The 112,320-nt window shown below is 72.1% G+C and carries 106 protein-coding genes and 1 pseudogene (1 of these 107 only partly in view); 53 read left to right on the top strand and 54 right to left on the bottom strand.

The annotated features are described in order from the left end of the window. Both CP984_RS14900 and CP984_RS14895 read right to left on the bottom strand, forming a co-directional pair. A protein-coding gene (locus tag CP984_RS14900; protein WP_003985084.1) for a hypothetical protein crosses the window boundary here: on the bottom strand, positions 1–287 show its 5' portion. Its footprint begins 94 nt before the window's first position; the window shows 287 of its 381 coding nt (coding positions 1–287); the start codon lies at positions 285–287; its stop codon lies off the left edge, out of view. Between the two features lie 205 nt (positions 288–492). After that, a complete protein-coding gene (locus CP984_RS14895) occupies positions 493–1,200 on the bottom strand; it encodes a FadR/GntR family transcriptional regulator (protein WP_003985085.1) in 708 nt (235 codons plus the stop codon). Positions 1,201–1,334: 134 nt separating this feature from the next. Here CP984_RS14895 and CP984_RS14890 point away from each other — a divergent pair, with 134 nt between their 5' ends. Next, positions 1,335–1,862, top strand: a complete 528-nt coding sequence (locus tag CP984_RS14890; protein ID WP_003985086.1) for a gluconokinase — start codon at positions 1,335–1,337, stop codon at positions 1,860–1,862. A 91-nt stretch (positions 1,863–1,953) separates the two neighbouring features. Beyond that, positions 1,954–3,351 carry a GntT/GntP/DsdX family permease gene (locus CP984_RS14885; protein ID WP_003985087.1) on the top strand — a complete coding sequence of 466 codons (1,398 nt, stop codon included), beginning with the start codon at positions 1,954–1,956 and terminating at the stop codon, positions 3,349–3,351. Here CP984_RS14885 and CP984_RS14880 read toward each other — a convergent pair. Then, complete coding sequence (locus CP984_RS14880) at positions 3,272–4,111, bottom strand: helix-turn-helix domain-containing protein (protein WP_003985088.1); 840 nt, start codon at positions 4,109–4,111, stop codon at positions 3,272–3,274. The genes CP984_RS14885 and CP984_RS14880 overlap by 80 nt on opposite strands. A 54-nt stretch (positions 4,112–4,165) precedes the next feature. Here CP984_RS14880 and CP984_RS14875 point away from each other — a divergent pair. Beyond that, positions 4,166–5,314: pseudogene (locus tag CP984_RS14875) on the top strand (MFS transporter); the annotation flags it as partial. Between the two features lie 9 nt (positions 5,315–5,323). On the opposite strand, the gene CP984_RS14870 reads toward CP984_RS14875, so the two are convergent. Beyond that, positions 5,324–5,701 (bottom strand): nuclear transport factor 2 family protein, encoded by a 378-nt coding sequence (locus tag CP984_RS14870; protein WP_030185474.1) that lies wholly within the window; start codon positions 5,699–5,701, stop codon positions 5,324–5,326. Positions 5,702–5,744: 43 nt separating this feature from the next. After that, positions 5,745–7,298: an FAD-dependent monooxygenase gene (locus CP984_RS14865; RefSeq protein ID WP_100246692.1), complete on the bottom strand. Its 1,554-nt coding sequence runs from the start codon at positions 7,296–7,298 to the stop codon at positions 5,745–5,747. Between the two features lie 38 nt (positions 7,299–7,336). Between CP984_RS14865 and CP984_RS14860 the strand changes: the two genes are divergently transcribed. Next, entirely contained in the window at positions 7,337–7,999 is a 663-nt protein-coding gene (locus CP984_RS14860; RefSeq protein WP_030185471.1) for a TetR/AcrR family transcriptional regulator C-terminal domain-containing protein, read from the top strand. 38 nt (positions 8,000–8,037) lie between these two features. On the opposite strand, the gene CP984_RS14855 is transcribed toward CP984_RS14860, so the two are convergent. From CP984_RS14855 to CP984_RS14845, 3 genes are read right to left on the bottom strand one after another with little or no spacing between them, the layout of a single operon-like run. After that, positions 8,038–9,234 (bottom strand): acyltransferase family protein, encoded by a 1,197-nt coding sequence (locus CP984_RS14855; protein WP_003985093.1) that lies wholly within the window; start codon positions 9,232–9,234, stop codon positions 8,038–8,040. Continuing rightward, positions 9,231–10,604 (bottom strand): alpha-2,8-polysialyltransferase family protein, encoded by a 1,374-nt coding sequence (locus CP984_RS14850; protein WP_003985094.1) that lies wholly within the window; start codon positions 10,602–10,604, stop codon positions 9,231–9,233. The genes CP984_RS14855 and CP984_RS14850 overlap by 4 nt, the downstream gene beginning before the upstream one ends. Next, positions 10,604–11,581 carry a glycosyltransferase family 2 protein gene (locus CP984_RS14845; protein WP_030185468.1) on the bottom strand — a complete coding sequence of 326 codons (978 nt, stop codon included), beginning with the start codon at positions 11,579–11,581 and terminating at the stop codon, positions 10,604–10,606. Before CP984_RS14845 ends, CP984_RS14850 begins: the two co-directional genes overlap by 1 nt. A 187-nt stretch (positions 11,582–11,768) precedes the next feature. Here CP984_RS14845 and CP984_RS14840 point away from each other — a divergent pair, with 187 nt between their 5' ends. From CP984_RS14840 to CP984_RS14775, 14 genes are all read left to right on the top strand, one after another. Continuing rightward, positions 11,769–13,094, top strand: coding sequence for a DUF6716 putative glycosyltransferase (locus CP984_RS14840; protein WP_078575106.1), 1,326 nt, complete (start codon positions 11,769–11,771; stop codon positions 13,092–13,094). Positions 13,095–13,147: 53 nt separating this feature from the next. Next, positions 13,148–14,362, top strand: coding sequence for an acylneuraminate cytidylyltransferase (locus tag CP984_RS14835; protein ID WP_003985097.1), 1,215 nt, complete (start codon positions 13,148–13,150; stop codon positions 14,360–14,362). Positions 14,363–14,382: 20 nt separating this feature from the next. Continuing rightward, on the top strand, positions 14,383–15,315 hold the full coding sequence (locus CP984_RS14830) for an N-acetylneuraminate synthase family protein (protein WP_003985098.1): 933 nt from the start codon (positions 14,383–14,385) through the stop codon (positions 15,313–15,315). An 89-nt stretch (positions 15,316–15,404) separates the two neighbouring features. Further along, positions 15,405–16,787 (top strand): hypothetical protein, encoded by a 1,383-nt coding sequence (locus CP984_RS14825; RefSeq protein ID WP_371280385.1) that lies wholly within the window; start codon positions 15,405–15,407, stop codon positions 16,785–16,787. 127 nt (positions 16,788–16,914) lie between these two features. Further along, positions 16,915–18,138 (top strand): amidohydrolase, encoded by a 1,224-nt coding sequence (locus CP984_RS14820; protein ID WP_003987421.1) that lies wholly within the window; start codon positions 16,915–16,917, stop codon positions 18,136–18,138. 731 nt (positions 18,139–18,869) lie between these two features. Beyond that, complete coding sequence (locus CP984_RS14815; RefSeq protein ID WP_003986626.1) at positions 18,870–19,901, top strand: BMP family lipoprotein; 1,032 nt, start codon at positions 18,870–18,872, stop codon at positions 19,899–19,901. Positions 19,902–20,220: 319 nt separating this feature from the next. Then, on the top strand, positions 20,221–21,729 hold the full coding sequence (locus CP984_RS14810; protein ID WP_003986625.1) for an ABC transporter ATP-binding protein: 1,509 nt from the start codon (positions 20,221–20,223) through the stop codon (positions 21,727–21,729). After that, on the top strand, positions 21,726–22,850 hold the full coding sequence (locus tag CP984_RS14805; protein WP_003986624.1) for an ABC transporter permease: 1,125 nt from the start codon (positions 21,726–21,728) through the stop codon (positions 22,848–22,850). The genes CP984_RS14810 and CP984_RS14805 overlap by 4 nt, the downstream gene beginning before the upstream one ends. Next, a complete protein-coding gene (locus CP984_RS14800; RefSeq protein WP_003986623.1) occupies positions 22,847–24,130 on the top strand; it encodes an ABC transporter permease in 1,284 nt (427 codons plus the stop codon). The genes CP984_RS14805 and CP984_RS14800 overlap by 4 nt, the downstream gene beginning before the upstream one ends. A gap of 14 nt (positions 24,131–24,144) precedes the next feature. Continuing rightward, entirely contained in the window at positions 24,145–24,552 is a 408-nt protein-coding gene (locus CP984_RS14795) for a cytidine deaminase (RefSeq protein WP_003986622.1), read from the top strand. 170 nt (positions 24,553–24,722) lie between these two features. Continuing rightward, positions 24,723–26,000, top strand: a complete 1,278-nt coding sequence (locus CP984_RS14790) for a thymidine phosphorylase (protein ID WP_003986621.1) — start codon at positions 24,723–24,725, stop codon at positions 25,998–26,000. A gap of 108 nt (positions 26,001–26,108) precedes the next feature. After that, positions 26,109–26,333 carry a hypervirulence associated TUDOR domain-containing protein gene (locus tag CP984_RS14785; protein ID WP_003986620.1) on the top strand — a complete coding sequence of 75 codons (225 nt, stop codon included), beginning with the start codon at positions 26,109–26,111 and terminating at the stop codon, positions 26,331–26,333. Between the two features lie 4 nt (positions 26,334–26,337). Next, entirely contained in the window at positions 26,338–26,679 is a 342-nt protein-coding gene (locus tag CP984_RS14780; protein WP_003986619.1) for a DUF3140 domain-containing protein, read from the top strand. A 96-nt stretch (positions 26,680–26,775) separates the two neighbouring features. Next, on the top strand, positions 26,776–27,369 hold the full coding sequence (locus CP984_RS14775) for a Uma2 family endonuclease (protein WP_003986618.1): 594 nt from the start codon (positions 26,776–26,778) through the stop codon (positions 27,367–27,369). Between the two features lie 66 nt (positions 27,370–27,435). Here CP984_RS14775 and CP984_RS14770 read toward each other — a convergent pair whose 3' ends face one another. Then, on the bottom strand, positions 27,436–28,770 hold the full coding sequence (locus tag CP984_RS14770; RefSeq protein ID WP_030181600.1) for an MFS transporter: 1,335 nt from the start codon (positions 28,768–28,770) through the stop codon (positions 27,436–27,438). Between the two features lie 119 nt (positions 28,771–28,889). Here CP984_RS14770 and CP984_RS14765 point away from each other — a divergent pair, with 119 nt between their 5' ends. Beyond that, positions 28,890–29,837: a LysR family transcriptional regulator gene (locus CP984_RS14765; RefSeq protein WP_004571975.1), complete on the top strand. Its 948-nt coding sequence runs from the start codon at positions 28,890–28,892 to the stop codon at positions 29,835–29,837. Positions 29,838–29,849: 12 nt separating this feature from the next. On the opposite strand, the gene CP984_RS14760 is transcribed toward CP984_RS14765, so the two are convergent. Further along, positions 29,850–30,260: a VOC family protein gene (locus CP984_RS14760; protein ID WP_004571974.1), complete on the bottom strand. Its 411-nt coding sequence runs from the start codon at positions 30,258–30,260 to the stop codon at positions 29,850–29,852. Between the two features lie 139 nt (positions 30,261–30,399). Beyond that, the gene (locus CP984_RS14755; RefSeq protein WP_030181602.1) at positions 30,400–31,167 is read right to left on the bottom strand and encodes an alpha/beta hydrolase; all 768 of its coding nucleotides are present in this window, start codon (positions 31,165–31,167) and stop codon (positions 30,400–30,402) included. Between the two features lie 103 nt (positions 31,168–31,270). Between CP984_RS14755 and CP984_RS14750 the strand changes: the two genes are divergently transcribed. Both CP984_RS14750 and CP984_RS14745 read left to right on the top strand, forming a co-directional pair. Then, on the top strand, positions 31,271–32,431 hold the full coding sequence (locus CP984_RS14750; RefSeq protein ID WP_030181603.1) for an adenosine deaminase: 1,161 nt from the start codon (positions 31,271–31,273) through the stop codon (positions 32,429–32,431). 139 nt (positions 32,432–32,570) lie between these two features. Continuing rightward, the gene (locus CP984_RS14745) at positions 32,571–32,852 is read left to right on the top strand and encodes a hypothetical protein (RefSeq protein ID WP_004571971.1); all 282 of its coding nucleotides are present in this window, start codon (positions 32,571–32,573) and stop codon (positions 32,850–32,852) included. A gap of 108 nt (positions 32,853–32,960) precedes the next feature. Here the strand turns inward: CP984_RS14745 and CP984_RS14740 are convergent, their stop codons facing one another. The 5 genes from CP984_RS14740 to afsQ1 all read right to left on the bottom strand — a co-directional run bounded on the left by CP984_RS14740 (position 32,961) and on the right by afsQ1 (position 37,146). Beyond that, the gene (locus tag CP984_RS14740) at positions 32,961–33,167 is read right to left on the bottom strand and encodes a PspC domain-containing protein (RefSeq protein WP_004571970.1); all 207 of its coding nucleotides are present in this window, start codon (positions 33,165–33,167) and stop codon (positions 32,961–32,963) included. Positions 33,168–33,217: 50 nt separating this feature from the next. Next, positions 33,218–33,730 (bottom strand): VanZ family protein, encoded by a 513-nt coding sequence (locus CP984_RS14735; protein WP_004571969.1) that lies wholly within the window; start codon positions 33,728–33,730, stop codon positions 33,218–33,220. 115 nt (positions 33,731–33,845) lie between these two features. Next, on the bottom strand, positions 33,846–34,511 hold the full coding sequence (locus CP984_RS14730) for a hypothetical protein (protein WP_004571968.1): 666 nt from the start codon (positions 34,509–34,511) through the stop codon (positions 33,846–33,848). After that, a complete protein-coding gene (locus CP984_RS14725) occupies positions 34,508–36,244 on the bottom strand; it encodes an ATP-binding protein (protein WP_078575141.1) in 1,737 nt (578 codons plus the stop codon). The genes CP984_RS14730 and CP984_RS14725 overlap by 4 nt, the downstream gene beginning before the upstream one ends. Before the next feature lie 224 nt (positions 36,245–36,468). After that, on the bottom strand, positions 36,469–37,146 hold the full coding sequence (gene afsQ1, locus CP984_RS14720; RefSeq protein ID WP_004571966.1) for a two-component system response regulator AfsQ1: 678 nt from the start codon (positions 37,144–37,146) through the stop codon (positions 36,469–36,471). A 186-nt stretch (positions 37,147–37,332) separates the two neighbouring features. Here afsQ1 and CP984_RS14715 point away from each other — a divergent pair, with 186 nt between their 5' ends. After that, a complete protein-coding gene (locus CP984_RS14715) occupies positions 37,333–38,130 on the top strand; it encodes a SigE family RNA polymerase sigma factor (protein ID WP_030181608.1) in 798 nt (265 codons plus the stop codon). 173 nt (positions 38,131–38,303) lie between these two features. Here CP984_RS14715 and CP984_RS14710 read toward each other — a convergent pair whose 3' ends face one another. Then, on the bottom strand, positions 38,304–38,969 hold the full coding sequence (locus tag CP984_RS14710) for a uridine kinase family protein (protein WP_003985550.1): 666 nt from the start codon (positions 38,967–38,969) through the stop codon (positions 38,304–38,306). Between the two features lie 140 nt (positions 38,970–39,109). On the opposite strand from CP984_RS14710, the gene CP984_RS14705 reads away from it, so the two are divergent. Next, positions 39,110–39,508 (top strand): hypothetical protein, encoded by a 399-nt coding sequence (locus CP984_RS14705; RefSeq protein ID WP_003985549.1) that lies wholly within the window; start codon positions 39,110–39,112, stop codon positions 39,506–39,508. Positions 39,509–39,605: 97 nt separating this feature from the next. Here the strand turns inward: CP984_RS14705 and CP984_RS14700 are convergent, their stop codons facing one another. The 3 genes from CP984_RS14700 to deoC are packed head-to-tail and all read right to left on the bottom strand — an operon-like array spanning position 39,606 to position 42,893. Next, a complete protein-coding gene (locus CP984_RS14700; RefSeq protein WP_003985548.1) occupies positions 39,606–40,472 on the bottom strand; it encodes an aldehyde dehydrogenase family protein in 867 nt (288 codons plus the stop codon). Next, positions 40,465–41,895, bottom strand: a complete 1,431-nt coding sequence (locus CP984_RS14695) for an aldehyde dehydrogenase family protein (RefSeq protein WP_003985547.1) — start codon at positions 41,893–41,895, stop codon at positions 40,465–40,467. The genes CP984_RS14700 and CP984_RS14695 overlap by 8 nt, the downstream gene beginning before the upstream one ends. Before the next feature lie 2 nt (positions 41,896–41,897). Then, positions 41,898–42,893: a deoxyribose-phosphate aldolase gene (gene deoC, locus CP984_RS14690; protein WP_030181609.1), complete on the bottom strand. Its 996-nt coding sequence runs from the start codon at positions 42,891–42,893 to the stop codon at positions 41,898–41,900. 290 nt (positions 42,894–43,183) lie between these two features. On the opposite strand from deoC, the gene CP984_RS14685 reads away from it, so the two are divergent. From CP984_RS14685 to CP984_RS14670, 4 genes are all read left to right on the top strand, one after another. Beyond that, positions 43,184–44,101: a hypothetical protein gene (locus CP984_RS14685; protein WP_129820746.1), complete on the top strand. Its 918-nt coding sequence runs from the start codon at positions 43,184–43,186 to the stop codon at positions 44,099–44,101. 282 nt (positions 44,102–44,383) lie between these two features. After that, positions 44,384–45,487 (top strand): hypothetical protein, encoded by a 1,104-nt coding sequence (locus CP984_RS14680; RefSeq protein ID WP_003985543.1) that lies wholly within the window; start codon positions 44,384–44,386, stop codon positions 45,485–45,487. Beyond that, positions 45,478–46,131, top strand: coding sequence for a class F sortase (locus CP984_RS14675; RefSeq protein ID WP_003985542.1), 654 nt, complete (start codon positions 45,478–45,480; stop codon positions 46,129–46,131). The genes CP984_RS14680 and CP984_RS14675 overlap by 10 nt, the downstream gene beginning before the upstream one ends. 80 nt (positions 46,132–46,211) lie before the next feature. After that, complete coding sequence (locus CP984_RS14670; RefSeq protein ID WP_030181614.1) at positions 46,212–46,841, top strand: PH domain-containing protein; 630 nt, start codon at positions 46,212–46,214, stop codon at positions 46,839–46,841. Between the two features lie 3 nt (positions 46,842–46,844). On the opposite strand, the gene CP984_RS14665 is transcribed toward CP984_RS14670, so the two are convergent. The 4 genes from CP984_RS14665 to CP984_RS14650 all read right to left on the bottom strand — a co-directional run bounded on the left by CP984_RS14665 (position 46,845) and on the right by CP984_RS14650 (position 51,517). Then, on the bottom strand, positions 46,845–48,077 hold the full coding sequence (locus tag CP984_RS14665) for a hypothetical protein (RefSeq protein WP_003981904.1): 1,233 nt from the start codon (positions 48,075–48,077) through the stop codon (positions 46,845–46,847). 176 nt (positions 48,078–48,253) lie between these two features. Continuing rightward, positions 48,254–49,927, bottom strand: coding sequence for a phospho-sugar mutase (locus CP984_RS14660; RefSeq protein WP_003981905.1), 1,674 nt, complete (start codon positions 49,925–49,927; stop codon positions 48,254–48,256). A 239-nt stretch (positions 49,928–50,166) separates the two neighbouring features. Beyond that, positions 50,167–50,988 (bottom strand): purine-nucleoside phosphorylase, encoded by an 822-nt coding sequence (locus tag CP984_RS14655; protein WP_003981906.1) that lies wholly within the window; start codon positions 50,986–50,988, stop codon positions 50,167–50,169. 91 nt (positions 50,989–51,079) lie between these two features. Further along, the gene (locus tag CP984_RS14650; protein ID WP_003981907.1) at positions 51,080–51,517 is read right to left on the bottom strand and encodes a gamma-glutamylcyclotransferase; all 438 of its coding nucleotides are present in this window, start codon (positions 51,515–51,517) and stop codon (positions 51,080–51,082) included. 96 nt (positions 51,518–51,613) lie between these two features. Here CP984_RS14650 and CP984_RS14645 point away from each other — a divergent pair, with 96 nt between their 5' ends. Next, a complete protein-coding gene (locus CP984_RS14645) occupies positions 51,614–53,059 on the top strand; it encodes an NAD(P)H-quinone dehydrogenase (RefSeq protein WP_003981908.1) in 1,446 nt (481 codons plus the stop codon). A gap of 312 nt (positions 53,060–53,371) precedes the next feature. Beyond that, positions 53,372–54,352 carry a DeoR/GlpR family DNA-binding transcription regulator gene (locus CP984_RS14640; RefSeq protein WP_078575111.1) on the top strand — a complete coding sequence of 327 codons (981 nt, stop codon included), beginning with the start codon at positions 53,372–53,374 and terminating at the stop codon, positions 54,350–54,352. A 76-nt stretch (positions 54,353–54,428) separates the two neighbouring features. On the opposite strand, the gene CP984_RS14635 is transcribed toward CP984_RS14640, so the two are convergent. Beyond that, positions 54,429–54,983 (bottom strand): TetR/AcrR family transcriptional regulator, encoded by a 555-nt coding sequence (locus CP984_RS14635; RefSeq protein ID WP_003981910.1) that lies wholly within the window; start codon positions 54,981–54,983, stop codon positions 54,429–54,431. A 333-nt stretch (positions 54,984–55,316) separates the two neighbouring features. On the opposite strand from CP984_RS14635, the gene CP984_RS14630 reads away from it, so the two are divergent. Beyond that, positions 55,317–56,498, top strand: a complete 1,182-nt coding sequence (locus tag CP984_RS14630) for an alpha/beta hydrolase (RefSeq protein WP_003981911.1) — start codon at positions 55,317–55,319, stop codon at positions 56,496–56,498. A gap of 42 nt (positions 56,499–56,540) precedes the next feature. Here CP984_RS14630 and CP984_RS14625 read toward each other — a convergent pair whose 3' ends face one another. Further along, entirely contained in the window at positions 56,541–57,389 is an 849-nt protein-coding gene (locus CP984_RS14625; protein ID WP_003981912.1) for an NAD(P)H-binding protein, read from the bottom strand. A 164-nt stretch (positions 57,390–57,553) separates the two neighbouring features. Then, entirely contained in the window at positions 57,554–59,323 is a 1,770-nt protein-coding gene (locus CP984_RS14620; RefSeq protein ID WP_003981913.1) for an acetyl/propionyl/methylcrotonyl-CoA carboxylase subunit alpha, read from the bottom strand. A gap of 431 nt (positions 59,324–59,754) precedes the next feature. Between CP984_RS14620 and CP984_RS14615 the strand changes: the two genes are divergently transcribed. Then, positions 59,755–60,204, top strand: coding sequence for a hypothetical protein (locus CP984_RS14615; protein WP_371280370.1), 450 nt, complete (start codon positions 59,755–59,757; stop codon positions 60,202–60,204). On the opposite strand, the gene CP984_RS14610 is transcribed toward CP984_RS14615, so the two are convergent. Beyond that, the gene (locus tag CP984_RS14610) at positions 60,176–61,012 is read right to left on the bottom strand and encodes an MOSC domain-containing protein (protein ID WP_003981915.1); all 837 of its coding nucleotides are present in this window, start codon (positions 61,010–61,012) and stop codon (positions 60,176–60,178) included. The two genes, CP984_RS14615 and CP984_RS14610, sit on opposite strands and share 29 nt — an antisense overlap. Before the next feature lie 52 nt (positions 61,013–61,064). Further along, positions 61,065–61,796 (bottom strand): IclR family transcriptional regulator, encoded by a 732-nt coding sequence (locus tag CP984_RS14605; protein WP_003981916.1) that lies wholly within the window; start codon positions 61,794–61,796, stop codon positions 61,065–61,067. Positions 61,797–62,104: 308 nt separating this feature from the next. On the opposite strand from CP984_RS14605, the gene CP984_RS14600 reads away from it, so the two are divergent. Continuing rightward, a complete protein-coding gene (locus CP984_RS14600; RefSeq protein ID WP_003981917.1) occupies positions 62,105–62,314 on the top strand; it encodes a DUF2180 family protein in 210 nt (69 codons plus the stop codon). 22 nt (positions 62,315–62,336) lie between these two features. Here CP984_RS14600 and CP984_RS14595 read toward each other — a convergent pair whose 3' ends face one another. Together CP984_RS14595 and CP984_RS14590 are read right to left on the bottom strand one after the other, a co-directional pair. Next, positions 62,337–62,624: an antibiotic biosynthesis monooxygenase gene (locus tag CP984_RS14595; RefSeq protein WP_003981918.1), complete on the bottom strand. Its 288-nt coding sequence runs from the start codon at positions 62,622–62,624 to the stop codon at positions 62,337–62,339. Next, positions 62,621–63,361 (bottom strand): TetR/AcrR family transcriptional regulator, encoded by a 741-nt coding sequence (locus CP984_RS14590; protein WP_003981919.1) that lies wholly within the window; start codon positions 63,359–63,361, stop codon positions 62,621–62,623. Before CP984_RS14590 ends, CP984_RS14595 begins: the two co-directional genes overlap by 4 nt. Positions 63,362–63,655: 294 nt before the next feature. Between CP984_RS14590 and CP984_RS14585 the strand changes: the two genes are divergently transcribed. Then, positions 63,656–66,493: a lantibiotic dehydratase gene (locus CP984_RS14585; protein WP_050507221.1), complete on the top strand. Its 2,838-nt coding sequence runs from the start codon at positions 63,656–63,658 to the stop codon at positions 66,491–66,493. Positions 66,494–66,555: 62 nt separating this feature from the next. Here CP984_RS14585 and CP984_RS14580 read toward each other — a convergent pair whose 3' ends face one another. The 5 genes from CP984_RS14580 to CP984_RS14560 form a co-directional block, all read right to left on the bottom strand. After that, entirely contained in the window at positions 66,556–67,176 is a 621-nt protein-coding gene (locus CP984_RS14580; protein WP_003981921.1) for a nucleoside triphosphate pyrophosphatase, read from the bottom strand. Between the two features lie 97 nt (positions 67,177–67,273). Beyond that, complete coding sequence (locus CP984_RS14575) at positions 67,274–68,743, bottom strand: peptidoglycan D,D-transpeptidase FtsI family protein (protein ID WP_003981922.1); 1,470 nt, start codon at positions 68,741–68,743, stop codon at positions 67,274–67,276. Between the two features lie 218 nt (positions 68,744–68,961). Beyond that, positions 68,962–69,093, bottom strand: a complete 132-nt coding sequence (gene mmpB, locus CP984_RS14570; protein WP_003981923.1) for a morphogenic membrane protein MmpB — start codon at positions 69,091–69,093, stop codon at positions 68,962–68,964. Positions 69,094–69,173: 80 nt separating this feature from the next. Further along, on the bottom strand, positions 69,174–69,389 hold the full coding sequence (locus CP984_RS14565; RefSeq protein WP_003981924.1) for an acyl-CoA carboxylase subunit epsilon: 216 nt from the start codon (positions 69,387–69,389) through the stop codon (positions 69,174–69,176). Between the two features lie 67 nt (positions 69,390–69,456). Further along, on the bottom strand, positions 69,457–71,046 hold the full coding sequence (locus CP984_RS14560) for an acyl-CoA carboxylase subunit beta (protein WP_003981925.1): 1,590 nt from the start codon (positions 71,044–71,046) through the stop codon (positions 69,457–69,459). Between the two features lie 141 nt (positions 71,047–71,187). On the opposite strand from CP984_RS14560, the gene CP984_RS14555 reads away from it, so the two are divergent. From CP984_RS14555 to hutH, 5 genes are all read left to right on the top strand, one after another. Next, positions 71,188–72,078, top strand: a complete 891-nt coding sequence (locus CP984_RS14555) for a biotin--[acetyl-CoA-carboxylase] ligase (protein ID WP_003981926.1) — start codon at positions 71,188–71,190, stop codon at positions 72,076–72,078. Between the two features lie 225 nt (positions 72,079–72,303). Beyond that, on the top strand, positions 72,304–73,566 hold the full coding sequence (locus CP984_RS14550) for an adenylate/guanylate cyclase domain-containing protein (RefSeq protein ID WP_030181625.1): 1,263 nt from the start codon (positions 72,304–72,306) through the stop codon (positions 73,564–73,566). 120 nt (positions 73,567–73,686) lie between these two features. After that, positions 73,687–74,481, top strand: coding sequence for an enoyl-CoA hydratase/isomerase family protein (locus tag CP984_RS14545; RefSeq protein ID WP_003981928.1), 795 nt, complete (start codon positions 73,687–73,689; stop codon positions 74,479–74,481). 186 nt (positions 74,482–74,667) lie between these two features. After that, on the top strand, positions 74,668–75,756 hold the full coding sequence (locus CP984_RS14540; RefSeq protein ID WP_043977928.1) for a GGDEF domain-containing protein: 1,089 nt from the start codon (positions 74,668–74,670) through the stop codon (positions 75,754–75,756). Positions 75,757–75,884: 128 nt separating this feature from the next. Next, positions 75,885–77,429 carry a histidine ammonia-lyase gene (gene hutH, locus CP984_RS14535; RefSeq protein ID WP_003981930.1) on the top strand — a complete coding sequence of 515 codons (1,545 nt, stop codon included), beginning with the start codon at positions 75,885–75,887 and terminating at the stop codon, positions 77,427–77,429. Between the two features lie 110 nt (positions 77,430–77,539). Here the strand turns inward: hutH and CP984_RS14530 are convergent, their stop codons facing one another. After that, entirely contained in the window at positions 77,540–77,863 is a 324-nt protein-coding gene (locus CP984_RS14530; protein ID WP_030181631.1) for a hypothetical protein, read from the bottom strand. 115 nt (positions 77,864–77,978) lie between these two features. Here CP984_RS14530 and CP984_RS14525 point away from each other — a divergent pair, with 115 nt between their 5' ends. The 4 genes from CP984_RS14525 to CP984_RS14510 all read left to right on the top strand — a co-directional run bounded on the left by CP984_RS14525 (position 77,979) and on the right by CP984_RS14510 (position 82,733). Then, a complete protein-coding gene (locus tag CP984_RS14525; protein WP_003981932.1) occupies positions 77,979–78,359 on the top strand; it encodes a hypothetical protein in 381 nt (126 codons plus the stop codon). A gap of 220 nt (positions 78,360–78,579) precedes the next feature. Next, positions 78,580–79,824 (top strand): L,D-transpeptidase, encoded by a 1,245-nt coding sequence (locus tag CP984_RS14520; RefSeq protein WP_003981933.1) that lies wholly within the window; start codon positions 78,580–78,582, stop codon positions 79,822–79,824. A 73-nt stretch (positions 79,825–79,897) separates the two neighbouring features. After that, positions 79,898–81,169, top strand: coding sequence for a DUF2786 domain-containing protein (locus tag CP984_RS14515; RefSeq protein WP_003981934.1), 1,272 nt, complete (start codon positions 79,898–79,900; stop codon positions 81,167–81,169). A gap of 241 nt (positions 81,170–81,410) precedes the next feature. Beyond that, a complete protein-coding gene (locus tag CP984_RS14510) occupies positions 81,411–82,733 on the top strand; it encodes a serine hydrolase domain-containing protein (RefSeq protein WP_003981935.1) in 1,323 nt (440 codons plus the stop codon). A 47-nt stretch (positions 82,734–82,780) separates the two neighbouring features. Here the strand turns inward: CP984_RS14510 and CP984_RS14505 are convergent, their stop codons facing one another. The 3 genes from CP984_RS14505 to CP984_RS14495 form a co-directional block, all read right to left on the bottom strand. Further along, positions 82,781–83,215 carry an acyl-CoA thioesterase gene (locus tag CP984_RS14505; protein WP_003981936.1) on the bottom strand — a complete coding sequence of 145 codons (435 nt, stop codon included), beginning with the start codon at positions 83,213–83,215 and terminating at the stop codon, positions 82,781–82,783. An 82-nt stretch (positions 83,216–83,297) separates the two neighbouring features. Further along, entirely contained in the window at positions 83,298–83,714 is a 417-nt protein-coding gene (locus CP984_RS14500) for a hypothetical protein (RefSeq protein WP_030181638.1), read from the bottom strand. 107 nt (positions 83,715–83,821) lie between these two features. Beyond that, positions 83,822–85,276, bottom strand: a complete 1,455-nt coding sequence (locus tag CP984_RS14495; RefSeq protein ID WP_003981938.1) for a serine hydrolase domain-containing protein — start codon at positions 85,274–85,276, stop codon at positions 83,822–83,824. A gap of 160 nt (positions 85,277–85,436) precedes the next feature. Here CP984_RS14495 and CP984_RS14490 point away from each other — a divergent pair, with 160 nt between their 5' ends. Then, entirely contained in the window at positions 85,437–86,162 is a 726-nt protein-coding gene (locus tag CP984_RS14490; RefSeq protein ID WP_003981939.1) for a TetR/AcrR family transcriptional regulator, read from the top strand. A 217-nt stretch (positions 86,163–86,379) separates the two neighbouring features. Here the strand turns inward: CP984_RS14490 and CP984_RS14485 are convergent, their stop codons facing one another. From CP984_RS14485 to CP984_RS14475, 3 genes are all read right to left on the bottom strand, one after another. After that, positions 86,380–86,616, bottom strand: a complete 237-nt coding sequence (locus CP984_RS14485) for a hypothetical protein (RefSeq protein WP_139679688.1) — start codon at positions 86,614–86,616, stop codon at positions 86,380–86,382. A 276-nt stretch (positions 86,617–86,892) separates the two neighbouring features. After that, complete coding sequence (msrA, locus tag CP984_RS14480; protein ID WP_003981941.1) at positions 86,893–87,561, bottom strand: peptide-methionine (S)-S-oxide reductase MsrA; 669 nt, start codon at positions 87,559–87,561, stop codon at positions 86,893–86,895. Positions 87,562–87,791: 230 nt separating this feature from the next. After that, positions 87,792–88,898 (bottom strand): hypothetical protein, encoded by a 1,107-nt coding sequence (locus tag CP984_RS14475; protein WP_003981942.1) that lies wholly within the window; start codon positions 88,896–88,898, stop codon positions 87,792–87,794. A gap of 161 nt (positions 88,899–89,059) precedes the next feature. Here CP984_RS14475 and CP984_RS14470 point away from each other — a divergent pair, with 161 nt between their 5' ends. Continuing rightward, positions 89,060–90,220, top strand: coding sequence for a cystathionine gamma-synthase (locus CP984_RS14470; RefSeq protein ID WP_003981943.1), 1,161 nt, complete (start codon positions 89,060–89,062; stop codon positions 90,218–90,220). Positions 90,221–90,296: 76 nt separating this feature from the next. On the opposite strand, the gene CP984_RS14465 is transcribed toward CP984_RS14470, so the two are convergent. The 3 genes from CP984_RS14465 to CP984_RS14455 form a co-directional block, all read right to left on the bottom strand. Continuing rightward, positions 90,297–90,548, bottom strand: coding sequence for a hypothetical protein (locus CP984_RS14465; protein ID WP_003981944.1), 252 nt, complete (start codon positions 90,546–90,548; stop codon positions 90,297–90,299). Then, positions 90,545–91,132 carry a sigma factor-like helix-turn-helix DNA-binding protein gene (locus tag CP984_RS14460; protein ID WP_003981945.1) on the bottom strand — a complete coding sequence of 196 codons (588 nt, stop codon included), beginning with the start codon at positions 91,130–91,132 and terminating at the stop codon, positions 90,545–90,547. Before CP984_RS14460 ends, CP984_RS14465 begins: the two co-directional genes overlap by 4 nt. 124 nt (positions 91,133–91,256) lie before the next feature. Next, positions 91,257–91,757, bottom strand: coding sequence for a MarR family winged helix-turn-helix transcriptional regulator (locus CP984_RS14455; RefSeq protein ID WP_003981946.1), 501 nt, complete (start codon positions 91,755–91,757; stop codon positions 91,257–91,259). A gap of 345 nt (positions 91,758–92,102) precedes the next feature. On the opposite strand from CP984_RS14455, the gene ilvA reads away from it, so the two are divergent. The 3 genes from ilvA (at position 92,103) to CP984_RS14440 (ending at position 95,495) form a co-directional block, all read left to right on the top strand. Then, the gene (gene ilvA, locus CP984_RS14450) at positions 92,103–93,320 is read left to right on the top strand and encodes a threonine ammonia-lyase (protein WP_003981947.1); all 1,218 of its coding nucleotides are present in this window, start codon (positions 92,103–92,105) and stop codon (positions 93,318–93,320) included. A gap of 259 nt (positions 93,321–93,579) precedes the next feature. Further along, positions 93,580–94,638, top strand: a complete 1,059-nt coding sequence (locus CP984_RS14445; RefSeq protein ID WP_003981948.1) for a daunorubicin resistance protein DrrA family ABC transporter ATP-binding protein — start codon at positions 93,580–93,582, stop codon at positions 94,636–94,638. Further along, positions 94,635–95,495, top strand: a complete 861-nt coding sequence (locus tag CP984_RS14440) for an ABC transporter permease (RefSeq protein WP_003981949.1) — start codon at positions 94,635–94,637, stop codon at positions 95,493–95,495. Before CP984_RS14445 ends, CP984_RS14440 begins: the two co-directional genes overlap by 4 nt. Positions 95,496–95,651: 156 nt before the next feature. Here the strand turns inward: CP984_RS14440 and greA are convergent, their stop codons facing one another. Then, complete coding sequence (gene greA / locus CP984_RS14435; protein ID WP_003981950.1) at positions 95,652–96,149, bottom strand: transcription elongation factor GreA; 498 nt, start codon at positions 96,147–96,149, stop codon at positions 95,652–95,654. 271 nt (positions 96,150–96,420) lie between these two features. Then, complete coding sequence (locus CP984_RS14430; protein ID WP_003981951.1) at positions 96,421–96,831, bottom strand: DUF4307 domain-containing protein; 411 nt, start codon at positions 96,829–96,831, stop codon at positions 96,421–96,423. Between the two features lie 94 nt (positions 96,832–96,925). Between CP984_RS14430 and mca the strand changes: the two genes are divergently transcribed. Further along, a complete protein-coding gene (gene mca / locus CP984_RS14425; protein WP_003981952.1) occupies positions 96,926–97,798 on the top strand; it encodes a mycothiol conjugate amidase Mca in 873 nt (290 codons plus the stop codon). Positions 97,799–97,802: 4 nt separating this feature from the next. Then, positions 97,803–98,075, top strand: a complete 273-nt coding sequence (locus tag CP984_RS14420; RefSeq protein WP_030181656.1) for a membrane protein — start codon at positions 97,803–97,805, stop codon at positions 98,073–98,075. Positions 98,076–98,162: 87 nt separating this feature from the next. Here CP984_RS14420 and CP984_RS14415 read toward each other — a convergent pair whose 3' ends face one another. Together CP984_RS14415 and CP984_RS14410 are read right to left on the bottom strand one after the other, a co-directional pair. Further along, positions 98,163–101,447: a tetratricopeptide repeat protein gene (locus CP984_RS14415; RefSeq protein WP_030181658.1), complete on the bottom strand. Its 3,285-nt coding sequence runs from the start codon at positions 101,445–101,447 to the stop codon at positions 98,163–98,165. Between the two features lie 350 nt (positions 101,448–101,797). Next, positions 101,798–102,364 (bottom strand): Uma2 family endonuclease, encoded by a 567-nt coding sequence (locus CP984_RS14410; RefSeq protein ID WP_030181660.1) that lies wholly within the window; start codon positions 102,362–102,364, stop codon positions 101,798–101,800. Between the two features lie 157 nt (positions 102,365–102,521). Between CP984_RS14410 and CP984_RS14405 the strand changes: the two genes are divergently transcribed. From CP984_RS14405 to CP984_RS14395, 3 genes are all read left to right on the top strand, one after another. After that, a complete protein-coding gene (locus CP984_RS14405) occupies positions 102,522–104,558 on the top strand; it encodes a thioredoxin domain-containing protein (RefSeq protein ID WP_030181661.1) in 2,037 nt (678 codons plus the stop codon). 88 nt (positions 104,559–104,646) lie between these two features. Continuing rightward, on the top strand, positions 104,647–105,672 hold the full coding sequence (locus CP984_RS14400; RefSeq protein ID WP_003986738.1) for an MDR family NADP-dependent oxidoreductase: 1,026 nt from the start codon (positions 104,647–104,649) through the stop codon (positions 105,670–105,672). A 149-nt stretch (positions 105,673–105,821) separates the two neighbouring features. Then, on the top strand, positions 105,822–106,292 hold the full coding sequence (locus tag CP984_RS14395; RefSeq protein WP_003986740.1) for a MerR family transcriptional regulator: 471 nt from the start codon (positions 105,822–105,824) through the stop codon (positions 106,290–106,292). Between the two features lie 126 nt (positions 106,293–106,418). Here the strand turns inward: CP984_RS14395 and CP984_RS14390 are convergent, their stop codons facing one another. Then, positions 106,419–107,051, bottom strand: a complete 633-nt coding sequence (locus CP984_RS14390; RefSeq protein ID WP_003986741.1) for a TetR/AcrR family transcriptional regulator — start codon at positions 107,049–107,051, stop codon at positions 106,419–106,421. A 412-nt stretch (positions 107,052–107,463) separates the two neighbouring features. After that, the gene (gene trhA, locus CP984_RS14385; RefSeq protein WP_003986742.1) at positions 107,464–108,201 is read right to left on the bottom strand and encodes a PAQR family membrane homeostasis protein TrhA; all 738 of its coding nucleotides are present in this window, start codon (positions 108,199–108,201) and stop codon (positions 107,464–107,466) included. 243 nt (positions 108,202–108,444) lie between these two features. Between trhA and CP984_RS14380 the strand changes: the two genes are divergently transcribed. Beyond that, positions 108,445–110,268: a phosphoenolpyruvate carboxykinase (GTP) gene (locus CP984_RS14380; RefSeq protein ID WP_003986743.1), complete on the top strand. Its 1,824-nt coding sequence runs from the start codon at positions 108,445–108,447 to the stop codon at positions 110,266–110,268. A 119-nt stretch (positions 110,269–110,387) separates the two neighbouring features. On the opposite strand, the gene CP984_RS14375 is transcribed toward CP984_RS14380, so the two are convergent. Continuing rightward, positions 110,388–110,804, bottom strand: a complete 417-nt coding sequence (locus tag CP984_RS14375) for an SCO4983 family protein (protein WP_030181664.1) — start codon at positions 110,802–110,804, stop codon at positions 110,388–110,390. Between the two features lie 114 nt (positions 110,805–110,918). After that, positions 110,919–112,130 (bottom strand): pyridoxal phosphate-dependent aminotransferase, encoded by a 1,212-nt coding sequence (locus CP984_RS14370; RefSeq protein WP_003985470.1) that lies wholly within the window; start codon positions 112,128–112,130, stop codon positions 110,919–110,921. Between the last annotated feature and the right edge of the window lie 190 nt (positions 112,131–112,320).

Genomic DNA, 112,320 nt, shown 5'->3' with positions numbered 1-112,320 from the left:
CTGGCGCGGTCCCACTTCGACAGCTTCAGGTCGATGACGGCCGAGGTGGCGTCCGCCGGGAAATGCGCGGTACGGGTCTGGCCCACGGCGTACGCCTCGTGGCAGTAGTCCTTGCCGCTGGAAACGCCCTGCCACTCGTAACACGTGGTGGCGACGATTCCCGCCTTGTTGGTGATTTTGATGTAGTTGTCGGTCCCCGCGTGCGCGGCCGGGGCGAGTGCCAGGGCGGAAGCGCAGAGGGTGGCGCCGGCCGCCAGGCCGAATGCGGTCCTTCGGGCAGTTCTCAAGGTTCCGGCCTTTCTCTGAACTGTGCTGCGGCGCAGAGGAAGGGCATCGGTTTCCGATGCCGCGCCGTGCCCTCACAGTTAGCCCCGGCCGGACCGCCGGTGGGAAGGGAAAAGAGCCGATACTTCGGTGCGGAGCGGGAACTCAGCGGTCGACCACGAATTTCCGTACGGGCATTTCGCTTCCGGGTCTCGTGGTCGGGTGCGACTACGGCGCCAGTACGTCCAGTTCGGCCATGGCGCCGGCCGTGATCTCGCGGGTCAGCTCCTCGGCGCGGTCCGCGTCGCCGACCCGTACCGCCTCGGCGACCTGGACGTGCAGGGTCACCGCGGCCGGGTCGGGGTCGGTGAACATCACGTGATGGTGGGTACGGCCGGTGAGGACCGCGGCCACCACATCGCCCAGCCGGGCGAACATCTCGTTGCCGGAGGCGTTCAGGATGACGCGGTGGAAGGCCGTGTCGTGCACCAGGTACGCGTCGAGCTGCTGGCCGCGCGAGGTGGCGACCATGCCCATGGCGTGCTCGGTCAGCTCGGCGCACTGCCGCGGTGTGGCGTGCCGGGCCGCCAGGCCCGCCGCGACCGGTTCGACGGCGGAGCGCAGCACGGTCAGCGAGCGCAGCTGCCGGGGCCGGTCGGGCCCGGCCAGGCGCCAGCCGATGACGCGCGGGTCGTAGACGTTCCACTCCTCGGCCGGGCGCACGGTCACGCCGACCCGGCGCCGGGAGGCGACCAGGTGCATGGACTCCAGGACCCGTATCGCCTCGCGGATGACCGTGCGGGAGACCTCGAAGCGCTCCTCCAGCTCGTCGGTGCGCAAGATCGTGCCCGGCGGGTACTCGCCCGCGGTGATGGCGGGTCCCAGGGTCTCCAGTACCCGCGCGTGCAGTCCCTGTCCCGCCCCCTGGTTCTCCATGGCTTCAGCCTACGTTCCCAGGGTGGCCCGCCTTTAAGTATGACTTTTACGTCACAGGGGCTTGAATACGTCGTATCCCATGGGTTTCAGTGGGACGTCAGACCGAGGTCAAAGAGGACAGCGAGGTACACGGGATGAGCACCCCCCACGTCATCGTCGTGATGGGCGTGGCCGGCACCGGCAAGACGACGATCGGGCCGCTGGTGGCCGCCGACCTTGATGTCCCCTACGCCGAGGGCGACGACTTCCATCCCCCGGCCAACATCGCCAAGATGTCGGCCGGCACCCCGCTCGACGACGCCGACCGGTGGCCGTGGCTGGACGCCATCGGCGCCTGGGCGCACGGACGTGCGGGTCAGGGCGGTGTGGTCAGCAGCTCGGCGCTCAAGCGCGCCTACCGCGACCGGCTGCGGGCCGCCGCGCCCGGCGTCGTCTTCCTGCACCTGACCGGCGACCGGTCGCTGATCGAGTCCCGGATGGCCGAGCGCAAGGGCCACTTCATGCCCACCGCGCTGCTGGACTCCCAGTTCGCCACCCTGGAGCCGCTCGGCGCCGACGAGGCGGGCGTCGCCGTGGACGTCTCCGGCACCCCGCGGGAGATCGCCGACCGCGCCGTCGCCGCGCTGCGCCGCTACGACACCGGCCGGCCCACCCCCGCCTGACCTCCTGCCGCGGGCCCTGGCCCGTACGCCCCGCGCGTCATCGCTCAGGGCCACCACCACAACCAGTAACAGCACCCCTTAGGGAACAGCCGTGACACATCTCAGCGTCGAGATGCTGGCAGCGGATGCGACCGAGCCGATCACCTCGGCCGGTCACGCGCAGCTCGGCATCGCCGTCCTCGCGGGCATCGCCGTCATCGTCCTGCTCATCACCAAGTTCAAGCTGCACGCCTTCCTGTCCCTGATCATCGGCTCGCTGGTGCTGGGCGCGGTGGCGGGCGCGCCGCTGGACAAGGCCATCGCCAGCTTCTCGTCGGGCCTGGGCAGTACGGTCGCGGGCACCGGCATCCTGATCGCGCTGGGCGCGATCCTCGGCAAGCTGCTCGCCGACTCCGGGGGCGCCGACCAGATCGTCGACACGATCCTGGCGAAGGCGAGCGGACGCGTGATGCCGTGGGCGATGGTGCTGATCGCCGGCATCGTCGGCCTGCCGATCTTCTTCGAGGTCGGCATCGTGCTGCTGATCCCCGTGGTGCTGCTGGTCGCCAAGCGCGGCAACTTCTCCCTGATGCGCATCGGCATCCCGGCGCTGGCCGGCCTGTCCGTGATGCACGGCCTGATCCCGCCGCACCCCGGCCCGCTGGCCGCCATCGACGCGCTGCACGCCAACCTGGGCGTCACCCTGGCGCTCGGCGTGGTCGTCGCGATTCCGACGGCGATCGTCGCCGGTCCGCTGTTCTCCCGCTACGCCGCCCGCTGGGTCGACATCCAGCCGCCGGAGAAGATGGTCCCCGAGCGGGCCAGCGGCGAGCTGGACAAGCGCCCCGGCTTCGGCATCACCGTCGCCACCGTGCTGCTGCCCGTCGTGATGATGCTGGCCAAGGCCCTGGTGGACGTCGTCGTGGACGACAAGGGCACCACGATTCAGCGCGTCTTCGACGTGGTGGGCTCGCCGCTGATCGCGCTGCTCACCGCCGTCATCGTCGGTATGTTCACGCTGGGCCGGTCGGCCGGTTTCACCAAGGGCCGGATCGCCTCCACCGTCGAGAAGTCCCTCGCGCCGATCGCCGGTGTGCTGCTGATCGTCGGCGCGGGCGGCGGCTTCAAGCAGACCCTGGTGGACGCGGGCGTCGGGCAGATGATCCTGGAGCTGTCCAAGGACTGGAACATCTCCACCCTGCTGCTGGCCTGGCTGATCGCGGTCGCGATCCGGCTCGCGACCGGCTCCGCGACGGTCGCCACCATCTCCGCCGCGGGCCTGGTGGCGCCGCTGGCCGCCGAGATGTCCACCACCCACGCCGCCCTGCTCGTCCTCGCCGTCGGCTGCGGTTCGCTGTTCTTCAGCCACGTCAACGACGCGGGTTTTTGGATGGTGAAGGAGTACTTCGGCATGAACGTCGGCCAGACGATCAAGACCTGGTCGCTGATGGAGACGCTGATCTCGGTCGTCGGGATCGTGTGCGTCCTGTTGCTGTCCCTGGTGCTGTAGCGCCGTACAGGTCCCGGTGGGCGCCCGGCGTGTGTCCGAACGACCGGCGGAAGGCATCGATGAAGGCGCTGGCCGAGGCCCAGCCGCAGCGGTGCGCGATCGCGGTCACGGACAGCGCCGGGTCGTCCCGCGTCAGCAGCACCAGCGCGTGGTGCAGCCGCAGCTGCGTACGCCACTGCGGGAAGGTCATGCCCAGCTCGGCGCGGAAGAGGCGGGCCAGCGTCCGCTCGCTCGCCCCGGCCGCGGCGCCGAGCCCGGCGAGCGGGCGCGGGTCGGCCGGGTCGGCGCGCAGCATCGCGCACACCGCCACCAGGCGCGGATCGCGGGGCGTGGGCAGATGGAGGGCCTGGAGCGGGGCGTGGCGCAGCTGGTCGAGGAGTACGGCCAGCAGGCGCCGCGCCTCCGCCGTACGGCGGCTGCCCGGACCGCTGTACGCGATGATCAGTTCGCGCAGCAGCGGGCCGACCGCCGGGACGGCGGGCCGGTCCAGCCCCAGCGGGTTGGTGTCCACGGGCACGCCGACGGTGTGCAGATCGGTGTCCCCGTGCGCCCGGTGCTCGTGCACCGTCCCGGCCGGTATCCAGATCGCGCGGGTGGCCGGCGCGACCCAGCTCCCGGCGTCCGTGGTCACGGTGAGCACGCCGCGCCCCGCGTAGACGATCTGGTGGATGTCGTGGTGGTGGGCCGTCACCTCCGTACCCTGCGGCAGGAAGCGGGTGATGGTCGTGACGTGCGACGGGTGATGGCGGAAAACCGGCATGACGTGGCAGCTTATGAGAAGCCCGCCACCGGGCGCGCTCGCCATGATCGGTACATGACGACGAAACACGTGTCCGCGCCCCGGCGGCCGGTCGCGACGATGTCCGTCGGACACGCGGCGGTGGACTTCTACCAGGGCGCGGTCCCGGCCCTGGTGCCCTTCCTGGTGGCCGAGCGCCACTACGGCTACGCCGCCGCCTCCGGCATCGTGCTGGCCGCCACCCTCCTCTCCTCCCTCGTCCAGCCCCTGTTCGGCTCGCTCACCGACCGCTGGACGATGCCCTGGCTGATCCCGGTGAGCACGCTGTGCGCGGGCCTGGGCATCGCCCTGTCGGTACTCGGCGACTCCTACGGCCCGACCTGCGCCGCGGTCGCCCTCTCGGGCATCGGCGTCGCCGCCTACCACCCGGAGGCCGCACGGCTGGCCCGCGTCGCGAGCGGCGGCAGCCATGTCGCCATGGGCTGGTTCTCCCTCGGCGGCAACATCGGCTTCGCCCTCGCCCCGGTCGCCGTCGGCCCGTTGCTCTCCGCGGGCTCGCTGGACGCGTCGCCGTGGCTGGTGGTGCCCGCGGTGGCCGGTGTCCTGCTGACCGCTCAGGTGATCCGCGCGCTGGCGCCGCGGGCGGCCGTCGCCAAGGCCGCGGCGCGCAAGGCGGGCCGCGACAACTGGCCGGAGTTCCTGCGGCTGACCGCCGTCATCGTCTGCCGGTCCATCGTCTTCGTCGGCCTGAGCGCCTTCATCGCCGTCTACGCCGAGCAGCGGGTGGGCGGCGGCGCCACCGCGGGTTCGGTGGCCCTGTTCGTACTGTTCGCGGGCGGCGCGGTGGGCACCGTGCTCGGCGGCCGGCTGGCGTCCCGGTGGGGGCGGGTCCGTACGATACGGATCGCCTACGCGGCCTGTGTCCCGGCCGTCGCCGGGCTGGTCCTCGTGCCCGGCCCCGCGCTGTACGTCTTCGCCGCCCTCACGTCCACGGCCCTGTACGTACCGTTCTCCCTGCACATCACGCTCGGCCAGGACCTGCTGCCGAACCGTATGGGTACGGCGAGCGGTGTCACCCTGGGCCTGGCGGTCAGCGTCGGCGGCGTCGCGAGCCCCGCCATCGGTGCCCTCGCCGACACCACAGGGCTGCGGACCGCCCTGCTGCCACTGATCGCGCTGTGCGCGGTGGCCTGGCTCATCGCGCGGACGCTGACCGAACCGGGGGAGGGCGGCTCAGGCGGCGGGCGGCCCGGTCTCCCCCGCGAAGACGATCACCTGGTCGATGAGGCTGCGCCGCAGGTGGACGATGTCCGTCCCGGCCAGGCGGGGGCCTCCGTCCGGGGTGGTGAAGACCCACCGGTAACGGGCCCACTCGCCCGGCATGTCCACCGCTGAGCAGCGCACCATCGTGCCGGCCCCCGCCGGGTGGCGCCGGAGGTCCAGCACGAACCGCTCGACCGCCTCGATCCCCTCGCTGCGGCCCAGTGGTCCGTGGAAGACCACGTCCGAGGTCAGCGCCTGGGCGAGCAGCGTGGTGACACGGCTGTCGTCCGAGGCGTTGAAGGCGGAGAGGAACGTGTCGATCGCGGACTGCGCGGTCTCTTCGTGCATGCACCAGTAATACCAGCCGCCGACCGGGGCGGCCCCGTCCCGGTCACCGGACGGACGGCGCGGTCAAGGCCCCGCCGTACCGGGCGAGTTCGTCCGACAGGCCGGAGGCGTCGTCGGCGGCGTACGCCACGTAGCCGTCCGGACGGATCAGGAACAGGCCCTCGCCATAAGCGTGCCGGGCGTGCCCCTCGGCGTCGAGCAGGTCGGGGGCCGTCCCGCCGACACGGCACGTACGGATCATCTCGCCATCCAGCGCCGGGAGTTCGACGTCGCCGACGGCCAGCAGGGTGAAGTGCGGGCCCTGGAAGACCTCGAAGAGGCGGCGCGGGGTGCCGTCCGGGGTGGTGCAGGGCGCGTCGGGCGCCCGGTTGCCGGCGCGGAGCGCGCCGTCGGCGAGGCCGGTGCGCCGTTCGGAGGCGAGCGGCCCGTCCGCGTACCCGACGTCTATCTGGTGCAGTTCCTTGCCGCGCCGCATGTCGCCGGTACGGTGCAGCCGGGTGCTGAGGTCGAGAATGCCCGCGGCGACCGGCAGGCGCTCGGCCTCGTAGGTGTCGAGCAGCGACTCCGGGGCACCGTGCCGCAGGACCTGGCCCAGCTTCCAGCCGAGGTTGTAGGCGTCCTGGACGCTGGTGTTCAGGCCCTGGCCGCCCGCGGGGGAGTGCACGTGCGCCGCGTCGCCCGCGAGGAAGACCCGGCCCACGCGGAACCGGTCGGCCCGCGCGGCGTTCGGGCGGAAGGTGGAGGACCACAGCACCTCGCCCACCTGGTCCAGGGTGAGGTGGGTGCGCTCCGCGACGAGCTCGCGCACGGCGTCGGGCGCGGTGTCCGGCTCGGCGGCGGGGTCCGCGAAGCCCGCGATGAGCGAGAAGTAGTCGCGCAGCGGCACCGGGAGCAGCGCGACGAAGTCGGTGGCGTTGAAGGATTCCCACATGTGCCAGTGCCGCTGGTCCAGCCCGTCCAGCCGGATGTCGGCGAGGAGCATCGGGTTCGGGGTGACGCTCTCCCCGGTCATGGTGACGCCGAGCGCCTTGCGCACCGTGCTGCGCCCGCCGTCCGCCGCGACCAAGTAGGCGGCGCGTACCGTACGGGCGCTGCCGTCGGCGCGGACGACCCGGGCCGCGACGCCGTCCGCGTCCTGCGTGAACGACTCCAGCGCGGCACCGAACGCCACCGTGCCGCCCAGCTCGGTCAGCCGCGCGTACTGGATCTCCAGGTTCCGCCACTGCGGGACCATCATCATGGCGCCGTACGGGGTGGACGGGGTCGGTTCGACGGATTCCACGAACACGTACTCGTTGATCATGCGGCCGTCTTCCCAGGACCCGATCTTCGGGTACCGGGCGCTGCTGGCCCGGATCGCGTCGAGCACCCCGAAGTCCTCGTACACCTCCTGCGTACGGGGCTGGATGCCGCTGCCGCGGGTGCCGGGCGACAGCCGGTCCTGGCGCTCCAGCACGAGGGCGCGCACGCCGCGCCGGGAGAGGTCGAGGGCGAGGGCCAGGCCGGTGGGGCCGGCGCCGGAGATCAGTACGTCGACGTGCTCGGGCAGGGTGCCGGCGGGAGCCATGACCGCGTCCTTAACGTTGTTAAGTTCCATGCTTCCGAGGGTGCGCTTAACGGTGTTAAATTGTCAACGTGGCTACGAAACTCGACCGAAAACTGGTGGCGGAGACCGCCCTGGGCCTGCTGAACGAGGTCGGCCTCGAAGGGCTCACCCTGCGCCGTATCGCCAAGGAGCTGAACGTCCAGGCGCCCGCCCTCTACTGGCACTTCAAGAACAAGCAGGAACTGCTCGACGAGATGGCCACCGAGCTGTACGAGCGGATGACCGCGCCCTTGGTCGCGGCGGGGCCGGGCTACGGAGGCGGCGACTGGAAGGCGCTGCTCACCGCGTCCTGCCGGGCCATACGGCGCACGCTGCTCGCCTACCGCGACGGCGGCAAGGTCTTCGGCGGCACCCGGATGAACCACTCCGCGTCGATGCAGCCGATGGAGATCTCCATCGGCGCGCTGACAGCCGCCGGATTCCGGCCACACCGGGCCGCGCGCGCCTGGTTCACCGTCTATACGTACACGATCGGCTACGTGGTCGAGGAACAGTCCGTCTTCCCGGTGCCCGGGGAACCGTTGCGCGACCCCACCTACGACCTGGACGACCGGGAGCGGCGCTACGGCGCCGACTTCCCGCTCACGGTGGTGGCCGGTGAGGAGTTCTTCGGGGACACCGCCCGCGGGTTCGAGGACGGCCTGCGGGCCGTCATCGCGGGGATCGAGGCCACGCTGCTGCACGGCGAGTAACCGGGTGCCCGGGGCGGGCCGCCCCTGGGCGCCCGGACTCAGCGCCGCGGACGCGGATCGATCGCCTGCTTCAGTACGGGAGTGAGCGGGCGCTCCACCCAGCGGTGCAGCACCCAGGCCAGCGCCAGCATCAGCGCCACCGTCAGGACGAGCGTCACGTACGACGGCAGCCGCAGGCCACCGTGCAGGCCGTGCACGACCACCCACCCCAGGTGCTCGTGCACGAGGTAGAACGGGTACGTCAGCGCCCCGGCCACGGTCAGCCAACGCCAGTTCGCCCACTGCATCCGGCCCAGCGCGATGGCCAGCACCAGTGCGAAGCCCAGCGTGACGACCGCGATGATGACCACCGCCGAGCGGTGGGAGAAGGCGTTCGCGGACGGCGGGTGCCACAGCCCGGCCACCGCGAAGTGCTGGCCGATGAGCCAGCTGACGCCCACCACCGCCCACGCCACCGGGTCCCGCCCGCCGTAGCGGTGCAGCAGGTAGCAGCCGATGCCGCCGATGAAGAACGGCGCGTACTGCGGCATCAGGACGATGTCCAGCGCCGGTACGTGCGTGGCCTGCGCCACCGCAGCCGCCAGCGTCCAGCCCGCGCAGAACAGCACCACCCGGCGGCGGGTGGCGCCCGGCAGGATGACGCACAGCGCGAACAGCGCGTAGAACCGCATCTCGGCCCACAGCGTCCAGCACACGCCCAGCACCCGCTTGGCGCCCAGCGGCTGCTGGAGCATCGTCAGGTTGGTCAGCACATCGCTCGGGCCCAGCGCCTCGAACGCCACCCACGGCAGCGCGAACACCGCCGTGACCAGCAGGACCGCCACCCAGTACGCCGGATACAGCCGCGAGATCCGGGACGCGATGAAGGCGCGCAGCGACCGCCCCCAGCCGCTCATGCAGATGACGAAGCCGCTGATGACGAAGAAGATCTGCACGCCGAGGCAGCCGTACGCGAACACGCCGTGCAGGGACGGGAACTGGCGCGCGGGCGAGCTGCCCCACGCCTGCGCTATCTCGCCGTTCCGGCCGCCGAGGTGGTACGCGGCGACCATCAGGGCGGCGATCAGACGCAGGCCGTCCAGGGCACGCAGGCGCGGCGCGCCGCGGGGCTTCTTGCCGGGCGGGGGCGCCGCTCCGTTCCGAGCAGCGGCCACGGGGCGGGTGGCCAGGGCCGGTACGGACGGTCCCGGCAGCGCCGCGGGCGGCGGCGCCTCCGCCGGAAGCTGCGCGGTCATCCGAACGCGGCCCGCTTCTTCAGGCGCCGCTGCATCGCCCGCGCGCGCCGCGCGACCCTGCGGACGGCCGCGTTGCGCGGGATGAACGACAGCTGGGCGGGGATCGCGCCGGGCAGGGCGAGCGCGGTCAGCCGGCGGCGCTTGAAGTAGCGCCAGGTGCGCTCGTTCAGATGGGCGGCGAGATAGCGCTCGGCGACCGGGCGCAGCTCCGGGTAGATCTGGTTCTGCATCGCGTAACCCACCGCGCCGACCAGCCCGTTGAGGTGGGTCGGTGCCGGCTTGGCGCCCGGCTCGTCCGCCAGGTCGGGCACCAGCGCGTCGACCAGGGTGACCGGCACACGATTGCTGTTCTGGTACGGGGTCAGGCGCTCCAGCAGCAGGTCCGTGCCCACGCGGGCGGTCGGCAGGTCGTAGAACGCGGACGCCGTGAGCAGCGCGGTCGAGAAGCAGCCGACCACGAGCGCGGGCCGCTTGCGCTGGTAGAGCACTTCGGCGAGGACCGGCGTGTCCAGCACGGTCAGCTCGGCGCCGAGCTTCTCCGCCTCCCGCTCCAGCGCGCGGGACCAGCGGGCCGGCGCGGACGGGTGCGGCTTGAACACCACCCGGCGGTGCCCGCGCCGTACCGCGCCGCGCAGCATGCGGGCGTGCAGCTCCTCCTCTTCCTCGGGGGTGAGGATGTTCAGCGCGGAAAGGTACTGGCCGAGGAGCAGCGCCGCGCCCTCCGGTACGGCGCGCAGCGCCGGGTCGTCGAAGTCCGCGGCCAGATCGGCGAGCACCGCGCGGAACGCCTCGGTCGGCACGGTCTCCGAGCCCACCCCGAACTCCGTGAGCAGCAGCGGCTTCAGGCCCGGCACGAGGTCCAGGTGCAGCAGGCGGCGGACCCGGGTGCCGACCAGCGGGTCCAGCTTGCTGCGGGTCGGCCCGTAGCTCATCAGGCCGTCCGCGTACACGTCGACCGGCGCGCCCGGGAAGAGCTGGGCCAGCGCGAGCGCCGGGCTGACCTGGATGGACTCCACGATCAGCTCGATCTCGTCCTCGCCCAGGTCCCACAGCAGCCGCAGATGGCGCTCCCACAGCGGCACGTCGTCCTGGCGCGGGGACCAGCCGCCGGGGTGGAACGGGCTGATCGTCTCGTTCCACGACAGCACCCGGTCGAAGCGGCCGCGCAGCCGCTCGAAGCCGGGCATCCGGTCCACCGGCGTCGCGGTCTCCGGGGTCGCGGCGTTGTTGCTGACCAGCAGCAGCCGGCGGCCGGCTGGGGCGAAGGCGCCCGTGTCGAGCGCGGCGGCCAGCGTGGCGGCACCGTACAGGGTGGACGCCAGGAAGATCTGCGTACGCGGCCGCGCCGGTGCGTCGGTACGGGGGGCCATCAGGCGGCCACCTCCGCCGGAACCGGACGGCGGCGCAGCCGTCGCAGACGGGAGGCGCGCTGCGTGTCCATCGAATCCAGTGCTTCCTTCAGTATGTCCTGCGGCATTCTTTTCAGCGCCGCCGCGCTCAAGGCGCGCAATTTTCGGGCCACCGGCGGCTCGAATCGTTCGATCGAGCCGAGATGGTGGGAAATGATGGCGCAATATGTACGTACGGCTTTCGGCAGCAATCGCTGCGCGTCCCGGTCCCGCGCCGTTTCCTCGATCACCTGATCAAATGCCCGGATGAAATCGAGCTGCCGTACGTCACCGATCTGCGTGAGCGAGGACGCCACCCCGCGCCGGTAGAAGACGCCGAGCAGTCCGGTCACCGCCATCGACCGCGCCTCGCGGTGCAGCCGCCAGATCCACGGCCGGTCCTCCGCCGTACGCAGGCCGTGCCGGAAATGCAGCAGGCCGTCGTCCAGCAGCCGGCGGTGGTAGATGCCGGCCCAGGCGAAGGCGTAGTCGACGGAGGTGGAGCGGTCGGCGGGCAGGATCAGCTCGCGCGGGTCCAGCGCGACGTTGCGGCGGCCGTACGGGACGCGGTGCACCGAACGGGTCCGCGCGGTGCACTGGACATGGTCCGTGCGGACGAAGTCGCAGTCCAACTCCTCGATGACGGCCAGGAGTTGTTCGTAGTACCTGGGGGCCAGCCAGTCGTCACCGTCCAGGAAGGTCACATACTCGCCGGCGGCCGCGTCCAGGCCGGTGTTGCGGGCGGTGGCCAGACCGCCGTTCTGCTCGTGCCGCAGCACCCGCGCCCCCGGCAGCTCGCCCTCGGCGCGCGCCAGGATCTGCGGTGTCTCGTCCCGCGAGCAGTCGTCCACGAGCAGGAATTCGAAGTCCTCGCGGGCGTTCGCCGCCAGGCTTCGCAGGGTGTCGGGCGCATATGTCTGCACGTTGTAGAACGGCACGACGACGGAGAGCTTAACCACCCGGGTGACGTTAGGCGCGGTCCCGGCATTCGTCTTGACGGGACGCGAACCCGCGAGTGAACGAAGAATGGCGGGATGGTTAACCTGGCAATTCGGCCTGCTGGTTCGCTGTCCCGCGATGCGCTGTTAACCCGTTGTTGCGGCACAGTTGGCCCGCCGAACGGAACGCCTTCCTAGCGTTTTCGTCGTGCCCACTCGTAACACTTCCCAGCCGCGCATCGCGGTGCTCGCGGATTCGGATACCCGCTGGAAATGGGGCGCTTTGACAGCGTACCGCATTCAATCGGACATTCGTCTGGACGGATATCTGCTCCGCGGCCGTGCCACCCCCACGGTCCGCCAGCTCGACGAGGTCGGCGCCCGTGCGGAGACGCTGCGCGAGATCCGCGGCGCGGACTTCCTGGAGCTGATGAAGGACACCGCGCGGTACGACGTGGTCGTCCTCGCCTGCGTCGGCGGCGCCGTCCAGGCGATGCTGCACGGCCTGGCGCACGCCTGGCGCGGCGCCGCCCGGCGGCCCGTCGTCGTCACCGGCTACGTCGGCGTCGTCTACGAGAAGCTGGCCGACGGCCTGCTGCTGCGGCACGGCGCGGACGTGGTCCTCGCCAACTCCCGGCACGACGCGGACCGGTTCCGCGCGGTGTACGAGGGCGTCGGCGCCGACGGCGGCAGCGTCGTCGAATGCGCCCTGCCCTTCCTGGGCGGCGCCCCGTACGAGCCGGTCCTCGGCGACCGCCCGTACACGGTCGTCTTCGCCGCCCAGCCCTCGGTACCGGACCGCCGCGACGACCGTACGTACCTGCTGCGCCGCGCGGCCGAGCACGCCCGGCGGCACCCCGACCGCGAGGTGCTGGTCAAACTGCGCAGCAAGCCCGGCGAACACACCACGCACATCGAGGAACTCCCGTACCAGAAGCTGGCCGCCCGCCTCCCCGGCGGCCTGCCCCCCAACTGCCGCCTGGCGTACGGGAACATGGGCGAGGTCCTGGACCGCACCGACCTCCTGGTGACCGTCAGCTCGACCGCCGCCCTGGAGTCCCTGCACCGCGGCATCCCCACCGCCGTCCTCACCGACCTCGGCATCCGCGAAGTCCTCGGCAACCACCACTTCCTCGGCTCCGGCTGCCTCGCCTCCTGGGACGAACTGGACGCCGGACACCGCCCCGGACCCGACCCGGACTGGCTGGCCCGCCAGGGCGTGGCTCCCGGCGCCCGATACGCCACCGCCTTCGACGCCGCCCGCGCCCGCGTGACCGCTCTGCGCGCCACCGACCTGCCGCCCCTCACCCCGTACTACACACCCCGCACCGCCCCCGGATACCTCCCCGGCATCCTCGCCCGCTACGGCCTGGACCCCGACGGCGCGCCGCTGCCCGGCCGGACCGCCGAGACCGCCGAACCCGGCGGCCTGCGCCGGCTGGCCCGCGACACCGTGCGCGACGCCGCCCGCGGCGCCTACCGCCACGGCGTCCAGCGCGTCGCCCCCGCCATCCGCCGCTGGGGACAGCTGTGAGCAGCCCATCCGCCCGCCCCCGGAGCCCGTACGGCCCCCGGAAGGAGCCCGCCATGCCGACCCCACCGGCCGCGCCCACCGTCGTCGCCGTCATCCCCGCGCGCGGCGGCTCCAAGGGCGTACCCGCCAAGAACCTCGCCGCGGTCGGGGGCGTCCCGCTGATCGCCCGCGCGGTCCGCGAATGCCGCGCGGCCCGGCTGGTCACCGACGTCGTGGTCTCCACCGATGACACGGGCATCGCCGCCGCGGCCCGCGGCGCGGGCGCCGTCGTGGTCCGCCGCCCCGGCGCCATCGCGGGCGACACGGCCACCAGCGAGGCCGCCGTCCTGCACGCCATGGACACGTACGAGGCCGAACACGGCAAGCCCGTCGACGCGGTCCTCCTCGTCCAGTGCACCAGCCCCTTCCTCGTCCGCGAGGACATCGACGGGGTGGCCGCCGCGGTCGTGGAAGCCGGGGCGGACAGCGCGCTGACGGTGGCGCCGTTCCACGGCTTCGTATGGCGCGAAGGGGCGGACGCCGCGGTCGAGGACCCCGCTCCCGGCGGCATCGGCGTCAACCACGACACCTCCTTCCGCCCGCGCCGCCAGGACCGCCCCCAGGACTTCCTGGAGACCGGCGCCGCCTACGCCATGGACGCGGCCGGCTTCCGCGCCGCGGGCCACCGCTTCTTCGGCCGTACGGAACTGGTCCGCACCGACCCGTCCCGTGTGCTGGAGATCGACGACCCGCACGACCTCGCGCGCGCCCGCGCCCTCGCGCCCCTGCTCGACACGGCGCACCCCGGCGCGCTACCGACCCGCGACGACATCGACGCGGTCGTCCTCGACTTCGACGGCACCCAGACCGACGACCGGGTGCTCATCGACTCCGACGGACGGGAGATGGTCGCCGTGCACCGCGGCGACGGCCTCGGCATCGCCGCCCTGCGCAAGGCGGAGCTGAAGCTGCTCATCCTGTCCACGGAAGTGAACCCGGTCGTCGCCGCACGGGCCAGGAAACTGCGCCTGCCCGTACTCCACGGCATCGACCGCAAGGACCTCGCGCTCAAGCAGTGGTGCGAGGAACAGGGCATCGCGCCCGAGCGCGTGCTCTATGTCGGCAACGACGTCAACGACCTCCCGTGCTTCGGCCTCGTCGGCTGGCCCGTGGCGGTCGCGAGCGCCCACGACGTCGTACGCGGCGCCGCGCGCGCCGTCACCTCCACCCCCGGAGGCGGCGGCGCGATCCGCGAGATCGCCTCGTGGCTCCTCGGCCCCACCCTCTAACGAAGAAGGAACTCCCCAAGATGACCAGCACCTCCCGTCTGCGCACCCTCGGCGACCGGCTCGTCGGCCCCGGCCGCCCCGTCTACGTCACCGGTGAGATCGGCATCAACCACAACGGCGACCTGGAGAACGCCTTCGCGCTGATCGACGCCGCCGCGGACGCCGGCTGCGACGCCGTGAAGTTCCAGAAGCGCACCCCGGAGATCTGCACCCCGCGCGACCAGTGGGACATCGAGCGCGACACCCCCTGGGGCCGGATGACCTACATCGACTACCGCCACCGCGTGGAGTTCGACGAGGACGGCTACCGCGCCATCGACGAGTACGCCAAGAAGCGCGGCATCGCCTGGTTCGCCTCGCCCTGGGACGTGGAGTCCGTCGCCTTCCTGGAGAAGTTCGACGTCCCCTGCTACAAGGTCGCCTCCGCCTCCCTCACCGACGACGAGCTGCTGCGCGCCATGCGCGCCACCGGCCGCACCGTCATCCTCTCCACCGGCATGTCCACCCCCAAGCAGATCCGGCACGCCGTCGAGGTCCTGGGCAGCGACAACATCGTCCTGTGCCACGCCACTTCGACCTACCCCGCGAAGGCCGAAGAGCTGAACCTCCGTATGATCCACACCCTCCAGGCCGAGTACCCCAACGTCCCGATCGGCTACAGCGGCCACGAGACCGGCCTGCAGACCACCCTCGCCGCCGTCGCCCTCGGCGCCGCCTTCGTCGAGCGCCACATCACCCTCGACCGCGCCATGTGGGGCTCCGACCAGGCCGCCTCCGTGGAGCCGCAGGGCCTGACCCGCCTGGTCCGCGACATCCGCACCATCGAGGAGTCCCTCGGCGACGGCGTCAAGAAGGTCTACGAGAGCGAGCTGGGCCCGATGAAGAAGCTGCGCCGGGTGGCGGGCGTGGTCGCGGAGGCCGAGTCCGCCGACCGCGAGCCCGTCTCGGCCTGACCCTGGCGGCTGCTGCCGCCACCGTACGACCGCACCTGCCTGCCACCGCACGACTGCTCCTGACGCCATACGGACGGGACGGACACACCGTGAGCTACCCAGACGGGGCCTGTGGCCCGCCCCAGGAGGCGGCGGGTACTCCCGTCCGCCGCCTCCTGGGGGTACCCCGGCAGCGCCGCAGATCCGCCGCGAGCCGGGCGTCCGACGGCGCGGCGGGGGAGCGGGCGGCGGCCGGCCGTGCCGCCGGGCGGGCCGCCAGGCGGGCAGCGCGGGAGGCCGCGAAGCAGGCCACGGCGCAGGCGACCGGAGCCGCCAAGGCACAGGCCGCGGGCACCCTCGCCTTCGTCGAAAGCCCCGTACAACTGCTCAACGTCCTGGAATGGGCACACGGCGAACAGGCCGCGGCCCTCACCGTCGTCGTCCTCGCCCCGCACGACCCGATGACCCGCGGCCAGCTGCGCCGGATGGCCGAACTCGCCCGCGAGGAGGGCTTCTCCGTACGGTGGGAGGAGGCGCGCGACGGGGCCGCCGCGCCGCTGCGCACCATCGGCGGCCTCACCCGCCGCCTGCGGCGCGCCGGACGCGTCGTCATCGGCGACCCCTTCTCCCGCTACGTCCAGCTCCTGCTGACACTCACCCGGGCCCGCGACCTGATCGTGGTGGACGACGGCACCGCCACCATGGAATTCATCACCCAACTGGCCAACGGCGAACGGCTGGTGCGCTGGCACCGGCACGGCGGCGGGCGCGGGCCCCGCGACCTGGCCTTCGCACCGTTCGCGGCCGCCGCCCGCCGCCGGCTCGGCCCCGCGCCCGAAGGCGGCCGGCGCACCGTCGGGCTCTTCACCTCCATGCCCGTCGAGCCACCACCCGGCATCCGCGTCCTGTCGAACGAATTCGCCTGGACCAGACGGCGGTTCGGCCCGCCACGGCTCACCCGCGGCACGGACATCGTCGGCACCTCACTGGTCGAGACCGGCGTCATCGACCCCGACCGCTACCTGGAAGCCGTCCACGCGCTCGCCCGCACCCACGGCGCCACCCGCTACTTCGCCCACCGGCGCGAATCCGCCGGAAAACTCCACCGGCTCGCGGCCGAAACCGGCCTGGAGATCGTACGGCCCGATCTGCCGCTGGAGCTCATCGCCCGCCGCGGCCCCATCGGCCGCCAGGTCCTCAGCTTCCCGTCCACCGTCGTCCACACGCTGCCCCTCGCACTGGCCGGAACCGGGGTCGGCGTCGCGGTGTGCGACATCGACCCGGCCTGGCTGACCAGCAAGGCGTCGCCGCGGGCCGAGGGCTTCCTGTCCGGGGTGACGGGAACGGCGCGGGGCGTACGCCGTCTTCCTGTCGAACCGTGTGACGATGTACAGGGCGGCGCCCATCGCACCGGCCTGGCGGCGCACGGCGCCGCCGACCGGCCACAACCGTCCGGCACCCCTGTTTCCGGAAAGAAGCGGAACCAGTCCTGATACCCCGGTGATGACCTGCCCATGCGCCGGGCGGCCTAGATATTCTTCCCCTAACGGGCTGAACTTTTGTTGATCGAGGGACAGTTGCCCCAGCCGCCCCCGTACCCTTCAACGGGTGAACCACTTGATGTCCCGCGAGGCCGAAACCGATGACGCCCCAGCCGGGGAACCGCTGCCCGGCGCGCTGCCGGACGATTTGTGCGCCGAACTCATCGACTTTCGCCGTGACTTGCACATGCACCCCGAGCTCGGCAACCAGGAGTTCCGTACCACCGCGGCCCTCAAGGCCCGGCTGGAGCGGGCCGGCCTGAGCCCACGCGTCCTGTCCATCGGCACCGGCCTGATCTGTGACATCACGCCCGGCCTCGCCCCCTGGGACGGCGGCCGGCCGCTCCTCGCGCTGCGGGCCGACATCGACGCGCTGCCGATCCCCGACGTGAAGACCGTGCCCTACCGTTCCACGGTCCCCAACCGGGCCCACGCGTGCGGCCACGACGTGCACACCACCGTCGTCCTCGGCGCGGGCCTGGTCCTCGCCGAACTCGCCCGCGAAGGACGGCTGCCGCGCCCCGTACGGCTGCTCTTCCAGCCCGCCGAGGAAGTACTCCCCGGCGGCGCCACCGACGCGATCGGCGCCGGGGTGCTCGACGGAGTGGGCCGCATCCTCGCCGTGCACTGCGACCCGCGGGTGGACGCCGGACGCATCGGCCTGCGCACCGGCGCCATCACCTCCGCCTGCGACCGCCTGGAAGTCGCCCTCGACGGCCCCGGCGGCCACACGGCCCGCCCACACCTGACCACCGACCTGGTCACCGCCGCGGCCCGCGTCGCCGTCGACGCCCCCGCCCTGCTCTCCCGCCGGGTCGACACCCGCGCCGGACTCGCCGTGACCTGGGGCCGCCTCGACGTCGGCCACGCCTGCAACGTCATCCCCCAGCACGCGGAGCTCGCCGGAACGGTTCGGTGCCTGGACCTCGACGCATGGCGCGACGCGCCGGACCTGGTCCACGCGGCCATCGACGAGATCGCGGCCCTGCACGGCGCGAAGTGCCAGATCAACTACGTCCGGGGCGTACCACCGGTGGTCAACGAACCGGCCTCCACCCAACTCCTCCACGACGCGATGGCCGCGCGGCGCGGGGCCCATGCGGTCGAGGGCACCGAGCAGTCCCTGGGCGGCGAGGACTTCTCCTGGTACCTGGAACGAATCCCCGGAGCGATGGCCCGCCTGGGCGTACGCCCACCGGGCAGCACCGTGCGGTACGACCTCCACCGGGGGGATTTCGACGTGGACGAGGGAGCGGTGCGGGCCGGGGTGGAGCTGTTCACGGCGGCGGCGATGTTGGCGTAGTCGGTTCGGGGTGCGGTGCTGCCCGGTGGGTTTGCGGTTGCCCCGGTGGGGGTTCGCCTTGGCGCTTGGGGTTCGGTGGGTGGGGGCTCGGGGCCCCGCAGGGGTCACTCCTCGGCGCCTGGAGCGGCCGTCATGTATGGACGCAACCGGGGCTTCGGTCGCCTGCGGGGAGACCCCTACGTGTCCCCGAGCCCGCGCCGTGGGCGGCTTTCCCGCCGCCGTGGCGGGGGTCTTTTACAGACCCCTGGCGGCCGGACCCATGCGGCCCCCTCCGCACGACGCGGAGCCGCCCCGGCCCCTGCGCATGCGCATACGCGAGCCTCACCACATGGTGGGCGCCCATCAGGGTGATCGTTCTTTTTCCTCCCCCCACCGGCCCGCACACGCCGAACCGACGGGAGGGGGTGTGCAGGGGGACACTCCCCGCAGGCGACCGTTACATGGTTGCGTCCAGACATGACGGCCGCTCCAGGCGCCGAGGAGATGGCCCCCTGCGCGCCCCCGCCCCACAACGAAGCCAATGCGTATCCGCGCGAAGCGCGGACCAGACCCCCGCACCCGCCGCGCCAGCGGCATGTAGAACGAATAGATAACAGCCACCCAACGAAGGCTTTTGCGCCAGGTCTACGCGCGTTAATCTCCCGTAAAGCCAGCGCCACTACGGGCGCTACCGCGCCCCCCGTGGGCGCACCCGCGCCAGCGTAGGCGCTTCGAGCGAAGGGAAAGGCCCCTTGCGTCGGGTCACCAGGTTTGCCGCCGCGGCCAGCGCTTCCGCGCTTCTCGTGCTCACCGCCACCGCTTGCGGTCAGAGTTTTGCCGAGGCGAATCGCGCCAGTCATGCCGGTGTCGGGCTCGCTTTCGACATCGGTGGGCGGGACGACCACTCCTTCAACGAGGCGGCCGCCCGCGGCACCGAGAATGCCCGCAAGAAGCTGGGCGTCAACGTCAAGATGCTCACGGCGAAGAACGGTGAGACGGAGGCGGACCGCGAGCAGCGGCTGTCGTCGTTCGCGGAGGCCGGGTACAACCCGGTCATAGGTGTCGGATTCGCCTACAGCCGGTCCATCGAGAACGTCGCCAAGGACTTCCCGGAGACGACTTTCGGGGTGGTCGACGCCGTGCCGCAGGGCAAGAACGTGGACGCGATGGTCTTCGCGGAGCACGAGGGCTCGTATCTGGCGGGTGTCGCCGCCGCGCTCAAGAGCAAGAACCACAAGGTCGGCTTCATCGGCGGTGTGAACAACGCGCTGATCCAGAAGTTCCAGGCCGGTTTCGAGCAGGGTGTACGGGACACCGACCCGAAGACCAAGGTCACCTCGCAGTACCTGTACCCGAACAACGACAAGGGGTTCAACGACCCGGCCGCCGCCAAGGCCAAGGCGGGCGGCATGCTGGACAGCGGTATCGACGTGATCTATTCCGCTGCGGGCCAGTCGGGCGCGGGCGCCATCGAGGCGATCAGCAAGCGCAAGGGCGCCTGGGCGATCGGTGTGGACTCCGACCAGTATCTGCAGCCGGGTCTGGCGAAGTACAAGGACTGCATTTTGACGTCGGTGGTCAAGAACGTCGACGTGGCGGTGTTCGACCTGATCAAGAGTGTCGAGGACGGCAAGCCGCTGACGGGCGTGCACGCGTACGACATGAAGAAGAAGGGCGTCACGCTCGCCACGTCGGGCGGCTTCATCAAGGACATCCAGCCGCAGATCGACGCCGCCCGCCAGAAGATCGTCGAGGGCAAGGTGAAGGTCAAGGAGACGCCGTAGCAGGGCGCTGACCGGCCCGGACCGCACCGCGGACCGGCACCGTCCCGCCCCACCGCGGCCGCGGCATCGCACCCCGGCCGCTCCAGCCCGCGGCCGGCCCCGCCCCCGCCGCCTGCCCAGAACACGCAGTCCGCCAAGGACATGCAGTCCGCCAAGGACATGCAGTCCGCCAAGGACATGCCGTCCGCCGAGGACATGTCCAGGACAAGATCCCCGAGGGGAGTGCGCCATCAACGCAGCACCCACGATCAGCCGCCCGGCCGAGCCGGGCCCCGCCGCCGTCGAACTCCGCGGCATCACCAAGCGGTTTCCCGGTGTCGTGGCCAACCATGACATCGACCTGACCGTGCGCCGCGGCACCGTGCACGCCCTGTGCGGCGAGAACGGCGCGGGCAAGTCGACGCTGATGAAGATCCTTTACGGTATCCAGAAGCCGGACGAGGGCACCATCACGCTCGACGGCGAGCAGGCGGCGCTCGGCACCCCCGCGGACGCCATCGCCCGCGGCATCGGCATGGTGCACCAGCACTTCATGCTGGCCGACAACCTCTCCGTCCTGGAGAACGTCGTCCTCGGCGCCGAGAAGCTGCACGGCATCGGCGCCAAGGCCCGCGCCAGGATCATGGAGATCTCGGACGCGTACGGCCTGGCCATCCGGCCCGACGTCCTCGTGGAGGACCTCGGTGTCGCGGACCGCCAGCGGGTGGAGATCCTCAAGGTCCTCTACCGCGGCGCCCGTACGCTCATCCTCGACGAGCCGACCGCGGTCCTCGTCCCGCAGGAGGTCGACGCGCTGTTCGACAACCTGCGGGAGCTGAAGTCGGAGGGCCTGACCGTCATCTTCATCTCGCACAAGCTGGGCGAGGTGCTGTCGGTCGCGGACGACATCACGGTCATCCGCCGGGGCACCACCGTCGCGTCCGTGGAGCCGTCGAAGACCACGCCGAAGCAGCTCGCGGAGCTGATGGTGGGCAGTGAGCTGCCGTCGCCGGAGACGCGCGAGTCGACGGTGACGGACACGCCGATGCTGGGGGTCGAAGATCTCCGGCTGTGCGCCACCGACTCCGACGGAGTCGTCCGCACCGTGCTGGACGGGATCACCTTCACCATCCACAAGGGCGAGGTGCTGGGCGTCGCCGGTGTCGAGGGCAACGGCCAGGCCGAACTGGTCGAGGCGATCATGGGCACCCGCAGCCTGGACGGCGGCACCGTGACGCTGGACGGCCAGGATCTGACCCGGGCCGGCACGCGCAAGCGCCGCGAGGGCGGCATCGGGTACGTACCCGAGGACCGCCACCGGCACGCGCTGCTCCTGGAAGCGCCCCTGTGGGAGAACCGCATCCTCGGGCATGTCACCGAGCGCCCCAACAGCAAGGGCCGGCTGCTCGACCTGGCCGCGGCGCGCAAGGACACCGAGCGGATCGTCGCCGAGTACGACGTGCGGACGCCCGGCATCGAGGTGACGGCGGCCTCGCTGTCCGGCGGCAACCAGCAGAAGCTGATCGTCGGCCGCGAGATGAGCCACCACCCCAAGCTGCTGATCGCCGCCCACCCCACGCGGGGCGTGGACGTCGGCGCGCAGGCGCAGATCTGGGAGCAGATCCGTGCCGCGCGCCGGGAGGGCCTGGCGGTGCTGCTGATCTCTGCTGACCTGGACGAGCTGATCGGGCTCTCCGACACCCTGCGGGTGATGTACCGGGGCCGGCTGGTCGCGGACGCCGACCCCGCGACCATCACCCCGGAGGAGTTGGGCTCGGCCATGACCGGTGCCGCCAGCGGTCACCTCACCGCAGACGCTGACCCGCGCGAGGGAGGTGACCGGGAGTGAAGACGCTGACCAGGTCGCTCACCAAGGACAAGGTGCTGCTGGCGCTCGCCGCGCCGCTGCTGGCCATCGCCGCCGCGTTCGTCATCAGTTCGCTGGTCTTCCTGGCCTCGGGCGAGAACCCGCTGCGGGCCTACTGGATCATGGCCGACTACGGCCACTACAGCGACAGCCAGGTCTGGATCATCAACAAGGCGGTGCCGTACTACCTCTCGGCACTGGCGGTCGCCATCGGCTTCCGCATGAACCTCTTCAACATCGGTGTGGACGGGCAGTACCGGCTCGCGGCCTTCGCGGCCGCCGCGGTCGGCGGCGCCATCGCGCTGCCCGGCGCCCTCCAGATCATTGTGCTCATCGTCATCGCGATGCTGGTGGGCGCGCTGTGGTCGGGCATCGCGGGCGTACTGAAGACCTCGCGCGGCGTCAGCGAGGTGATCACCACGATCATGCTGAACGCCATCGCCGCCTCGGTGATCGGCTACTTCCTCCAGGACGGCCGCCTCGCCATCAAGGACGGCAACCTCCTGCACACCAGGTTCCTGCCGGAGTCCAGCCACTTCTTCAGCTTCCCGACCCACCCCAAGCCGGTCTACGGCTTCGTGGTGATCGCGGCGCTGGCCGGGTTCGTCTACTGGTTCGTGCTCAACCGCACCCGCTTCGGTTTCGACCTGCGCGCGGTGGGCGCCTCCGAGCCGGCCGCCGAGGCCAGCGGCGTCAGCGTCAAGCGGATGGTCGTCATCTCGATGCTGCTCTCGGGCGCCGCGGCCGGTCTGGTAGGCATGCCCACGCTGCTCGGCGAGTCCTTCAACTACGGCACCGACTTCCCGGCCGGCATCGGCTTCACCGGCATCGCCATCGCGCTGCTGGGCCGCAACCACCCGGTGGGCATGGCCTTCGGCGCGCTGCTGTGGGCGTTCCTCGACCGCACCGGCTCCCGCCTGGAGTTCGAGGGGTACGCGCAGGAGATCGTCGGCGTCATCCAGGGCGTGATCGTGCTGTGCGTGGTCATCGCGTACGAGATCGTGCGCCGTTACGGGCTGCGCGCCCAGCAGCGCAAGGTCGGCGAGGAACTGGCCGCCCAGGCCCGTACCAACGAAAGCGACAAGGCGGAGGCGACCGCGTGAGTACGGAACTCAAGCCCGCGGCCCGGCCCGGCGCCACCGCGTCGGGCGGCGGACGCCGCAAGCTGACCTACCCGGTGATCCTGCTGATCGTCGCCGGGGCGATCGTCGCGGTGTCCCTGCTGCGCGCGGTCACCGGCAGCAACGACCTGACCTCCGCCGGGCAGTTCAGCGCGGCGCTTGCCGCCGCCACCTCGATCGGCCTGGCCGGTCTCGGCGGCCTGTGGGCCGAGCGGGCCGGCGTGGTCAACATCGGCCTCGAAGGCATGATGATGCTCGGCTCGTTCGCGGCGGGCTGGGTCGGCTGGCAGCACGGCCCGTGGGCCGCCGCGGCCATCGGCATCCTCGGCGGCGCGCTCGGCGGCCTGGTGCACGCGATCGCCACCGTCACCTTCGGCGTCGACCACATCGTCTCCGGTGTCGCCGTCAACATCCTGGCGCTGGGCGCGACGCAGTACCTGGCCACCATCTGGTTCGGGGCCGAGGGCAGCGCCGCGATGCAGGCGGGCGGCAACGACAAGCAGTCGCCGCCGATGGCCGACATGCCGACGTTCAGCATCCCGGGCCTCTCGGACTGGCTGCAGTCGGTCGAGAACCACCACTGGTTCCTGGTCTCCGACGTGGCCGGCATCCTCGGCGGCCTGGTCACCAACGTCTCCTGGCTCACCGTGCTGGCCGTCCTGCTCTTCGTCGGCACCTTCTACCTGCTGTGGCGCTCGTCCTTCGGCCTGCGCCTGCGCTCCTGCGGCGAGGCGCCCGTCTCGGCCGAGTCGCTGGGCGTCAACGTCTACACGTACAAGTACGCGGCGGTGCTGGTCTCCGGCGCGCTGGCCGGTCTCGGCGGCGCGTTCCTCTCGATCAGCACCCACTTCTACCAGGACGGGCAGACCGGCGGACGCGGCTACATCGGCCTGGCCACGATGATCTTCGGCAACTGGCGGCCCGGCGGTGTCGCGATGGGCGCCGGGCTGTTCGGATTCATGGACGCCATGCAGCTGCGCAGCGGCGGCCCGACCGTCCACGCCCTGCTGCTGGGCCTGGCCGCGCTGCTCGCCGTACTGGCGCTGTTCCGCCTGCGCGCCGCCAAGCGCGCGCAGGCGGCGGTCTCCGGCGCCGCGGCGGTGCTCCTCGTGCTCTGGTACTTCGCGACCGACGCGGTGCCGCTGGAGCTGGTCGAGGCCAGCCCGTACATCGCCACGCTGCTGGTGCTGGCCCTGTTCGCGCAACGGCTGCGGCCCCCGAAGGCCAACGGCAAGCCGTACCGGCGGGGGCAGGGCACATGACGCACGATGGCCCGATGGACGAGGGGCAGGCGCCGGTCGACTGGGAAAAGCTCCGCGAGGCGGCCCGGGACGCGATGTCCCGGGCGTACGCCCCGTACTCCGGCTATCCGGTCGGCGCGGCGGCCCTGGCCGACGACGGGCGTACGGTCGTCGGCTGCAACGTCGAGAACGCCTCGTACGGACTGGGCCTGTGCGCCGAATGCGGCCTGGTCTCCGCGCTGGCCGCCACCGGCGGCGGCCGGCTGACCGCCTTCACCTGCGTGGACGGCCGGGGCGAGCCGCTGGTCCCGTGCGGCCGCTGCCGCCAGCTGCTGTACGAGCACGGCGGCCCCGACCTCCTGATCGACGGCGGGGACGCGGGCGTACGGCGCCTGAGCGACCTGCTCCCCGACGCGTTCGGCCCCCAGCACCTGGCCCGCTAGCGGCCCATCGGGTCCCCGCTGGAGGGACCACCGGCCCGCACCGCACCTCAGCGGTGCGGGCCTCTCGATCTCCGGGCTCTATGCGTGTAGAACTGTGTGCGCCCGCTCGCCGCGTCGTTCCCGGGTACAGGGACGGGCTGAGCCGGCCGTTCCACGGAAAGGAAGCCCAGATGGACGTCATCTCGGTCATCCGCGCCAAGCGCGACAAGCAGGAGCTGACCCCCGAGCAGATCGACTGGGTCATCGACGCCTATACGCGCGGCGAGGTCGCCCACGAGCAGATGTCGGCCCTGGCGATGGCGATCTTCCTCAACGGCATGAACCGTACGGAGATCGCCCGCTGGACCGCCGCCATGATCGCCTCCGGCGAGCGGATGAACTTCTCCACGCTGGCCCGCCCGACCGCGGACAAGCACTCCACCGGCGGCGTCGGCGACAAGATCACGCTGCCGCTCGCGCCCCTCGTCGCCGCCTGCGGCGCCGCCGTACCGCAGCTCTCCGGCCGCGGCCTCGGCCACACCGGCGGCACCCTCGACAAGCTGGAGTCCATCCCCGGCTGGCGCGCGCTGCTGTCCAACGCGGAGATGATGGACGTACTGGACCGCGTCGGCTCCGTCATCTGCGCGGCGGGCGACGGCCTGGCCCCCGCCGACAAGAAGCTCTACGCGCTGCGCGACGTCACCGGCACCGTCGAGGCCATCCCGCTCATCGCCTCCTCGATCATGTCCAAGAAGATCGCCGAGGGCACCGGCTCGCTCGTCCTGGACGTCAAGGTCGGCTCCGGCGCCTTCATGAAGACCATCGAGGACGCCCGCGAACTGGCCACCACCATGGTCGAACTCGGCACCGACCACGGCGTACGGACCTCCGCCCTGCTCACCGACATGTCCACCCCGCTCGGCCTGACGGCCGGCAACGCCCTCGAAGTCCGCGAGTCCGTCGAGGTCCTGGCAGGCGGCGGCCCGGCCGACGTCGTCGAACTCACCCTGGCCCTGGCCCGCGAAATGCTCGACGCGGCGGGCCTGAAGGACGCCGACCCCGCCAAGGCCCTCGCCGACGGCTCCGCCATGGACCACTGGCGCCGCATGATCCAGGCCCAGGGCGGCGACCCCGACGCGCCGCTCCCGGTCGCCCGCGAACAGCACACGGTGAACGCCTCCTCCTCCGGCGTCCTCACCACCCTCGACGCGTACGCCGTAGGCATCTCCGCCTGGCGCCTGGGCGCCGGCCGTGCCCGCAAGGAGGACCCGGTGCAGGCCGCCGCCGGCATCGAACTCCACGCCAAGCCCGGCGACGAGGTCAAGGAAGGCCAGCCCCTCCTCACCCTCCACACCGACACCCCCGAAAAACTCCCCTACGCCCTCGAAGCCCTCGACGGCGGCGTCCTCATTGCCCCGCCCGGCACGGAGTTCACACCGCGGCCGGTGGTGCTGGACCGGATCGGCTGATCCGGTTCCTCGCCCCGGCGTCCGGGCGCGCCCCTCGGGGGCGCGCCCGGCGCGCGCCGCGCTGCGACCGGTGGTGTGCTGGAAGCACCTGACGCGAGGAGAGCGGCGATGGCCAAGAAGAAGGACGACTTCGGCAAGGGCGACAAGGTCACCTGGAAGAGCCACGGCAGTGAAGCCGTCGGTGAGGTGGAGAAGAAGATCACCCGGCGTACGGAGGAAGCGGGCCGCACGGTGGACGCCTCGCCGGACGACCCGCAGTACAAGGTCCGCAGCGAGAAGTCCGGCGGCTCGGCCGTGCACAAGCCCGGCGCCCTGAAGAAGAAGCGGTCCTGAGGCCGTGGCGAAGACACAGGACGACCAGGACACCGTCTGGCACGACTTCAAGGACGCGGTGAACATGTCCCCGTCCGAGCTGGAGACGTGGCTCAAGAAGGACGAGTCCAAGGAGTCGGGACAGCACAAGGGGGGCGGGGAATCGGTGGGGCACGAGTCGGGCCGCCGGATCGTTTCGCTCCTGCGCACCAAGCGCGCGGATCTGTCGGACGACGATTACGCCCACATGCGCAAGGTGACGGGATACGTCCACCGCCATCTCGCGCAGAAGCCGGCGGGGGACGTGAAGGAGACGACGTGGCGGTATTCGTTGATGAACTGGGGGCATGATCCGTTGAAGGGGTGAGGGGTGGGGAATCGTTCGGGTGAACGGGACCGGTGGACCAGTGCCGCTCCCGTTCGTCATGCTGGGATCGGTGCCACAACCCGTAAGGAGACCGCCATGAGCGCACTCCCCGCCGACCCCGCTCCGGGGCAGTACTGGGATGAGCTGCTCCGCTTCTGGCAAGAAGCGGACTGGCCCGAGGGCAGCAAGGTGGAGATCATTGATGGAGTCATCGTTGTGTCACCGCCACCGGCCGCACCGCACAACCGCATCGCCGCCAAGGTCCAGCGCAGCCTGTATTCGGTGTTGCCGAAGGACTGGGAGGTCTACCAAACCCTTGGGGTCACCCACCCCACGCGTGGGCGGCTCTTCATCCCGGACCTGGTCGTGGTCCCGGACGACGTTCTGGACCGGATCGAAGGGGGCGAGGCCGTACCGCTCACGGCCGCGGAGCTGATCGTCGAGGTCACCTCGCCGAACAATGCGAGTTACGACCGGCTGAACAAGGCGGCTGCATACGCGGAAGCCGGCGTTCCGCTCTATCTCCTCATCGATCGCTTCGCTCCTGCCGGGCCCACGGTCACTCTGTTCGGAGAGCCGGGGAACGCCGTCTACCAGGAACTCCAGGCGGTGAAGTTCGGTGAGGACATCCACCTGCCGGAGCCCTTCGGCCTCACCATCGACACCGGCGTGTTCCCCTTCGGCCCCTGACGCGAACGAAGGGCCCACCCCACCAGGACAGGTGGCGGGACGGGCCCTTCGGGCTGCGAGGGGCCGCTACGCGGCCTTGCGCAGGTGGGGGACGCGGCGCTCCGCCATCGCCTTGCGCGTCGCGTACAGCGTGATCGACGCGGCGCCGACCATCGCGGCCAGTCCGAGGGCCACGGTGGCCTCCCAGCCGCCCGCGTAGAACGCCGCCGCGCCGAGCGCGCCGCCGATGCTGCTGCCCACGTAGTACGCGCACTGGTACAGCGCGGACGCCTGCGCGCGTGCCGTCTTCGCCGCGCGGCTCACGGAGGACGACGCCACCGCGTGGCCCGCGAAGAAGCCCGCGGTGATCAGGACCAGGCCCAGCAGGACCGCTACGAGCGATGCGGTGAGGGTGAGCAGCAGGCCCGCCGCCGTGGTGCCGACGGCGAGGTAGAGGGCCCCGCGCCGGCCGACGCGGCCGACCAGGCGGCCCGCGGCGGCGGAGGAGACCGTGCCGACGAGGTAGATCAGGAAGATCGAGCCGACGATGCCCTGGGGGAGGTTGAAGGGTTCGTCGACGAGGCGGTAGCCGATGACCGTGTAGACCGCGCCGAAGACCGTCATGAAGAGGGCGCCGATGCCGTACAGGCGGCGCAGCAGCGGGTCGGAGAGGTGGCCGCCGAGGGTACGGGCCAGCGCGCGCGGGCCGACCTTGCGGGAGGCGAAGTGGCGGGCCCTGGGGACCAGCAGGCGGAAGGTCACGGCGCAGATCACGGCCATCACACCGACCGCGCCCAGCGCCGCGCGCCAGCCCCACGCCTGGGCCACCCAGCCCGTGACGATCCGGCCCGACATGCCGCCGATGCTGTTGCCCGCGACGAACAGGCCGATCGCGGCGACCAGTGCCTTGGCCCGTACCTCCTCGGCCAGGAACGCCATCGCGGAGGCCGGCAGCCCGGCCAGCGCCACGCCCTGGACGGCGCGCAGCGCGACCAGCCAGCCCAGGTCGGGGGCGAACGGGACCAGCATGGCGATCACCGCGGCGACCGACAGGGAGGCGGTCATCATCGTGCGGCGGCCGAAGCGTTCGGACAGCGCGCTCAGCGGGATGACGGCCAGGGCCAGGCCGAAGGTCGCGGCCGACACCGTCCAGCTGGCCTGGTCGGGTGTGACGGCGAGGTCGGCGGAGATCGCGGGGAGCAGCGCCTGCGTCGAGTACAGGAGCGCGAAGGTGGCGACGCCCGCGGCGAACAGCGCGAAGCTCATCCGGCGGTAGCCGGGGCCGCCCGGGTGCAGCTTGGCGGCCTCGGGGTCGGGCGCCGGGTGCGCGTCGGCGGCGGGCGTGGAGGAGGTGACGGGGGACGACTGTGCGGAGGCGCCGGCGCGCGCGGCGGCCGACGCCCCGGTATCAGCGGGAGGCATGATCCGAACGTAGGCCCGCAACTTTCATGCGTCCACTGCATAGAAACGCCATAATCGATGCTGTGGCACATAACAGCAGCTCAGGCCAGCCTCTGTCGCAAGCCCGCAACAGAAAAGACATGCGGGGGGCGGCGGAACCGGTGGAGACCGCGGACCTCGGGGCGGATTCATGGGCGCTGGCCCTGACACCCCGGCTCGCGCAGTTCGCCGCCGTCGCGCGCCACGAGCACGTCACGCGCGCCGCCCACGAGCTGGGCATGCCGCAGTCCACCCTCAGCCGCGCCATCGTCCGTCTGGAGGACGATCTCGGCGTGGCGCTCTTCGCCCGGCACGGCCGGACCCTCTCCCTCACCCCGGCGGGCCGCGCCTTCCTGGCCTCCACCGAGCGCGCGCTGCTGGACGTGGAGCGCGCCACCGAGTCCGTACGGGCCGACACCGACCCCACGGCGGGCAAGGTCGCCTTCGGCTTCCTGCACACGATGGGCTCGGAAACCGTACCGGGCCTGCTGCGCGCCTTCCGCGCCGACCATCCGCGGGTGCGCTTCCAGCTCGTCCAGAACTACGGCGAGGCGATGATCGAGCGGCTGCGCGCCGGCGACCTCGACCTGTGTCTGACCTCGCCCGTACCGGACTATCCGGACCTGGTCGCCCGCCGCCTGGACGAGCAGAAGCTGCGGCTGGTGGTGCCGGACGACCATCCGCTGGCCGCCCGCAAGCGCGTCCGGCTGGCGGAGGCGGCGGGGGAGCTGTTCGTCACCCTGGAGCCGGGGTACGGGCTGCGCCGTATCACCGACGCGCTGTGCGCCGAGGCCGGGTTCACGCCCAAGGTCGCGTTCGAGGGGGAGGAGGCGGAGACGCTGCGCGGCCTGGTCGCGGCGGGGCTCGGCGTGGCGCTGCTGCCGCCGCCCGCCGTGCCGCGGCCCGGCGTCGCCGAGCTGACGGTCACGGCGCCGCGCGCGGTCCGCGAGATCGGGGTGGCCTGGATGGACGGCCACCCCGACACCCCGCCGGTGGCGGCGTTCAAGAAGTTCCTGCTGGGGCGGCGGGGGCAGTTGATTCCCCGGTAGGGGGACAGCCCGTCACTCCTCGCCCGCGTCCTCGGGATCGCCGTACCGCACGGTCATGAACTCGATGGCGACCGTGCCGCCCGGGTCGAGGACGTAGACGCCGCGGCCGCCCCAGCGGTGGTTGATCTCGCCCTCCCGCCGGTGGAACGGGTCGGCCCAGAAGCGCAGCGACTGCTTGCGGACGCGGTCGAAGATCGCGTCGAACTCCTCGTCGGTGACCAGGAACGCGACATGGCTGCCGTTGATCGCGTCCGGCTCCACCGCGCTGTCGAGGAAGTCGATGCCGACGCCGTTGGCGGTCTGCACCTGGGTGAACGGGCCCCAGTCGGTGGGCGCGGGGCCGTCCATGAGGTCGCTGAGGAAGGCGGCGGTGGCCTTCTGGTCGCGGCAGTGGACGATCACGTGGTCGAGCGTGTTCGGCATCGGACCCCCTGCGGTCGGCCGGACTGACGATCGGTGGGGCGGAGTATAGGCAGGGGCGGGCGCCGTGCAAGGGGCGCGGCGGCGGGCGACGGCCGCCCGTTCGGCGGACGCGGCCGCTCGGAGCCCGCGCCCCGGCCCCTCAGTGCTTCAGCGACTCCCCGAAGCCCGACGCCAGCGGCATCCGCAGGCCCAGCGGCGGCGGCGCCGCCAGCGCGTCCGCCACCGGGCGGGCGTAGCCGTGGGCGAACAGCGAACCCAGCATGAAGTCGGCGGCCAGGGACAGGACTTCGGAGCGGTGCTGGTGCAGGGAGTGGCCGTCCGAGTGGACCTCGAAGCGGCAGACATCGCGGTTGATCTTCTTCGCGCGCTCCGCGTAGCGGTAGGACAGCTCCGGGTCGGTGCGCTCGTCGTTTGTCCCGTGGACGAGCAGCACCTGCCGGCCGGCGAGCTGTTTCACCGGTACCGAGTCGCTCTCCTCCGGGCTCAGGTCGGGAATCCACGGGGCCAGCGCCAGTACGGAGTGGACCGCCGGGTGGCCGGCGGCGTGCAGCGCGGCGCGTGCGCCCATGCCCGTACCGGCCAGGCAGACCGGGACGTCGCCGTACCGCCGTACGACCTCCTCCAGCGCCCACGCGGCGTCCGCCGCCGGATGGGCCGCCGCGCCGTTCCAGCCGCGGCAGCGGTAGTGCACGACATGGGCCACCAGGCCGTCGCGCCGCCCGGCGCGGGCCAGCCGGGCGGCCAGCGGGCGGGTCGACAGGGTGGACAGGGGGGAGGGGCGCCGGGTGCCCGACGGGCAGCCCTCGGGCAGTAACAGCGCGACGCCGCACACCGCCCGTCCCGCCCCGGCCGCTCCCAGCGGCTTTCCCAGCCGGGCACCGCGCACCGGCAACGCTTGCTGAGCCATGACCGAAACGATGGCAGAAGGTGGCCCACGGGAAACCCCGTGTACGGGTCACCGTTGGATATCGTTCGTGAAGTTCTACGCGCGTAGGGGCTACAGTGCCGAGATGACGAGCGAGACCACCAATCTTCCGACGGGCGACCAGATCCGCCGCGCGCCCAAGGTGCTGCTGCACGACCACCTGGACGGCGGCCTGCGCCCCGCCACCGTCGTCGACCTGGCCCTCGAAACGGGCTACGACGGCCTGCCCGAGACCGACCCCGAGAAGCTCGGCGTCTGGTTCCGCGAGGCGGCCGACTCCGGCTCGCTGGAGCGCTACCTGGAGACCTTCGCGCACACCTGTGCCGTCATGCAGACCCGCGACGCCCTCAAGCGGGTGGCCGCGGAGTGCGCCGAGGACCTGGCGGCCGACGGCGTGGTGTACGCCGAGGTGCGCTACGCGCCCGAGCAGCACCTGGAGAAGGGCCTGAGCCTCGAAGAGGTCGTCGAGGCGGTCAACGAGGGCTTCCGTGAGGGCGAGCGGCGCGCCCGCGCGGCCGGCCACCGCATCCGCGTCGGCGCGCTGCTGACCGCCATGCGGCACGCGGCCCGCGCCCTGGAGATCGCCGAACTGGCCAACCGCTACCGCGACCTGGGCGTCGTCGGCTTCGACATCGCGGGCGCGGAGGCCGGCTTCCCGCCCACCCGCCACCTCGACGCGTTCGAGTACCTCAAGCGGGAGAACAACCACTTCACCATCCACGCGGGCGAGGCGTTCGGCCTGCCGTCCATCTGGCAGGCGCTCCAGTGGTGCGGCGCCGACCGCCTGGGCCACGGCGTGCGCATCACCGACGACATGGAGGTGGCCGACGACGGCTCGGTGAAGCTGGGCCGGCTGGCCTCGTACGTACGGGACAAGCGCATCCCGCTGGAGATGTGCCCCACCTCCAACCTCCAGACCGGCGCCGCCACCTCGTACGCGGAGCACCCGATCGGCCTGCTGCGCCGTCTGCAGTTCCGTCTGACGGTCAACACCGACAACCGTCTGATGAGCGGCACCAGCATGTCCCGGGAATTCGAGCACCTGGTGGACACATTTCGATACACGCTCGACGACATGCAGTGGTTCACCGTCAATGCGATGAAGAGCGCGTTCATTCCTTTCGATGAACGACTGGCGATGATCAACGATGTCATCAAGCCGGGTTACGCGGAATTGCGCTCCGAATGGCTGTTCCAGCAGGTGGACACCGTGCCCGCGGTGATCAGCGAGTATCGCTCCGAGTAAGCGGGGGAGTTGTCGCGGGGAAAGGCGGCCGGTGTGTCAAGCGCCGGCCGTTTTCCCGTTCTCCAGGGTGTTTGCGGCGTGTCGGTGGCCTGGCTAGATTCCGGTGCCGGTCACACTCCCATCACAAGGATGTATTTCCATGAAGCAGGGAACCACCAAGACGCTCGGTGCCGCGGTCCTCGGCGTCGCCTTCGCCGCCACCGCGGCCGGGACCGCTGCCGCCGCCACGCCGGCCGCGACGGTACCGGCGGCCGATGTCGCCGGCGCGCTCCAGGCCGTGCAGAACCTGCCGGTCGAGAAGACCGCCAAGGGCATCACCGACCGCGGCTCCGACCACAGCCTGAAGGCCAACAACAAGGGCAACCTGCTCGGCGGGCTGCCGGCGGGCGGCGTGACCAAGGCGCTGCCGGCCCTCGGCTGAGACCCGCCGGACGCGGCGGTCCGTCCCGGAGCGGGAATGGCCGTGCCCCGGCCCGTACGACACGTACGGGCCGGGGCACGGCCATGTCTGCGCTCTCGTGGCGCCCGGTCACCAGGCGGAGCGGCTCGCGTTCTTCTCCGAGGGGATGAACAGCCACAGGCCCAGGTAGAGCAGGAACTGCGGGCCGGGCAGCAGACACGAGAGAAGGAAGATCACTCGCATTTTCGCGGGCGTGGTGCCGAAGTGCTGCGCCAGGCCCGCGCACACTCCGGCGATCATCCTGTTGCTGCGGGGGCGGACCAGTGCGGCGGCCATGGTTCTCCACTCCTTCTCGACTCCGGTTCGGAGCCGTTCGCCCCGATGTCTCAAAGGTAGGTCCGGGAACCCGACAGGGCGTCGGCCTGCGGTGCGATATCGACCCTGGTCATGGTGGGGGCCGGGCGGGCGGGGAGATCATCCCTGCGGCGTAGCCGGGAGCGGAACCCTGGTACGACCAGCAGGTGCGCGAGTGCTACCCCGGCGGTATTGAGCAGCACCATGTCCACGTCCGGCACCCGGCCGGGCACCCCGGCCTGGAACAGTTCGATGCTCAGCGAGACCATCGCGCCGGTGAAGACCGTACGAGCCAGCGAGCCCAGCGGAGAAACGTTCAGGCGCCCGGCCGCCATCGGCAGCAGGATGCCCAGCGGCGCCAGCAGCAGCACCGGGCCCCCGAGGTTCTGCACGGCCTCCCACGGGCCGTGCGCCAGCTCGGCGCGGATCGTCGCCAGTGGCCGGAAATTCGCGGCGGGCACCCAGGGGACCGTACGGGGGCGCAGCGTCAGCCAGCCGACGATCAGCAGATGCGCCACCAGGAGGACGGCTCCCGCGGCGCGCATACGGAGGGCGGCGGAACCGCCGCGGCCATGACCCTGCACACAGGCCAGGACGCGCCTACCCGCGGCCGTGGTTCCGTAAGGAACGGTGACCCTGCCCGCCGCCCTCAAGGAGCCCTCAGTTTCCCGGTGCGGGGCTGCCCCACGCGGTGCCCGGCACGCTCTCCGGGTGCGTACGCACCTCCGCCGAGCAGGCATAGCGCTGCGGGTCACCGTCGCCGGGGCCGCCCAGCACCGCGGCGTGCGTCCGGCCCAGGACGCCGCTCTCGCCGAACGTGCACGCGAGCTGGGCGAGCGCGAAGGACGGCAGGTCCTCCGGCCGTACGCTCAGCCGCAGCGCCTCCTGCGGATCGCCCGCGCGCGGCCCGCTCACCTCCAGGTCCTCGGGCACCGCCGTACTGAACCCGGCCTCCTCCTCGACGGGCCCCGGCTGCTCCTGGAGCTCGTCCAGCAGGGCACGGGCCACCTGGAGGCGGTCGGCGGGCCGCTGCTTCGGATACGTCACGGTCCGCTCCACCGGCGCCAGCGTCGAACTGCACACCAGATAGAGGGTGACCGGGGAACTGTCCGGCTGGGCCGGGGCCACCGAGCCCGCAGGAACCTTGCAGCTGACGCGGGAGGGCGCGGCACCGGCGTCGACCGGTACGGACGTACCCCGGATGCCGCAGCTCGCGAGGGCCGGTACGAGGGCGGCCAGGGCCACGGCGGCCAGCGCGGCGGCCCGGGGGCGGGAGCCGGGCCGACGGCCGGACGGGGTGGGGGTGCGCCGGGGAAGCCAGGTCATCGGCGGTCACCGCCTTCCTTGCGGCGGGGGCCTGAGTCGGGTCCGGAGTCCGGGGCGGCGTCGGGGTCGGAGCCGGGGCCGGGTGCGGAGCCCGTACCCGGGGTCGCGTCCTCCGCACGCTCCGATACAGCGGTCCCGTCCGGCGTCTCCGGCGTCTCCGGCGTCTCCGGCGCCTTCGGCGCCTCCTGCGCGGTCCCCTGCGCGACGCCCTGCGCAGCCCCCTGCCCGTCCTCCTGCCCCTCCTCCGCAGCCCCGCCGGTCCCCACCGGCAGCCGCAGCGTGAAGACCGCGCCGCCCTCCGGCGAGTTCGCGGCGGTGATCTCGCCACCGTGGATGTGCGCGTTCTCCAGGGCGATCGACAGGCCCAGGCCGCTGCCCTCCGACCGCGGCCGGGACGCGCTCGCCTTGTAGAAGCGGTCGAAGACGTGCGGCAGGACCTCCTGCGGGATGCCGGGGCCGTGGTCGCGTACCCGGATCAGCAGGTCCTCGCCCTCCGGCGTGGCCTGGGTCCGTACGGACACCCGGACCGGCGAGCCGCCGTGCTTGAGCGCGTTGCCGATGAGGTTGGCGAGGATGACGTCGAGGCGGCGCGGGTCCAGACGGGCCACGATGCCGCGCTCGGCGTCCAGCTCGACCGCGTCCAGCCAGGCCCGCGCGTCGATGCACGCGGTCACCTGGTCCGCCACGTCCACGTCGTCCTGCACCAGCCGTGCCGTCCCCGCGTCGAAGCGGGTGACCTCCATGAGGTTCTCCACCAGGTCGTTCAGCCGCCGGGTCTCGCTGACCACCAGCTTCACCGCGGGCGCGATCATCGGGTCGAGGGAGTCCTCCTCTTCCTCCAGCACCTCGGTGACCGCGGTGATGGCCGTCAGCGGCGTGCGCAGCTCGTGCGACATGTCGGCGACGAAGCGGCGGGACGCCGCCTCCCGCCCGCTCAGCTCGGCCACCCGCTGCTCCAGCCGCTCGGCGGTGCGGTTGAACGTACGGGAGAGGTCGGCGAGCTCGTCGGTGCCGGTCACCCGCAGCCGGGTGTCCAGCCGCCCCTCGCCCAGCTGCCGGGCCGCGTGGCCCAGGCGCTGCACCGGCCGCAGCACGGTGGTCGCGGCGGCCTGCGCCAGCAGCGCCGAGCCGACCAGGGCCAGCGCGGTGGCGATGCCCAGCGACCAGGCCAGCGAGTTCAGGTCCTGACGCTCGGTGGCCAGCGACTTGAGCATGTAGCCGGTCGGGCCGCCGCCGTTCATCCGGGCACCGGCGACGAGGTACGGGGTGTCGTGCAGCTCCTTGCGCTGCCAGTACATGTGGTACGGCACCCGGTTGCCGTCGTCGAGCGCGCGCTTCTCGTTGACCGCGGTCTGGAGCGACTGCGGCACCGTCTTGAGCGTGAAGAGGTCCTTGTCGGTGGTCGCGACGCACTGCCGGCCGTCCGCGCCGCGCATGACGAGCAGCACGGCGTAGTTCTGCGGCCCGCCCGCCATCTGCCGCGCGGCGTCCTGAAGCTCCGCGCAGTGCGGGCGCAGCGGCAGCGAGCGGGTGCTGTCCTCCAGCGACTTGTGGAAGTCGTTGAGCGCGGAGTTCTGGGTGCGGTCCAGCACCGTGTTGCGGTTGAGCCAGTACGCGATGCCGGAGGCGGAGACCGCCGCGGTCAGCGCGACCAGCGCGAACACGAAGACCAGCCGCAGCCGCAGGCTGGTCCAGCGCAGCAGGCCGAGCGCCCGTACGCACCGTACGAGCAGCGAGGAGCGCTCCTGTCCGGGCGCGCCCTCGTCGGCCGTGCCGTCGGCGGTCCGCTCCGTGTCGTCCGCCGTACGGCCGCCCGCACGCCCGTCCGTCCGCCCGGCACCCGCGCCGTCGGTGCCCGTACGGCCCCCCACGTCCCTGTCCTTCCTGTCCCTGCCCGGCCGGGCCGTGTCCCGCGGGCCGTCCGTACGGTCCGGGTCCGGACCGGTCGAGCGTTCGGTCACTGCGGGGTGTCCAGCCGGTAGCCGACACCGCGGACCGTACGGATCAAGGTCGGCGAGGACGGTACGTCCTCCACCTTCGCGCGCAGCCGCTGCACGCACGCGTCCACCAGCCGCGAGTCACCCAGGTAGTCGTGCTCCCACACCAGGCGCAGCAGCTGCTGCCGGGACAGCGCCTGGCCGGGGCGGCGGCTGAGCTCCAGCAGCAACCGCAGCTCGGTGGGTGTCAGTTGCAGATCCTCGCCGTTCTTGGTGACCGTCATCGCCGAGCGGTCGATGACCAGCGAGCCGAAGGTCGCCGCGTCGTTGGACTCGCGCTCCCCGCGCCGCAGCACGGCCCGGATACGGGCGTCCAGCACCCGGCCCTGCACCGGCTTGACCACGTAGTCGTCCGCGCCCGACTCCAGCCCGACCACCACGTCGATGTCGTCGTTGCGCGCGGTCAGCAGGATGATGGGCAGCTGGTCCGTCCGCCTGATCCGCCGGCACACCTCGAAACCGTCGATGCCCGGGAGCATCACGTCCAGCACGATCAGGTCCGGGCGCTGCTCGCGCAGCAGCTTCAGGCCGTCCTCGCCCGTCGCCGCGGTCACCACACGGTGACCCTGGCGGGACAGCGAGAGTTCGAGGGCCGTGCGGATGGCGTCGTCGTCCTCGATCAGCAACAGGAAAGGCACGTCGGCCATTCTGGCCCATGGGGGACCAGGACTTCGACCTGCGCGGTCCTGGCGCGGTGCCCGCACCCCCGGCCCGCCCCTGTGACAGGGCTGTGACAGACGGCGGACAGCGTCATGAAACTGCTCCGGCAGGCTTTTTCCCATCACGAACCGAAGCAAGCAGGGTCTACCGAACGGGGGCGCGCGATGAACACACTGCACAGCACCACGACCAGCGCAGTCATCACGCGTCTGCACGACATCGGCCGGACCACCGAGAAGTCCGGTGCCGTGGGCGGGCGGGGGTGCGCTCGCGGCACCGGGCGTCATCGCATTCCTTACATGGTCGCGATCGACGCGATGACGCAGCGCGACGGGGGACGCGGAACCGACGGGGGAGACACCGGTTCCGCCGGGGGGACGGCGTACAGGGAAGGTACGGGGGAACGGCGCTCCGCGTCGCAGGCGGAGGAAACGGGGGACGCCGCCGCGGCGTTCACCGCCTACGTCCAGGAACGCCGCGCTTCCCTGTACGCCACCGCCTACCACCTGACCGGTGACCGCTTCGAGGCCGAGGACCTGCTGCAGAGCGCGCTGTTCTCGACCTACCGGGCGTGGGACCGGATCAGCGACAAGGCGGCGCTGGGGGGCTACCTGCGCCGCACGATGACCAATCTGCACATCAGCGCCTGGCGCCGCCGCAAGCTGAACGAGTACCCGACCGAGGAGCTGCCGGAGACGGCCGGTGACACGGACGCGATGCGCGGCACGGAGCTGCGCGCGGTGCTGTGGCAGGCGCTGGCCCGGCTGCCGGAGACGCAGCGCACGATGCTGGTGCTGCGCTACTACGAGGGCCGCACGGACCCGGAGATCGCGGACATCCTCGGCATCAGTGTCGGCACGGTCAAGTCCAGCATCTGGCGCTCGCTGCGCCGGCTGCGCGAGGACGAGGCGCTCAGCCTCGGCCGTGACGAGCAGGAGTCCTTCGGCGAGCTGGTGGCCTGAGGGCGGGGAAGGGACGACGGGGGAGCGAGGAAGAGAGGGACCCGAGGGGGGATACGGGGGAAATCGGGGGATACGGGGGAGATGAGGAGCGGGTTCGGCCGGCCGGGGGGTACGGCGCGAATCCGCTCCTTCGCCGTTCACGGGGTCCGCGATGCGCGGGCCCCGCGCTCCGTTCAGGCGCAGACTTCCGCGGTTTTCGCGACGGCGTGACCGGCCCCGGCGTCCGCGGTCCGCGCCGCCGCGATCCGCGCCAGCGCCTCCGGCCTGGCGCACGGGTGGGCGCCCAGCGCGGTGTGCCGGGCGACGATCCCGCGTTCGGCGCGCAGCAGCCGCAGTCCGCGGCGCAGCAGCACCAGTACCGGCTTGCGGCCCTCGCGCAGGTCGCGGACCAGCCGCCGCCGGAAGGTCGTGGTGGGGCGGCCGCGCAGGCACAGCGCGTCGGCCAGCAGCCCGGCCGCGCGGCAGCGCTCCGCGATGTCCGCCGCGAAGACGCCCTCCGCGATGAACACGGGCGCGTCCCCACGGTCCAGAACCGTTTCCCCGGTCCGCGCGCTGGCGGCGATGTCGTACACCGGTACGGCCGTACGCCCCGTACGGCACAGTTCCTCGATCGCGGCGACGGCGTCGTCCGCGTTCCACGAGAGCGGCGAGTCCCAGTCGATGCCGCCGCCGTCGGGCAGCGCCGGCAGCGTCGGGTCCGCGTGCTCCTTGTAGAAGTCGTCGAGGTTGAGGACGGGCAGGCCGGTGCGGGCGGCGAGGGACGACTTGCCGGAGCCGGAGGGGCCGGTCAGCAGGACGACGCGGGCGGCGGGCGGCCGGGGCGAGGAGTGGGAGCTCACGGGGAGCCATTGTCGCGCATTGGGCCGTGAGGGTTACCCGGCGCGGCTGCGCTGGAACGGGCCCGCATCACTCAACTACGCTACGGAATCATTCGATTACGCACATATCGTTACTTCGCTTACGCACAGGCAGGTGGCACATGGCCTCACACGCACGTCCCCGGCACCGGCGCCGCGTACCGCTCTCCGCCCTGCGCGTCGGGCTGGCGCTCTCGGTGGCCGGTACCGCCCTCGTGGCGGCCGGTGCGGCGCCGGCGGGCGCGGCGGCCCCCGGGCACGGCGACAAAGCCGCGCGGACCCGCCAGGCGGTGACGGGAGCGCTGCTGCACTCCCTGGCGGGCGGCCTCGGGCCGGTCAAGAAGCTCAAGCTGGACCCGCTGTCCGGGACCGCGGCGGACCCGCTGAACAACACGATCGGCACCCAGATCGCCGACTTCAAGCCGCTGACCACGGGGCTCGTCACGGGCCCGCTCGCGGGCGGCGGAGCGCTGGAGGACCTGCCGCTGGCGGGCGCGATCGTGGGCCTGCTGCCCGGCTGAGGACGCCGGAACACGGCGCGGAACGCGGTCCGCCCGCCCCCACGGACGGATGGGGGCGGGCGGAAGCGTTTCGGCGCGGGGCCTGGGGGACGGAGGGTCAGACGCCCATCGGGTGCCAGACGGTCTTGGTCTCCAGGAAGGCCAGCATCCGCTCCGTACCGGGGTCGGCGGTCCAGTCCACGGCGCGCGGGCGCAGGACCCGCTTGAGGTTGTCGGCCGCGGCCGTCTCCAGCGCCTTGACCAGCTCCGCGTCGGCCGCGGCGCCCGCCAGGTCGATCGCGTTGACGTCCTGGTGCGCGGCCAGCGGCCCGCCCAGCTCGTTGACGCGTCCGGACAGGATGTTGACCACGCCGCCCGGCAGGTCGGAGGTGGCCAGCACCTCGCCCAGCGACAGCGCGGGCAGCGGGGCCTTCTCGCTCGTGACGACCACGACCGTGTTGCCCGTGACGATCGCCGGGGCGATCACCGACACCAGGCCGAGGAACGACGACTCCTGCGGCGCCAGTACGGCGACCACGCCGGTCGGCTCCGGCGAGGACAGGTTGAAGTACGGCCCGGCCACCGGGTTCGCGGCGCCCGCGATCTGGGCGACCTTGTCGGACCAGCCCGCGTACCAGACCCAGCGGTCGATCGCCGCGTCCACCTGCGCCGCCGCCTTGGCCTTCGACAGGCCCTCGGCCTCGGCGACCTCCGCGGCGAACTGCTCGCGGCGGCCCTCCAGCATCTCCGCGACGCGGTAGAGGATCTGGCCGCGGTTGTAGGCCGTGGCGCCGGACCAGCCGCCGAACGCCTTGCGCGCCGCGACCACGGCGTCCCGGGCGTCCTTGCGGGACGACAGGGGCGCGTTGGCGAGCCAGTTGCCCTTGGAGTCCGTCACCTCGTACACCCGCCCGCTCTCGGACCGGGGGAACTTGCCCCCGACGTACAGCTTGTAGGTCTTGAGAACGCTCAAGCGATCAGACATCGAGGTACGCCTCCAGACCGTGCCGGCCGCCCTCGCGGCCGAAGCCCGACTCCTTGTAGCCGCCGAACGGCGAGGCCGGGTCGAACTTGTTGAACGTGTTGGACCAGACGATGCCCGCCCGGAGCTTGTTCGCCATCCACAGGATGCGCGAGCCCTTCTCCGTCCAGACGCCCGCCGACAGCCCGTAGGGGGTGTTGTTGGCCTTGGCCACCGCCTCTTCCGGCGTACGGAAGGTCAGCACCGACAGCACCGGCCCGAAGATCTCCTCCTGGGCGATGCGGTGGGCCTGGGTGACGCCGGTGAACAGCGTCGGCGCGAACCAGTAGCCCGCGTCGGGCAGTTCGCAGGCCGGGGCCCAGCGCTCGGCGCCCTCGGACTCGCCCGCGTCGGCCAGCTCCTTGATGCGGGCCAGCTGCTCGGCGGAGTTGATCGCGCCGATGTCGGTGTTCTTGTCCAGCGGGTCGCCGACGCGCAGCGTGCTCATCCGGCGCTTGAGCGCCTCCAGCAGCTCGTCCTGCACGGACTCCTGCACCAGCAGGCGCGAGCCCGCGCAGCACACATGGCCCTGGTTGAAGAAGATGCCGTTGACGATGCCCTCGACGGCCTGGTCGATCGGCGCGTCGTCGAAGACGATGTTCGCGGCCTTGCCGCCCAGCTCCAGGGTGAGCTTCTTGTCCGTACCGGCGACGGTACGGGCGATGGCCTTGCCGACCTCGGTCGAACCGGTGAAGGCGACCTTGTTCACGTCCGGGTGCGCGACCAGCTCGGCGCCGGTCGAGCCGTCGCCGGTGAGGATGTTGACGACACCCTTCGGCAGGCCCGCCTGGCGGCAGATGTCCGCGAAGAACAGCGCGGACAGCGGGGTGGTCTCGGCGGGCTTGAGGACGACGGTGTTGCCGCAGGCCAGCGCCGGGGCGATCTTCCACGCCAGCATCAGCAGCGGGAAGTTCCACGGGATGACCTGGCCCGCCACGCCCAGCGGCTTCGGGTCGGCGCCGTAGCCCGCGTGGCCGAGCTTGTCGGCCCAGCCCGCGTAGTAGAAGAAGTGGGCGGCGACCAGCGGCAGGTCCGAGTCGCGGGACTCGCGGATCGGCTTGCCGTTGTCCAGCGACTCCAGGACGGCCAGCTCGCGCGAGCGCTCCTGGATGAGGCGGGCGATGCGGAAGAGGTACTTGGCGCGCTCGGCGCCGGGCAGCGCCGACCACTTCTCGAACGCCTTGCGGGCGGCCTTGACGGCGCGGTCCACGTCCTCGGCGGACGCCTGCGCGACCTCGGAGAGGACCTCCTCGTTCGCGGGCGAGACGGTCTTGAAGACCTTGCCGCCGGCCGCGTCGGCGAACTCGCCGTCGATGAACAGCCCGTAGGACGGCGCGATGTCGACGACGGCGCGTGACTCGGGCGCCGGTGCGTATTCGAAGGTCATGGTCAGTCCACCGTGACGTAGTCGGGGCCGGAGTAGCGGCCGGTGCCGAGCTTCTGGCGCTGCATCAGCAGGTCGTTGAGCAGGCTGGAGGCGCCGAACCGGAACCAGTCGGCGGTCAGCCACTGATCGCCCAGCGTCTCGTTGACCATGACCAGGTACTTCATGGCGTCCTTGGTCGTACGGATGCCGCCGGCCGGCTTCACACCGACCTGTACCCCGGTCGTGGCGTGGAAGTCGCGGACCGCTTCGAGCATCAGCAGGGTCACCGGCGGGGTGGCGTTGACCGCGACCTTGCCGGTCGAGGTCTTGATGAAGTCGGCGCCCGCCAGCATCGCGAGCCAGGAGACCCGGCGCACGTTGTCGTACGTCTGGAGCTCGCCGGTCTCGAAGATCACCTTCAGGTGGGCGTACGAGCCGTCCTCGCGGCGGCACGCCTCCTTGACCTGCTTGATCTCCTCGAAGACCGTCAGGTAGCGGCCGGACAGGAACGCGCCCCGGTCGATCACCATGTCGATCTCGTCGGCGCCGGCCGCGACCGCGTCCCGGGTGTCGGCCAGCTTCACGGGCAGCGCGGCCCGCCCCGCCGGGAAGGCGGTGGCGACGGAGGCGACGTGGATGCCGGAACCGGTCAGCGCTTCCTTGGCCGTCGCCACCATGTCCGGGTAGACGCAGATCGCGGCGACCTTGGGGGTGCCGCGGTCGGTGGGGTCGGGGTGGATCCCCTTGGCGCACAGGGCCCGGACCTTGCCCGGGGTGTCCGCTCCTTCGAGCGTCGTCAGGTCGATCATCGAGATGGCGAGATCGATGGCGTACGCCTTCGCCGTGGTCTTGATCGAGCGGGTGCCGAGGGTCGCGGCGCGGGCCTGGAGGCCGACCGCGTCGACGCCCGGGAGGCCGTGCAGGAAGCGGCGCAGCGCACCGTCGGAAGCGGTCACGTCCGCCATCGACGCCAGACGCCCCGCGGCTTCCTTGCCGTATGCGGGAACAGTGGTGGGCATGGTCACGAGGGGAGCATATCTACGCGCGTAGCTGCATGTCACCCCCTCCGCGGAACGGGGTGGGCGCGGCGGTGGGGAGAATTCCGGTTTTTACGGCACGGTTGGGCGATACCGGACAGATGGCCTTCCGCGGTACGGCCGTTACACACCGGGCATCCGGCGGTCACAGCCCGTCCGTACGTTACGTCCCACCGCCACCGCCAGACCCGCACGGCCCCACCCGTCCGGGAGGCGGCATGCGATGTCTGTTCATCCAGTCCGGCACCACCAGCCAACAATGGAGTTCCCGCGTGTCTGCTTTATTTCCGCGCCACCGCATGATCCTGCGCACCGCGGCCGTCTGCGCCGCCGTGACCGCCGCCGCCCTCGGGCCGGTGTCCGGCGCGTTCGCGGCCGGTTCGGGGAAGGGGGGCGGGCCGACGCTCGACGACATCCTCCGGTGCACGGTCAGCGAGAAGGTCTACTCGGTCGTGCCCATCGAGGGCGCGTACGTGGAGATCATCAACCGGCCGATGCCCAAGAACGGTCCCATGGGGCCGGAGGCCGTCCTGAAGGACAAGGACGGCAACCTCCTCTTCGGGGGCGTGGCCTACAACCGCCCCGTCAACGAGAAGGCCGGGCTCAAGCTCACCAACCTGGAGAGCGGCCGGGCCCAGCTGTGGCAGCGTCGCCCGGCGGGCGGGGTGGCCTTCGAGCACACCCATGACTTCCCCGCGCTGCCCAAGGGCTGCCCGGTCCGCTGGGAGGCACAGGACGAGGGCACCTACGTCCGTTCGGTGAATCTGGCGGACGGCAGTTCCATCGCCAAGGTCTATCGGATGGGCCCCGGCCAGTATCGGGCGGAAGGTTTCTTCGACGACGGCCAGTCGTTCGGCTCGATCGATGCGACCCCCGCCGAGCCTTACGTGGCCGGCAACCTCAACGGGATGATCACCGCACTCTCCTCGAAGGGCGAGGTGGCCTCCTGGTTCGCGAAGGCCCGCCCGACCGGCCCGCACAACGAGACGCTCGCCGACGGCAAGACCGTTGTCCAGGTGACCGAGCTCGGTGACCAGCACTACCGGGCGGTCCTCAGCGACAAGGACGGGCGCACGCTCGGCACGATGGAGGTCGAGGGCGAGAAGAAGTCCAGCGCCGCGATCAAGGTCGGCTCCCTATGGGCCGTGCTGGAGACCGACGGCGGCGTCACCTCGTACGTCGGGCGCTGAGTCGGGCGGTACGCCGAAAGTGGGCGTTTCGTAGCGTAATTCGAGCGGTCCGCCGGTTTCCGGCGGGCCGCTTCGCGCGCGTACGGGCGCATCTGTAACAGGTGCGCCGGGGAGTGATGGATTTCTGTGGGGTGGCCGTTACACAACCACGGACGGCCTGTCACAGCCGTCACCTACCTTTTTCCATGCCGCACCGCACCGCAGCACCTTCCGGCCCCACCTGTAGAGGACGGCGGATGTGGTCTCGTCGCCGAACGACCGACCCTCCAACGGGAGTTACCCATGACCGTACTGACCGCCCGCCGCGCCCTGCGCACCGCCGTCGCGTCCGCAGCGCTGGGGGCCGCCGTGCTCGGCCCGGTCTCCGGCGCGTTCGCCGCCACGCCCGTGACCGCCGGGGCCGCCGCCGCGAAGCCCGCCTCCGACGGCGCCGGCCGGTACGCGGGACATCCGGTCTTCATCGGCAAGGGCATGGTGGCCGTGCTGCGCAACGTGCCCTCGGCGGGCGGCCCCGAGGCGTGGATCCGTTACGTCGGCCCGCAGTGGAAGCCCGGCGACCGGTACATGGTCCGGGTGCTCGGCCTCCTCGACCGTAACCACCCGACCGCGCAGATCAAGGGCCTGCACCTGCGCCTGTCCGGCGTCTCGGGCGCGTCGCCGGTGCTGCACGTCGGCGGTGGCAGCCGCGCGAGGACGTACGCGCTGCCGAAGTCCGGCGTGCCGTCCACCGGCGGCAAGGAGGCCGGCAAGCGCGGCCAGGGCGGCAAGGAGGCCGGCGGGCACGCCGCCGTACCGACCGCCCACAAGCCCGGCGGCACCGCTTCCGACCGCCGCAAGAGCTGCTCCGTCACCCGCCGCGTGGCCATCGGCGGCGGCACCCTCGCCGCCATGACCAACAGCTCCAAGGGGCCCAGGGTGACCTTCGAGGACGGTCCGGGCAACGCGGTGCCGGGCGCCTTCCTCGACCGTACGCACCCGACCCTGGCCCGCTACGGCGCGAAGATCGTCAGCCCGTACAGCGCCCGCCCCACGTTCCGCTTCAAGATGCAGGGCGGCAGCTACCCGCCCGGTTACGCCAACTTCCCCACGCTGCCCAAGGGCTGCGTGCCGGCCGCGAAGCCCGGCAAGGGCAGTGCCCCCGGCGGCACGCACGCCGTCAAGGCCACCGAGAGCAAGGCGCCGGCCCCCGCCGGCTCGCAGGCCGCCCCGACCGGCACCCAGACCAAGACGCTGCCCAAGGGCGGCGTGGCCGCCGGTTACGACGCGCCGGAGGCGCCGGACACCACCCCGCTGTTCGCGGCGGGCGGCGCGTTCGCCGCGGCCGGTGCGGCGGGCGTGGTCTTCGCGGTGCGCCGCCGCCGGCAGTCCGAGGGCTCGTGGTGCTGAGCGGGCGCCCCGCGGGGCGCCGGGCGGACCGCCTGCTGACGGCGGCCTGCGTGCTCCTCCTGGCGCTCGGCGGCGTACTGCTCGCCCGCGGCGCCCTGGGCGGTAGCGCCCCCTCCGTGGCGCCTGCCGTCCACGTCGCGAACACCAGCGCCCCCACCGCGGCCCCGCGCACCCCGGCTCCGGCCGCGCTGCCCGCCGCCCGGCCCGTACGCGTCCGCATCCCGGCCGCGGGCGTGAACACCGGCCCGGTCCTGGACCTGGGCCTGGCCCCGGACGGCACGGTCGAGGTGCCGTCCGTGCGCCAGGCCGGCCGCATCGGCTGGTACGACCGGGGCGTCACCCCCGGCGAGATTGGCCCCACCGTCCTCATAGGCCACTACGACACCGTCGAAGGACCGGCCGTACTGAAGGACGTGGGCCGCATCCGCGTCGGAGACCGGATCTACGTCGACCGCGCGGACGGCCGCACCGCGGTCTTCGCCGTCCGCGCGCTCCAGCAGGTCGACAAGAAGGACTTCCCCACCCAGCGGGTCTACGGCGACACCGACCGGCCCGAGCTGCGCCTGGTGACCTGCGGCGGCGCCCTGGTCGGCGGCCACCGGCCGGACAACATCGTGGTCTACGCCGATCTGGTGGCGGCCTGAGACGCGCCCGGGGGGCGGGGCGTACGAATGATGCCGTAACGCAATGTCCGACATCCGGACGCTCAGGCACAATCGGCAGCATGACGAGCCCGGAACAGTCCTCCCCGCAGCAGCACGCGGACCGCAGCTACCGCTCGCCCGCCGGTCTCGCCGGCGGCGTGCTGCTGCTCGCGCTCGCCGCCTGGCTGGGCGGCGACGCGCTGGTGCGCGGCGCGGCGCACACCAAGCTGCTGGCGGTGGCCGGGCTGCTGTTCGCGGTGCCGCTGGTGGCCGCCTTCACGCTGCGCCCGCTGGTGCGCGCGGGCGCGGACCGGCTGGTGGTGCGCAACCCGTTCCGTACGGTCACGCTGCCCTGGGCGGCGGTCGAGGACCTGCGGGCGTCGTTCTCCAGCGAGGTCTTCACGACGGACGGCACGAAGTACCAGCTCTGGTCGATCCCCGTGTCGCTGCGGCAGCGCAAGAAGGCCAACCGGCAGGCGGCGCGCGCCGCCGGCCGCCCGGACCACCACGACCCGCACCTGGGCCCGGCCCCGGCCGCGCCCCCGCCGCGCGCCACCGCCGACCGGGCCCTCGACGAACTGCGGGAGCTGCGCGAGCGCGGCGCCAAGCGGGAGAGCGCGCAGGGCACGCCGGTGGTGAAGTGGGCTTACGAGGTGATCGTGCCGTGCGTGGTGGGCGCGGTGGCGCTGGTGGTGCTCATCGCGCTCTGAAGGTCATAGCGCGCCCCGGTACGTCAGCAGCATGTACGCGCCGAAGTAGGCCGATCCCAGGGCGGCGACCGACAAGCACAGCACGGCGGTCCGGCGGCGGGTGCCGGCGAGGGCCAGAGCCAGGGGGAGCAGGAGCGGGAAGCCGGGCAGCAGGAAGCGGGCCCGGGGGAAATAGACGCCGCCGCTGCCCAGGACGACCACCAGGAGCACGCCGCTGAAGACCAGGAGCGGCAGCGACCGGTGGCCGGACAGGCACAGCAGGAACAGCACCACCGACATGATCAGGACCAGCGACACCACCACCAGGTAGAGCTGTGGGTTCGACTGATGGACGAGGGTGGCCCGCAGCGCGCGCAGCGTCTCCCGGCCGCCGTCCCACTCGTTGCGCCACTGCCGCTGGACCGCGAAGTAGCCGTCCGCGCGCCCCAGCCGTACGCCCACCCATCCGACGTAAGCGAGCCAGCCGAGCGGCGCCAGCACCGCGCCCAGGACGATCCGGCGAATCCGGTTGCGGTCCGGGTCCAAGGGCATGGGCACGGGACCGGTACGGCGCAGGCGCCACAGGGCCACGACGGCGCTGACGCAGACCGCCGCGACGAGCGCCACGCCGGTGGGCCGGGTGAGCCCGGCGAGCAGGCAGAGCGCTCCGGCCGTGACCCAGCGGTCGGTCAGCACGGCGTACAGCGACCACGCCACCAGCGCGGTGAACAGGGACTCCGTATAGCCCATCCACTGGACGGCGGCGACCGGCGCGGCACCCCACAGGACGGCCAGTACGGTGCCCACTCGGCGCCCGTGCAGGCGCTCGCCCACGGCGTGGATCCCCCACGCGGCGAGCAGCGAACAGCCGACCGCGACGAGCAGCCCGATGGTCGCGCGGGAGCCCGGCGTCACGCCCGCGACGGCCTTGACGACCACCGGGTAGAGCGGGAAGAAGGCGAGGTTGCACGCGTCGAACCGGCTCGGATCGAGAAAGGCCGCGTAACCGTGGTCGGCGATCCCCGTGTACCAGCGCGAATCCCACCGGTTGGCCAGCAATGGCCACAGCCCGTGCCGCTGGAGGTGCGCCCACTTCATCAGCACGCAGGTGCCCAGCAGGCGTGCCGCGACATAGCCGAGCAGCGCGGGCCCGGCGCGGTGCAGCAGGCCGCGCAGCGTGCGTCCGGGGGAGGGGCGGGGAGCGGGGTCCGGTGCCGGGGCGGTGGGGGCGGCCGTGCCGGTCGCGGTCGGGAACACTGCGGCAACTCCTGGGAAGCCTCGGCAGGTTGTCGGACCAGACCAGCGTGTCCCGGAGGGCGGGCGGTGGCGGGGGCGCGCTCCGGCATGTGCAGTACGACTGTCACCCGTACGGGAAAGCGGAGCGGGCCCCGGAACCTCTCGGTCCCGGGGCCCGCTGCGCGTATGCGGTCAGGTCAGATGCCCGCCGCGGCCGACAGATCGGCCTTGATGGCGGCGAGTACCTCGTCGGCCTTGGCGCGGGCCGCGGCCAGCCCCTGCGCGTCGGCGACCGGCACCACGACCTCCAGATAGCACTTCAGCTTGGGCTCGGTACCGCTGGGCCGGACCACCACCCGGCCGCCCTCGACGCCGTCCTGCTCCGCGCCCGCGAGGTAGTAGCGCAGGCCGTCGGTGGGCGGCAGCGTGTCCGTCCCCCGCGAGAGGTCGTCGGAGGACGACACGGCCAGGCCCGCCAGCGCGGCCGGCGGCTGCTCGCGCAGCCGGCGCATGGCGTCGGCGATCAGCGACAGGTCCTCGACGCGGACGGAGAGCTGGTCGGTGGCGTGCAGGCCGAATTGCAGCGCCAGGTCGTCCAGCAGGTCGCAGAGCGTACGGCCGGACTGCTTCAGCTCGGCGGCCAGCTCGGTGATCAGCAGGGCGGCGGTGATGCCGTCCTTGTCGCGGACGCCCTCGGGGTCGACGCAGTAGCCCAGCGCCTCCTCGTAGGCGTAGCGCAGGCCGTCCACGCGGGCCAGCCACTTGAAGCCGGTCAGCGTCTCCTCGTACGGCAGGGAGGCGCCGGCGGCGATCCGCGACAGCAGCGAGGACGACACGATCGTGGTGGCGAAGGTGCCGGACGCCTGCTTGCCGACCAGGTGCGCGGCCAGCAGCGCGCCGACCTCGTCGCCGCGCAGCATGCGCCAGCCGGCCTCGCTACCGGGGGCCGGTACGGCGACGGCGCAGCGGTCCGCGTCCGGGTCGTTGGCGATGACGATGTCCGGGCCGACGGAGCGCGCCGTGGCGAAGGACAGGTCCATCGCGCCCGGCTCCTCCGGGTTGGGGAAGGCCACGGTCGGGAAGTCCGGGTCCGGCTCCGCCTGCTCGGCGACCACGGTCGGCGCCGGGAACCCGGCCCGCGCGAAGGCGGCCACCAGCACGTCGCGGCCGACGCCGTGCATCGGCGTGTAGACCACCTGCGTGTCGCGCGGCGAGCCCGGCGTGAGCACCGCGTCCGTACGGGCCAGGTACGCCTGGAGCACGTCCTCGCCCAGCACCTCCCAGCCCTCCTCGGGCCGCGGCACGTCGTTCAGCGACCGCACCGCCGCGATGCGCTCCGCGATCAGCCCGTCCGCGGGCGGCACGATCTGCGAGCCGTCGCCCAGGTAGACCTTGTAGCCGTTGTCGCGCGGCGGGTTGTGGCTGGCGGTGACCTCGACGCCCGCGACCGCGCCCAGGTGCCGTATGGCGAAGGCCAGTACGGGGGTCGGCAGCGGACGCGGCAGCACCGCGGCGCGCAGCCCGGCGCCCACCATCACGGCCGCGGTGTCCCGCGCGAAGTCGGCGCTCTTGTAGCGCGCGTCGTACCCGATGACGACCAGGCCCCCGGCCTGGCCCTGGTCCTTGAGGTAAGCGGCCAGCCCGGCCGCCGCGCGGATGACGACGGCGCGGTTCATCCGCATCGGGCCCGCGCCCAGCTCACCGCGCAGCCCGGCGGTGCCGAACTGCAGGGTGCCCGCGAACCGGGCCGCCAGCTCGTCCAGGTCCTCCGCGTCGATGAGCTTGCCCAGCTCTTCGCGGGTTTCGAGGTCGGGGTCCTCGGCCTGCCATGCCTTCGCCCGGCTGATCAGCTCCGCGGGATCGGTTGCCACGTGATGCTCCTGCCTCTGGTTGCGGTGGTCGGGGGGAAGCGCTCGGCGCGTTAACGCTTACCCACTCCGCGCGATGGTTCGACCGGCGGGCGCACGGCCCCGCGCGCCGCACCGGGCGGCCGGGATGGCCCGGCCTTGCGCGTACGGGGCGCCGCGGGGCACCCGTACGGCGTACGGGGCGTCCGTGAACGCCCCGTACTTCTGCTTGCGTGTCGCTCGGACCGCTGCTGCCGCGGCGCTCAGAGCTTGTCGAGCACCTGGGCGAGCAGGCTGCCCATGCGGGTCGCGGAGTCGCGGCCGGCCTGGAGCACCTCTTCGTGGTTGAGGGGCTCACCGGTCATGCCCGCGGCGAGGTTCGTCACCAGGGACAGCCCGAGCACCTCGGCGCCGGCCTCACGGGCGGCGATCGCCTCCAGGACGGTGGACATGCCGACCAGGTCCGCGCCCATGGTGCGCAGCATCTTGATCTCGGCCGGGGTCTCGTAGTGCGGTCCGGGGAGCTGGGCGTAGACACCCTCCTCCAGCGTCGCGTCGACCTCCTTGCACAGCTCGCGCAGGCGCGGCGAGTACAGGTCGGTCAGGTCCACGAAGCGGGCGCCGACGATCGGGGAGGTGGCGGTCAGGTTCAGGTGGTCGCTGATCAGGACCGGCTGGCCGGGCCGCATGCCGTCACGCAGGCCGCCGCACCCGTTGGTGAGCACCACGGTCTTGCAGCCGGCCGCGGCGGCGGTACGGATGCCGTGCACGACGGGGGCCACGCCGCGGCCCTCGTAGTAGTGCGTACGGCCGAGGAAGACCAGGGCCCGCTTCTCGCCGATCTTGTACGAGCGGAACTTGCCGCCGTGGCCCGCGACGGCCGGCGCCGGGAAGCCGGGCAGCTCGGTGACCGGGAATTCGTGCTCGGGGGTGCCCAGGGCCTCGGCCGCCGGCGCCCAGCCGGAGCCCATCACCAGGGCGACGTCGTGGGTCTCGGCGCCGGTGAGCTCACGGAGGCGGGCGGCGGCGTCGGCGGCGGCGCCCTGCGGGTCGCGCGCGATGTCCGGGGTAACAGATGCGTTCACGCGGACGAGGGTAGCCGGTAATTGCCTACGCGCGTAGATGTCCCGGCCGACGGCATCCGGGGGATCTGTTCGTAGATCTCTACGAAGGGCCTCAGCAGGGCCGCTTGCGCAGCTCCATCACATAGTCGTGCGGCGCCCCCGCCGACTCCGCCGCGTCCGCGATCTCGCCGAGGTAGCGGGCGGAGGGCAGGCCGCCCTCGTAGCCGTTGAGGACGTACAGCCAGGCGGCCTCGTCGCCGTCGAGGGTGTGCACCCGTACCCGCATCCGGCGGTAGATGTCCATGCCCACGCCCTCCCAGCGGTCCAGGGACTCCTCGTCCATGGACGCGATGTCGTAGAGGGCGACGAAGACCTGCGAGCGGGGGGCCTCGACGATCGTCGGGAGCGCTCCCTCCCAGCCCATCTGCTCCCCGCCGAACGTCAGCCGCCAGCCGTTGAGCCAGCCCGTGCCGCGCAGCGGCGAGTGCGGGGCGCGGCGGGTCATCAGCCGCGCGTCGAGGTTGCCGGCGTACGCGGCGTAGAGCGACATGGTTCCGAGGGTACGGGAGGTCAGGGGGTGCGCTCGTGGTACTCGGGGTTCGAACGGCGGCCCCCGGGGGGTAACCCGGCGCGGGCGTGCGGGACAATGGAGTACGTGACTCGGATCGTGATCATCGGTGGCGGACCCGGCGGATACGAGGCGGCCCTGGTGGGCGCCTCTCTCGGCGCGGAGGTGACCGTCGTCGACTGCGACGGCCTGGGCGGGGCGTCGGTGCTGACCGACTGCGTCCCGTCCAAGACCCTCATCGCGACGGCCGAGGTGATGACCACCTTCGACTCGTCGTACGACGAGCTGGGCATCATCGTCGAGGACGACACCCCGCCGGTCGACCGCCCCGCGCGCGTCGTCGGCGTGGACCTCGGCAAGGTCAACCGGCGCGTGAAGCGCCTGGCGCTCGCCCAGTCGCATGACATCACCGCCTCCGTCACCCGGGCGGGTGGCCGCGTGCTGCGCGGCCGCGGCCGGCTGGAGCCGGGCCAGTCCCCGGACGGCTCGCGCACGGTCACCGTCACCTCGGCGGACGGCACGGAGGAGACGCTCACCGCGGACGCCGTGCTGATCGCGACCGGCGCCCACCCGCGCGAGATCCCGGACGCGCAGCCGGACGGCGAGCGCATCCTGAACTGGACGCAGGTCTACGACCTCGACGAACTGCCGGAAGAGCTGATCGTGGTCGGCTCCGGCGTCACCGGCGCCGAGTTCGCCGGCGCCTACCAGGCGCTCGGCTCCCGCGTCACCCTCGTCTCCTCCCGCGACCGGGTGCTCCCGGGCGAGGACCCGGACGCCGCCGCCGTCCTGGAGGACGTCTTCCGCCGCCGCGGCATGAACGTGATGGCGCGCTCGCGGGCCGCCTCCGCCAAACGTGTGGGGGACCGTGTCGAGGTCACCCTGTCGGACGGCCGTACGATCACCGGCTCGCACTGCCTGATGGCGGTCGGCTCCATCCCGAACACCGCGGGCATCGGGCTCGAAGAGGCCGGCGTACGCCTGAAGGAGTCCGGCCACATCTGGACGGACAAGGTCTCGCGCACCTCGGCCCCCGGCGTCTACGCGGCGGGCGACTGCACCGGCGTCCTCGCGCTGGCCTCCGTGGCCGCGATGCAGGGCCGGATCGCGATGTACCACTTCCTCGGCGACGCGGTGACCCCGCTCAACCTCAAGGCCGTCTCCGCGAACGTCTTCACCGACCCGGAGATCGCCACCGTCGGCTACAGCCAGGCGGACGTGGACGCGGGCCGTATCGACGCCCGGGTCGTCAAGCTGCCGCTGCTGCGCAACCCGCGCGCGAAGATGCAGGGCATCCGCGACGGCTTCGTGAAGCTGTTCTGCCGCCCCGGCACCGGCATCGTCGTGGGCGGTGTGGTGGTCTCGCCGCGCGCCAGCGAGCTGATCCACCCGATATCGATCGCGGTCGACAACAACCTGACGGTGGAGCAGATCGCCAGCGCGTTCACCGTCTATCCGTCGCTGTCCGGTTCGATCGCCGAGGTCGCGCGGCAGCTGCACACGCGCAAGATGTCCAGCGAGTAGCGCCGACGGGCCCCGAAGAGAACCGAAATAGAACCGAACAGGTCGCGGCCAACGGGATGAACGGGCCGCGGTCCGTTCGGTCCCGCGGGCCCGGTGAGGGCCCCGGACATACGGCGGGCGGCCCGTCCGCGCGCGAGTTCCCCGTACCTCCCGATGCCGGAAGCCCCCGGGGAGCGCCGGTTCGTGGCACTCTTGTGTCACTGCGTGACCGGCCACCGGCATATACCACGTGCGAGGGTCGGGAACGAACAACTTCCGTTAATTGGTGCAACCTGCTGAAAGCAGACGGTCGTTGGCGTTACTGTCAGTTTCGTGTTCGCTGCAGAACGTCGCCAACTGATCCTCGAAATGGTGCGGGCGAACGGAGCGGTGTCGCTCCGTGAGCTCGCCCGCGTCGTCCAGACCTCCGAAGTAACCGTACGGCGGGACGTGCGGGCGCTGGAGGCAGAAGGACTGCTCGACCGCCGGCACGGCGGTGCGGTCTTGCCGGGCGGATTCGCCCGGGAGTCCGGCTTCCCACAGAAATCCCATCTAGCGACCGCGGAGAAGACGGCCATCGCCGATCTCGCCGCCGGCTTCGTCGAAGAAGGCGAGGCCATCGTGGTCGGCGCCGGTACCACCACGCAGGAGCTGGCCCGCCGGCTCGCGCGGGTGCCCGGTCTGACCGTGGTCACCAATTCCCTCCTGGTCGCCCAGGCGTTGGCGCACGCCAACCGGGTCGAGGTCGTGATGACCGGCGGCACCCTGCGCGGCTCGAACTACGCGCTGGTCGGCAGCGGGGCCGAACAGTCGCTCCAGGGGCTGCGGGTCTCCCGCGCCTTCCTCTCGGGCAGCGGCCTGACCGCCGAGCGCGGCCTGTCCACGTCCAACATGCTCTCCGCGAGCGTGGACCGGGCGCTGGTGCAGGCCGCGGCGGAGGTCGTGGTCCTCGCCGACCACACCAAGCTCGGTACGGACACCATGTTCCAGACGGTGCCCACGGACGTGATCACCCGGCTGGTGACCGACGAGCCCCCGGGGCACGACGACCGGGCCGCGACCGAACTGCAGGCGCTGGCCGACCAGGGCGTGCAGATCTCGGTGGCGGGCGGTCCCGGCGCGGGAGCCGGCCAGCCGGCATCGGAGGTGATGGCGGCGGACCGCCGCGGTCCACGCCGGGACGTACCGCTGCCCGGCCAGCGGCGCAATCTGGCTCCGGGCGGCGGTGGTTCCGGGCCGCAGCTGCGGACGGCCGCGCCGCTGGCCGAGCCGCCGGGCGGCCGGGTCGCCGATCTGGCGCCCCGCCGCCGCTGAAGAGGTGCCGGCACGTGCGTACGGCCGTGCCGGCACCGCCCGACGACGGGCGGCCGGACGACACCATCCGGCCCGCTCACCCCTTCTCGGGCCGCAGCCCCGTCAGCGTCAGCGTGAGCAGCCGGTCGGCCAGATCCGGGTCGTCCGGTGACTCCTCCACGGCCAGCGCGATGCCGTTGGTGAGCTGCATCAGATCACTGATGTTCACATCGGTCCGTACGGCGCCCGCCTCCTGCGCGCGGCTGAGCAGTTCGCCGCCCGCCTCGCGCATCGGGACGCTGCACCGCGACAGCCCGGAGGTGGCGTCGCCCGGCGCGGCCATCAGCGCCCGCGACAGCCCGCGGTAGGTGCTGGCGTGCGCGATGATCGCGCGCAGCCACTCGACGAGCGCCGCACACGGGTGGGGCGCGTCGCTCAGCTCCCTGGCGTGCGCCAGCAGCGCGTCCACCTCGCCCTGGAACACCGCGCCCATCAGGGCCGTCCGGTTGGGGAAGTGCCGGTAGAGGGTGCCGATCCCCACGCCCGCGCGCCGTGCGATGTCCTCCAGCGAGGTGTCCGTCCCATGGTCCGTGAAGGCCGTACGGGCCACCGCCAGCAGCCGCTCGTAGTTGCGGCGCGCGTCGGCACGCATGGGTCGTACGGATTCCTGCCCTGCCGTCTCGGTCACCATCGCCGTCCTCGCCGTCCTCCCTGAGCGCGGCCCTCCACCGGACCGGTGTCCCCAGGATGCCACTGCCCCCACGGCGGGGGCCTTCGGACCGGTGCCGCGCCCCGGCGCCCGGCCGGGCACCGCGCGCGGGGTGGACGGGAGACGGCCCGCAGGTGACGGGGAGGGAAGGGGGCGTGGGCGCCTTGGGGAACAAGTGCGCACGGTGGCAACGACGCGCCCCGGACAGGCATCAAACCTGGCGCAATGGGCTCTGCGGAGACCGTCGGAACGCGTGCGGGAACACCTGGGGAAGCAATGGAACTGACCAGCCGATCGCTGTTGTACACCATGATCGCGGTCGCCGTGGTGTGCGTGGGACTCACGCTCTGGCAGTGGCCGCGCTTCGCCAGGAACGGTCCCCTGGCCTGGCTGGGCCGGATCGGGTCCATCCTGGCCACGCAGCTGTCCATCGTCGCCGCGCTCGGCCTCGTCGTGAACGCCAACTTCCAGTTCTACGGTTCCTGGCACGAACTCCTCGGCCTGTACGACGACGCCCCGGGCGCGGTCGCCAAGTGGGGCGACGGGGAAGCGGGCCCGGCCGGCGACCCGTCGAAGGGCCTCGTGCAGCCCGCCGGGGCCGAGGGCCTGGACAAGGTGCACGGCCTTCCCAAGGGAGCGCCCGACAAGGTCGGCCGGGTGGAGTCCGTACGGATCGTGGGCAAGCGCACGAAGGCCGTGGACCCGGCGTACGTCTACCTGCCGCCGCAGTACTTCCAGAAGCAGTACGAGCGCCAGCGCTTCCCCGTCGTCGTCGCGATCAGCGGCTACCCGGGCGGCCACTACCTGCTGGCCCAGCACCTGCGGGTGACGCAGACCGCCGGCGACCTGATCGCCAAGGGCAAGATGCAGCCCACCGTGATCGTCATGCTGCGGCCCACCATCGCGCCGCCGCGCGACACCCAGTGCGTGGACGTGCCGGGCGGCCCGCAAGCGGAAACGTTCTTCGCGAGCGATCTTCCCACCGCGCTCAAGGAGCACTACCGGGTCGGGCACGACCCGGGCGGCTGGGGCGTGCTCGGCTACTCGTCCGGCGGCAGCTGCGCCCTCCAGCTGACCATGCGGCACCCCGGCACGTACACCTCGGCGGCGGCCCTTTCGCCCGACTACAAGGTCACCAGCGACCCCACCACCGGCAACCTCTTCGGGGACGACAAGGACCGCGCCAAGCGCAAGCGGGAGCACGACCTGATGTGGCGGCTCGCGCACCTGCCCGCGCCGCAAGTGTCGGTGCTGATCGGCACCAGCCGGGAGGGCGAGAAGAACTACCCCGCGGCGAAGGAGTTCCTGAACGCGGTCAAGCCGCCGATGAAGGCCGAGTCGATCATCCTCGACCAGGGCAGCCACAACTTCGCCACCTGGCGGCGCGAACTGCCCGCCGCGCTCCAGTGGATGGGCCGGCAGCTGACGTTCCCGCAGGACGTGGTGGGCACTTCGTGAGCCGGTGACCGGCGGGGCGTGCCCCGCCGGTCCGAACCGGCGTTACGCGGCGCCCGTCGCGCCGAAGGCGGCCGCGTGCTCGGCGGCCCACTCGGCGAACGTACGGGCGGGACGGCCGGTGACCTTCTCGACGGTGTCGACGACCGTACGTCCCACCTCCGGCGTGTTCCCGTACACCTCCAGCAGGAAGCCGATCACGTCCTCCGAGTGCCCCGCGGCCCGCCATCGCGTGATCGCCTGCTCCTGGGTGAGCTCGACCAGGGATATCTCCCGGCCGCGGGCGGCGGCGAGGGCGGCCACCTTGTCGCCGACGGTCAGCGGCTCCGGCCCGGTGATCACGTACTCCCGGCCCGCGTGCCCCTCCTCGGTGAGGGCGACCGCGGCGACGGCGCCGATGTCGCCCTCGTGGACCATGGCGCTCAGCCGGCCGGCGAACGGCTCGCGGACCTCGTCCGCGTCCACGATGCCCGGCGCCCACTCCAGGGCGTTGGACATGAACTCGACCGGCATCAGGACGGTCCAGTCCACCCCGTCGTCGGCCCGGACCGCGTCCTCCAGCGGTGAGGGGCCACCACCGTGCAGCACGGTGACGCGGCGTACACCCGCCGCGCGGGCCAGCTCCAGGATGCGCGGGCCGGTCTCCAGCGGGGCGAAGCAGGCCCCGCCGAAGGTGATCAGGTGGAGGCCGGTGACGCCTTCCAGCGCGGGGGCGAGGCTGTCGGGGTCGGTCAGGTCGCCCCGTACGGCCTCGACGCCGTCCGGGAAGTCCGCCTTGGCGGGATCGCGGGTGAGGGCGCGGACCGCGTGGCCGCGGGCGAGCAGTTCGGCGACGACCTGGCGGCCGACGGTTCCGGTGGCGCCGGTGACAAGGACGTTCTGCGATGTCGTCATGGCAGGACCGTAGGAAGCGATGCGGACGAGTTCTGTCCGCAAGGGCGGGGCGGGCGTCATCACCGCAAAAAAAGCGGCGCGGGGCCCGTGGCACTCATGCGCCACGGACCCCGCGCCGACGGCCGGCAGGGGCGTACGACAGGCCCGTACGCCCCTGCCGGACCTCAGTCCTTGATCTCGCAGATGACCGCGCCGGACGACAGCGAGGCGCCGACCTCGGCGGTCAGGCCCTTGATCGTGCCGGAGCGGTGCGCGTTCAGCGGCTGCTCCATCTTCATCGCCTCCAGGACGACGACCAGGTCACCCTCGGCGACCTCCTGGCCCTCCTCGACGGCGACCTTGACGATGGTGCCCTGCATCGGCGAGGCGAGGGTGTCGCCGGAGGCCGCGGAGCCGGACTTCTTGGCCGCCTTGCGCTTGGGCTTGGCGCCCCCGGCGACCGCGGCGCGGGCCAGCGGCATGCCCAGCGAGGACGGCAGCGAGACCTCCAGGCGCTTGCCGCCGACCTCGACGACGACCGTCTCGCGGGTGTCCGCCTCGGCCTCGTCCGTGCCGGGCGCGGCGAACGGCTTGATGTCGTTGACGAACTCGGTCTCGATCCAGCGGGTGTGCACCCGGAACGGCTCGGTGGAGCCGGTCAGCTCGGGCGCGAACGCCGGGTCCTTGACGACCGTGCGGTGGAAGGGGATGGCGGTGGCCATGCCCTCGACGGTGAACTCGTCGAGCGCGCGGGCGGCGCGCTGCAGCGCCTGCTCGCGGGTGGCGCCGGTGATGATCAGCTTGGCGAGCAGCGAGTCCCAGGCCGGGCCGATGACCGAGCCGGACTCCACGCCCGCGTCCAGGCGCACGCCGGGGCCGGCCGGGGCCTCGAACGTGGTGACCGTGCCGGGGGCCGGGAGGAAGTTGCGGCCCGGGTCCTCGCCGTTGATACGGAACTCGAAGCTGTGGCCGCGCACCGGCGGGTCGTCGTAGCCCAGCACCTCGCCGTCGGCGATCCGGAACATCTCGCGGACCAGGTCCAGGCCGGTGACCTCCTCGGTGACCGGGTGCTCGACCTGGAGGCGGGTGTTGACCTCCAGGAAGGAGATCGTGCCGTCCTGGCCCACCAGGAACTCGCAGGTGCCCGCACCCTCGTAGCCGGCCTCCTTGAGGATGGCCTTGGACGCGCGGTACAGCTCGGCGTTCTGCTCGTCGCTCAGGAACGGCGCGGGCGCCTCCTCGACGAGCTTCTGGTGGCGGCGCTGGAGCGAGCAGTCACGGGTGGAGACGACGACCACGTTGCCGTGCTTGTCGGCCAGGCACTGGGTCTCCACGTGCCGCGGGCGGTCCAGGTAGCGCTCGACGAAGCACTCGCCGCGACCGAAGGCCGCCACGGCCTCGCGGACGGCGGAGTCGTACAGCTCCGGAACCTCTTCCAGCGTGCGGGCCACCTTCAGGCCGCGCCCGCCGCCGCCGAAGGCCGCCTTGATGGCGATCGGCAGGCCGTGCTCCTCGGCGAAGGCCACCACCTCGTCCGCGCCGGAGACCGGGTCGGGGGTGCCGGCGACCAGCGGCGCACCGGCGCGCTGCGCGATGTGACGGGCCGCCACCTTGTCGCCGAGGTCGCGGATGGCCTGCGGCGGGGGGCCGATCCAGGTCAGCCCGGCGTCGAGGACGGCCTGTGCGAATTCGGCGTTCTCGGAGAGGAAGCCGTAACCGGGGTGAATGGCGTCGGCGCCCGAATCGGCGGCGGCGGCAAGGACCTTGGCGATGTCGAGGTAGCTGGTGGCAGGAGTGTCACCGCCCAGGGCGTAGGCCTCGTCTGCCGCGCGGACATGCAGGGCGTCCCGGTCAGGGTCGGCGTAGACGGCTACGCTCCCGATTCCGGCATCCCGGCATGCACGGGCTACGCGGACAGCGATTTCGCCTCGGTTGGCGATGAGCACCTTGCGCACGATCGGTTCCTCCTTGGCGCTTCGCCGCAACAAATTAGGACGTCGCGAGTTTAGGGACTGGCGACACCGCGTGCCGACCCGTTCCCGGTAGTGAGCTTGCCCACACGGAGCGTGCGCCCGGTGCGGGTCCGGGACCGAAGTTCCCCGGCATCCCAGGGTAAGGCCCGTATTCCGGGGGTCGTGCGGTGATCAAAATGTGGGCAAGGTCTCGCCCGGCCGTCCTTCGCCGGAACCCCGTTTCTTTGTGGAGTCCCTACGAATGGGCGAAGGAAACTTTGCCCGCGTCTGCGTCCGGGGGCCGCGTCCGCTTCCGCTCCCGGCTCTTACCCGTATCCGGCCTCTTGTAGAGCGGGGGGTACTCAGGAGTAGCGTGCGCGATGGTCTTTCGTACTCGCGGTAACAGTGCAGCGGCCGGAAAGAGGGTGGACGGGGTGGCGGCACGCAGACCAGTGGCGTGGGTGGCGGCGGTGGTACTCGTACTGGAAGCGCTCGCCATCCTCTTCCTCAACTACGTCCTGAGCGTCGTGATGGCCCGGCAGCACATGTCCATGGCGGGCATGGACCCCGCCGCGATGTCCGCCGGCGCCTGGGTGCTCGGCGCCGTCTTCGCCCTCTATCTGGCGTGCTGCGCCGTCCTCCTGGTCCGCATCGCGGTACGCGACCGCCCGCCGGGCACGTTCGGCCGCATCGTGCTCATCACCTGCGCGGTGGTGCACGCCGTCCTCGGGGCGTTCGCGGTCGGTCTGGCCGGCTGGACGGCGTTCGCGCTGCTCATGGTCGTCCTGGCGCTGCTGGTACTGACGCTGACGGCGTACGGAACGGCCTACGGGCCCGGCAGCGGCACCCGACCCGCTACCGCTCCGACTCACCCCACGAACTGACCGCCACTTCGTCCCCCACCGACAGCTTGCCCGGCCGCAGTACGGCGAACTTGGCACCGAACACGACGCCACCCCCGGCCGCGCGCCGGTACCCGGCCAGCGTCCGCAGCGGCTCGGGCCCGGTCCGCGCGCCGGAGGACTGCTCGACGGTGGTGACGGCGCACCGTACGGCGAGCTTGGCGTACCCCAACTCGGCCTCGCCGACCCGCACATGACGCACCCGGTCCTCGGTATGCGGCTCGTCCCACCCGTCCACCACGACATTCGGCCGGAACCGGTCCATCGGCAGCACCGCGGCCCCTTGCTCCACGAGCCGCGCGTGCAGCAGGTCCAGCGACGCACGGGACACGACATGCAGCGCACAACTGTCGGCGTACCCGGACGTCCCGGGCGTCAGCCCGTCCGTAACCCGCCCATGGTCCTCCGGCACCCGCACCAGCCGACTCGGCACACCGAGCACCTCGCTCAGCCACCCGGCGACGGCATCCCCCTGATCGATGCCCCGGTAGGGCGCCTTGAACATCTCCACATCCCGTGGCGCGGACGAAGCATCCACATCCAGGGACAACGCCTCGGCCCCCGGCGCGCGCAACGTCATGCGGGCGCCGTCCGGACTGATCTCCGGACGGACCACCGCCAGCAAAGGATCACGCCGCTGACTCCGGAACACCCCGTCCGCGCCGGTCACCATGAAGCTGCGATCATGCGCAAGCCCGGCGGGCGTCAGCTCCGCCGTACTCACCGACACTCCGGAGCAGCCCTTGATGGGGTAGTACGTCAGCTTTGCAATCGTGGCCTTACCGGCCATGTGGTTCCCCCGATCCTCCGCGCGATGCTGCTGCCAACCTAGCGCCGCGCCTTCACCCCAGCCCCGCCACCTCCCGCCGCAACGCCTCCGTCAGCGGTCCGCGCAGCCGGGCGAAGTCCGCGATCGGGAGGGCGGCCGAGACGGCGGTGAGTGCGGTGGGTGGGGTGCCGGGGCCGCTGGGGCGTATGGGGACCGGGATGGCGATGCAGGCCATGCCGGATACGGACTCCTCGCGTTCCACGGCGACTCCGTTCCGGCGGACCCGGCGCAGTTCGCGTTCCAGGCGGTCGGGGGTGGTGATGGTGTGTGGGGTGCGGGGCGGCAGGCCGCTGGCGGTCAGGTACTGGCGGCGGGTGGCGGCCGGGAGGGCGGCCAGGAGGGCGCGGCCGTGTGCCGTGGCGTGGGCGGCGGTGTCCTGGCCGACGGAGAAGGCGGAGTCCGGGCCCGCGGCGCCGTCCAGCACGGCGATCCCTCCGTCCCGGTACGTGCTGAAGAAGACGTCCGCGCCGGACGACCGGCGCAGCCGCAGCAGCGCCTCGTGCACCCGCTCGTCGATCCGCAACTGCCGCTGGAACGCGCGGTGCAGGGCCGGTACGCGGTAACCGAGGGTGTACCCGGCGGGCGTACGGGCCAGATGGCCGCGTTCGGTCAGCGAGCCGAGCAGGTCGTAGACCGTGGACAGGCCGCAGTCCAGCTGCCGGGCCAGCACCTTGGCCGGTACCGGCTCCGCCGCCTCGGCGACCGCGTCGAGCAGGTCCAGGGCACGGTCGACGGACTGCGGCATGGGGGGCTTCCTCCGGGGCGGGCATGAGGGCGGGTGCGGGTGGCGGTACGGGTGCGGGGCGCGGCGTACGCGGGCGGCTTTCCAGGCTCGCACAGCTTTACGGAGGGGGTGCATGGGATGGGGAGGGGCCGGGCCGGCTTTCCCGGCGAGGCGCACCGGATCCCAGCACGGGCCGTGACGGTCGTCACCGCTCGGGGGAATCCGGAATGTCCGGCTCCCGGATGCGGTTGCTCTGCGCAGGGCCACCACTCTTCCGATGTCGGAACACGAACGCGATCTCGGAACCTAGCTCAACGGGAGTCATTTCAATGCAGTGCTTCGACTGTGCGGAACTCGGCAGCGCGACCGCCGCGCTGGCCGTCTGCGCGGAGTGCGGTGCGGCGGCGTGCGCCGCGCACGCCGCCGCGGTCCCGCGCACGGTCCACCGGACGGCGGGCCTGGGCCGCAGCACGTCCCACGCGGCGGGCCGCCGCCTGCTGTGCACCCACTGCCGGCACGCCGCCACGGCAGCGGCGTAATTCCGCGGAGCGCCCGCGCGGGTCAGGGCGCCACCAGACGCACGATCTCGCGCGGGCGCACCTCCCGCTCGTCGAAGACAAGGTCCAGTTCGGGCGCCGCCTGCACGGCGGCGAGCGACGCGCGGGACGCCTCCTCGGACTCCCACCGCACGATCGACACCACCGCGTCGCCGTCCGCCGTCAGCCAGTACTCCGCCGACAGGCAGCCGGGCGTACGGCGGAACACTTCGGCAGTGCGGCGGACACGGGAGACGAATTCCTCGCGGTGCGCGGCGTGCGGGTAGTGGTGTCCCACCATGGCGACCTTCATGACGCTTCCCTTCGCGTGGTCCGACGGTGAGCGGTGCGGCCCGGGTCCGTGTGCTCCCCGGGGTCGTACGTGAGGCCGAGCGCGCCGGCGGCGGCCCTGGCCACGAGCGGCGCGTCGTGCGGGGCGTGTCCTGACAGGGCGATCGACGTGCCCTCGATCGCGCCGACGTAGGCGAGCGCGAGGATCCCGGCGGGCGGGCCGTCCGGGTCGTCCGGGATCGCTCCCGCCTCGCGCGCCGCCTCGATCAGGGCGGTGCAGCGGTCGAGCAGATCGCGGTAGCCCTGCTCGACGGCGCGTCCGACCGGGTGGTCCTGCCCGGCGAACTCCAGCCGCAGCGCCATCGCCACCCGGGCGATGTCGCGACGGCAGTAGACGGCGTGCCCGCGCGCCAGCGTGAGCAGCGCCGCGATCGGGTCGGGCGCCCGCTCGACGAACACGCCGACCTCCTGCCACCAGGTGTCCAGCACCCATTCGGTCACGGCCAGGGTGAGGTCCTGCTTGCCCGTGAACTGGTGGTAGAGCGCGCCGCGGGTGTACCCGGCGTCCTGGGCGACCTGTTCGAGCCTGAGGTTGCCGTAGCCGTACCGGGACAGGCCCCGGGCGGCCGATTCGAGCAGCGCGGCACGGGTGCGTGCACGGCGGTCGGCCTGGGTGGCACGGGGCTGCGCGGCGCCGGGTCGCCGGGCCGCCTCCCGTCCGGCGGGCCGGTCCGCCCCGCTGCTCTTACGTACATCCATGTATGTATGTTACGGGGGTCGGGTGCGCGGCCACAATGGCTGAGCCCCGATTTTCCGTCACCGTCCGTGACCCGCCCGGAACCCGCTCCGCATGCGACGGCGGCGCCCCGGGGCCACCATGCGAGGAGGGCGCGACGAGGGCGAAGAGCGCCCCGTGCCCGGTTCGTGAGGAGGCAGGGATGCTGCCGGTCGCCGATCTTCCTGCCGACTGTCCGCGGGACGTCCGTGGTGCCTCGCTCGGCACGGTTCCGGTCGCGCCGGGCGCGGACCGGGTGATCTCTCGTGGGCCCCTGCGTGGATAACACGGACGCACACGAGGCCGGAGCGGCGGACACGGGCGCCCCCGACCCCCTCAAAGCCCCCGACACCCCCGAAGCCCCTGCCGGCAACAGCCCCGCCCCCGCAGCCCTCCTGCGCACCGCCGGCATACCCGCCGAGGTCTGGACCCGCGCCGGGAACCCGCAGCTCTTCGACCGTGCAGGCGAGTACGACCGCGCGCGGCAGCAGCAGGCCGACCGGGCCCGCGCCCTCGCCGAACAGCTGGGCACCACCGTGGTCCCGCACCCCGAGCTCGCCGACACCGACCGTGGAACCGTTCTGTCCCTGCGCCGCCGCCTGCACGCCGGCGCGGCCCCCGGCGAAGCGGACTGCGCGTATCTGGAGTCCCTGGCCGCCGTCCCTGAGGGCCTGGTGCACGAGGCCGTCGCGGTGCACCGGATCGGCGTACGGCTGTCCCGAACCCGCCGGGAGCTGGAGCGCGCGGTCGCGGACGAAGCGGACCGCGTGGGCGCGCTGGCCTGGACGCTGGCCTGCGCGAGCCCGGTCATGCGGGCCTTCCTGGCCGACGCGGCGCCGGAACTGATACCGATCGTCGAACGGCGGCTGGCGCGCGGCGAGTCCTGGAGCGGCAAGCGCCTGCGCAAGAGTGCCGCGTATCTGTGGCGGGCGCTCGGCCGGGCCGCGGTGAAGACCACGCCGCGCGGCTGGGTCGGCCAGGTCGCGCCGGTCCCGCTAGGCCCCCGTCCGCAGCCCGGCCATACGGTCCCGGACGAGCCGCCGCCGCTGCTCGCGCCCGGTACGGCGCTCGGCCCGATGGCGTCCGAAACGGCGGAGAACGTGCAGGTGACGCGGACCCGGCTGAGCACCGTGGACCTGACGACGGCGGACCCCGCGACCCCGCTCGCCCCCGCACCGCTGCACTTCCGCGCGGACGGCGCCGTGCGGTGCTGGGTGGTCGATCCGGCCGTACGGGACCGGCTGCGCCAGGTCGAGCTGCGTCGCACCCGGCCGCTGGACGCCGTACTGACGCTGCTGGCGGAAGGCCCCCGCCCGCTGGGGGGGATCGAGGCGGCGCTGCTGGGCACCACGGGGCGCGGGCCTGGTCTCGGAGCGGGCGCCGATACCGGACCCGCGCCCGGCACCGGCCCGGGAACCGACAAGGCGGACGACGGCACCCGCCGCGTCCTGCGCGGCTTCCTCGCCCACCTCCACGGCCTCGGCGTCCTCCGGGTCTGCGCCGCCCCGCATCGCCGGCGCAGCGCGTGGACCCCGGCGGTGGCCGTCCGCGAACGGGACCGGCTGCCGTGTACGGAGCCGCTGGGTGACGCGGAGTTCGTGGACTCGTACCGGATGGCCGAGGGGGCGGGCTCCGGGGCGGCCGCGGTGTCCGCGACGGCCGTCGATGCCGTACATGATGCCCTGCGCACCGCCGCCCGCCTGGCCGCACTGCGCGAGGCGGACCGCCAACACAGCGCTCCGGCAGGGGAGTTGTGCGACGAAGCGCACGGCTTGGACGAGCGCCCTCGCCTCCTCAGTGATCTCCTGGCCGACCAGTGGCCCGCCCCCGAGCCACCACCGGACACCCCCTCCACCCGCCGCCGCTACGAAGGCTGGCATCCGGCCCGTACCGCGCACTCCGGATACGCGCGCCTGCTCGCCCACCTCGCCACCCGCGGCGACGCACAACAGGTGGACCTCACCGACGCGTTGCTCGACACCTTCGACGCGCCTGCGGGTACCGCCGTCCTGCCGCCCTGGCCCGTCGACTGCCTGGTGCGGCCCCTCGCCGGTCCCGGCCCGCCGGCCGCCCTGGAGACGGTCTCACCCGCCGGCGTACTGGACGCCCGGTTCGCCGACGCGCTGCACGCCTTGCACGCCGGGCACGGCGGCTACGGCAACGGCGAGCGCCACCGTGCCTTCCTCGCCGCCGTCGAGCGGGAGGCGGACGTACGGTTCGTCGAAGTGCTCGTGCCGCCACCGGCCGAGCGCGCGGCCAACGCCGTACGCCGCCCCCTGGTCACCAGCTGGTGGACCGGCGACCCCGACCCCGCGCCGTACTACGGCACGGCCCCGGGCCCCGGCACGGCCCGCTACCTGCCGCTCGACCGCATCACGCTGCGCCGCGACGGCGACCGGGTGATCGCGGAGGCGGACGGGCGGCGCATCGTGCCGGTCCACCACGGGACGCGCGGCGCCCTGCCGCCGTACGACGTGCTGCTGCGGCTGCTGATGGCCGCGAGCCACCCCGCGACGGCGTACACCGTCCAGCTCGACGGGCTGGCAGGCGCGTTCCCGCGCGCCGAGCGGCTGCCCCGGCTCACGGTGGGCGGACGGCTCGTCGTCTCCCCGGCCGCCTGGCGGCTGCCGCGTACGGCACTGTGGCGCGCCGACGACACCGACCTGGACAAGGTACGCACCCTCGCGGCCCTGCGCCGCGCGGCCGGTCTGCCGCGGTACGCGTTCCTACGCTGCGGAGCGGGCGCCGAACCCGTACCGGCCGACCTCACGGCACTGCCCACACTGCGCGTCATCGACCGGCTGCTCGCACAAAGAGGCGCCCAAGAGAGCGTCCAGGGGAGCGCCCAAGAGAGCGCTCGGGAGGACGCCGGCGAACTGCTGGTCGAGGAGATGCTGCCGGCGCCCGACGGTCTGGTGCTGCGCGACCGTGCCCACCGGAACGGCGGCCGGGGCCGTGACGGCGCGTACGTCGCCGCCCAGTTGCTCATCAGACTTCCGCACGACCGCGCGCTCGGCGATCTCGCGGCGTCCGCGGCCGCCGCCCTGCGCGGGACCCACCTCCCCGCTACGCACGCCCCCAGCGGGCGCGACGCCGAGGCGGACCCCATCCGTTGAGAGACAGATCGAGAGACAGACGGATTGAGAGACAGACAGATCGAGAGACAGGGAGCGGCGGGCTACGCCCAGAGATCCGTGATCGCCACGTCCAGCTCTGCCAACAGCCGCCGCAGCAGCGGCAGGGACAGGCCGATGACGTTGCCGGGGTCGCCGTCGATGCCGTCGATGAACGGGGCCGACCGGCCGTCCAGGGTGAAGGCGCCCGCCACGTACAGCGGTTCGCCGGAGGCCACATACGCGGCGATCTCCGCGTCGCTCGGCTCGCCGAAGCGGACGGTGGTGGAGGCGGTGGCCGACACCCGGCGCCCTTCCCGCGCCGTGTCGATCACGCAGTGGCCGGTTTGCAGGATCCCGGACCGGCCGCGCATCGACTTCCAGCGGGCGATCGCGTCCTCGGCGTCGGCGGGCTTGCCGAGCGCCCGCCCGTCCAGTTCGAGGACCGAGTCACAGCCGATGACCAGGGCGCCGGCGGTCTCCGGGCGCGCGGCCACCGCGTCGGCCTTCGCCTCGGCGAGCACCCGGGCCAGCTCGGCCGGGCTGCCGGCGGTGATCGCGTCCTCGTCCACCCCGCTGACGACGACCTCGGGCGCGAGCCCGGCCTGGCGCAGCAGGCCGAGCCGGGCGGGGGACTGGGAGGCGAGGACGAGACGGCGGGCGGCGGCGCCGGGCTGAACGGTCATGACCGCCATCGTACGGAGCGGTGCGGGTGCGGTACGAAACGGAGCGGGGCGGGCGCCCTGTGACGCCCGCCCCGCTCCATGCCGACCGGCGGCCCGCTCACTTGCCGAGCACGGCCTCCATGACCTTCTTCGCGATCGGGCCGCCCAGCTTGCCGCCGGCGATCTCCTTGCGCGGGATGTCCATGTCCGAGGGGTCGACGAACACCGCGACCGCGACCGGCGAGCCGTTGCCCTGCTTGGCGTACGAGACGAACCAGGCGTACGGGCGCTCGTCGCGGACGTCCGCGCCGTGCTGGGCGGTACCGGTCTTGGCGCCGACCTTGACGCCGTCGATCAGCGCTTTCTTCGCCGTTCCGTTCTCCGCGGTGTTCTCCATCATCTCCTGCACCTTCTTCGCGGTGCTCTCGGAGACGGCCTGGCTCAGCTCCTTGGGCTCGAACTTCTCGATCGTCGACAGGTCGGGGCCGCGGGTCTCCTCGACCATGTACGGCTGCATGACCTTGCCGTTGTTGGCGAGCCCGGCGACGACCATGGCCATCTGCAGCGGGGTGCTGGTCAGGCTGCCCTGGCCCATGCCGGTCAGCGCGGTCTGCGGCTTGTCCAGCTTCTTGGGGTAGCCGCTGGTGGCGGTGCGTACCGGGGTGAAGATCTTCTGGTTGAAGCCGAACTTCTCCGCCGTCTCGCGCATCTTGTCCGTGCCGAGCCGGTTCGCCGCCTCCAGGTAGGTGTTGTTGCAGGACCACTGCATGCCGACCTTCAGGGACGCGTTCGCGCACGGCGCGGTGGCGATGTCGTTGCCGACCTTGGTGGCCGTCTGCGGCAGCGTGTACGGCACCGGGGCCTGCACCGGGGTGTCGATGTCCGGGACGATGCCGTGCTCCAGGGCCGCGGCGGCGGTGAGGATCTTGAACGTGGAGCCGGGCGGGTAGATCTCCAGGGACGCCCGGTTGTTCATCGGCTTGGCCTTGTCCTTGATGAGGGACGTGTACTTGTCGCCCTCCTTGAAGGAACTGCCCGCGAAGACCGACGGGTCGTAGGACGGCGTGCTCGCCATCGCCAGGATCTTGCCGGTGGCCGGCTCCAGGGCGACCACCGCGCCCTTGGCGTTCAGGTCGGTCAGGGCCTTGTACGCGGTGCGCTGCGCCTTCTCGTTGATCGTCGTCAGCACGTCGCCGCCGCGCGGCTTCTCACCCGTCAGCACGTCCTTGGCGCGCTTGAGGAAGAGCCGGTCGTCCTTGCCGCTGAGGATGTCCTTGTAGACGCCCTCCAGGAACGTGGTGCCCTGGGACTGCGAGGCGTAGCCGGTGATCGGCGCGTACATCGGGCCGTCCTTGTAGACCCGCTTGTACTTGAAGTCGCCGGCCGTCTCGACGGACCCGGTGATGGGCTTGCCGCCCACGATGATGTTGCCGCGCGGATAGGAGAACGCCTCGATCTTCACCCGGCGGTTGTTGTCGTCGTTCGCCAGCGCGTCCGCCTGGACGAACTGCACCCAGGTGGCGCGCACCAGCAGCGCCAGCACCAGCACCCCGCAGAAGACGGCTATGTGCCTCAGCGGCCTGTTCATCGCTCTCCACTCCCCTTGCCGTACGGCCCGGTGCCGCGCGGACCGTGCCGTACGGGCGCCCGAATTGCGGCCTTCAGAGGTAAAGGATGTCCCAAGTGGGGGTGGCGGTTGCAGGCGGGGTGTGTGAGCTGGTCCTCTTCGTCCGTTTCGGTGCGGAGCGGGCCCGGGTCCGTCGCCGTATCGACCGGTGGTGTCCGCGTACGGTCCGGAGCGGGTCCTCAGGCCCCGCCGACCAGCATGACCATCAGCACCACGGCGGCCACGGCCAGCACGATGCCCATCCGGCGGAGCATCGCCTGTACCTGGCGCAGCTCCTCGGGGGGCTCGTCGGGCGGATCGGACCACAGCATCCTTCGATCCTGCGCCGGGAACGCCTGCGGCGCCTGAGTACGCGTACTCAAGCGCCGCCGGGTATGGGTACTACGCGGCCTCAGCGCGGCCAGTAGCTCGTGCGCCACGCCCGCGGCCCCGGGTGCGGCAGCCGGCGGCGCGGGATCGTGGACGCCGGGTCGGCCCATTCGTCCGTACGCTCCGGGCCCGGCGCGGCGGACGCGGCGGCAGCGGCGGCCGCCGCGCGGGTGCGAACCACCGCCAGTGCGGCGGCCAGCTCCTCGGGTGTGGGGTTGCCCCGGACGACCTTGATCATGATCGACCGACCTCCTTGAGGGGTTGCGGCGAACGGCGGACAGCGCTGCTGACGGGCACGGGCGCCCCTACAGCGGGATGTTGCCGTGCTTCTTCGGGGGCAGCGACTCGCGCTTGTTGCGCAGCGTGCGCAGCCCGCGCACGATGTGCCGGCGGGTCTCCGACGGCATGATCACCGCGTCCACGTAGCCGCGCTCGGCCGCGACGTACGGGTTGAGCAGCGCGTCCTCGTACTCCTGGATCAGCTCCTGGCGGCGGGCGTCCTGTGCGGCCGGGTCCTCGATCGCGGCGAGGGTGCGGCGGTGCAGGATGTTGACCGCCCCCTGCGCGCCCATCACCGCGATCTGCGCGGTCGGCCAGGCCAGGTTCAGGTCCGCGCCCAGGTGCTTGGAGCCCATGACGTCGTACGCGCCGCCGAACGCCTTGCGGGTGATGACCGTGATCAGCGGAACCGTGGCCTCCGCGTACGCGTAGATCAGCTTGGCGCCGCGCCGGATGATGCCGTCCCATTCCTGGTCCGTACCCGGCAGGAAGCCCGGTACGTCCACGAACGTCAGCACCGGCACGTTGAACGCGTCGCAGGTGCGCACGAACCGCGCGGCCTTCTCGCTCGCGTTGATGTCCAGCGTGCCCGCGTACTGCATCGGCTGGTTGGCGACGATGCCGACCGCGTGGCCCTCCACCCGCCCGAAGCCGGTGACCATGTTCGGCGCGAAGAGCGCCTGCGTCTCCAGGAACTCGCCGTCGTCGAGGACGTGCTCGATGGCGGTGTGCATGTCGTACGGCTGGTTCGCCGAGTCCGGGATCAGCGTGTCCAGCTCGCGGTCGTAGTCCGAGGTCTCCAGGTCCGCCTCCTCGGGGAAGGCGGGCGGCTCGGAGAGGTTGTTGGACGGCAGGTAGGACAGCAGCGCCTTGACGTACTCGATGGCGTCCTTCTCGTCGCCCGCCATGTGGTGCGCCACGCCCGAGGTGGTGTTGTGCGTCCGGGCGCCGCCCAGCTCCTCGAAGCCCACGTCCTCGCCGGTGACGGTCTTGATGACGTCGGGCCCGGTGATGAACATGTGCGAGGTCTGGTCGACCATGACCGTGAAGTCGGTGATGGCGGGGGAGTAGACCGCGCCGCCCGCGCACGGGCCGACGATCAGCGAGATCTGCGGGACCACGCCGGAGGCGTGCACATTGCGGCGGAAGATCTCCGCGAACAGACCGAGGGCCGCCACGCCCTCCTGGATGCGGGCGCCGCCGCCGTCGTTGATGCCGACGACGGGACAGCCGTTCTTCAGGGCGAAGTCCATCACCTTGACGATCTTCTCGCCGTAGACCTCGCCCAGCGAACCGCCGAAGATGGTGAAGTCCTGCGAGTAGACACAGACCGTACGGCCGTCGACGGTGCCGTAGCCGGTCACCACACCATCGCCGTACGGCCGGTTCTTCTCCAGGCCGAAGTTGGTCGAGCGGTGCCGCGCGAATTCGTCCAGCTCGACGAACGAGCCCTCGTCGAGCAGCAGCTCCACGCGCTCACGCGCCGTCAGCTTGCCCTTGGCGTGCTGCTTTTCCACGGCCCGCGCCGACCCGGCGTGGGTGGCCTCCTCGATCCTGCGCTGAAGATCGGCCAGTTTGCCCGCGGTCGTGGTGATGTGTGCTTCCGGCTCGGACATCGGGATGCGGCTCCTGCTCGTCCTGGACTGGTGCTCGTACGAAGGTGGTACGGGGGTTGAACGGGGATGGCTACCGATTCGTAGCGTATCGGCGGGACTGCTCAGCGGCACTGCGTCGTTGACCACACCTAGGCTGGGGCCATGACGCCTCAACCACCGGAAAACCAGGACAAAGACCACTCGGGGACCGGCGCCGGGGGGCGCTGGTCCGACCTGGAGCGCCCGCCGCTGAACCGCACGGCACTGCGCCGCGCGCTGCTGCGGCCCGGCGCGCTGTGGACCGACGTCGATGTGGTGCCCGCCACCGGCTCGACCAACACCGACCTCACCGCGCGGGCCGCGGCCGGACTGTCCGAAGGGGCCGTCCTCGTCGCCGAGGAGCAGTCCGCCGCGCGCGGGCGGCTGGATCGCCGGTGGTCGGCGCCGCCGCGCTCCGGTCTCTTCTTCTCCTTCTACCTGACGCCGAAGGTGCCCGTGGAGCGCTGGGGCTGGCTGCCGCTGCTCGCCGGGGTGGCGACCGCCAGCGCGATGGCCCGCACCGCCGGGGTGGACACCGCCCTGAAGTGGCCCAACGACTTGCTGGTCACGGTCGGCGACGAGGAGCGCAAGGCCGGCGGCATCCTCGCGGAGCGCGCCGGGGACGGCGTGGTGATCGGCATCGGCCTCAACGTCACGCTGCGCGCCGAGGAGCTGCCCGTACCCGGCGCGGGCTCGCTGGTCCTGGCCGGTGCCAAGGTCACCGACCGCGACCCGCTGCTGCGGGCGGTGCTGCGGTCGGTCGAGGACTGGTACGGACAGTGGACCGCGGCGGACGGCGACGCGGCGGCCTGCCGCCTTCAGGACGCGTACGCCGCCGGGTGCGCCACGCTCGGCCGGACCGTACGGGCCCAGCTGCCCGGCGACCGGGAGCTGCGCGGCGAGGCGGTGGCGATCGACGGGGACGGGCGGCTGGTGCTCGCGACGGAGGAGGGGATGCAGCGGCCGGTCGACGCGGGCGACATCGTGCACCTGCGCCCGGCGGGGCAGGAGTAGCGGGCTGTCCACGTTTGCGTCCGTATAGCGGTCAAGAACGATCAGATCCTGGTCAAGAAACCTCGGGAGCAATCGCTCTTATGTGTCGTCGGGGGCGAAAGCGACGAGGTGGGAGAGTGAGCCAGAGCACACCTGCCGTATCGTTGAGGCGGTCCGCCGTGCAGCGGACGACGAGCGAGCAGTGATCGGAAGGGCAGTGCGCAGGGAACGGACAGGGAGCGGGCGGTGACCGCCGACGACTCGGGCGCCGGCCCGCGCGAAGCGGACATCGCTCCTCGTGAGACGGGGGCTGCTCGCGGTGAGGGGGACCCGGCACGGACGGACGGCGGCGTGTCCGCCGACGGCACCGCCACGCGTACCGGCAGCCGCGCGGCGGGTGCCGGGGCCGCGGACGGCGCGGTGAACGGCGTGGCGCGGGCCGACGGCGCGGGCGACGCCGGTGACGACGACACCATCGCCATCCGCCTCGAACAGCTCATCCTCGGCGCCGACCGCCGCTACACCCCCTTCCAGGCCGCCCGCAGCGCGGGCGTCTCCATGGAGCTGGCCTCCCGCTTCTGGCGCGCCATGGGCTTCGCCGACATCGGCCAGGTCAAGGCGCTGACCGAGGCCGACGTACTGGCGCTGCGGCGGCTGGCGGGCCTGGTGGAGGCCGGACTGCTCAGCGAGGCGATGGCGGTCCAGGTGGCCCGCTCCACCGGGCAGACCACGGCCCGGCTCGCCGACTGGCAGATCGACTCCTTCCTGGAGGGCCTGACCGAGCCCCAGGACTCCGGCCTGACCCGTACGGAGATCACCTACCCCCTCGTCGAACTGCTCCTGCCCGAGCTGGAGGAGTTCCTGGTCTACGTCTGGCGCCGCCAGCTCGCCGCCGCCACCGGCCGCGTCGTGCAGGCCCAGGACGACGCGGAGATGGTCGACCGGCGGCTCGCGGTGGGCTTCGCCGACCTCGTCGGCTTCACCCGGCTCACCCGCCGTCTGGAGGAGGAGGAACTGGGCGAGCTGGTCGAGGCGTTCGAGACCACCGCCGCCGACCTGGTCGCCGCGCACGGCGGCCGGCTCATCAAGACGCTCGGCGACGAGGTCCTGTTCGCGGCCGACGACGCGGGCATCGCGGCCGAGATCGGCCTGCGCCTCATCGAGACCATGGCCAACGACGAGACGATGCCGGAGCTGCGCGTCGGCATCGCGTTCGGCACGGTCACGACGCGGATGGGCGATGTCTTCGGCACCACCGTGAACCTGGCCAGCCGGCTCACCTCGATAGCGCCGAAGGACACGGTGCTGGTGGACGAGGCGTTCGCGGAGGAGCTGGGGCGTACGGGCGAGGCGCCGGTCTCCGAGGCCGACGCGAAGGCCGCCGCCGAGGCCGCGGCGGGCGGCGCCGGACCGCTGCCCGAGTACCGCTTCGCGCTCCAGCCGATGTGGCAGCGGCCGGTGCGGGGGCTGGGCGTCGTGGAGCCCTGGCTGCTGAGCCGCCGTACCTGAACCCCGGTGCGCGTGATCCGTCCGGTTCCGGCCGCGGCACCCCCTGGCTAGAGTGGCGAACGATCGTTAACGACCGGCGCCGGTCGTTGTCGGACCACCGTTGACCAGGGAGGGTGCTGCATGGACACGCAACGCTTCGGGGAGTTCGTCGGCGTACACCGCCACGGGCACGTCGCCGAACTGCGGCTCGACCGGCCCAAGGCGATGAACGCCGTGTCCACGGCCATGGCGGACGCCGTCACCGCCGCCTGCGACGCCCTCGCGGCCGACCGCGGCGTCCGCGTCACCGTCCTGACCTCCACCCACGAGCGCGCCTTCTGCGTGGGCGCCGACCTGAAGGAGCGCAACTCCTTCAGCGACGCCGACCTGATGCGGCAGCGCCCGCGCGCCCGCGCCGCCTACACCGGCGTCCTGGAGCTGCCGATGCCCACCATCGCCGCCGTCCACGGCTTCGCGCTCGGCGGCGGCTACGAGCTGGCGCTCGCCTGCGACCTGATCGTGGCGGACCGTACGGCCGTGGTCGGCCTGCCGGAGGTGTCGGTGGGCGTGATCCCGGGCGGCGGCGGTACGCAGCTGCTGCCCCGGCGCGTCGGCGCGGCCCGCGCGGCGGAGCTGATCTTCACCGGGCGGCGGGTGGAGGCGGCCGAGGCCCGTGACCTGGGCCTCGTGGACCAGCTGGTCGACGAGGGCCGGGACACCGAAGAGGCCCTGGCCCTGGCCGGGCGCATCGCACGGAACTCCCCGGTCGGCCTCCGTGCCGCCAAACGCGCCCTGCGCCTGGGCCACGGCCTCGACCTGCGGACCGGCCTGGACCTGGAGGACGGCGCCTGGCGCAGCGTGGCGTTCTCCGGCGACCGGGCGGAGGGCGTGGCGGCCTTCAACGAGAAGCGGCGGCCGGAGTGGCCGGGGGAGTGAGGCGTGCCGGGTGGGCCCGGCCCGCCCGGCGGCGGCGTAACGCACCGTGTCCATCCGGAAAAGGCGAACGGCCCCGAACATTCCTACGCTGTAGTGATACGAAGCGCGCACGGTGACGGAATGTGAGGCCCGGTGACGGACGAGGGTGACGACAGGCTCCGGGCCGTGGTGGCACTCGCGCAGGCGATGGCTGCCACCCACACCCCGCGCGAGTCCGTACGGGCCGCCGCGGAGGGGGTGCGGGCCGCCATAGGGGGCTCCTTCGCGGCGATCTCGGCCTGGGAGCGCGAGCTGGGCCGGCTGAAAGTGCTGGTCAACGTCGGCGAACTGGCCGAGGGGGAGGAAGAGTTCCCCCGGGACGAGGCATATCCCGTGCACGAGTTCCCGGAGATCGTCGGATTCCTGCACGAGCAGTGGGCCGGGGGCGGCCAGCCCGACGCGTGGGTCGAGACCGCCGACGGCCCGGCGCGGGAGGGCCCGTACAACCACCAGCGGGTCGCCGCGCTGCGCCGCCGCGGCCGGGGCTGCTGTGTGGTCGCGCCGATCGTGCTGCACGGGCGCGCGTGGGGCGAGCTGTACGTGGCCCGCTCGGCCGGGGAGCCGGTCTTCACGCGGGCGGACGCGGAATTCGCCACCGTACTGGCCGCGGTGACCGCCGCCGGGGTCGCGCAGACGGAGCGGCTGGCGGAGGCGCGCCGGCTGGCGTTCACGGACTCCCTGACCGGCCTGGCCAACCGCCGCGCTGTCGACATGCGGCTCGACGAGGCGCTGGAGCGGCACCGCAGGGACGGCGCGGTGGTGAGCCTGGTGGTGTGCGATCTCAACGGGCTGAAGCGGGTCAACGACTCGTGCGGGCACGCCGTCGGCGACCGGCTGCTGGAACGTTTCGGCTCGGTGCTCTCCCTCTGTGGCGCCATACTGCCGGGCGCCCTCGCGGCCCGCCTCGGCGGCGACGAGTTCTGCCTGCTCACGGTGGGTCCGCCGGCCGACGAGGTGGCCAAGGTGGCCGCCGAGCTGTGCGACCGGGCCGCGGAACTGGAACTGGGCGAGGGCGTCGCCGTCGGCGTCGCCTCGACCGGCGACCCGATCGGCCCGGTGCGCTCCGCCCGGCGCCTGTTCCGGCTGGCCGACGCCGCCCAGTACCGGGCGAAGGGCGCCGGCTCGCGCGGCCCGGTGGTGGCGGGCCGGGACGGCGGTACGGACGATCCGGTGGTACGCCTGGCCGACGCCCCCGAGCGCGCCCCGACGACGGAACGGCGCCGGTTCCGGCGCTGAGATCCCCGTACGGTGGCCGGCGCTCCGGCCGGTGACGCGGTGGGTGACGCGGTCGTGCGGCGGCGTTGCCGGGGCCGCTGCGAATCCAGTGGTGACATCCAGGGATTCAGCTTCTAGGGTGCCTGAATATGGATATGCACACTGTGGTGCTGGGGACGTCCGGCACGACCGCACAGGACGTCATCGCCGTCGCCCGCGGCGCCGCCCGTATCGAGCTGTCCGAGGAGGCCACGGCCGCGGTCGCCGCCGCCCGCGCGGTCATCGACGACCTCGCCGCCAAACCGGACCCGGTTTACGGCGTCTCCACGGGCTTCGGCGCCCTCGCCGTCCGCCACATCAGCCCGGATCTGCGGGCCCAGCTCCAGCGCAACATCGTGCGCTCGCACGCCGCCGGCATGGGGCCGCGGGTCGAGCGCGAGGTGGTGCGCGCGCTGATGTTCCTGCGCCTGAAGACCCTGGCCTCCGGGCACACCGGCGTGCGGCCGCTGGTCGTCGCCACCATGGCCGAGATCCTCAACGCCGGGATCACCCCGGTCGTCCACGAGTACGGCTCGCTCGGCTGCTCCGGCGACCTCGCGCCGCTGTCGCACTGCGCGCTGACGCTGATGGGCGAGGGCGAGGCGGAGGGCCCCGACGGCGTCGTACGCCCGGCCGGCGAGCTGCTCGCCGAGCACGGCATCGCGCCGGTCGAGCTGCGCGAGAAGGAGGGCCTGGCCCTCCTGAACGGCACCGACGGCATGCTCGGCATGCTGATCATGGCCTGTGCCGACCTGGCCCGCCTCTTCACCACCGCGGACATCACCGCGGCGCTCTCCCTGGAGGCGCTGCTCGGTACGGACAAGGTGCTCGCGCCCGAGCTGCACGCCATCCGCCCGCACCCCGGGCAGGCCGCCTCGGCCGCCAACATGCTCAAGGTCCTGGCCGGTTCGGGCCTCACCGGCCACCACCAGGACGACGCGCCGCGCGTCCAGGACGCGTACTCCGTGCGCTGCGCCCCGCAGGTCGCGGGCGCGGGCCGGGACACCCTGGACCACGCCCGCCTGGTCGCGAACCGTGAGCTGGCCGCCGCAGTGGACAACCCGGTGGTCCTGGCGGACGGCCGGGTCGAGTCGAACGGCAACTTCCACGGCGCGCCGGTCGCCTATGTCCTGGACTTCCTCGCCGTCGCCGCCGCCGACCTCGGCTCGATCGCCGAGCGCCGTACGGACCGGCTGCTGGACAAGAACCGCTCGCACGGCCTGCCCGCGTTCCTGGCCGCCGACCCGGGCGTCGACTCCGGCCTGATGATCGCCCAGTACACGCAGGCCGCGCTGGTCAGCGAGCTGAAGCGGCTGGCGGCGCCCGCATCGGTGGACTCCATCCCGTCCTCCGCCATGCAGGAGGACCATGTCTCCATGGGCTGGTCGGCGGCGCGCAAGCTGCGCACGGCCGTGGACAACCTGACCCGGGTGCTCGCCGTCGAGCTGTACGCGGCGACCCGGGCGGTGGAGATGCGCGACGGCCTGACCCCGGCGCCCGCCACCCGCGCGGTGCTGGAAGCCGTACGCGCCGCGGGCGTACAGGGACCGGGGGAGGACCGCTTCCTCGCACCGGACCTGGAGGCGGCGTACGACTTCGTACGCAGCGGCCGGCTGGTGGAGACGGTGGAGCAGGTCACCGGCGAACTGGCCTGACGGGCCGGGGCCGCGCGCGGATCGGTCCGCGCGCGGCCCGGTGCTTCTTAGCCAGGTTGCTGCCGCGTCTCTTCGCAGGTCGGAGCTCTACGGGCGGCTCCGGGCCCCGCTCAGACCTCGCTGCCGCGCGTGCGGCGGACGGAGAATCCGACCAGGCCGGCGCCGATGCCGAGGAAGGCCGCGCCGCCGATGGCGTACGGCGTGGTGTCGAAGGCGCCGGTGTCCGCGAGCAGTACGTCCGGCTCCCGCTGTGCGCCCTGCGGCGCCTGGCCGGCGGACTGCGGCTGCGTGGTCGGGTCCTGCTGGGCCGAGCGGGGGGTGTGCGTCGTCCGTTCGCCGTGTTCGACGGTGGCGTTCGCGGACGGGACGAACCACAGTGCGAGCAGTACCGATCCCGCGGCTGCGGCGGTCAGCAGTGGTCGACGTGCGGTCACGGGCACGAAAACGATCCCCCTTGTGGGCTCGGCAAATTGACCGTTGACAACAGATGTTAGTGACAGCCGCGGGTCGTGGGGAAGTCAGGACCGGCTGGTGCTTACGCTCCCAGACATGAGCAATGACGAGACATCACGGTTTGTCCGGCTCCATGTCGAACTGGTCATGGAGGTCGCGGACTCGGACCGGCTGACCGGTGCCGCACTCGACCACATCGACGCCGACCCGTCCCTGCCCGCGGAGGAGCGCGGTCATGCGCGGGAAACGGTGCAGAACGATCCGGCGGAGGCCCTGGCGTACCTAGTGGACCCCTTCGACCTGGTCGAGGACGTGCCCGGGGTGGAGCTGACCCAGGCGTCGTGGAGCAGCGAGGAGATCGACTACGACGCGGACGCGGAGTGGGTCCTCGGGGACGACGCGGAGGACGAGGGCTACCCGGAGGACGACGAGCCCGAGGGCGCGGAGACCGCGGACGGAGTGCGGGTCCGCTTCTGAGGCGGCACCGCACGCCGGGCGCTCCTCGCCACCGGCACCACCCGGCCCCCGGACGACGCCCCGTCCCGTCCGGGGGTTGCGTGGTATTTGCCACAGCTGTCCTACGTATGGAACGGACGAAACGGAACAGACGTTCCTGAGGTGTCGCCCGGCAGTCTGCGGTGCGACGCCCGGCTCGGGGGTTTCCGGGTTCGGCAGCAAGGCAATGGAGAGTCGTGTGATGACGGACAGCAAGCGTCGCAAGGGCCTGATAGCCACTGCAGCGCTGCTCGGGGGTGTGCTGACCCTCGGAGCGTGCGGCGGTGGCGACGGCGGTGACGATGGCGGCCACGACAACACGAAGAAGGTCGACGAGGCGGCGGCGAAGGACGCCTCCGAAGCCAAGATCAAGATATCGCCGGAGAACGGCTCGGCCGACGCGGGCATCAACAGCGACGCCAAGGTCAGCGTCACCGGCGGCAAGCTGACCGACGTACAGATGACCTCGGGCGAGAACAAGAAGCCCGTCGAGGGCACCCTCGCCGCCGACGGCAGCTCCTGGAAGCCGAAGAAGCAGCTGGAGCGCTCGACCAAGTACACGATCACTGCGCACGCCGCCGACTCCAAGGGCCGCAAGGCGGTGGAGCACTCGACCTTCACCACGGTCTCCCCGAAGAACAGCTTCATAGGGAACTACACCCCGGAGGACGGCTCGACCGTCGGTGTCGGCATGCCGGTGTCGGTCAACTTCGACAAGCCGGTGAAGAACAAGAAGGACGTCGAGTCCGCGATCAAGGTGGCGTCCAGCAGCAACCAGGAGATCGTCGGTCACTGGTTCGGCGACCAGCGCCTGGACTTCCGCCCCAAGGACTACTGGAAGCCGAATTCCAAGGTCAGCGTGGACATGAAGCTGGACGGTGTCGAGGCAGCGCCCGGCGTCAAGGGCGTCCAGAACAAGAAGGTGAACTTCCAGATCGGCCGCTCCCAGGTCAGCACGGTGGACGCCAAGACCCACCAGATGACGGTGGTGCGCGACGGCAAGACCATCCGTACGATCCCGATCTCCGCGGGCAGCAAGGACCACCCGACGTACAACGGCAAGATGGTCATCTCGGAGAAGTACCAGCAGACCCGCATGGACGGCTCCACGGTCGGCTTCACGAACAACGACGGCAAGGGCGAGTACGACATCCCCGACGTGCCGCACGCCATGCGCCTGTCCAGCTCCGGCACGTTCCTGCACGGCAACTACTGGGGCAAGGGCATCTTCGGCAACGCCAACACCAGCCACGGCTGCATCGGCCTGGAGGACGTCAAGGGCGCCGGCGACCCGGGCACGGACGGCGCCTGGTTCTACCAGAACTCGCTGATCGGCGACGTGGTCCACATGGTCAACTCCCCGGACAGGACCATCAAGCCGGACAACGGCCTCAACGGCTGGAACATGAACTGGAACGAGTGGGTCGCGGGCAGCGCCGTGAAGTAGCGCGCCCCCTGTCCCTCCGAGGGCGGGCCCCCGCCGGTGCGTAGGCGGGGCCCGCCCTCCGTATCGTGACCTCGTGAGCAAGCGCAAGGACGGACAGCGGCAGCAGGACCGGGCCGCGGCCCGTGAACTGGTCGGCACGGTGCTCGGCACCGTCCGGTACGCCGACGACGGGCCGCCCGCCGAAGACGCCCTGGAAGCCGGAGCCTCGATGCTGGCGGCCGCCCCCGCGGGCCCGGAGGCCGTCGGCGCCGCGCTGCTGGCGGCGGCGGAGGACGCCGTACGCCGCTGCTGGCAGGGCGGCTGGCAGCCCGCCGACCTGGAGCGGATCGTACGGAGGGAGACGGGCGGCGGCCCCTGTACGGCAGTCGTCGTGGACGCGATGGCTGCCGAGGCGCAGCGCGCGGGCCGGGCGGCGGAGCGCGCCCGCGGCCCCCGCTGGGCGGCCCAGCTGAGCGACCTCGAAGCCCACGTCTGGTGGGCGCCGGAACCCGGCTACCTGGAAGAGCTGGCGCGCCGCCGCCGCAGCTCGCGCTTCGAGACGGCATACGACGTACTGGCAGCGCTGCGCGTCCTGGCGCGCCTGCCCCGCATCACGCCCCTTCCGGCCGCCCGTCCGGTACGCGCGCACACACCCGCCGAGTCCCGGACCCTGGGCCGTATCCGCGGCCTGCTCGCCAAGGCCGAGGCGACGGACTATCCGGAGGAGGCGGAGGCCCTGTCGGCCAAGGCCCAGGAGCTGATGGCGCGGCACAGCATCGACGAGGCGCTGCTCGACCACGCCGGAGCCGACGCAGGCTCCGGCACCGGCCGGACCACCGCTCCCGCCGCCGTCCGCATCGGCATCGAGGGCCCGTACGAGCAGGCGAAGGCGCTGCTGCTCGACGCGGTCGCCGCAGCCAACCGCTGCCAGGCCGTCTGGTCCGGCGACGTGGGCTTCTCCACCCTCATCGGCTTCGAAGCCGACCTGGAGGCCGCCGAACTCCTCTACACATCGCTGCTCCTCCAGGCCACCACCGCCATGCATCGCGCAGGCGACGCCCACCACAGCCACGGCCGCTCCCGCCGCACCCGCGACTTCCGCCAGACGTTCCTCGTCGCCTACGCCGACCGCATCCGCACCCGCCTGACAGCAGCCACGGACGAGGCCACCACCGAGGCCGCAACCACCACCCCCGCCCTCCTCCCGGTCCTGGCCGCCCGCGAAGTAGCAGTAGCCCGAACCACCGACGACCTCTTCCCCGAAACCGCCGCCATCCGCATGCGCGGCGTGCGCGATGCCGCCGGGTGGGAACAGGGCAGGGCGGCGGCTGATCGGGCGCGGCTGGGGAATCGACGGGAGGGGTAGGGCCTCACCTGCCACGCGAAGGCCGCGGCCAGGAACGGGATCGAGCCGTACCGTCCCGGCCGGATCGCGCTCCTGCTCACGGAGGATGGCGGGCCCCGCCGCGCCCGCGAGAATCATGGTCCGCATATGCCGTGGCCGGACAAACGGCCGCGGCTGTCCGTTGTCCGGCCCGCGAACGTACGGTCCGATTCCGCTCGGCCCGCCCACCGGGCTCTCAGACGCTCCACAGGAGACCAGCTCCATGCCCTTACCCATACCCGCCCTGCTCCGCCGGCCCGGCCGCCACCGCGCCGGATGGCGCTCCGCGGGAGCCGCCGTCGCGCTCGCCCTCGCACTGACCGCCACGGCGGCGCCCCCGGCGTCCGCGGCGACACCCGCCCCCGCCTCGCACAACCTGGTCACCAAGAACCTCGACCGCAAGGGCCTCGACCGGTCCCTCGCCGCGGTCCACTCGGCCGGCATGTACGGCGTCTACGCGGCCGTACGCGACGGCGAGGACGAATGGCGGGGAGCCGCCGGCCTCGCCGACGTCGACACCGGGCGCCCGGTCCGTTCCCAGCTGGAACACCGGATCGGCAGCATCACCAAGACCTTCACCGCGGTCGGCATCCTCCAGCAGGTCGCGCGGGACCGGATCGCACTCGACGCGCCGGTCGCCCGCTACCTCCCCGGCGTCGTCCCCGGCGACCTGGGCCGGCAGATCACCGTACGGATGCTGCTCAACCACACCAGCGGCATCGGCGACTACATCCCGGGCGCCTTCCCGTCCCTGCGCCGCCTGGACCCGCAAAGCCTGGACGACAACCGGTTCCGCCACTTCAGCCCCTTGGAACTCGTCCGGTACGGGCTGGCGGAACCGCGGACCGGGGCACCGGGCGCCGTGTTCTCGTACTCCAACACCAACTACGTGCTCGCCGGACTGATCCTGACCAAGGTCACCGGCCAGGACGCGGAGAAGTACCTGACGCGGCACGTCATCCGGGCGGCCGGCCTGCGCCACACCTACTTCCCGCGCAGCCCGTACATCAAGGGCCCGCACGCGAAGATGTACGAGGCCCTGTACGGCCGGATCGACCCGCCGCGTGACTACAGCGTCTACGACATGTCCTGGGCCTGGGCCCTCGGCTCACTGGTCTCGACCACCGCCGATCTGAACCAGTTCTACCGCGCGCTGCTCACCGGCGAACTCCTGGCCCCCGCCGAGCTGCGGGAGATGCAGACCACCGTGCCGGTCCCGGGCATCCCGGGCAGGTACTACGGACTCGGGCTGTACACCCAGGACATGCCGTGCGGCCGGTTCTGGGGCCACGACGGCGGAGTGTTCGGCGCCGGCACCTACGCGCTGACGAGCCCGGACGGCCGACGGCAGGTGTCGCTGGGCATCAACCTGATGAAGTACCAGCGGCCGGACGCCGATCCGTCCCGGCCCCACCCGATCGACGCCGCCCTGAACACGCACATCATCCAGGCACTGTGCGGCAAGGCCGCGGCGGGAGCCGGGACCGCCGGCGCTCTCCTCAGCCCCATGGAAACAGCATCACTGGCAGCAGCGGTACGACACTGAGCCAAGGGGCGCGCGGCACCCCGCAACGGTCCGCGCGCCCCTTCCCCTCACAACCCCAACACCCCCACATCCCCCGCCAACGCCCGGAAATACCCCACCGGATCACCCACCAGCCTGCGCGCCTCCAGATCCATCAGCCCGCCCACCGCCGTCACCCGAGCCGCCACACCACCGTCGTCAATGCGCCGGACCTCCTGCTCCATCCGGAACGTCTTCCCCTCCCCCCACAGGAACGCGCACGTCACCTCGACCTCATCCCCGGCCCGCAGTTCCCGCAGATACCGGACCGTGGTCTCCAGCGTGACCGGTCCGACCCCCTTCGCCAGCAGATCGCTCTGCCGTATTCCGGCCGCCTGCAGCACCGACCACCGGGCGTGCTCCGCGTACTGGAGGTACACGCTCCCGTTCAGATGCCCCTGGGAATCCGTCTCGTATCCCCGTACGGAAACCCGCACAGCGAATTCATCCCGCCCGTCACCCACGCGCCGTCATCCACCTTTCTGCCTCCTCAGCCTTCCTCCGTCACAGTGGCAACAACAACCGCTTCCCACAAGCCACTTACGGTCAGTGAACGACGACCCCGGGCACAAGCGCCACAAGCCCGGAAATGAAGCTTCCCGCGCCGGCCAGCGTGACGACCGTCGCCTTGCCGTCCGAGAACAGACCGGCGCAGAAGGCGCGGACCTGCCGCCTGACGATCAGCATCTTCAGTTTCTGCCAGCGGTGTTGACGGATGTGGCAGCCCAGCAGCAGCCCCGAGGCATTGTTGCGGCAGCCGTCCGCGCGCCCTCGTACGGGAGCGTTGCACGTCACCGGTGCCTGGAAGAAGCTCCACAGGACCACGAGGGCGGAGAGTGTGATCACTAAGGCCGGTCCGGCGGCGGAATTGACCCACGCCGCAACCAGTAAGGCGCCGGCCAGAACGCCCCACCATTGGCCCAACCCGCCCAGACGACCGCCGCGTGCCCCCGAAGTTGCCATGCATCACATGGTGGCGGTCCAGGGGCGCGGTGACGCTGTCAAAAGGCTTGTCGTCCCATGGTGAGACTCGCCGCATGACAGGGGAGAGCCGTACGGGGCGGGTGGGCCTACGCGGTCTTGGGGCCGCAGCGCATGCCGATGTAGACGCAGCCCGTGCCGTCGGGGAGCGTGGAGAAGACGACGGGCATGTAGTCCTCGCTGAACGCCGCGCCCACCCCCGTACCGGCGAAGACCGTTTCCGTCACCGGCAGCAGATCGATTTCGAGCGGGTCGGAGAAGTCCTTCATGCCGTCGACGAATGCGTACCGCACGTGTCCCGCACCGTCCCGCTCGGTCACGGTGATGACCACACCCTCGCGCCGGTACGTGCCGACCAGCGGTGCGAAGTCGACCACGGGAGGCCGGGCGGGCGGGGCGAAGGGCTCCGGCATGGTCACTCCGGCGAGTTCGGCGAGGAGTTCGCGGTAGAGCGCCGCGTACACCTCCCGTGCGCCGCCGCCGTTGGTGAGCAGCGCGACCGCGACGCCCGCCGACGGCACCACGCGCAGGTAGCCGTACTGTCCGATGGAGGCGCCGTCGTGGCCGTAGCCCGGGACGCCGTTCCAGTCGTACAGGGTCCAGCCCAGGCCCCAGCCGTCCGAGCTGACCGTCCATTTGTCGGGGCAGTCCACCACCCGGCGCTGCATCAGCGCGGCCGTCTCCGCGGAGAGCACGCGCGTGCCGTCCTCGGCCACCCCGCCGGCCAGGTGCATCCGCGCGAGGCGGGCGAGGTCTCCGGCGGAGGCGATGACTCTGCCGTAGGGGCCCGCCGAGCGCGGCATCATGTCCCATTCGGGCGCCGGGTCCGGCATCCGGCCCGGCTCGCCCAGGTGCCCCATCGCGGCGCGGAACCGCAGTGCCTCCTCGGGCAGCGTCATGGTGTGCGTCAGGCCGAGCGGGGTCAGGAGGAGGTCTTTGAGCGCCTGGTCCCAGACCTTGCCGGTCACCACCTCGATGATCCGGCCGAGCACGTTGTAGCCGACGCTGCTGTAGGAGATCGCGGTGCCGGGCGGGCAGTCGAGGGCCACGCCCTTCGCGGCCTCGACGTACCGGGCGAGGCAGTCGTCACCGCGCCCGCTGTCGTGGGTGAAGTCGCAGGTGAGGCCGCCGGTGTGGCTGAGCAGCCGGCGGATGGTGATCGCCCTGGTCGCCGCGGGACCGGCGACCGAGAACTCCGGCAGTACGTCCACGACCGGGGCGTCCAGGTCCAGTACGCCCGATTCGGCGAGCTGCATGATCAGGGTGGCGGTGTAGACCTTGGCTATCGAGCCCATCTGGAAGACCGAGTCGGTCGTCACCTCCACGCCCGTTCCCGTGTGCAGCACGCCGCTGGCCAGTTCGTGGACGGTGCCGTCGACGAGCAGCGCGAGCGACGCGCCCGGGACGTGGTGCTTGGCGCGCAGTGCGTCGAGACGGACCTGCCAGTGGGCGAGGTCCAACTTCCGCCCCGCGGAATCCCGGGAACCCCACGCGCCCGCGGCGCCCCAGTTGCCCTGCTCGTCCCAGCTCACGTTCTGCGACATGACTGCTCCCCGCCCTGTGGTGATGCGTACGCCGTTCTCTCGATGCGCACACCGTACGCACTCAAAAACGCTGTACGCAAGATGCGTACAGCGTGCACTACGATGCGCGGGGGAAAGTCCGCAGGACGATGACGATCAGAGAGATGAGGAGCCGGCCCTTATGCCAGCCGACGACAAGCCGACCGCATCGGTGTGGACCCGGCCGCGCCGCCCGCAGCGGGAGCAGCTGACCCGCGAACAGATCGTGGCCGCGGCGATCGAACTGCTGGACCAGGAGGGCACGGAGGCGCTCAGCATGCGCAAGCTCGGCAGCCGCCTGAACGCGGCGGCCACCTCCCTCTACCGGCACGTGGCCAACCGGGACGAGCTGATCCAACTGGTCGTGGACGACGTCTACGGCGAGATCCGGCCGCCGGCCACCGCCGACCGGTCCCAGTGGCGCGCCGCCGTCACCCGCATCGCCACCGACCTGCGGGCGATGGCCCTGCGCCACCCCTGGATCGCCCCCGAGCTCGGCCAGGTCGGCCTCGTCCACATCGGGCCGAACGCCATGCGGATGTCATCGGGGCTGCTCGCCCAGTTCGAGGCGGCAGGCTTCTCCGCGGAGGAGAAGGACCAGGCGGCGGGGACGCTCACGGCATACGTCATCGGAATCGCCACCTCCGAGGCCGCCTACCTCTCGCTGATCGCCCGGAGCGGCAAGACCGAGCAGGAGTGGGTGGCGGACCTGCGACCGGCCTTCGACGAGGCCGCACAGCAACACCCACGGCTGCGGGAGGGAAGCTCCGCCCAGCAGGACGCCCATCCGCAGCAGATCCGCGACGACGCCTTCTCGTACGGCCTCGACCGGGTCCTCGACGGCCTGACAGCCCGCCTCAACACCTGAACCGCTACACCGGTGCCCGTCCCCGCTCGCGAGTGCCCGGGCATCTCAGGTTACGAGGCCGACTGATCTCGAAATGTATGCACGGATGCGCAGTTGAGAAGCTCAGCCGGGTTCTTGTCCAGTACTGCTGGTGTCTGAGGTTGCCCGCATCGTTGCCTCGGATGTAAGGAGCCATGCGGTCCGCTTGCGCGGCAGGGCAGCCAGGCCAAGTCCTTTCTCATGTGTTCGGCAGGAACCGGCCGTGCAGATCTCGGGCCGGGCGCATCCTGCGCACCTCTGCTCCTTGGGGGCGTTGGTGCGCCTGCCAGGTGAAGACGAAGCGGTTGGCGGCACGATCGAATGAGGTGCCGAAGGCAACCGGGGGCATGCTGAACTCCCTCTGGGACCACTCGACGATTGCCGCGGCCAGTCCCTCCGCCTGGAAGTCGGCTTCGGGGAACAACACGCGATGCACCGTGACCAGCGTGTGCCGGCCTGGCAGTCGTGGCTGCCTCGATTGCCTCTGCTGCCAGGCCCAACCCATGCCGCAGCCAGCTCGCTTCGTCCGGGGCGAGGCGCAGTCCTGAGCGGTCGGTGGGGGGATGGCCAAGGACAGGAGTGGTGTCCAGCCAGACCCGGTTGCTGATCCGCTGGGCGCTGGAGGGAGGGGCCGCCACCGAGGCTGAATCTGCGGTGAGGTCGATGGCGATACCCCAGGTAGGGCCGAGCACTCGGTAGGCGTACGTCCGCATCAGCCGTCGGCGGGCGCCACCCCCACCGGGCAGGAAACCCCTGTCCCCCCGATCCCGCAGTACCCCGCCGGATTCTTGTCCAGGTACTGCTGGTGATACCCCTCAGCCGCGTAAAACGGCCGCTCGGGCCCGGCCGGCAGGATTTCGGTGGTGATGTCGCCGTAGCCGGAGGAGGTCAGGACGGACTGGTAGGCGGTGCGGGAGGCTTCGGCTGTTTGCTGGTCGGTGGGGGAGTGGGTGTAGATGGCGGAGCGGTACTGGGTGCCGGTGTCGTTGCCCTGGCGGAAGCCCTGGGTGGGGTCGTGGGATTCCCAGAAGAGCTTCAGGAGGGCTTCGTAGGAGGTCTTGGCGGGGTCGTAGACGACGCGGACCGCTTCGGTGTGGCCGGTGAGGCCGCTGCACACCTCTTCGTAGGTGGGGTTCGGGGTGTGGCCGCCCTGGTAGCCGACCAGGGTCGTCCAGACGCCTTCGGCCTGCCAGAACTTGCGCTCGGCGCCCCAGAAGCAGCCCAGGCCGAAGTCGGCGACGCGCAGGTGCTCGGGGTACGGGCCGAGCAGCGGGGTGCCGAGGACCGTGTGGCGGTCGGGGACGGTGAAGGCGGGCTCGGGGCGGCCCTTCAGGGCCTCGTCGGGGGAGGGGAGGGCGTTCTTGAAGCGGTTGAAGAGCATGGCGTCGGGCTCCAATGGCAGGAGGGCGGGAAACCGTACGTATGGGGAAGGGCAGCCGACGGGTTCAACGCCGGGCGGGCGCGGAAGCATTCCGTTCCGGGTTGGGTCCGGTGCTCTGCCGGGTTGGGCTGGTTCCGTGCCCCGCACGGACCGGGCTGGTTCCGGTGCCCTGCCGGATCAGGCGGCTTCCGGCGCCCTGCCGGATCGGGCGGCTTCCGGCGCCCCGTCCGTTACGACCGCGGCCGGAAGTCCGCAGGTGTCCCCCCGCCCCGCTCCCAGCCGGCCACGGCCTGGGCCCGGTAGGCGGCGTATTCGGCGGCGGGGCTGGGGCCGTACGACCACGGGACCGCGCCGACGTGGCCGTCCACGAGGGTCAGCTGTTCCAGGGCTTCCTCGTAGCGCTCGGCGTGGACGAGGAACCAGATGAGCAGGTGCCGGACGTGCGGGGCCATGGGGTGGTCGGCGGGGGCCTCGCGGAGGGCGAAGTGCGCGCCCTCTATGGCGCGTTCGACGACGGCGCTCTGGAAGAGGCCGCGCACCATGTTGGCCTCGGGCAGATGGTCGTGGACGGCGAAGAGCGGGAGGGCGGGCAGCAGGCTCTTGGCGGGGGCGGCCGCGGCGGCGGCCTCGGTGAAGGCGGCGGCCTCCTCCTTGGAGCCGTGCCACTTCTGCGACCAGTAGGGCAGCGCGGCGAGGTGGGCGCCCATGTGGTGCGGGGCACGCTGGGTGATCTTCGACCACAGCGCGTCGTAGTCGGCACGGCGCTCGCCGAGGCCACGGGCGACGGCCAGCTCGGTGATGTACGGGATGGGGCTGCCGGGGGCCAGCAGGGCCGCTTCGTGGCAGACCGTGCGGGCCTCCTCCAGGATCATGCGGAAGTCCTGCGAGCCCGGGTCGCGCAGCGCCTGGAGGACCAGGAACTGGGCGTGGGTCTGCGCGCCGCCCGGGTCCTTGGGGGCCTCCGAGCGCCACGTACGCAGCCAGATGCCGCCCTGCCCCGGCCGTTCCGCCAGCTCGAACGCCGCGGCCCCGGCGAGCGTCTGCACCCGCTGCCAGCGCCGCTCCCAGTCCTCTCCGGTCGCGCTCAGCAGCTGCGCGGCCGGTCGCCAGTCGTGCGCGCGCCGGATCTCGTCGAGGGCCTCCTCCAGCTCCGGGTCGGGTCCGGGCAGCCGTACGTCCAGCTGCTGGGCCGGTACGAAGCCGTAGCCCGCCATGGGGTCGGCGGCCACCGCCATGCCCTGCTGGGCCTGCTGCGCGGCCTGCCTGCGCCGCAGCCACGGCAGCAGGACGAGACCGCCGAGGGCGGCAGCGGCGAAGAGAACCAGCAGAGCGTCCATGTGGTCAGTCTCGGATTCCGGTCGTGGGAGGCGGGGAGGGGAACACCGGGGCGTACGGCCGCGGTGCGGATCGGCGGGTATGTGTCTTGTATGTATCCACTATCCAGCGAAGCAGAAAGTTCCGAAAAGTTCGCGGGTGTGGACGACTACCCTCGGCAGATATGAGCGATCAGCGCGAGCAGCGCCCCCAGAATTTCGAGACCCTTGCCATCCACGCAGGTCAGGAGCCCGACGAGGCGACCGGCGCGGTGGTACCGCCCATCTACCAGGTGTCCACCTACAAGCAGGACGGCGTGGGCGGGCTGCGCGGCGGCTACGAGTACAGCCGCAGCGCCAACCCGACCCGTACCGCCCTGGAGGAGAACCTCGCCGCCCTCGACGGCGGCCGCCGCGGCCTGGCCTTCGCCTCCGGGCTGGCGGCCGAGGACACCCTGTTGCGCACCCTGCTGGTGCCCGGCGACCACGTGCTCATCCCCAATGACGCGTACGGCGGCACGTTCCGCCTGATCTCCAAGGTCGTCGAGCGGTGGGGTGTGGAGTGGTCGGTCGCCGACACCTCCGACCCCCAGGCCGTACGGGACGCCCTGCGGCCCCGTACCAAGGCGATCTGGGTGGAGACGCCCAGCAACCCGCTCCTCGGCATCACGGACATCCCCGCGCTCGCGGCCGTCGCGCGCGACGCCGGGGTGCGCCTGGTCGTGGACAACACCTTCGCCAGCCCCTACCTCCAGCAGCCGCTGGCCCTCGGCGCTGACGTGGTGGTCTACTCCACGACCAAGTACATGGGCGGCCACTCGGACGTGGTCGGCGGCGCGCTCGTCGTCAATGACGCCGAACTGGGCGACGAACTGGCCTACCACCAGAACGCGATGGGCGCGGTCGCCGGGCCCTTCGACTCGTGGCTGGTGATGCGCGGCCTGAAGACGCTGGCCGTACGGATGGACCGGCACAGCGCCAACGCGGCCCGCATCGCCGACCTGCTGGCCTCGCACGACAAGGTGACGCAGGTCTACTACCCGGGCCTCGCGGAGCACCCCGGCCACGAGGTCGCCGCCAAGCAGATGCGTTCCTTCGGCGGCATGGTCTCCTTCCGTGTCGCGGGCGGCGAGCAGGCCGCGGTGGAGGTGTGCAACCGTGCCCGGCTGTTCACCCTCGGTGAGTCGCTCGGCGGCGTCGAGTCGCTGATCGAGCACCCGGGCAAGATGACGCACGCCTCGACGGCGGGCTCGCTGCTGGAGGTCCCCAACGACCTCGTACGCCTCTCGGTCGGCATCGAGTCGATCGACGACCTGGTGGCGGACCTCACCCAGGCGCTGGGATAGGGCGTACCTTCCGGGTCGCCGCGGGCCCGGGGCGACGCGGCCGCCGCGTGCGGACGGCGGACCGGCGGAGCCCGGCTCACCACCCTTCCAGCGGAGGGGTGGTGTGCGCCGGCGGCGGCAGCCACGGCTGGTCGACCACCGTCCAGACCAGCAGTGCGGCCAGCGCCGCCAGGGCCAGCAGCCACAGCGCGAGGCGGGCCAGCCGGCGGTGCGCCAGCAGCCGCCGGCCGCTTTCGGCCGCGCGCAGCGCCAGGTCGGGCGGTACCGGCGGATGCGGCCCGTCCAGCATCCGCCGCACCTCGGCCTCCTTGCGGTCGGGGAGGGTCATGGCGCCGCGGCTTCCGTGCGCTGGGGAGCCGAGGAGTCTGGTAGGTGCGGTAAGTCTGGTACGTCCCGTACGGGGTGCAGGGCCTCGCCGCCGAGAGATACGGACCGCCCGGCACGCGGCTTGCTCCGCATATGCCCCACCGCCCGCAGGCACAACGTGTGGACGCGTTCAGCGGGCAGCCCCAACTGCGCCGCGGTCTGCTCCTCGGCCACGCCCTCGTAGAGCCGCAGTACGAGCACCAGCCGCTCCTGCGGGGACAGCCGCTCCAGCAGGCCGCCGGACGGCGGGGGCGTGCCGGGCCGCAGAGCGCGGGGGAGGCGCGCCCGCCAGGCGGAATGCGCGTAGTGGGCGGCCATCTCCTGGCGCGCGCGGTCGTACGGGTCCTCGCCGCGCAGCCGGTCCCAGGCGGCGTACGTACGGGCCAGGGCCAGCGTGAGCAAGCGCTCGGCGGCGGGCGCCGGTTGCCCTTCGGGCTCGGCGGTCAGCAGCGTGGCGGCGCGCAGCAGGCGCCCGGCCGCGCCCGCGACGAACGCCTCGAACTCCCGGGCACGACGGCGTTCCTGCGCTGCCCGCCGCTCTCGCACAGCTACATGGCACGGCAGGCCCGGCACCGGGTCAAGAGGCGGCCGGGAAAAACCGGGCCCCAAGGAGGCGCCCCGCCGGAAGACGGGTGGGGGAGTGCGCCGTGCCGGCGCCCTCTCGCCCCGCTCAGGAAGTGGACGGCACCGCCGGCAGCGTCGCCGTGACCGTGGACAGCGAGGCGTTGAAGCGCGTCAGCAGGGTGCAGAACGCGTCCCGCTCCTCCTCCGTCCACTCCTCCGTGACCAGCGCCATCAGGGCGCGGCGGGAGGCGCGTACCTCTTCGAGGCGGGACCGGCCGCGCTCGGAGAGCTGGAGTACGACCGCGCGCCCGTCCTCCGGGTGCGAGGCGCGGTTGACCAGGCCGGAGTCGACCAGCGGGGCGACCTGCCGGGTGACGGTGGAGGAGTCGATGCCCATGCCGGCGGCCAGCGCCTTGACACCCATCGGGCCTTCCTTGTCCAGGCGGTTGAGGAGCAGGTAGGCGGCACGGTCCATGGAATTGCGCGCCTGGCCGACGCCGCCGAGCCGGCTCTGTTCGGCGCGGCGGGCGAAAACGGCGACTTGGTGTTGCAGCGCGTCGAGAAGAGCGGTGTCGGTGTGGGTCGTCATGTCCGAAGAGGTGGGCATGGCCGGGAGCTCGCTTCATGGGATGCGTACGGATTGGGGGACAGAGTACGCGGCCCGGACGCGGACCGTACCGGCGCTGTCGAAAGACGTGCCACCCTGGCACCGGTCCGGCGGCCGGACGGACCCGTCGCGTGCCGAACTGTAAGACTGGGCTGCATGGACGATCACACGCCGCACGAGTCCACTCCTGCCTCCGGTTCCCCTTCGGATTCCGCTTCCGGTTCTGTGGCCGGTCCGGCACCCGGGCCGACATCAGGCCCGGCAGGTGCGGCGGCGTCCGGTGCGGACCGGTCACCGGAGCCGGGTTCCGGTTCCGCCTCCGTTTCGGGGCCGGGCGCGGGCGGGGTGGCCGCCGCCTCCGCCGCGCTCACCGTCGAGGACGTACGGGAGGCGCAGAAGATCCTGTCCGGCGTCTCCCGGTCCACCGCCTTGGAGGGGAGCCGGCACCTGTCCGCTTTGGTGGGGGCGCCGGTGCATCTGAAGTGCGAGAACCTGCAGCGCACCGGCTCCTTCAAAATACGTGGCGCGTACGTGCGGATCGCGGGCCTGTCGCCGCGGGAGCGGGCGGCCGGTGTGGTCGCCGCCAGCGCCGGCAACCACGCGCAGGGCGTCGCGCTGGCGGCCTCCCTGCTGGGCGTGCGCTCGACGGTGTTCATGCCGGTCGGCGCCCCGCTGCCGAAGGTCGCCGCGACCCGCGAGTACGGCGCCGAGGTGCGGCTGCAGGGCCATGTCGTGGATGAGACGCTGGCCGCCGCGCAGGAGTACGCGCGGAAGACCGGCGCGGTCTTCATCCACCCCTTCGACCACCGGGACATCATCGCGGGCCAGGGCACGGTCGGCCTGGAGATACTCGAACAGTGCCCGGAGGTGCGCACGGTCGTCGTGGGCATCGGCGGCGGCGGACTGGCGGCGGGGGTCGCGCTGGCGGTCAAGTCCGTACGGCCGGATGTGAAGATCATCGGGGTGCAGGCGGAGGGCGCCGCGGCCTATCCGCCCTCGCTGGCGGCCGGGCGGCCGGTCTCGATCGAGGCGCCGACGACGATGGCGGACGGCATCAAGGTGGGGCGGCCGGGCGACGTACCGTTCAAAATCATTGGCGATCTCGTCGACGAGGTCCGTACCGTCACCGAGGACGAGCTCTCCAGCGCCCTGCTGCTCTGCCTGGAGCGCGCGAAGCTGGTCGTGGAGCCGGCGGGGGCGAGCCCGGTGGCGGCGCTGCTGTCGCGGCCCGAAGCCTTCGAGGGGCCGGTGGTCGCGGTGCTGTCGGGAGGAAACGTTGATCCGCTGCTGATGCAGCGCACCCTGCGGCACGGCATGGCCGCCGCGGGACGCTATCTGTCCCTGCGCCTGCGGCTCACCGACCGGCCGGGCGCCCTGGCGACGCTGCTGGCGGTGCTCTCGGAGGTCGACGCCAACGTCCTCGACGTGAGCCACGTACGGACCGATCCGCGCCTCGGACTCACGGAAGCGGAGGTGGAGCTGCACCTGGAGACCAAGGGCCCGGAACACTGCACCGAGGTCGGCGCGGCCCTGCGGGAGGCGGGTTACACCGTCATGGGCTGAGGTCCTGCGCGGGCCGGGCGGTGCTGCCGCCGGGCCGAGTCGTGGGGCCGGGGAGATCGCGCGGCTCACGCTGCCCCGGGTACGCAAACGCCTTCTGTCGTATATCGCGATGTATCGCGTGTGCGCTATGGTTCGGGTCGACGGGGCGCGCCGCCGTGCGCTGGGCGCACCCCCGTTACCGGACATGTGCCCATAGCGCAGGCGTTGTCCGAAAAGTAAAATTCTTCCTGGAGTTAACCCATACCTTGGGAGTACCCACATGCCAGGCGCCATTTACGCCGAGGGTCTGGTCAAGACCTTCGGCAAGGTGAGGGCTCTGGACGGCGTCGACCTCGACGTCCCCGAAGGAACCGTCCTCGGTCTGCTCGGCCCGAACGGTGCGGGCAAGACCACCGCCGTACGCGTCCTCACCACCCTGCTCAGGCCCGACCGGGGCAGCGCGGTCGTCGCCGGTATCGACGTCCTCAAGCACCCCGACGAAGTACGCCGCTCCATCGGCCTGTCCGGCCAGTTCGCCGCCGTGGACGAATACCTGACGGGGCGTGAGAACCTGACCATGGTCGGCCAGCTCTACCAGATGAGCGGCCGGGACGCGAAGGCCCGGGCCACCGAACTGCTGGAGCGCTTCCACCTCGCCGACGCCGGTGACCGGCCGGCCAAGACCTACTCCGGCGGCATGCGGCGCCGCCTCGACCTGGCCGCCGCACTGGTCGTCAGCCCGCCCGTGATGTTCATGGACGAGCCCACCACCGGCCTGGACCCGCGCAACCGCCAGCAGTTGTGGGAGGTCATCCAGGAACTCGTCGCGGGCGGCACGACGTTGCTGCTCACGACCCAGTACCTGGAAGAGGCCGACCACCTCGCACACGACATCTGCGTCGTCGACCACGGCAAGGTCATCGCCCGCGGCACGTCCGACCAGCTCAAGGCGCGGACGGGCGGCGAGCGGGTCGAGGTCGTGGTGCACGCCGCCGAGCACATCGGCACCGCCGACGAGGTGCTGCGCGGCTTCGGCAAGGGCGAAAGCAAGATCGAGCAGCACACCCGAAAGATCACCGTGCCGGTGACCGGCGGCGCCAAGCTGCTCGCCGAGGTCATCCGCGAACTGGACGCGCGCGGCGTGGAGATAGACGACATCGGACTGCGCCGCCCCACCCTGGACGACGTGTTCATCTCGCTGACCGGCCACGCCGCCGAAGCCGCGGAGTCCGGCGGCGAGGCCGGCGATGCCGACGGCGGCGCCGGTTCCGGCCGGGCGTCGCGCTCGGCGCGCCGCGCCAGCAAGCGGGCACCCGAGACCGAGGAGAGCGCCAAGTGACCACCGTGACCCCAGCGGCCCCGCGCGTCGGGGTGCCGAAGCGGCGCGGCGCGATCAGCCAGTCCGTACGGGACTCCCTGACCGTCGCCAAACGCAACCTGATACGCATGCTGCGCATCCCGGAGATGGTCATTTTCGGGCTGATCCAGCCGATCATGTTCGTCGTGCTGTTCAGCTACGTCTTCGGCGGATCGATCAACGTCGGCGGCAGCACCTCGTCCGCGGCCTACCGCGAGTTCCTGATGGCCGGCATCTTCGCGCAGACCGTCACCTTCGCCACCGCGGGCGCGGGCGCCGGCATCGCCGACGACATGCACCGGGGTCTGATCGACCGGTTCCGCTCGCTGCCCATGGCGCGCGGCGCCGTCCTCACCGGCCGTACGCTCGCCGACCTGGTGCAGACCGCGCTGACGCTGGTCGTCCTGGCGGTCGTCGCCTTCCTGGTCGGCTGGCGCTCCCACGAGAACCTCGGCAAGGTCCTGGCCGGTTTCGCGCTGCTGCTCCTGCTCGGGTACGCGTTCTCCTGGATCGGCGCGCTCATCGGCCTGTCCGTACGCACCCCGGAAGCCGCCACCTCCGGCGGGCTGATCTGGCTCTTCCCGCTGACGTTCATCTCGAACGCCTTCGTGCCCTCGGACAACATGCCGACGTTCCTGCGGCACATCGCCGAGTGGAACCCGTTCAGTGCCACCGTCCAGGCCGCCCGTGAGCTGTTCGGCAACCTGCCGCCGAACTACAAGGCGCCCGACGCCTGGCCGATGCAGCACCCGGTGTGGGCGTCGCTGATCTGGTCCGTCCTGATCATCGTGGCCTTCCGTACGCTCGCGGTGCGCAAGTACCGGTCGGCCACGGCCTGAGCCGAGGGCGCGCGGGCGGGCCCGGGAGCGGGGGCCGGGCGCCCCGCGCGGGCGCGTCACCTCGGTACGCCGTCGCCCCGTACACACACGACCGGCCCGGAGCCGCTGGGGCTCCGGGCCGGTCGTCGTCTGCCACGGGCGGGCGCCGCGGGGCGCTCAGCCCTGGTACGGCTGGGCGTCGAGGATCTTCACCGACGCCTTCTTGCCGTTGGGGAGCTCGTACTCGGCGGTCTCGCCGACCTTCTTGCCGTTCACGCCGCTGCCCAGCGGGGACTGCGGGGAGTAGGTCTCGATGTCCGAGCTCGCGTACTCCCGCGAGGCCAGCAGGAACGTCAGCGTGTCGTCCGGGTCTCCGTCGAACGCGATGGTGACGACCGTGCCGGGGGCCACGACACCCGTGGCGGCAGGGGCCTCGCCGACCTTCGCGGTCTCCAGCAGCTGCTTGAGCTGGCGCATGCGAAGGTCCTGCTTGCCCTGCTCCTCCTTGGCCGCGTGGTACCCGGCGTTCTCCTTCAGGTCACCTTCCTCGCGGGCCGCCGCGATCTTCTCGGTGATCTCGGCGCGTGCGGGACCAGACAGGTACTCCAGCTCGGCCTTGAGCTGGTCATACGCCTCCTGGGTCAGCCAGGTGACGTTGTCGCTGGTCTGGGTCACAGGTGCTCCTCGTCGGTGCTGGGGATAAATCAAACGCCCTACCAGGAAGGCTGCGCCTCCACGGGTGGGCGAAACCACGAGCCTAACAATTCCGGCACAAAACGGGGAAGAGATATTTTGCCGAGAACTGCGTCGGCCCGGATCGTGGCCGGTCAGCGCGCGGGCACGGGATGTGCCGGGCGACACACCGGGCGGTGGGCGGGCCGGGGGCGGTCCGCCGGGGCGGCCGCGGGGCGGTGCGCGCCGGGGGCCGTGAGGCGGCCTGCGCCGGTCAGCCGTGGTCCGCGGACGTGCAGCCGACCAGTACGGCGTTGGTCGCCCGCTCCGTCGTACGGATCGTGACCTCCACGTCCACCTGCTCCTTGGGGGCGTCCACGGTGACGTCCTTGCGCCCCACCTCGGCGCCGCTGTCGGCCTGCGAGCGCAGCGTGCACACGCCGGTGTCGTCCTTGCCCTTGACGACTTCCAGGTGCACCTTGACCGCGTGGTCCGACACCCGGTTCCAGGTGATCACCCGGCCGCTGAGGTCCTGCCCGGCGATGTAGGACCAGCCGGACCAGCCGACCACGCCCAGGAGCGCCACGCCGAGCACGGCGCCGAGGATCTTCAGCTTGCGGTCCGCACGCTGGTCGGCCGAGCGGCCGTAGCGCCCGTCGGGCCGTCCTTCGCGCACCGCCGTCATGATCGACCTCCTGCCGGGGGCTCCGGAATTAATCGCCCCACGCTTCGGTCACTATAGGAAACATCTACTCCGGCCTTTCACTGAGGATCGAGTCTTGACTGAGCAGCTGCGACTGATGGCAGTGCACGCCCACCCCGACGACGAGTCGAGCAAGGGCGCGGCCACCATGGCCAAGTACGTGTCCGAGGGGGTGGACGTGCTGGTCGTCACCTGCACGGGCGGGGAGCGCGGCTCCATCCTCAACCCGAAGCTCCAGGGTGACCCGTACATCGAGGAGCACATCCACGAGGTACGGAAGAAGGAGATGGACGAGGCCCGGGAGATCCTGGGCATCAAGCAGGAGTGGCTGGGATTCGTCGACTCCGGGCTGCCCGAGGGCGACCCGCTGCCGCCGCTGCCCGACGGCTGCTTCGCCCTCCAGGACGTGGAGGCCGCGGCCGAGCCGCTGGTGAAGCTGATCCGGGAGTTCAAGCCGCAGGTCATCACGACCTACGACGAGAACGGCGGCTATCCGCACCCCGACCACATCATGACCCACAAGATCTCGATGGTGGCCTTCGAGGCGGCCGGCGACCCGGAGAAGTACCCGGACGCGGGCGAGCCCTGGCAGCCGCAGAAGCTCTACTACAACCAGGGCTTCAACCGGCCGCGCACCGTCGCGCTGCACGAGGCGCTGCTGGAGCGCGGGCTGGAGTCGCCGTACGGGGAGTGGCTGGAGCGCTGGAAGGAGTTCGAGCGCCGCGAGCGCACGCTGACCACGTACGTGCCCTGCGCCGACTTCTTCGAGATCCGCGACAAGGCGCTGATCGCGCACGCGACGCAGATCGACCCGGACGGCGGCTGGTTCCGGGTGCCGATGGACATCCAGCGGGAGGTCTGGCCGACGGAGGAGTACGAGCTCGCCAAGTCTTTGGTGGACACGTCCCTCCCCGAGGACGACCTCTTCGCGGGCATCCGCAACAATTGACTCCATGATGAGCGCGACTAGCACCCTCGCCGTGACGCACTTCGTCACCCTTGCCGACAGCTTCGACAAGGACAAGGTGACCCCCGGCGTCCTCGGCTTCATCGTGTTCGCGGTCATCGGCGGCGCCGTCTGGCTGCTGATGAAGTCCATGAACAGGCACATGAAGAAGGTCGACTTCGAGGAGGCCCCGGAGGCGCCCGCCGCCTCCGACGGTGCGGAGGCGGCGAAGGGCACCGCCCAGCGGACCTCGGGCAAGGCGCAGCCGAAGACCGGCTGAGCGGCGCCCCCGGCGCCGGACGGAGCGGGCTGCGGCCCGCCGGCCCGTCCGGCGTCAGAGCCTGCGTCCGCACCCCGGCCGGGGCTCTTACTGCGCGGGGGGTATGGACACGCCCATGACCTCGCGCGCGTGGCGGTTCGGGACCATGCCGAGCCGCCATGCCTCCCATCCCGTTTCCGGCTCCACGCCGCGGTCCAGCAGCAGCGCGAACGTCTCCGCACAGTCCTCCAGCTTCGAGTCGCGGGTGGGGTGCCGGTCCTGTACGAGCTGCGCCAGCTCCTCCTGCGCCACGGCCGTGCCGACCACCGAGCCGCCCGGTGAGGCGAACGGCAGCAGCGTGCAGCGCAGGAATCGGGCCCAGTCCTCGCCGCGCCGGTCGCCGTAGCCGGCGAAGGTGCGCGCCGCCTCGTCGGCCAGCTCCAGCGCCTGCCCCGTACGGCCGTTGCCCGCGTCGATGATCACCAACTCCAGGCAGGACCATGCCTGTCCGTGGGGTACGGCGATCCGCTGGAAGTCCTTGCGGGCGTCCTGCAAGAGCTGCCGGGCGAAGCCGCTGTTGCGCAGCGAGCCGGTCTGCGCCGCCCGCAGGTCCCTGGTGACGCGCCCGGAGTGGTGCCGGGCGCAGGCCAGGCCGTAGCCGTCCTGCATCCGGCTGAACATCGTCCGCGACCGCTCCAGGTGCCGCAGCGCCGCGTCCAGGTCGCCCTGCTCCTCCAGCGACTGGCCGAGGTAGTACAGCGTCCATGCCTCGCCGCGGGCGTCCTCGTACCGGCGGTGCAGGGGGAGGGCCTGGCGCAGCTGGTCCACCGCCGGGTCCGGGTCGCTGTCCACCAGGCGGGCCCGCGCCAGCTGGGTCATCGCCCACGCCTCGCCGCGGTCGTCGTGCGTACGGCGGTACAGATCCATGGCCGCGTGGAACTCGCTCTCCGCCCGCGGTACCTCGCCCATCCGCAGATACACCTGGCCGAGCTGGAAATGCGCCCACGCCTGGCCGTGCACGCTTTCGCTCTCCCGGTGCAGCTCAAGGGACTCGCGCAGCAGCGCCAGCGCCTCCGCCACCTGCGCGCGGTCGCGCTCGACCGCCGCCAGGGCGTGCAGCGTCCAGGCCCGGTCGCCGCGCACGTCGTCGCCGGACTGCATGTCGATGGCCTCGCGCAGCTTGGCCGCCGCCTCCGTCAGATTGCCCTGCTGCTGGAGCGTGATGCCCAGGTCACGCAGGGCGCGGGCGGCGCCCACCGGGTGCTGTGCCTCGAAGTACAGGTCGACCACCGAGCTCAGGGTCGTACGAGCCTTGTCCAGCTCGCCGAGCTGGCGGGCCGCGACGCCGGTGCGCCACTGCACCGACCGGACCAGCAGGCCCTGGTCGGCGGCCTTGGTCAGCTCGCTCAGCTCGCCGAGGCGGTAGAGGTCACCGCGCAGCAGGCAGTAGTCGGCCAGCGCGCCCAGCAGATGGGAGACGGTCGCCTGGTCCACGTCCTGGTCGGCGTGGCGCAGCGCGGCCGTGATGAAGCTGGTCTCGTCGTCCAGCCATTGAAGGGCCGCGTCCAGCGACGTGAAGCCGTGCGAGCCGAAGCGGTCGGCTCGGGTGGACGTACGGCCGTCCACCAGGCGGATCACCGAGTCGGCCAGTTCCGCGTAACTGCGGATCAGGCGCTCCTGGGCGATGCCGCGCTCGGCCGGGTCCTCCTCGTCCACCAGACGGGCGTGCGCGAAGTGGTGGACGAGCGCGTGCAGGCGGTAGCGGTCGCTGCGCGCGTACTCGACCAGCCCGGCCGAGGCCAGGTCGGCGAGCTGCCGCTCGGCCTCCTGCTCGGCCACGCCCAGCAGCGCCGCCGCGGCGGCCGGCCCCAGGCTGGCCCGCCCCACCAGCGCGAGGCGGCGCAGCAGGCGCCGGGCCGTCTCCGACTGGTCCGTGTAACGCAGCCACAGGGCCGCCTCGACCGCGGGCGTCCGGCCTCCGGCGGCCGGGCGCGCGGCGCTCTCCTCCAGGGCTGCGGCCAGCGTGGCGGGCGACCGCGCGCCCAGCGACGAACCGGCCACCCGCAGCGCCAGCGGCAGCCCGGCGCACAGCTGCGCTATCCGCTCGACGGACTGGTGGTCGTACGGACCGGTCTCGCCCTCGGACTCGTCGGCAGCGGCCCGCAGCAACTCCTCCGTGCCCACCGAATCCAGCGCGCCCACCGGCAGCTGGTGCACCCACGCCTGAAGATCGCCGGGCAGCTGCATCGGCTCGCGGGTGGTCACCAGCACCAGGCTGTCGGAGCGGTCCGGCACCAGGAGGCGCACCTGCTCCGGGTCCGAGGCGTCGTCCAGCAGGACGGTGACGGGCAGGCCCGTCAGGTGCTTGTGATACAGCTCCGTGAGCCGTTTGACGTGCTGCTCATGGGAGGGCCGCTCCCGGAACAGCAGCTGCTCGCGCGGCGCGCCCAGCCGGTTGAGCAGATGCAGCAGCGCGTCCCGCGTCGGCAGCGGTGTCTCGCCCGGCGTGTCGCCGCGCAGGTCCACCACGCACGCGCCGCGGAACTGGTCCCGCAGCTGGTGCGCGGCCCGTACGGCGAGCGCCGTACGCCCCGAGCCCGGCTCGCCGTGCAGCACCACGACCGTGGGCCGGGTCTCCGTGCTCGCGCGGGCCGCCTGCACCCACTGCGCGATCTGCCGCAGATGCGCCCGCCGCCCCGCGAACGGCTCCGCCGGCCGCGGCAGGTAGGCGAAGGACTGCTCCAGCACGGACCGCTGGCGGGCCGCCGCGCTGCGGTCCGCGCCGCGCAGCTGCGACACCCGGGACGGCCGCGGGGCCGTGGACGCGCCGGAGGAGCCGCCGCGCGTCGCCGCCGTCAGCATCCGCTGCTGGTCCAGGAACGGCCGGATGCCGCGTACCTCCAGGGCCGTCAGCCACTGCAGCCGCAGCTGCTCGGGGCCGCCCGGCTGCCCGCGCATGCCCGCCTGCCGGTGCGCCGCGGGCCAGTGCCCCGCGGTCAGCTTCACGACCGTCGCCGCGGCGCCCGCGACCACTGCGGCGGCGCCGACGCCCAGGGCCGGGCCGGCGCCCGTGCCGTACGCCAGGTCCGTGCCGAACGCGGCGGCCGCCGCGACCAGCGTGGCCACCATGGGCGTCCCCAGCTCCTTGCGCGACAGCCGCTCGGAGAGCGGCCGCTGACCGGCCGCCGACTCGTCCAGCGCGTGGACGTACGCGCCGTACTCCTCGGCCGCCTTGCCGGCCAGCTCGTCCAGCGCCGCGTTCGCCCTGGACAACAGGACGCCCCGGTCCAGCGTCCCGCCCGAGCGGCGGACCTCCTCCTCGACGGCCCGCGTCAGCAGCCCCTGAGCATCCGCCCGGTGGCTGTCACGCAGCACAGCCAGTGAGCCCGGCATGCCTTCCCCCTCCTGCAGTTCCCAGCGTCCCGGCGGATTCCGGTCCTCCCGCAACCCCCGGCCTCCCGGCCCACCCCGACAACCGATACAGCACCCCCGTCCCGGCCCCCGCAGATCGGCCCCGCACCCCCAGTCTTCCGCTTTCCCGTGCGATGCGGCAGTCCTGTGGATAACTCGGTGGGTGGGGGGTGGGTATCCGTGGGGAGGGGGATCGGGGCGGACCCACCGCCTGAACCGTGAGCAGGGGATCGCCCTCGCCACTGGGGTCCCGGAGCGACGCGACCGGGGGCGTCCGCTGCACGAACAGGGAAGTCGGCCCGACACGATGCCTGCTCGTGTATCCGGCGCTGTCAGATGGTTCCCAGATCCACAGTCACGGAGAACGGCGCGGCAGCCTTGATCACGCCGGTGAACATCTCGCCGTCCCGGTATGCCTTGGTGGCGGGGTCGAGTACGTAGGTGTAGACGATGGGGACGCCGGTGGCGGCCTGTTCGACGCGCCAGTAGAAGGGGATGCCGGCCTTGGCGTACTGGGCCACCTTCACGATCCGGTCCGTGGTTTCCGAGCCGGGCGATACGACCTCGACGACCAGGAGCACGTGTTCGGGGCGGGTGGGCGTGAGGTCGATGGTGTCCGCCCGGTAGACGATGACGTCCGGACGGCGGTTGGTGAGCGGAACGTCCTGCAGACGGACATCGAAGTCCGTGTCGGCGTTCCAGTCCGGGCCTGCGACGGCGTCCAATGCGTTGGCCAGGAGCCGGGCCAGCCGATTGTGCCGCTTGGAGGCGCTCGGGCTCACGACGACCATCCCGTCCACGATTTCAATGCCGGCACACTGTTCCTCGGACCAGGAGTCGTACTGCTCCGCGCTGATCTGGGTGTGCATCCAGGCGGGCGCCACCATCTCGGCGGTCATGGCGTGCCTCCTTCGAGGATCCTCGACAGTTCCAGCGCTGCTGAGCTCAGCCTACTGGCCTGCAATGCCGGGGCAGCCGATTGCGGAAGGGACCGGGCGAGGCAGAGCCCCCGCGGGCCTCGTGGACGGGACCGGGCGTTGTGAGAGGCTGGATCGCATGAACCGGCTAGCTGGTGTGACCTCGCCGTATCTGCTTCAGCACGCTGACAATCCGGTCGACTGGTGGCCTTGGGGACCGGAGGCTTTCGAGGAAGCGCGGCGGCGCGATGTGCCCGTACTGCTGTCGGTCGGTTACTCCGCGTGCCACTGGTGCCACGTAATGGCCCACGAGAGCTTCGAGGACGAGGCCGTTGCCGCGGTGATCAATGAGCACTTCGTGGCCGTGAAGGTGGACCGCGAGGAGCGGCCCGATGTGGATGCGGTGTACATGGAGGCGGTGCAGGCCGCCACGGGGCAGGGCGGGTGGCCGATGACGGTCTTCTTGACGCCTGATGCCGAGCCGTTCTACTTCGGTACGTACTTTCCGCCCGCCCCGCGCCACGGCATGCCGTCGTTCCCGCAGATTCTTCAGGGCGTGCGCGGCGCCTGGGCGGAGCGTCGGGACGAGGTCGGCGAGGTGGCCGGGCGGATTGTTGCCGATCTGTCGGCGCGGTCGGTCTCGGAAACGCTGGCCAAGGGTGGTCAGGTGCCGCCCGGGCCGGAGGATCTGGCTTCCGCGCTGCTGGCCTTGACCAGGGACTTCGACGCCGTGCACGGTGGCTTCGGGGGCGCGCCCAAGTTCCCGCCGTCCATGGCGCTGGAGTTCCTGCTGCGCCATCACGCCCGTACGGAGTCCGAGGCGGCCCTCCAGATGGTGCAGGCGACCGCGGAGGCGATGGCCCGCGGCGGCATCTACGACCAGCTCGGCGGCGGTTTCGCGCGGTACGCGGTGGACGCGACGTGGACGGTGCCGCACTTCGAGAAGATGCTCTACGACAACGCGCTGCTGTGCCGTACGTACGCGCATCTGTGGCGCGTCACCGGATCGGACCTGGCCCGGCGCGTCGCCGTCGAGACCGCCGACTTCATGGTGCGTGAACTGCGCACGGAGGAGGGAGGGTTCGCCTCCGCCTTGGACGCGGACTCCGATGACGGCAGTGGCAAGCACGTCGAGGGCGCGTACTACGTATGGACGCCCGAGCAACTGCGTGCCGTCCTGGGGGAGAAGGATGCTGCCGTCGCCGCGCACTACTTCGGCGTGACGGAGGAGGGCACCTTCGAGGAGGGCGCGTCCGTACTGCAACTCCCGGACACCGACGACCTGGTGGACGCCGAGCGCATCGCGAGCATCAAGGAGAGGCTGCGCGCGGCGCGCGACTCCCGGCCGCGCCCCGGCCGGGACGACAAGGTCGTCGCCGCGTGGAACGGCCTGGCCATCGCCGCCCTCGCCGAGACCGGCGCCTACTTCGACCGCCCGGACCTGGTGCAGGCCGCCACGGACGCCGCCGACCTGCTCGTCCGCGTCCACATGGACTGGCAGGCGCGGCTGCACCGCACCTCGCGGGACGGCGTGGCCGGCGCCAACTCCGGCGTACTGGAGGACTACGCGGACGTCGCCGAGGGCTTCCTCGCGCTCGCCTCGGTCACCGGGGAGGGCGTCTGGGTGGACTTCGCGGGCCTCTTCCTGGATACGGTGATCGTCCACTTCACCGCCGAGGACGGCACGCTGTACGACACCGCTGACGACGCCGAGCAGCTGATCCGCCGCCCCCAGGACCCGACCGACAACGCCACGCCGTCCGGCTGGACCGCGGCGGCCGGCGCGCTCCTGTCGTACGCGGCCCTGACGGGCAGCGGCCCGCACCGGGAGGCCGCCGAGCGCGCCCTGGGCGTCGTGAAGGCGCTGAGCGGCCGGGCGCCGCGCTTCATCGGGTGGGGACTGGCCGTCGCCGAAGCGGCGCTGGACGGGCCGCGCGAGGTCGCGGTCGTCGGCCCGGACGGCGACCCGGCCACCCGCGCGCTGCACCGCGCCGCCCTTCTGGGTACCGCGCCCGGCGCGGTGGTCGCCCTCGGGGCGCCCGGTTCGGACGAGGTGCCGCTCCTGAAGGACCGCCCGCTGGTCGACGGCCGGCCCGCCGCGTACGTCTGCCGCCACTTCACGTGCGAGCGCCCGACGACGGACCCGGAGGAGCTGGGGGAGAAGCTGCGGGGCTGAGGAAGGCCCGTGGGGCCGCCCGGCCCAAAGTCCTAGGTCCACCAGCCGACTTGTACTTCACGCGGGCGTCAAGTTCTAGCGTGACGGCATGACGAACCGTACCGAGGGCGGCCTGCCCGCCACCCACCGCGAAGTCCGCCTGGCCGCCCGTCCGCAGGGACCGATCACCGACGACCTCTTCGAGGTGGCCGAGGTGCCGGTGCCCCGGCCGGCTCCGGGGCAGGTGCTCGTGCGCAACACGACCATGGCCGTCGCGGCCGTGATGCGGACGCTGATGGACGAGGTCACCCCCGTCCCGATGCCGTCCTTCGTGGTCGGTGAACCGCTGCACGGCTCGGCCATCGGCGAGGTCGTCGAGGCCCCCGGCACCGACTTCGCCCCCGGTGACCTGGTGGAACACCACTTCGGGTGGCGGGAGTACGCCCTCGTGGACGCGGCCGCCGTACAGCGCCGGGACCGTGACCTGCTGCCCGATCCGGCCGCGTACCTCTCCCAGGGGCCCACCGCCTACATGGGCGTCGTACGAGGCGCCGAGGTGCGCGCCGGCGACACGGTGTTCGTGACCGGCGCGGCCGGCGGCGTGGGGTCGCTGGCCGGGCAGATCGCCCGCCTGCGGGGCGCCGTACGGATCATCGGCAGTACGGGATCGCAGCGCAAGGCCGACATCCTGGTCAAGGAGCTGGGCTACGACGCTGCGGTGATCCGCGGTGCGGGCCCCATCGAGGAGCAGCTGCGCGCGGCCGCCCCCGACGGCGTGGACGCGGTCTTCGACAACGTGGGCGGCGATCAGTTGCAGGCCGCCATCGCGCTGGCCAACCGCGGCGCCCGTATCGCGCTCGTCGGCGCGCTGTCCGCCCAGCTCTCCGGCTCCGGGGCGCACACCACCGAGATCGACACCCTGTCGCTGCTCGCCCGCAGCATCACCCTGCGGGGCATCGCGCTCTACGACCACCTCAGCCTGATCCCCGAGTGGAACGAGCAGTTCGGGCGCGGTCTGCGGGACGGCACCCTCACGTTCCCGCACACGCGGCTGCACGGCATCGAGGAGGCCCCGCGCGCCCTCATGGAGCTGATCGAGGGCCGGCACATGGGGGCCGTACTCGTGGAGTTGTGAGCGAGTTCCCCGCGTACGCGTGGGGCTGTGGCGGAGACCCCCCGTGGCGCGGGCCCGCCGGTCGTGCCCCCGGTCGACGCCGTACGGTCTGAGTGAGTCGACGTACGCAACGGGGCGCCACCGGCCGGGCCCCGTCGGGGGAGGACCGGATGCGCATCGGGGACGCCGCGGCCGCCGCGGGCATGACGGCCAGGGCACTGCGCTACTACGAGGAACAGGGGCTGGTGACCGCCCGGCGCACGCCGTCCGGCCACCGGGTGTACGCGCCGGAGGACGTGCGCCGCCTGCGTACGGTGCGCGAACTGCTCGACGCGGGGCTGACGGTGGGCGACATCCGCTCGTTCGCGCCGCTTCTGGACTCGTTGCCGCCGGGCGGCGTCTCCGCGCTGTTCGCCCCGGGGAACGGCGCCCGCGACGCCGCGGGGGACGGCCTCGCGGACGGCCCCGGACGTGACGACTGCCGCGCGGCGGAAGCGGTGGCCCGCCGCCGGCTGGCCGACCTGGACGCCCGGATAGAGCGGCTGACGATGCTGCGCGGCCGGCTGGCCCGGCAGCTCGGGGAACCGGCGGCCAGGGAGCCGGGGCGGGTGGCTCCTTACGGGAGGGCACTCAGGGAGTGAGGCGGACGGGCTCGAAGGGGCTGCGCCCGGGGAGTGGTGCGTACGGTTCCGAAGGGGCCGTGTCCGGGGAGTAGCGCGCACGCTCCGAAGGGCCCGCGTCCAAGGCGCGAAGGCCAGGTCCGCCCCTCAGAACCGCAGTCCCCGCGCCAGCACGTCCATCGCCCGGTCGATCAGCCCTTCGAGATCGTCCCGCTGCCCGTCCGCGACCCAGCGCATCAGCGCCTCCTGGAGGGCCGCCAGGAGGGCCGCCGCGATCACCCGGATCTCCAGGTCGTCCGCGGGCCGGCCGGACCGTTCCGCCAGTACGGCGCTGATCATGTCGGTGTCCCGCGCGGTGTTCTCCGCCATCCGGCCGCGGATCGCCGGCACCTCCCGCATGAGGCGGGCGCGCTGGACCAGTTCGGTGCGCTCTTCCACGGTGATCCGCCGCAGCGCCTCGACGGTGACGTGCCGGAGCGACTCGATCATCGGCTCGTCGGCGGGCCGGGCCCGCAGCTCGGCCTCCAACATTGGGTCGTACTCGTCGGTGAGCACGATGTCTTCCTTGGTGGGGAAGTAGCGGAAGACCGTGCTGGGGGAGACGTCGGCGGCCTCGGCGATCCGGTCGACCGGGGTCGCGTCGTACCCCTGCTCCTCGAAGAGCCGGTAGGCGGCCCGGCGGATCGCCTGCCGGGTCTGGATCTTCTTCCGCTCGCGCAGCCCGGCCTTGGGTGCGGTGGGCCGCGCGGCGGATCTCTGTGCAGAGGCCATGAAGGTCATTGTCGGGCATGCCCGGAGCGGGCCGTCCGGCCCGCATCGACCGCCCCACCCCGCCCTTGACGCCTCCTTGCTCGCCCGAGGGCTGTGGTTTGTCAGTGGCGTGTGTAACGCTGTGGCGAGTGCAAGGTCACCGTCAGTGATGCTTGGAGGGGGTGTTGCGGGTATGCGTACCGCCATCGATGTGTTCGCCGTGTTCGCGGCAGCGCTCTGCGTCGGAGGGTTCCTCGTCGGGGGCACGGCCGCGGTGGTCGCGCTGGTGCTGGCCGGGGTGGCCGCCCTGACATGGCAAGTGGCCGCGGCGTCGAGACCGCGGCCACGCATGGGCGGAAGGGGTGCGCGCCGGCGCGGTGAGGGTGCCGGCGCGCGGGGTGGAAGAGGGACCGCGGGCGGGCCGGATGCCGCGCCGGGCGCCTCAGGCGTGCGTATAGGCCACCAATGAGATGCCGACGTAGTGCACGATGAACGCCGCCAGCGTCAGCGAGTGGAAGACCTCGTGGAAACCGAACCAGCGCGGTGAGGGGTTGGGTCGCTTGATGCCGTAGATGATGCCGCCGGCGCTGTAGAGGACGCCGCCGACGATGACGAGGACGAGGACGGCGATGCCGCCCTTGCGCAGGAAGTCGGGCAGGAAGAAGACGGCCGCCCAGCCGAGCGCGATGTAGCAGGGGGTGTAGAGCCAGCGTGGCGCGCCCACCCAGAAGACGCGGAAGACGATGCCGGCGAGGGCGGCCGCCCAGACGGCCCACAGGAGTATCTGCCCGCGGGTGCCGGGGACCAGCAGCATGGTCAGCGGGGTGTAGGTGCCCGCGATGATCAGGAAAATATTGGCGTGATCCAGTCGGCGCAGGACTGCTCCGGTGCGCGGGCCCCAATTGCCCCGGTGGTACAGGGCGCTGACCCCGAAGAGCAGACAGGCCGAGAGGGTGTAGACGGCGCAGGCGATCCGGCCGCGGGTGCTGTCGGCCAGGGCCGTGAGCACCACACCGGAGAAGAGGGCGGCGGGGAACATCCCCGCGTGCAGCCAGCCCCGCAGCTTGGGCTTGAGTGGCGCGGCCACCGCGGCCACCGCGGCGACCGCGGAGACTGCGTCGGCGGCCGCGCTGGTCACGGGGGAAGGGCGGCTTTCGGCGGCGTCGGGCGCGGAAGTCATGGCCGCAATGCTACCTACGCAACCGTAAGTTACGGATTGGTCCGGAAGTGGTGACGGTCACGAGAACCTCCTCTGGACAGATGTGGATCGGGGTCGGATGATCAAATGAGTGCGGTCGGCACCGGATGAGCGGTCGCGAAGCATCCGGGTCGCAGCCCCCAAGGGGCAGACACCATCAAAAAGCGGGCTCTGCCGGCATGTGCGCAGACAGTGGTCCGACCAAACCCTCATCTAGGAGCGATCGTGGCGCGCGACAACGCGGCTCCCTCCCCCGTCCCGACCAACCACCAGGAGCTGATCTCCTGGGTCGATGAGATCGCAGCCATCACCGAGCCGGACCGTGTCGTGTGGTGCGACGGCTCGGAGGCGGAGTACGAGCGCCTGTGCGAGGAGCTCGTCGCCAAGGGCACCTTCACGAAGCTGGACCCGATCAAGCGCCCCAACTCGTACTACGCCGCGTCCGATCCGTCGGACGTCGCCCGGGTGGAGGACCGCACGTTCATCTGCTCCGAGAAGGAGGAGGACGCGGGCCCGACCAACCACTGGAAGGCCCCGGCGGAGATGCGCGACATCTTCACCGGTGCGCAGGGCATCTTCCGTGGCGCGATGCGCGGCCGGACGATGTACGTCGTCCCGTTCTGTATGGGCCCGCTCGGCTCCCCGCTCTCCGCGCTCGGCGTGGAGATCACCGACTCGGCGTACGTCGCCGTCTCGATGCGCACCATGACCCGGATGGGTCAGGCCGTCCTCGACGAACTGGGGACGGACGGGTTCTTCGTGAAGGCCGTGCACACCCTCGGCGCCCCGCTCGCCGACGGCGAGACCGACGTGCCATGGCCGTGCAACTCGACCAAGTACATCTCGCACTTCCCCGAGGACCGCGAGATCTGGTCCTTCGGCTCCGGCTACGGCGGCAACGCCCTGCTGGGCAAGAAGTGCTACGCGCTGCGCATCGCCTCGGTCATGGCCCGCGACGAGGGCTGGCTCGCCGAGCACATGCTCATCCTCAAGCTCACCCCGCCGCAGGGGGAGTCGAAGTACGTCGCCGCCGCGTTCCCGAGCGCCTGCGGCAAGACCAACCTGGCGATGCTGGAGCCCACGATCTCCGGCTGGACGGTCGAGACCATCGGCGACGACATCGCCTGGATGCGCTTCGGCGAGGACGGCCGCCTGTACGCGATCAACCCCGAGGCCGGTTTCTTCGGCGTCGCGCCCGGCACCGGTGAGGACACCAACGCCAACGCGATGAAGACCCTCTGGGGCAACTCGGTCTTCACCAACGTCGCGCTGACCGACGACGGCGACGTGTGGTGGGAGGGCATGACCAAGGAGAAGCCCGCGCACCTGACCGACTGGAAGGGCAACGACTGGACCCCGGAGTCGGAGACGCCGGCGGCCCACCCCAACGCCCGCTTCACCGTGCCGGCCGGGCAGTGCCCGATCATCGCGCCCGAGTGGGAGGACCCCAAGGGCGTGCCGATCTCGGCCATCCTCTTCGGCGGCCGCCGCGCCAGCGCCGTACCGCTGGTGACCGAGTCGCTGACCTGGCAGCACGGTGTCTTCCTCGGCGCGAACGTGGCGAGCGAGAAGACCGCGGCCGCCGAGGGCAAGGTCGGCGAGCTGCGCCGGGACCCGTTCGCCATGCTGCCGTTCTGCGGCTACAACATGGGCGACTACATGGGCCACTGGATCAAGGTCGGCGCGGACAAGGACCAGGCGAAGCTGCCGAAGATCTACTACGTGAACTGGTTCCGCAAGGACGACGCGGGCCGTTTCGTGTGGCCGGGCTTCGGCGAGAACAGCCGGGTGCTCAAGTGGATCGTCGAGCGCCTGGACGGCAAGGCCGACGGCGTCGAGACCCCGATCGGCATCCTGCCGACGAAGGAGTCGCTGGACACCGACGGCCTCGACCTGGCCGACGCGGACCTCGACTTCCTGCTCACCGTCGACAAGGACGTGTGGCGCGAGGAGGCGGCGCTGACCCCCGAGCACCTGAACACCTTCGGTGACCACACGCCGAAGGAGCTGTGGGACGAGTACCACGCGCTCGTACGCCGACTGGGCTAGTACGGCGAAACGGTCCGGTGCGCGTACGCAGTCGCGAACGCGCACCGGACCGCCACGGTCGACGGCCGGGGCCACGTGCACGAACACGTGGCTCCGGCCGTCTTTGCTCGTAGGGGGCCTCAGGCCGTGGCCAGCTCCTGCACCGCCGAGCCGAGCTCATGGGCCTCCATGCGCTCGGCCGCCAGCGCGGCGGCGGCGCCGTCGGCCCGCGAGGTGGCCACTGCGAGGGCGCTGCCGGCCAGCATCCGCGCCCGCCGGTGCAGCCGGGGCGCGCGGGCCGGGTCGCCGCCGCCGCTCGGCGCGGCCCGCAGCGGATACGCCCCGCCGCGCAGCCGGGTGACCTGCTCGGCGATGCGCTCGGCGGCGTCGTCCAGCGCGGGGTCGGGCACGGTGGCGCGCAGTTCGTCGGTGACGGTGAGCAGCGCGGTCAGATGGCCGGCGAGCCGGATGTCCAGTTCCTCCGCGCGGGAGCGGTGCGGGACGTCCTGGTCGGCGGCCATGGAGTGGACCGACTTGGTGCGGATCGGTTCGTACATGGGATGGCCTCCTGGCAACGCGCAACGGCTAGGAGACCATCCTAGCTTAGACGCTGTCTAAAGTTGTGATCCGTACAGTCGGAATCGCGGGCGTGGCGTCCGCCCGGGACGCGCTCAGTACTGCCCGTAGCCGTCCAGGAACGTGCCGATGCGCGTCACCGCGTCCGTCAGATCGTCCTTGTTCGGCAGGGTGACCAGGCGGAAGTGGTCCGGCTCGGGCCAGTTGAAGCCGGTGCCGTGCACGATCATGATCTTCTCGGCGCGCAGCAGGTCCAGCACCATCTGCCGGTCGTCCTTGATCTTGTAGACCTTCGGGTCCAGCCGCGGGAAGGCGTAGAGCGCGCCCTTCGGCTTGGTGCAGGTGACGCCGGGGATCTGGGTGAGCAGCTCGTATGCGGCATCGCGCTGTTCCAGCAGCCGGCCGCCCGGCAGGACCAGGTCGTTGATCGACTGCCGGCCGCCGAGGGCGGTGGCCACGGCGTGCTGGGCGGGCATGTTCGCGCACAGCCGCATGTTGGCGAGGATCGTCAGGCCCTCGATGTAGGAGGCGGCGTGCGCCTTGGGGCCGCAGACCGCCAGCCAGCCGCTGCGGTAGCCCGCCACCCGGTAGGACTTCGAGAGCCCGTTGAAGGTCAGGGTCAGCAGGTCGGGGGCGATCGCGGCGAACGGGGTGTGGGTGACGCCGTCGTAGAGGATCTTGTCGTAGATCTCGTCGGCGCAGACGATCAGGTTGTGCCGGCGGGCGATCTCGGCGAGGCCGCGCAGCATCTCGTCGTCGTAGACCGCGCCGGTCGGGTTGTTCGGGTTGATGACGACGAGGGCCTTGGTGCGGTCGGTGACCTTGCGCTCGATGTCGGCGAGGTCCGGCATCCAGTCGGCCTGCTCGTCGCAGCGGTAGTGCACCGCCGTACCGCCCGACAGCGAGACCGCGGCCGTCCACAGCGGGTAGTCCGGGGCCGGTACGAGCACCTCGTCGCCGTCGTCCAGCAGCGCCTGCATCGACATCTGGATCAGCTCGGAGACGCCGTTGCCGAGGTAGATGTCGTCGACCGACAGCTCGATGCCCTTGGTCTGGTAGTGCTGCATGACCGCGCGCCGGGCGGAGAGCAGGCCCTTGGCGTCGCCGTAGCCGTGCGCCGTGCCGACGGTGCGGAGGATGTCCTCCAGGATCTCCGGCGGGCACTCGAAACCGAAGGCCGCCGGGTTTCCGGTGTTCAGCTTGAGGATGCGGTGTCCCGCTGCCTCGAGCCGCATCGCCTCCTCAAGGACCGGCCCCCGGATCTCGTAGCAGACGTTGGCGAGCTTCGTTGACTGGATCACCTGCATGCCGCCACCTTACGGGCGCGTAATACGCCCTGCCTGGTGTTCTTGTTCACCTTCGGGGGCCGGAGGGTGTGGGTTTGGTCACCCGTCGTGACGGTGCGGAACGTGCCGTCCCGGTGGTGGACGGGGCGCACGGGGCTCCGTTGGCGGGCGTACTGCCGTACGCTCCCGGCGGGTGCGCGCACGGGGAGGC

The sequence above is a fragment of the Streptomyces rimosus genome (assembly GCF_008704655.1).
Classification (GTDB): Bacteria; Actinomycetota; Actinomycetes; order Streptomycetales; family Streptomycetaceae; genus Streptomyces; species Streptomyces rimosus.
The sequence above is the reverse complement of the archived record's forward strand: the minus strand, read 5'-3'. Positions and strand labels throughout refer to the sequence as shown.

What these genes read in the sequence shown, in the direction of transcription:
- CP984_RS14895 (WP_003985085.1), bottom strand. Translation starts at nt 1,200, where the DNA reads ATGGAGAACCAGGGGGCGGGACAGGGACTGCACGCGCGGGTACTGGAG.
- CP984_RS14890 (WP_003985086.1), top strand. Translation starts at nt 1,335, where the DNA reads ATGAGCACCCCCCACGTCATCGTCGTGATGGGCGTGGCCGGCACCGGC.
- CP984_RS14880 (WP_003985088.1), bottom strand. Translation starts at nt 4,111, where the DNA reads ATGCCGGTTTTCCGCCATCACCCGTCGCACGTCACGACCATCACCCGC.
- CP984_RS14870 (WP_030185474.1), bottom strand. Translation starts at nt 5,701, where the DNA reads ATGCACGAAGAGACCGCGCAGTCCGCGATCGACACGTTCCTCTCCGCC.
- CP984_RS14865 (WP_100246692.1), bottom strand. Translation starts at nt 7,298, where the DNA reads ATGGAACTTAACAACGTTAAGGACGCGGTCATGGCTCCCGCCGGCACC.
- CP984_RS14855 (WP_003985093.1), bottom strand. Translation starts at nt 9,234, where the DNA reads ATGACCGCGCAGCTTCCGGCGGAGGCGCCGCCGCCCGCGGCGCTGCCG.
- CP984_RS14850 (WP_003985094.1), bottom strand. Translation starts at nt 10,604, where the DNA reads ATGGCCCCCCGTACCGACGCACCGGCGCGGCCGCGTACGCAGATCTTC.
- CP984_RS14835 (WP_003985097.1), top strand. Translation starts at nt 13,148, where the DNA reads ATGCCGACCCCACCGGCCGCGCCCACCGTCGTCGCCGTCATCCCCGCG.
- CP984_RS14830 (WP_003985098.1), top strand. Translation starts at nt 14,383, where the DNA reads ATGACCAGCACCTCCCGTCTGCGCACCCTCGGCGACCGGCTCGTCGGC.
- CP984_RS14820 (WP_003987421.1), top strand. Translation starts at nt 16,915, where the DNA reads ATGTCCCGCGAGGCCGAAACCGATGACGCCCCAGCCGGGGAACCGCTG.
- CP984_RS14795 (WP_003986622.1), top strand. Translation starts at nt 24,145, where the DNA reads ATGGACGAGGGGCAGGCGCCGGTCGACTGGGAAAAGCTCCGCGAGGCG.
- CP984_RS14790 (WP_003986621.1), top strand. Translation starts at nt 24,723, where the DNA reads ATGGACGTCATCTCGGTCATCCGCGCCAAGCGCGACAAGCAGGAGCTG.
- CP984_RS14785 (WP_003986620.1), top strand. Translation starts at nt 26,109, where the DNA reads ATGGCCAAGAAGAAGGACGACTTCGGCAAGGGCGACAAGGTCACCTGG.
- CP984_RS14775 (WP_003986618.1), top strand. Translation starts at nt 26,776, where the DNA reads ATGAGCGCACTCCCCGCCGACCCCGCTCCGGGGCAGTACTGGGATGAG.
- CP984_RS14770 (WP_030181600.1), bottom strand. Translation starts at nt 28,770, where the DNA reads ATGCCTCCCGCTGATACCGGGGCGTCGGCCGCCGCGCGCGCCGGCGCC.
- CP984_RS14765 (WP_004571975.1), top strand. Translation starts at nt 28,890, where the DNA reads ATGCGGGGGGCGGCGGAACCGGTGGAGACCGCGGACCTCGGGGCGGAT.
- CP984_RS14760 (WP_004571974.1), bottom strand. Translation starts at nt 30,260, where the DNA reads ATGCCGAACACGCTCGACCACGTGATCGTCCACTGCCGCGACCAGAAG.
- CP984_RS14755 (WP_030181602.1), bottom strand. Translation starts at nt 31,167, where the DNA reads ATGGCTCAGCAAGCGTTGCCGGTGCGCGGTGCCCGGCTGGGAAAGCCG.
- CP984_RS14750 (WP_030181603.1), top strand. Translation starts at nt 31,271, where the DNA reads ATGACGAGCGAGACCACCAATCTTCCGACGGGCGACCAGATCCGCCGC.
- CP984_RS14745 (WP_004571971.1), top strand. Translation starts at nt 32,571, where the DNA reads ATGAAGCAGGGAACCACCAAGACGCTCGGTGCCGCGGTCCTCGGCGTC.
- CP984_RS14740 (WP_004571970.1), bottom strand. Translation starts at nt 33,167, where the DNA reads ATGGCCGCCGCACTGGTCCGCCCCCGCAGCAACAGGATGATCGCCGGA.
- CP984_RS14735 (WP_004571969.1), bottom strand. Translation starts at nt 33,730, where the DNA reads ATGCGCGCCGCGGGAGCCGTCCTCCTGGTGGCGCATCTGCTGATCGTC.
- CP984_RS14730 (WP_004571968.1), bottom strand. Translation starts at nt 34,511, where the DNA reads ATGACCTGGCTTCCCCGGCGCACCCCCACCCCGTCCGGCCGTCGGCCC.
- CP984_RS14715 (WP_030181608.1), top strand. Translation starts at nt 37,333, where the DNA reads ATGAACACACTGCACAGCACCACGACCAGCGCAGTCATCACGCGTCTG.
- CP984_RS14705 (WP_003985549.1), top strand. Translation starts at nt 39,110, where the DNA reads ATGGCCTCACACGCACGTCCCCGGCACCGGCGCCGCGTACCGCTCTCC.
- CP984_RS14700 (WP_003985548.1), bottom strand. Translation starts at nt 40,472, where the DNA reads ATGTCTGATCGCTTGAGCGTTCTCAAGACCTACAAGCTGTACGTCGGG.
- CP984_RS14695 (WP_003985547.1), bottom strand. Translation starts at nt 41,895, where the DNA reads ATGACCTTCGAATACGCACCGGCGCCCGAGTCACGCGCCGTCGTCGAC.
- deoC (WP_030181609.1), bottom strand. Translation starts at nt 42,893, where the DNA reads ATGCCCACCACTGTTCCCGCATACGGCAAGGAAGCCGCGGGGCGTCTG.
- CP984_RS14680 (WP_003985543.1), top strand. Translation starts at nt 44,384, where the DNA reads ATGACCGTACTGACCGCCCGCCGCGCCCTGCGCACCGCCGTCGCGTCC.
- CP984_RS14670 (WP_030181614.1), top strand. Translation starts at nt 46,212, where the DNA reads ATGACGAGCCCGGAACAGTCCTCCCCGCAGCAGCACGCGGACCGCAGC.
- CP984_RS14650 (WP_003981907.1), bottom strand. Translation starts at nt 51,517, where the DNA reads ATGTCGCTCTACGCCGCGTACGCCGGCAACCTCGACGCGCGGCTGATG.
- CP984_RS14645 (WP_003981908.1), top strand. Translation starts at nt 51,614, where the DNA reads ATGGAGTACGTGACTCGGATCGTGATCATCGGTGGCGGACCCGGCGGA.
- CP984_RS14635 (WP_003981910.1), bottom strand. Translation starts at nt 54,983, where the DNA reads ATGCGTGCCGACGCGCGCCGCAACTACGAGCGGCTGCTGGCGGTGGCC.
- CP984_RS14630 (WP_003981911.1), top strand. Translation starts at nt 55,317, where the DNA reads ATGGAACTGACCAGCCGATCGCTGTTGTACACCATGATCGCGGTCGCC.
- CP984_RS14625 (WP_003981912.1), bottom strand. Translation starts at nt 57,389, where the DNA reads ATGACGACATCGCAGAACGTCCTTGTCACCGGCGCCACCGGAACCGTC.
- CP984_RS14610 (WP_003981915.1), bottom strand. Translation starts at nt 61,012, where the DNA reads ATGGCCGGTAAGGCCACGATTGCAAAGCTGACGTACTACCCCATCAAG.
- CP984_RS14605 (WP_003981916.1), bottom strand. Translation starts at nt 61,796, where the DNA reads ATGCCGCAGTCCGTCGACCGTGCCCTGGACCTGCTCGACGCGGTCGCC.
- CP984_RS14600 (WP_003981917.1), top strand. Translation starts at nt 62,105, where the DNA reads ATGCAGTGCTTCGACTGTGCGGAACTCGGCAGCGCGACCGCCGCGCTG.
- CP984_RS14595 (WP_003981918.1), bottom strand. Translation starts at nt 62,624, where the DNA reads ATGAAGGTCGCCATGGTGGGACACCACTACCCGCACGCCGCGCACCGC.
- CP984_RS14590 (WP_003981919.1), bottom strand. Translation starts at nt 63,361, where the DNA reads ATGGATGTACGTAAGAGCAGCGGGGCGGACCGGCCCGCCGGACGGGAG.
- CP984_RS14580 (WP_003981921.1), bottom strand. Translation starts at nt 67,176, where the DNA reads ATGACCGTTCAGCCCGGCGCCGCCGCCCGCCGTCTCGTCCTCGCCTCC.
- CP984_RS14575 (WP_003981922.1), bottom strand. Translation starts at nt 68,743, where the DNA reads ATGAACAGGCCGCTGAGGCACATAGCCGTCTTCTGCGGGGTGCTGGTG.
- mmpB (WP_003981923.1), bottom strand. Translation starts at nt 69,093, where the DNA reads ATGCTGTGGTCCGATCCGCCCGACGAGCCCCCCGAGGAGCTGCGCCAG.
- CP984_RS14565 (WP_003981924.1), bottom strand. Translation starts at nt 69,389, where the DNA reads ATGATCAAGGTCGTCCGGGGCAACCCCACACCCGAGGAGCTGGCCGCC.
- CP984_RS14560 (WP_003981925.1), bottom strand. Translation starts at nt 71,046, where the DNA reads ATGTCCGAGCCGGAAGCACACATCACCACGACCGCGGGCAAACTGGCC.
- CP984_RS14555 (WP_003981926.1), top strand. Translation starts at nt 71,188, where the DNA reads ATGACGCCTCAACCACCGGAAAACCAGGACAAAGACCACTCGGGGACC.
- CP984_RS14545 (WP_003981928.1), top strand. Translation starts at nt 73,687, where the DNA reads ATGGACACGCAACGCTTCGGGGAGTTCGTCGGCGTACACCGCCACGGG.
- CP984_RS14540 (WP_043977928.1), top strand. Translation starts at nt 74,668, where the DNA reads ATGGCTGCCACCCACACCCCGCGCGAGTCCGTACGGGCCGCCGCGGAG.
- hutH (WP_003981930.1), top strand. Translation starts at nt 75,885, where the DNA reads ATGGATATGCACACTGTGGTGCTGGGGACGTCCGGCACGACCGCACAG.
- CP984_RS14525 (WP_003981932.1), top strand. Translation starts at nt 77,979, where the DNA reads ATGAGCAATGACGAGACATCACGGTTTGTCCGGCTCCATGTCGAACTG.
- CP984_RS14520 (WP_003981933.1), top strand. Translation starts at nt 78,580, where the DNA reads ATGACGGACAGCAAGCGTCGCAAGGGCCTGATAGCCACTGCAGCGCTG.
- CP984_RS14510 (WP_003981935.1), top strand. Translation starts at nt 81,411, where the DNA reads ATGCCCTTACCCATACCCGCCCTGCTCCGCCGGCCCGGCCGCCACCGC.
- CP984_RS14500 (WP_030181638.1), bottom strand. Translation starts at nt 83,714, where the DNA reads ATGGCAACTTCGGGGGCACGCGGCGGTCGTCTGGGCGGGTTGGGCCAA.
- CP984_RS14495 (WP_003981938.1), bottom strand. Translation starts at nt 85,276, where the DNA reads ATGTCGCAGAACGTGAGCTGGGACGAGCAGGGCAACTGGGGCGCCGCG.
- CP984_RS14490 (WP_003981939.1), top strand. Translation starts at nt 85,437, where the DNA reads ATGCCAGCCGACGACAAGCCGACCGCATCGGTGTGGACCCGGCCGCGC.
- msrA (WP_003981941.1), bottom strand. Translation starts at nt 87,561, where the DNA reads ATGCTCTTCAACCGCTTCAAGAACGCCCTCCCCTCCCCCGACGAGGCC.
- CP984_RS14475 (WP_003981942.1), bottom strand. Translation starts at nt 88,898, where the DNA reads ATGGACGCTCTGCTGGTTCTCTTCGCCGCTGCCGCCCTCGGCGGTCTC.
- CP984_RS14470 (WP_003981943.1), top strand. Translation starts at nt 89,060, where the DNA reads ATGAGCGATCAGCGCGAGCAGCGCCCCCAGAATTTCGAGACCCTTGCC.
- CP984_RS14465 (WP_003981944.1), bottom strand. Translation starts at nt 90,548, where the DNA reads ATGACCCTCCCCGACCGCAAGGAGGCCGAGGTGCGGCGGATGCTGGAC.
- CP984_RS14455 (WP_003981946.1), bottom strand. Translation starts at nt 91,757, where the DNA reads ATGCCCACCTCTTCGGACATGACGACCCACACCGACACCGCTCTTCTC.
- CP984_RS14445 (WP_003981948.1), top strand. Translation starts at nt 93,580, where the DNA reads ATGCCAGGCGCCATTTACGCCGAGGGTCTGGTCAAGACCTTCGGCAAG.
- CP984_RS14430 (WP_003981951.1), bottom strand. Translation starts at nt 96,831, where the DNA reads ATGACGGCGGTGCGCGAAGGACGGCCCGACGGGCGCTACGGCCGCTCG.
- CP984_RS14420 (WP_030181656.1), top strand. Translation starts at nt 97,803, where the DNA reads ATGATGAGCGCGACTAGCACCCTCGCCGTGACGCACTTCGTCACCCTT.
- CP984_RS14415 (WP_030181658.1), bottom strand. Translation starts at nt 101,447, where the DNA reads ATGCCGGGCTCACTGGCTGTGCTGCGTGACAGCCACCGGGCGGATGCT.
- CP984_RS14410 (WP_030181660.1), bottom strand. Translation starts at nt 102,364, where the DNA reads ATGACCGCCGAGATGGTGGCGCCCGCCTGGATGCACACCCAGATCAGC.
- CP984_RS14405 (WP_030181661.1), top strand. Translation starts at nt 102,522, where the DNA reads ATGAACCGGCTAGCTGGTGTGACCTCGCCGTATCTGCTTCAGCACGCT.
- CP984_RS14400 (WP_003986738.1), top strand. Translation starts at nt 104,647, where the DNA reads ATGACGAACCGTACCGAGGGCGGCCTGCCCGCCACCCACCGCGAAGTC.
- CP984_RS14395 (WP_003986740.1), top strand. Translation starts at nt 105,822, where the DNA reads ATGCGCATCGGGGACGCCGCGGCCGCCGCGGGCATGACGGCCAGGGCA.
- CP984_RS14390 (WP_003986741.1), bottom strand. Translation starts at nt 107,051, where the DNA reads ATGACCTTCATGGCCTCTGCACAGAGATCCGCCGCGCGGCCCACCGCA.
- trhA (WP_003986742.1), bottom strand. Translation starts at nt 108,201, where the DNA reads ATGACTTCCGCGCCCGACGCCGCCGAAAGCCGCCCTTCCCCCGTGACC.
- CP984_RS14375 (WP_030181664.1), bottom strand. Translation starts at nt 110,804, where the DNA reads ATGTACGAACCGATCCGCACCAAGTCGGTCCACTCCATGGCCGCCGAC.
- CP984_RS14370 (WP_003985470.1), bottom strand. Translation starts at nt 112,130, where the DNA reads ATGCAGGTGATCCAGTCAACGAAGCTCGCCAACGTCTGCTACGAGATC.